The organism is Streptomyces chromofuscus (genome assembly GCF_015160875.1).
GTDB lineage: Bacteria > Actinomycetota > Actinomycetes > Streptomycetales > Streptomycetaceae > Streptomyces > Streptomyces chromofuscus.
Genome location: NZ_CP063374.1, coordinates 6,946,034 through 7,059,274, shown reverse-complemented (window position 1 = coordinate 7,059,274; position 113,241 = coordinate 6,946,034). Strand labels below are relative to the sequence as shown.

The 113,241-nt window shown below is 72.5% G+C and carries 98 protein-coding genes, 3 tRNA genes and 3 pseudogenes (2 of these 104 only partly in view); 57 read left to right on the top strand and 47 right to left on the bottom strand.

Translation table 11 applies throughout. From position 1 onward, the window contains the following. A protein-coding gene (locus tag IPT68_RS31590) for a M1 family metallopeptidase (protein WP_189698042.1) crosses the window boundary here: on the top strand, positions 1-1,326 show its 3' portion. Its footprint begins 192 nt before the window's first position; the window shows 1,326 of its 1,518 coding nt (coding positions 193-1,518); the start codon falls outside the window, past its left edge; the stop codon is at positions 1,324-1,326. Between the two features lie 3 nt (positions 1,327-1,329). Here IPT68_RS31590 and IPT68_RS31585 read toward each other — a convergent pair whose 3' ends face one another. The 3 genes from IPT68_RS31585 to IPT68_RS31575 form a co-directional block, all read right to left on the bottom strand. Continuing rightward, positions 1,330-1,698 carry a DUF6766 family protein gene (locus IPT68_RS31585; protein ID WP_373300559.1) on the bottom strand — a complete coding sequence of 123 codons (369 nt, stop codon included), beginning with the start codon at positions 1,696-1,698 and terminating at the stop codon, positions 1,330-1,332. 98 nt (positions 1,699-1,796) lie between these two features. Next, the gene (locus tag IPT68_RS31580; protein ID WP_228040054.1) at positions 1,797-2,699 is read right to left on the bottom strand and encodes a PfkB family carbohydrate kinase; all 903 of its coding nucleotides are present in this window, start codon (positions 2,697-2,699) and stop codon (positions 1,797-1,799) included. 115 nt (positions 2,700-2,814) lie between these two features. Beyond that, the gene (locus tag IPT68_RS31575; RefSeq protein WP_189698269.1) at positions 2,815-3,126 is read right to left on the bottom strand and encodes a hypothetical protein; all 312 of its coding nucleotides are present in this window, start codon (positions 3,124-3,126) and stop codon (positions 2,815-2,817) included. Positions 3,127-3,231: 105 nt separating this feature from the next. Between IPT68_RS31575 and IPT68_RS31570 the strand changes: the two genes are divergently transcribed. Beyond that, the gene (locus IPT68_RS31570) at positions 3,232-3,939 is read left to right on the top strand and encodes a MerR family transcriptional regulator (RefSeq protein WP_189698043.1); all 708 of its coding nucleotides are present in this window, start codon (positions 3,232-3,234) and stop codon (positions 3,937-3,939) included. On the opposite strand, the gene IPT68_RS31565 is transcribed toward IPT68_RS31570, so the two are convergent. From IPT68_RS31565 to IPT68_RS31550, 4 genes are all read right to left on the bottom strand, one after another. Next, positions 3,925-6,108 carry a 3-hydroxyacyl-CoA dehydrogenase NAD-binding domain-containing protein gene (locus IPT68_RS31565; protein WP_189698044.1) on the bottom strand — a complete coding sequence of 728 codons (2,184 nt, stop codon included), beginning with the start codon at positions 6,106-6,108 and terminating at the stop codon, positions 3,925-3,927. The two genes, IPT68_RS31570 and IPT68_RS31565, sit on opposite strands and share 15 nt — an antisense overlap. Positions 6,109-6,141: 33 nt before the next feature. Continuing rightward, a complete protein-coding gene (locus tag IPT68_RS31560) occupies positions 6,142-7,356 on the bottom strand; it encodes an acetyl-CoA C-acetyltransferase (RefSeq protein WP_189698045.1) in 1,215 nt (404 codons plus the stop codon). Further along, a complete protein-coding gene (locus IPT68_RS31555) occupies positions 7,353-8,561 on the bottom strand; it encodes a CaiB/BaiF CoA transferase family protein (protein WP_189698046.1) in 1,209 nt (402 codons plus the stop codon). Before IPT68_RS31555 ends, IPT68_RS31560 begins: the two co-directional genes overlap by 4 nt. 140 nt (positions 8,562-8,701) lie before the next feature. Beyond that, positions 8,702-9,082: an MmcQ/YjbR family DNA-binding protein gene (locus tag IPT68_RS31550; RefSeq protein ID WP_189698047.1), complete on the bottom strand. Its 381-nt coding sequence runs from the start codon at positions 9,080-9,082 to the stop codon at positions 8,702-8,704. Between the two features lie 91 nt (positions 9,083-9,173). On the opposite strand from IPT68_RS31550, the gene IPT68_RS31545 reads away from it, so the two are divergent. Beyond that, complete coding sequence (locus IPT68_RS31545; protein ID WP_189698048.1) at positions 9,174-10,352, top strand: saccharopine dehydrogenase family protein; 1,179 nt, start codon at positions 9,174-9,176, stop codon at positions 10,350-10,352. Between the two features lie 10 nt (positions 10,353-10,362). Here the strand turns inward: IPT68_RS31545 and mmpA are convergent, their stop codons facing one another. From mmpA to IPT68_RS31530, 3 genes are all read right to left on the bottom strand, one after another. Continuing rightward, positions 10,363-10,509 carry a morphogenic membrane protein MmpA gene (gene mmpA / locus IPT68_RS31540; protein ID WP_189698049.1) on the bottom strand — a complete coding sequence of 49 codons (147 nt, stop codon included), beginning with the start codon at positions 10,507-10,509 and terminating at the stop codon, positions 10,363-10,365. A 478-nt stretch (positions 10,510-10,987) separates the two neighbouring features. Further along, a complete protein-coding gene (locus tag IPT68_RS31535; RefSeq protein ID WP_189698050.1) occupies positions 10,988-11,683 on the bottom strand; it encodes an endonuclease V in 696 nt (231 codons plus the stop codon). A gap of 58 nt (positions 11,684-11,741) precedes the next feature. Further along, positions 11,742-12,065 (bottom strand): plasmid stabilization protein, encoded by a 324-nt coding sequence (locus tag IPT68_RS31530; RefSeq protein ID WP_189698051.1) that lies wholly within the window; start codon positions 12,063-12,065, stop codon positions 11,742-11,744. Between the two features lie 208 nt (positions 12,066-12,273). Here IPT68_RS31530 and ssgD point away from each other — a divergent pair, with 208 nt between their 5' ends. From ssgD to IPT68_RS31510, 4 genes are all read left to right on the top strand, one after another. Continuing rightward, on the top strand, positions 12,274-12,690 hold the full coding sequence (gene ssgD / locus IPT68_RS31525; RefSeq protein WP_189698052.1) for a spore wall synthesis regulator SsgD: 417 nt from the start codon (positions 12,274-12,276) through the stop codon (positions 12,688-12,690). Between the two features lie 321 nt (positions 12,691-13,011). After that, positions 13,012-14,634 carry an ABC-F family ATP-binding cassette domain-containing protein gene (locus IPT68_RS31520; RefSeq protein ID WP_189698053.1) on the top strand — a complete coding sequence of 541 codons (1,623 nt, stop codon included), beginning with the start codon at positions 13,012-13,014 and terminating at the stop codon, positions 14,632-14,634. Between the two features lie 367 nt (positions 14,635-15,001). Next, complete coding sequence (gene ddaH, locus IPT68_RS31515; protein ID WP_189698054.1) at positions 15,002-15,778, top strand: dimethylargininase; 777 nt, start codon at positions 15,002-15,004, stop codon at positions 15,776-15,778. Positions 15,779-15,995: 217 nt separating this feature from the next. Beyond that, a complete protein-coding gene (locus IPT68_RS31510; RefSeq protein ID WP_189698055.1) occupies positions 15,996-16,970 on the top strand; it encodes an acyl-ACP desaturase in 975 nt (324 codons plus the stop codon). A 16-nt stretch (positions 16,971-16,986) separates the two neighbouring features. On the opposite strand, the gene IPT68_RS31505 is transcribed toward IPT68_RS31510, so the two are convergent. The 6 genes from IPT68_RS31505 to IPT68_RS31480 all read right to left on the bottom strand — a co-directional run bounded on the left by IPT68_RS31505 (position 16,987) and on the right by IPT68_RS31480 (position 20,254). Continuing rightward, positions 16,987-17,064 (bottom strand) — tRNA-Trp (locus tag IPT68_RS31505). Positions 17,065-17,106: 42 nt separating this feature from the next. Beyond that, on the bottom strand, positions 17,107-18,360 hold the full coding sequence (locus tag IPT68_RS31500; protein ID WP_228040053.1) for a leucine-rich repeat domain-containing protein: 1,254 nt from the start codon (positions 18,358-18,360) through the stop codon (positions 17,107-17,109). Continuing rightward, on the bottom strand, positions 18,357-19,700 hold the full coding sequence (locus IPT68_RS31495) for an SDR family NAD(P)-dependent oxidoreductase (RefSeq protein ID WP_189698254.1): 1,344 nt from the start codon (positions 19,698-19,700) through the stop codon (positions 18,357-18,359). The genes IPT68_RS31500 and IPT68_RS31495 overlap by 4 nt, the downstream gene beginning before the upstream one ends. A gap of 33 nt (positions 19,701-19,733) precedes the next feature. Then, positions 19,734-19,805, bottom strand: a tRNA-Glu gene (locus IPT68_RS31490). Between the two features lie 9 nt (positions 19,806-19,814). Further along, a tRNA-Ser gene (locus IPT68_RS31485) sits at positions 19,815-19,889 on the bottom strand. Positions 19,890-20,008: 119 nt separating this feature from the next. Then, positions 20,009-20,254, bottom strand: coding sequence for a WhiB family transcriptional regulator (locus IPT68_RS31480; RefSeq protein WP_189698057.1), 246 nt, complete (start codon positions 20,252-20,254; stop codon positions 20,009-20,011). 269 nt (positions 20,255-20,523) lie between these two features. Here IPT68_RS31480 and IPT68_RS31475 point away from each other — a divergent pair, with 269 nt between their 5' ends. Then, the gene (locus tag IPT68_RS31475; RefSeq protein ID WP_189698255.1) at positions 20,524-21,309 is read left to right on the top strand and encodes a VOC family protein; all 786 of its coding nucleotides are present in this window, start codon (positions 20,524-20,526) and stop codon (positions 21,307-21,309) included. 450 nt (positions 21,310-21,759) lie between these two features. Here IPT68_RS31475 and IPT68_RS31470 read toward each other — a convergent pair whose 3' ends face one another. From IPT68_RS31470 to IPT68_RS31460, 3 genes are all read right to left on the bottom strand, one after another. Beyond that, complete coding sequence (locus IPT68_RS31470) at positions 21,760-22,794, bottom strand: LacI family DNA-binding transcriptional regulator (protein WP_189698058.1); 1,035 nt, start codon at positions 22,792-22,794, stop codon at positions 21,760-21,762. Between the two features lie 581 nt (positions 22,795-23,375). Beyond that, a complete protein-coding gene (locus tag IPT68_RS31465; RefSeq protein WP_189698059.1) occupies positions 23,376-23,543 on the bottom strand; it encodes a hypothetical protein in 168 nt (55 codons plus the stop codon). Between the two features lie 50 nt (positions 23,544-23,593). Then, the gene (locus tag IPT68_RS31460; RefSeq protein ID WP_189698060.1) at positions 23,594-24,616 is read right to left on the bottom strand and encodes a multicopper oxidase domain-containing protein; all 1,023 of its coding nucleotides are present in this window, start codon (positions 24,614-24,616) and stop codon (positions 23,594-23,596) included. 254 nt (positions 24,617-24,870) lie between these two features. On the opposite strand from IPT68_RS31460, the gene IPT68_RS31455 reads away from it, so the two are divergent. Both IPT68_RS31455 and IPT68_RS31450 read left to right on the top strand, forming a co-directional pair. Further along, positions 24,871-27,306 carry a ThuA domain-containing protein gene (locus tag IPT68_RS31455; RefSeq protein ID WP_189698256.1) on the top strand — a complete coding sequence of 812 codons (2,436 nt, stop codon included), beginning with the start codon at positions 24,871-24,873 and terminating at the stop codon, positions 27,304-27,306. A 44-nt stretch (positions 27,307-27,350) separates the two neighbouring features. Beyond that, complete coding sequence (locus IPT68_RS31450) at positions 27,351-29,513, top strand: OmpL47-type beta-barrel domain-containing protein (protein WP_189698257.1); 2,163 nt, start codon at positions 27,351-27,353, stop codon at positions 29,511-29,513. Positions 29,514-29,516: 3 nt separating this feature from the next. On the opposite strand, the gene ligD is transcribed toward IPT68_RS31450, so the two are convergent. Then, the gene (gene ligD / locus IPT68_RS31445) at positions 29,517-30,542 is read right to left on the bottom strand and encodes a non-homologous end-joining DNA ligase (RefSeq protein WP_189698061.1); all 1,026 of its coding nucleotides are present in this window, start codon (positions 30,540-30,542) and stop codon (positions 29,517-29,519) included. 110 nt (positions 30,543-30,652) lie between these two features. On the opposite strand from ligD, the gene IPT68_RS31440 reads away from it, so the two are divergent. Next, the gene (locus tag IPT68_RS31440; protein ID WP_189698062.1) at positions 30,653-31,723 is read left to right on the top strand and encodes an ATP-dependent DNA ligase; all 1,071 of its coding nucleotides are present in this window, start codon (positions 30,653-30,655) and stop codon (positions 31,721-31,723) included. 74 nt (positions 31,724-31,797) lie between these two features. On the opposite strand, the gene IPT68_RS31435 is transcribed toward IPT68_RS31440, so the two are convergent. Next, positions 31,798-32,988: a zinc-dependent alcohol dehydrogenase gene (locus IPT68_RS31435; RefSeq protein ID WP_189698063.1), complete on the bottom strand. Its 1,191-nt coding sequence runs from the start codon at positions 32,986-32,988 to the stop codon at positions 31,798-31,800. 263 nt (positions 32,989-33,251) lie between these two features. Here IPT68_RS31435 and IPT68_RS31430 point away from each other — a divergent pair, with 263 nt between their 5' ends. Next, positions 33,252-34,223, top strand: a complete 972-nt coding sequence (locus tag IPT68_RS31430) for a DUF3048 domain-containing protein (RefSeq protein WP_189698064.1) — start codon at positions 33,252-33,254, stop codon at positions 34,221-34,223. Positions 34,224-34,373: 150 nt separating this feature from the next. Here IPT68_RS31430 and IPT68_RS31425 read toward each other — a convergent pair whose 3' ends face one another. Beyond that, positions 34,374-34,856, bottom strand: a complete 483-nt coding sequence (locus tag IPT68_RS31425) for a MarR family winged helix-turn-helix transcriptional regulator (RefSeq protein WP_189698065.1) — start codon at positions 34,854-34,856, stop codon at positions 34,374-34,376. A gap of 187 nt (positions 34,857-35,043) precedes the next feature. Here IPT68_RS31425 and IPT68_RS31420 point away from each other — a divergent pair, with 187 nt between their 5' ends. The 8 genes from IPT68_RS31420 to IPT68_RS31385 all read left to right on the top strand — a co-directional run bounded on the left by IPT68_RS31420 (position 35,044) and on the right by IPT68_RS31385 (position 42,318). After that, positions 35,044-35,799, top strand: coding sequence for a CoA transferase subunit A (locus tag IPT68_RS31420; RefSeq protein ID WP_189698066.1), 756 nt, complete (start codon positions 35,044-35,046; stop codon positions 35,797-35,799). Then, positions 35,799-36,446 carry a CoA transferase subunit B gene (locus tag IPT68_RS31415; protein ID WP_189698067.1) on the top strand — a complete coding sequence of 216 codons (648 nt, stop codon included), beginning with the start codon at positions 35,799-35,801 and terminating at the stop codon, positions 36,444-36,446. The genes IPT68_RS31420 and IPT68_RS31415 overlap by 1 nt, the downstream gene beginning before the upstream one ends. Continuing rightward, positions 36,443-37,645: a thiolase family protein gene (locus IPT68_RS31410; protein ID WP_189698068.1), complete on the top strand. Its 1,203-nt coding sequence runs from the start codon at positions 36,443-36,445 to the stop codon at positions 37,643-37,645. The genes IPT68_RS31415 and IPT68_RS31410 overlap by 4 nt, the downstream gene beginning before the upstream one ends. Positions 37,646-37,667: 22 nt before the next feature. Then, the gene (gene pcaH, locus IPT68_RS31405; RefSeq protein ID WP_189698069.1) at positions 37,668-38,441 is read left to right on the top strand and encodes a protocatechuate 3,4-dioxygenase subunit beta; all 774 of its coding nucleotides are present in this window, start codon (positions 37,668-37,670) and stop codon (positions 38,439-38,441) included. A 5-nt stretch (positions 38,442-38,446) separates the two neighbouring features. After that, the gene (pcaG, locus tag IPT68_RS31400) at positions 38,447-39,052 is read left to right on the top strand and encodes a protocatechuate 3,4-dioxygenase subunit alpha (RefSeq protein WP_189698070.1); all 606 of its coding nucleotides are present in this window, start codon (positions 38,447-38,449) and stop codon (positions 39,050-39,052) included. Beyond that, a complete protein-coding gene (gene pcaB / locus IPT68_RS31395; RefSeq protein WP_194074029.1) occupies positions 39,049-40,344 on the top strand; it encodes a 3-carboxy-cis,cis-muconate cycloisomerase in 1,296 nt (431 codons plus the stop codon). Before pcaG ends, pcaB begins: the two co-directional genes overlap by 4 nt. Next, positions 40,341-41,462, top strand: coding sequence for a bifunctional 3-oxoadipate enol-lactonase/4-carboxymuconolactone decarboxylase PcaDC (gene pcaDC / locus IPT68_RS31390; protein WP_189698071.1), 1,122 nt, complete (start codon positions 40,341-40,343; stop codon positions 41,460-41,462). The genes pcaB and pcaDC overlap by 4 nt, the downstream gene beginning before the upstream one ends. 64 nt (positions 41,463-41,526) lie before the next feature. Further along, positions 41,527-42,318, top strand: a complete 792-nt coding sequence (locus IPT68_RS31385) for an SDR family NAD(P)-dependent oxidoreductase (RefSeq protein WP_189698072.1) — start codon at positions 41,527-41,529, stop codon at positions 42,316-42,318. Positions 42,319-42,330: 12 nt separating this feature from the next. On the opposite strand, the gene IPT68_RS31380 is transcribed toward IPT68_RS31385, so the two are convergent. Then, positions 42,331-45,009 (bottom strand): ATP-binding protein, encoded by a 2,679-nt coding sequence (locus IPT68_RS31380; protein WP_189698073.1) that lies wholly within the window; start codon positions 45,007-45,009, stop codon positions 42,331-42,333. A 202-nt stretch (positions 45,010-45,211) separates the two neighbouring features. On the opposite strand from IPT68_RS31380, the gene IPT68_RS31375 reads away from it, so the two are divergent. The 3 genes from IPT68_RS31375 to IPT68_RS31365 all read left to right on the top strand — a co-directional run bounded on the left by IPT68_RS31375 (position 45,212) and on the right by IPT68_RS31365 (position 48,807). Continuing rightward, positions 45,212-46,585 (top strand): MFS transporter, encoded by a 1,374-nt coding sequence (locus IPT68_RS31375; protein WP_189698074.1) that lies wholly within the window; start codon positions 45,212-45,214, stop codon positions 46,583-46,585. Beyond that, the gene (locus IPT68_RS31370) at positions 46,506-47,660 is read left to right on the top strand and encodes an anhydro-N-acetylmuramic acid kinase (RefSeq protein ID WP_189698075.1); all 1,155 of its coding nucleotides are present in this window, start codon (positions 46,506-46,508) and stop codon (positions 47,658-47,660) included. The genes IPT68_RS31375 and IPT68_RS31370 overlap by 80 nt, the downstream gene beginning before the upstream one ends. Positions 47,661-47,754: 94 nt before the next feature. Next, positions 47,755-48,807, top strand: coding sequence for a DUF2510 domain-containing protein (locus IPT68_RS31365; protein WP_189698076.1), 1,053 nt, complete (start codon positions 47,755-47,757; stop codon positions 48,805-48,807). A gap of 205 nt (positions 48,808-49,012) precedes the next feature. Here the strand turns inward: IPT68_RS31365 and IPT68_RS31360 are convergent, their stop codons facing one another. Then, on the bottom strand, positions 49,013-49,627 hold the full coding sequence (locus IPT68_RS31360) for a TetR/AcrR family transcriptional regulator (RefSeq protein WP_189698077.1): 615 nt from the start codon (positions 49,625-49,627) through the stop codon (positions 49,013-49,015). Positions 49,628-49,805: 178 nt separating this feature from the next. Between IPT68_RS31360 and IPT68_RS31355 the strand changes: the two genes are divergently transcribed. Continuing rightward, positions 49,806-50,591: a phosphatase PAP2 family protein gene (locus IPT68_RS31355; RefSeq protein WP_189698078.1), complete on the top strand. Its 786-nt coding sequence runs from the start codon at positions 49,806-49,808 to the stop codon at positions 50,589-50,591. Beyond that, on the top strand, positions 50,588-51,481 hold the full coding sequence (locus IPT68_RS31350; RefSeq protein ID WP_189698079.1) for a DMT family transporter: 894 nt from the start codon (positions 50,588-50,590) through the stop codon (positions 51,479-51,481). Before IPT68_RS31355 ends, IPT68_RS31350 begins: the two co-directional genes overlap by 4 nt. Positions 51,482-51,502: 21 nt before the next feature. On the opposite strand, the gene IPT68_RS31345 is transcribed toward IPT68_RS31350, so the two are convergent. The 4 genes from IPT68_RS31345 to IPT68_RS31330 form a co-directional block, all read right to left on the bottom strand. Further along, entirely contained in the window at positions 51,503-53,521 is a 2,019-nt protein-coding gene (locus IPT68_RS31345; RefSeq protein ID WP_228040638.1) for a phosphocholine-specific phospholipase C, read from the bottom strand. After that, positions 53,404-54,849: an ABC transporter substrate-binding protein gene (locus IPT68_RS31340; protein ID WP_228040052.1), complete on the bottom strand. Its 1,446-nt coding sequence runs from the start codon at positions 54,847-54,849 to the stop codon at positions 53,404-53,406. The genes IPT68_RS31345 and IPT68_RS31340 overlap by 118 nt, the downstream gene beginning before the upstream one ends. A 119-nt stretch (positions 54,850-54,968) precedes the next feature. Next, positions 54,969-55,967, bottom strand: coding sequence for a LacI family DNA-binding transcriptional regulator (locus tag IPT68_RS31335; RefSeq protein ID WP_189698081.1), 999 nt, complete (start codon positions 55,965-55,967; stop codon positions 54,969-54,971). A gap of 126 nt (positions 55,968-56,093) precedes the next feature. After that, on the bottom strand, positions 56,094-56,765 hold the full coding sequence (locus IPT68_RS31330) for an MmyB family transcriptional regulator (RefSeq protein ID WP_189698082.1): 672 nt from the start codon (positions 56,763-56,765) through the stop codon (positions 56,094-56,096). A 223-nt stretch (positions 56,766-56,988) separates the two neighbouring features. Here IPT68_RS31330 and IPT68_RS31325 point away from each other — a divergent pair, with 223 nt between their 5' ends. The 3 genes from IPT68_RS31325 to IPT68_RS31315 all read left to right on the top strand — a co-directional run bounded on the left by IPT68_RS31325 (position 56,989) and on the right by IPT68_RS31315 (position 58,848). Beyond that, positions 56,989-57,645, top strand: a complete 657-nt coding sequence (locus IPT68_RS31325; RefSeq protein WP_189698083.1) for a helix-turn-helix domain-containing protein — start codon at positions 56,989-56,991, stop codon at positions 57,643-57,645. 32 nt (positions 57,646-57,677) lie between these two features. Then, positions 57,678-58,208 (top strand): toxin-antitoxin system, toxin component, encoded by a 531-nt coding sequence (locus IPT68_RS31320; protein WP_189698258.1) that lies wholly within the window; start codon positions 57,678-57,680, stop codon positions 58,206-58,208. A gap of 403 nt (positions 58,209-58,611) precedes the next feature. Next, entirely contained in the window at positions 58,612-58,848 is a 237-nt protein-coding gene (locus IPT68_RS31315; RefSeq protein WP_189698084.1) for a hypothetical protein, read from the top strand. 21 nt (positions 58,849-58,869) lie between these two features. On the opposite strand, the gene IPT68_RS31310 is transcribed toward IPT68_RS31315, so the two are convergent. Next, the gene (locus IPT68_RS31310; RefSeq protein WP_189698085.1) at positions 58,870-59,550 is read right to left on the bottom strand and encodes a 4'-phosphopantetheinyl transferase family protein; all 681 of its coding nucleotides are present in this window, start codon (positions 59,548-59,550) and stop codon (positions 58,870-58,872) included. After that, positions 59,547-60,407, bottom strand: a complete 861-nt coding sequence (locus IPT68_RS31305; RefSeq protein ID WP_189698086.1) for a metallophosphoesterase family protein — start codon at positions 60,405-60,407, stop codon at positions 59,547-59,549. Before IPT68_RS31305 ends, IPT68_RS31310 begins: the two co-directional genes overlap by 4 nt. A gap of 296 nt (positions 60,408-60,703) precedes the next feature. Here IPT68_RS31305 and IPT68_RS31300 point away from each other — a divergent pair, with 296 nt between their 5' ends. Then, on the top strand, positions 60,704-61,828 hold the full coding sequence (locus IPT68_RS31300) for an ATP-grasp domain-containing protein (protein WP_189698087.1): 1,125 nt from the start codon (positions 60,704-60,706) through the stop codon (positions 61,826-61,828). Between the two features lie 176 nt (positions 61,829-62,004). Here the strand turns inward: IPT68_RS31300 and IPT68_RS31295 are convergent, their stop codons facing one another. From IPT68_RS31295 to IPT68_RS31280, 4 genes are read right to left on the bottom strand one after another with little or no spacing between them, the layout of a single operon-like run. Beyond that, entirely contained in the window at positions 62,005-63,204 is a 1,200-nt protein-coding gene (locus tag IPT68_RS31295) for an alpha-L-fucosidase (RefSeq protein ID WP_189698088.1), read from the bottom strand. A gap of 3 nt (positions 63,205-63,207) precedes the next feature. Beyond that, entirely contained in the window at positions 63,208-66,252 is a 3,045-nt protein-coding gene (locus IPT68_RS31290) for an alpha-mannosidase (RefSeq protein ID WP_189698089.1), read from the bottom strand. A 41-nt stretch (positions 66,253-66,293) separates the two neighbouring features. Then, positions 66,294-67,634 (bottom strand): 6-phospho-beta-glucosidase, encoded by a 1,341-nt coding sequence (locus IPT68_RS31285; protein WP_189698090.1) that lies wholly within the window; start codon positions 67,632-67,634, stop codon positions 66,294-66,296. Then, complete coding sequence (locus tag IPT68_RS31280; RefSeq protein ID WP_189698091.1) at positions 67,631-68,395, bottom strand: DeoR/GlpR family DNA-binding transcription regulator; 765 nt, start codon at positions 68,393-68,395, stop codon at positions 67,631-67,633. Before IPT68_RS31280 ends, IPT68_RS31285 begins: the two co-directional genes overlap by 4 nt. Before the next feature lie 128 nt (positions 68,396-68,523). On the opposite strand from IPT68_RS31280, the gene IPT68_RS31275 reads away from it, so the two are divergent. From IPT68_RS31275 to IPT68_RS34875, 7 genes are all read left to right on the top strand, one after another. Continuing rightward, the gene (locus tag IPT68_RS31275) at positions 68,524-69,543 is read left to right on the top strand and encodes a carbohydrate kinase family protein (protein ID WP_189698259.1); all 1,020 of its coding nucleotides are present in this window, start codon (positions 68,524-68,526) and stop codon (positions 69,541-69,543) included. Positions 69,544-69,605: 62 nt separating this feature from the next. Beyond that, positions 69,606-70,892, top strand: coding sequence for an ABC transporter substrate-binding protein (locus IPT68_RS31270; protein WP_189698092.1), 1,287 nt, complete (start codon positions 69,606-69,608; stop codon positions 70,890-70,892). Next, positions 70,892-71,854, top strand: coding sequence for a carbohydrate ABC transporter permease (locus IPT68_RS31265; protein ID WP_189698093.1), 963 nt, complete (start codon positions 70,892-70,894; stop codon positions 71,852-71,854). The genes IPT68_RS31270 and IPT68_RS31265 overlap by 1 nt, the downstream gene beginning before the upstream one ends. A gap of 14 nt (positions 71,855-71,868) precedes the next feature. Next, positions 71,869-72,711, top strand: coding sequence for a carbohydrate ABC transporter permease (locus tag IPT68_RS31260; RefSeq protein WP_189698094.1), 843 nt, complete (start codon positions 71,869-71,871; stop codon positions 72,709-72,711). Continuing rightward, positions 72,708-75,620 carry a glycoside hydrolase family 2 TIM barrel-domain containing protein gene (locus tag IPT68_RS31255; protein ID WP_189698095.1) on the top strand — a complete coding sequence of 971 codons (2,913 nt, stop codon included), beginning with the start codon at positions 72,708-72,710 and terminating at the stop codon, positions 75,618-75,620. Before IPT68_RS31260 ends, IPT68_RS31255 begins: the two co-directional genes overlap by 4 nt. Before the next feature lie 33 nt (positions 75,621-75,653). Next, positions 75,654-77,495, top strand: coding sequence for a LamG-like jellyroll fold domain-containing protein (locus tag IPT68_RS31250; RefSeq protein ID WP_189698096.1), 1,842 nt, complete (start codon positions 75,654-75,656; stop codon positions 77,493-77,495). 412 nt (positions 77,496-77,907) lie between these two features. Beyond that, positions 77,908-78,075, top strand: coding sequence for a hypothetical protein (locus IPT68_RS34875; protein ID WP_189698097.1), 168 nt, complete (start codon positions 77,908-77,910; stop codon positions 78,073-78,075). 158 nt (positions 78,076-78,233) lie between these two features. Here the strand turns inward: IPT68_RS34875 and ltaE are convergent, their stop codons facing one another. Continuing rightward, positions 78,234-79,379: a low-specificity L-threonine aldolase gene (gene ltaE, locus IPT68_RS31240; protein ID WP_189698098.1), complete on the bottom strand. Its 1,146-nt coding sequence runs from the start codon at positions 79,377-79,379 to the stop codon at positions 78,234-78,236. 282 nt (positions 79,380-79,661) lie between these two features. On the opposite strand from ltaE, the pseudogene IPT68_RS31235 reads away from it, so the two are divergent. Then, positions 79,662-80,083, top strand: a pseudogene (locus tag IPT68_RS31235) (MMPL family transporter); the annotation flags it as partial. Between the two features lie 291 nt (positions 80,084-80,374). After that, entirely contained in the window at positions 80,375-81,772 is a 1,398-nt protein-coding gene (locus IPT68_RS31230; RefSeq protein WP_189698099.1) for a glycoside hydrolase family 16 protein, read from the top strand. An 86-nt stretch (positions 81,773-81,858) separates the two neighbouring features. Here IPT68_RS31230 and IPT68_RS31225 read toward each other — a convergent pair whose 3' ends face one another. Together IPT68_RS31225 and IPT68_RS31220 are read right to left on the bottom strand one after the other, a co-directional pair. Continuing rightward, on the bottom strand, positions 81,859-82,554 hold the full coding sequence (locus tag IPT68_RS31225) for a hypothetical protein (protein WP_189698100.1): 696 nt from the start codon (positions 82,552-82,554) through the stop codon (positions 81,859-81,861). A 118-nt stretch (positions 82,555-82,672) separates the two neighbouring features. Further along, a complete protein-coding gene (locus IPT68_RS31220) occupies positions 82,673-83,095 on the bottom strand; it encodes a GNAT family N-acetyltransferase (RefSeq protein ID WP_189698101.1) in 423 nt (140 codons plus the stop codon). A gap of 165 nt (positions 83,096-83,260) precedes the next feature. Here IPT68_RS31220 and IPT68_RS31215 point away from each other — a divergent pair, with 165 nt between their 5' ends. Genes IPT68_RS31215 through IPT68_RS31195 form a run of 5 tightly spaced genes read left to right on the top strand, consistent with a single transcriptional unit; the run spans position 83,261 to position 88,712 of the window. Next, a complete protein-coding gene (locus IPT68_RS31215) occupies positions 83,261-83,989 on the top strand; it encodes an SCO2525 family SAM-dependent methyltransferase (protein WP_189698102.1) in 729 nt (242 codons plus the stop codon). 23 nt (positions 83,990-84,012) lie between these two features. After that, a complete protein-coding gene (locus tag IPT68_RS31210) occupies positions 84,013-85,833 on the top strand; it encodes an SCO2524 family protein (RefSeq protein WP_189698103.1) in 1,821 nt (606 codons plus the stop codon). Positions 85,834-85,837: 4 nt separating this feature from the next. Further along, complete coding sequence (locus tag IPT68_RS31205) at positions 85,838-86,755, top strand: SCO2523 family variant P-loop protein (RefSeq protein ID WP_189698104.1); 918 nt, start codon at positions 85,838-85,840, stop codon at positions 86,753-86,755. After that, a complete protein-coding gene (locus tag IPT68_RS31200) occupies positions 86,752-87,762 on the top strand; it encodes an SCO2522 family protein (protein WP_189698105.1) in 1,011 nt (336 codons plus the stop codon). The genes IPT68_RS31205 and IPT68_RS31200 overlap by 4 nt, the downstream gene beginning before the upstream one ends. Further along, positions 87,759-88,712, top strand: a complete 954-nt coding sequence (locus IPT68_RS31195; RefSeq protein WP_189698106.1) for an SCO2521 family protein — start codon at positions 87,759-87,761, stop codon at positions 88,710-88,712. The genes IPT68_RS31200 and IPT68_RS31195 overlap by 4 nt, the downstream gene beginning before the upstream one ends. Positions 88,713-88,730: 18 nt before the next feature. Here the strand turns inward: IPT68_RS31195 and IPT68_RS31190 are convergent, their stop codons facing one another. Next, positions 88,731-89,633, bottom strand: coding sequence for a helix-turn-helix domain-containing protein (locus IPT68_RS31190; protein ID WP_189698107.1), 903 nt, complete (start codon positions 89,631-89,633; stop codon positions 88,731-88,733). A gap of 160 nt (positions 89,634-89,793) precedes the next feature. Here IPT68_RS31190 and tkt point away from each other — a divergent pair, with 160 nt between their 5' ends. From tkt to IPT68_RS31150, 8 genes are read left to right on the top strand one after another with little or no spacing between them, the layout of a single operon-like run. Continuing rightward, positions 89,794-91,878, top strand: coding sequence for a transketolase (gene tkt, locus IPT68_RS31185; RefSeq protein ID WP_189698108.1), 2,085 nt, complete (start codon positions 89,794-89,796; stop codon positions 91,876-91,878). 19 nt (positions 91,879-91,897) lie between these two features. Further along, positions 91,898-93,067, top strand: a complete 1,170-nt coding sequence (tal, locus tag IPT68_RS31180) for a transaldolase (RefSeq protein ID WP_189698109.1) — start codon at positions 91,898-91,900, stop codon at positions 93,065-93,067. Further along, positions 93,064-94,653 (top strand): glucose-6-phosphate dehydrogenase, encoded by a 1,590-nt coding sequence (gene zwf, locus IPT68_RS31175; RefSeq protein ID WP_189698110.1) that lies wholly within the window; start codon positions 93,064-93,066, stop codon positions 94,651-94,653. Before tal ends, zwf begins: the two co-directional genes overlap by 4 nt. Then, on the top strand, positions 94,650-95,585 hold the full coding sequence (opcA, locus tag IPT68_RS31170) for a glucose-6-phosphate dehydrogenase assembly protein OpcA (protein ID WP_189698111.1): 936 nt from the start codon (positions 94,650-94,652) through the stop codon (positions 95,583-95,585). The genes zwf and opcA overlap by 4 nt, the downstream gene beginning before the upstream one ends. Further along, on the top strand, positions 95,578-97,230 hold the full coding sequence (gene pgi / locus IPT68_RS31165; protein ID WP_189698112.1) for a glucose-6-phosphate isomerase: 1,653 nt from the start codon (positions 95,578-95,580) through the stop codon (positions 97,228-97,230). Before opcA ends, pgi begins: the two co-directional genes overlap by 8 nt. 1 nt (position 97,231) lies before the next feature. Then, a complete protein-coding gene (gnd, locus tag IPT68_RS31160; protein ID WP_189698113.1) occupies positions 97,232-98,113 on the top strand; it encodes a phosphogluconate dehydrogenase (NAD(+)-dependent, decarboxylating) in 882 nt (293 codons plus the stop codon). 6 nt (positions 98,114-98,119) lie between these two features. Beyond that, positions 98,120-98,707: a histidine phosphatase family protein gene (locus IPT68_RS31155; RefSeq protein ID WP_189698114.1), complete on the top strand. Its 588-nt coding sequence runs from the start codon at positions 98,120-98,122 to the stop codon at positions 98,705-98,707. A 46-nt stretch (positions 98,708-98,753) separates the two neighbouring features. Beyond that, positions 98,754-100,217: a VHS/ENTH/ANTH domain-containing protein gene (locus tag IPT68_RS31150; protein WP_189698115.1), complete on the top strand. Its 1,464-nt coding sequence runs from the start codon at positions 98,754-98,756 to the stop codon at positions 100,215-100,217. On the opposite strand, the gene IPT68_RS31145 is transcribed toward IPT68_RS31150, so the two are convergent. After that, the gene (locus tag IPT68_RS31145) at positions 100,204-101,985 is read right to left on the bottom strand and encodes a bifunctional sugar phosphate isomerase/epimerase/4-hydroxyphenylpyruvate dioxygenase family protein (RefSeq protein ID WP_189698116.1); all 1,782 of its coding nucleotides are present in this window, start codon (positions 101,983-101,985) and stop codon (positions 100,204-100,206) included. The genes IPT68_RS31150 and IPT68_RS31145 overlap by 14 nt on opposite strands. A gap of 35 nt (positions 101,986-102,020) precedes the next feature. Then, the gene (locus IPT68_RS31140) at positions 102,021-102,254 is read right to left on the bottom strand and encodes a hypothetical protein (protein ID WP_189698117.1); all 234 of its coding nucleotides are present in this window, start codon (positions 102,252-102,254) and stop codon (positions 102,021-102,023) included. Here IPT68_RS31140 and IPT68_RS31135 point away from each other — a divergent pair. The 4 genes from IPT68_RS31135 (at position 102,244) to IPT68_RS31120 (ending at position 105,825) form a co-directional block, all read left to right on the top strand. Further along, positions 102,244-102,630 (top strand): hypothetical protein, encoded by a 387-nt coding sequence (locus IPT68_RS31135; RefSeq protein WP_228040050.1) that lies wholly within the window; start codon positions 102,244-102,246, stop codon positions 102,628-102,630. The genes IPT68_RS31140 and IPT68_RS31135 overlap by 11 nt on opposite strands. Positions 102,631-102,758: 128 nt before the next feature. Further along, a complete protein-coding gene (locus tag IPT68_RS31130) occupies positions 102,759-103,319 on the top strand; it encodes a DUF2243 domain-containing protein (protein WP_189698118.1) in 561 nt (186 codons plus the stop codon). Next, positions 103,319-104,311, top strand: coding sequence for a cytochrome c oxidase assembly protein (locus IPT68_RS31125; RefSeq protein ID WP_189698119.1), 993 nt, complete (start codon positions 103,319-103,321; stop codon positions 104,309-104,311). The genes IPT68_RS31130 and IPT68_RS31125 overlap by 1 nt, the downstream gene beginning before the upstream one ends. Further along, positions 104,311-105,825: an MFS transporter gene (locus IPT68_RS31120; RefSeq protein WP_189698120.1), complete on the top strand. Its 1,515-nt coding sequence runs from the start codon at positions 104,311-104,313 to the stop codon at positions 105,823-105,825. Before IPT68_RS31125 ends, IPT68_RS31120 begins: the two co-directional genes overlap by 1 nt. 171 nt (positions 105,826-105,996) lie before the next feature. Here IPT68_RS31120 and IPT68_RS31115 read toward each other — a convergent pair whose 3' ends face one another. Then, positions 105,997-106,533 (bottom strand): hypothetical protein, encoded by a 537-nt coding sequence (locus IPT68_RS31115; RefSeq protein WP_189698121.1) that lies wholly within the window; start codon positions 106,531-106,533, stop codon positions 105,997-105,999. A 161-nt stretch (positions 106,534-106,694) separates the two neighbouring features. Continuing rightward, a complete protein-coding gene (locus IPT68_RS31110; protein ID WP_189698122.1) occupies positions 106,695-107,120 on the bottom strand; it encodes a PPOX class F420-dependent oxidoreductase in 426 nt (141 codons plus the stop codon). A 171-nt stretch (positions 107,121-107,291) separates the two neighbouring features. Between IPT68_RS31110 and IPT68_RS31105 the strand changes: the two genes are divergently transcribed. Continuing rightward, a complete protein-coding gene (locus tag IPT68_RS31105) occupies positions 107,292-108,527 on the top strand; it encodes a serine hydrolase domain-containing protein (protein WP_189698123.1) in 1,236 nt (411 codons plus the stop codon). A 7-nt stretch (positions 108,528-108,534) separates the two neighbouring features. On the opposite strand, the pseudogene IPT68_RS31100 reads toward IPT68_RS31105, so the two are convergent. Both IPT68_RS31100 and ribA read right to left on the bottom strand, forming a co-directional pair. Further along, a pseudogene (locus IPT68_RS31100) lies at positions 108,535-108,687 on the bottom strand (saccharopine dehydrogenase); the annotation flags it as partial. 117 nt (positions 108,688-108,804) lie between these two features. Next, positions 108,805-109,464: a GTP cyclohydrolase II gene (gene ribA / locus IPT68_RS31095; RefSeq protein ID WP_189698124.1), complete on the bottom strand. Its 660-nt coding sequence runs from the start codon at positions 109,462-109,464 to the stop codon at positions 108,805-108,807. Between the two features lie 37 nt (positions 109,465-109,501). Between ribA and IPT68_RS31090 the strand changes: the two genes are divergently transcribed. Beyond that, complete coding sequence (locus IPT68_RS31090) at positions 109,502-110,257, top strand: creatininase family protein (RefSeq protein ID WP_189698125.1); 756 nt, start codon at positions 109,502-109,504, stop codon at positions 110,255-110,257. Between the two features lie 110 nt (positions 110,258-110,367). Here IPT68_RS31090 and IPT68_RS34420 read toward each other — a convergent pair. From IPT68_RS34420 to IPT68_RS31080, 3 genes and pseudogenes are all read right to left on the bottom strand, one after another. Continuing rightward, a pseudogene (locus IPT68_RS34420) lies at positions 110,368-111,291 on the bottom strand (lysylphosphatidylglycerol synthase transmembrane domain-containing protein); the annotation flags it as partial. Beyond that, complete coding sequence (locus IPT68_RS31085; protein WP_189698126.1) at positions 111,288-112,241, bottom strand: class I SAM-dependent methyltransferase; 954 nt, start codon at positions 112,239-112,241, stop codon at positions 111,288-111,290. The pseudogene IPT68_RS34420 and the gene IPT68_RS31085, both read right to left, overlap by 4 nt. Before the next feature lie 527 nt (positions 112,242-112,768). Beyond that, positions 112,769-113,241 carry the 3' portion of a glycosyltransferase family 4 protein gene (locus IPT68_RS31080; RefSeq protein WP_189698127.1) on the bottom strand. The gene runs 700 nt beyond the window's last position, so the window shows 473 of its 1,173 coding nt (coding positions 701-1,173); the start codon falls outside the window, past its right edge; the stop codon is at positions 112,769-112,771.

Genomic DNA, 113,241 nt, shown 5'->3' with positions numbered 1-113,241 from the left:
CTGGAAGGCACGGCGACCCTCCTGGCCCGCACCACGCAGGACCTGTCGCGGTTCAACCTGGATTTCCTGCTGGACGTCAGCGAGGTGCGCGTCAACGGAGCGAGGGCCGTCTTCGCGACCTCGGGCGAGCACGAACTGGAGATCACGCCGAGCAAACCCCTGGCCAAGGATGCGTCCGTCACCGTGGTGGTGCGCTACAGCGGGGTACCGTCGTCGAAGCGGGCGTACGGCTTCACCAGCTGGCTGCGGACGCCGGACGGCGGGGTCGCGGCCGGTGAGCCCGAGTCGGCGTGGTGGTGGTTCCCGAGCAACGACCATCCGCTGGACAAGGCCACGTACGACGTCTCGGTGCAGGTGCCGGACGGCAGCCAGGCCATCTCCAACGGCACGCTGCAGTCGACGGGTTCACGGGCCGGGTGGACCCGCTACAGCTGGCGGTCCGACAAGCCGCAGGCGACCTATCTCGCCACGCTCGCCGTCGGCAGGTTCGACATCACGACCGCGACCACGGACGGCGGCATCCCGGTCGTCAACGCCTACAGCAGGGATCTGGGCGGCACCGACGGCGCGGCGCGGGCCGGCGTCGAGCGGACCGGGGAGATCGCCGACTGGCTGACCGACTACTTCGGGCCGTACCCCTACAACGCCCTCGGCGGATACGTGCCGAACACCACCACCGGGTACGCGCTGGAGACGCAGACCCGGCCCTTCTACAGCCCGCGGCAGTTCGCCGCCGGTTCGAACACGTCGGTGGTCGTGCACGAGCTGGCCCACCAGTGGTACGGCGACCTGGTGTCGGTGTCCCAGTGGAAGGACATCTGGATCAACGAGGGCTTCGCCCGGTACGCGCAGTGGCTGTGGTCCGAGCACGAGGGCGAGGGGACCGCGCAGGAGATCGCGGACTACGTCTACGCGTCGCGTCCGGCGGACGATCCGTTCTGGACGGTGCGTCCCGGTGACCCGGGGCCGGAGAACCAGTTCCACCTGGCCGTGTACGACCGGGGCGCGCTGGCCCTGCAGGCGCTGCGCAACAGGATCGGCGACGAGGACTTCTTCGCCGTCCTCGAGGGCTGGCCACGGCGGTACGCCCATGGCAACGCCTCGGTGGCCGACTTCCGCGGGTACGCGGAGCGGGTCTCCGGGAAGCGGCTGACCGCGCTGTTCGACACGTGGCTGTTCCAGCCGTCGAAGCCGGGGGCGCCGGCGGCGCGCGACGCCTCGATCGCCGCCCCGGCACCGGGAGCGAGGGCGGCCGTGGAGCAGCCGAGGTCGTGGAAGAAGATCGCGGCGACCAACGGCGTACACGATCACGGCCACGCCGAATAGGGCTCACCCCTCGACTCCCGTCGACGCATGGGGCGCACCGACCGGTTTGGATTCGGGCGAGCCGCGCTGGCGGAGGTAGACGGAGAGAATGGCCATCGAGGCGACCGCCAGGAACTCGGACTGCCGGTTCTGCAGGGTTCTGCTCCAGAAATCGGCCGAGCCCAGATATTCGCCCCAACCGATGGGCGCCTGGAGTTGTCTGAGTTGCCGCTCGTTGTACGCGGCGACTCCGGCGGTCGCCTGCACCAGCCAGGACAATGCGAAAATCGCGCCCATCACCAGACCGAGCGAGCGGGAGAAGACCGCCTGCCGAACACCGCCGACCCCAGCGTTCCCGTTCGGCGCACTGCTCTCACGCTGCCTCTGTTCCACGGGACGGGCACTTCCACGCCCCGTCGTTCACCGCCGTGTACCCCTTCTCCGGCGGAACAAGCAGCGAGCGAGCGGCAGGGCGGGTGCCGTCGGCCTCTTCAGTGCGGCAGCGCGGCTGCGCGCTCGAGGAGTTCGGCCCGCCCTATCGCCTCGGCCTCGGTGGACGGCACCGTGCACGCATGGGCACCGGCCACCGCGCCGTACAGGGCGCATCGGCGGGGTGGTGCGCCGCCCAGGTGGCCGAAGAGGAAGGCCGCGGCGAAGGCGTCTCCCGCGCCGTTGGAGTCCACCACCGGCGCGGGGGGCGGGACCGCCGGGACGCGCGTCAGGTCGCCGTCGGTGAGGAGGTACGCGCCGTCGGCGCCGGCGGTGGCGACGACCGTGTGCGCGCGGCCGTGCTCGACGATGCGGCGCATGGTGCGCTCGGGGTCGGTGAGGGCGGCGGCGGAGAGGAAGACGATGTCCGCGGCGAGGGCGAAGGGCTCGTGGTAGGGGTTCTCGCCGTCCCAGTCGTGCAGGTCGGTGGAGAGGGGCACGCCGGTCTCGCGCAGGACGGGCAGGGCGTGGGCGCAGGGATGGGTGATGGACACGTGCACGTGGCGGCTGGACCGCGCCAGCGCCCGGACGGTCGCCTCGGGGAGCCGGTCGCCGGCGTGCGAGCGGCTCGTGTCGTACAGGGACAGGCGCCGGCCGTCGGGGCCGACGAGGTTGACCGCGCGTTTGGTGCCGGCGGGCTGCGGGATCGCGGTGAGGGCGATGCCCTTCGCGTGGTGCAGGGCCCGGACCAGGTCGCCCTCGGGGTCGTCGCCGAGCAGGTCGAGGTGGTGGGTGCGCAGGCCCAGCGCGCCGAGGCCGAGGGCGACGAAGTCGCCGGTCTGGCCCGCGCGGGTGCGGATGCCGGAGTCGATCATGTAGCTGTCGGCGTAGGGCAGGGGCATCTCCGGCACGTACACGATGGTGTCCACGCCCGCGCCGCCCAGCACGAGAACGTCCGTGTTCACGCCCGACTCCCGTCCGCCCCGTGGTCGTACACCGTCACGGGGATCCCCTGCCGCACCAGCCGGCCGACGACGAGAGGCTCCACACGGGACCACCTGCCACCGGCCAGGCCGCAGCCTATCCGCTCCGCTCAAGGGGGCGCCTGGCTCTGTGGCCGTGGGCCTGCGGGCGGTGGGCGTCTGCGGGACGTGTGTGGCTGGTCGCGCAGTTCCCCGTGCCCCTTCGGCGCGCACACGCCCGAGACGCCGTGTCGATCTCCGACATGACGCCACCGTAGGCGGGCAGCAGGGTCTTGCGGCCGGCCTCGGGGTCGTTCCACAGCATGCCGGGGCAGGCCAGCAGGAAGGCGATCGTGGCGAGCTCCGTGACCGGGTTGCCGGGGAGGCGGAAGTGCGGCCGCCGCACCAGGCCCGCCACGTCTCGCAGCATTGCTTCTCACTCCGTCGGCGCACGGCCGTTTCACGATCGTCCCCGGTCCCTCACAGGGGGCGTGCGAGGTGTCACACAACTGGTGGGACAGCGATACTGCTGCGCATGACGACCGACACCGAGGAGCCGACCCTCACGATCGACGAGCTGGCCGCGCGGGCGGGCGTCACGGTGCGTACCGTGCGTTTCTACGGCAGCAAGGGCCTGCTGCCGCCGCCGGAGATCGGGCCGCGCCGGGTGGGTCGCTACGGCAGGGAGCACCTGGCCCGGCTGGAGCTCATCGAGGAGTTGCAGCGGCAGGGCATGACGCTCGCGGCCATCGAGCGCTATCTGCGGCAGCTGCCGCCGGACCTCAGCGCCCACGACCTGGCGATCCACCGGGCGGTCGTGGCCTCCTGGGCTCCGGACGCGGTCGAGACGGTGACGCGTCCGGAGCTGGACCGGCGGGCGGGGCGGCCCCTGGCCGACGGCGACGTCGAGCGGCTGGCCGCGATGGACGTGGTGCGGCCCGCGGACGGCGGCGCGTACGACGTCGACCTCGGTCTGCTGCGGCTCGGCGTCCGGCTGCTGGACGTGCCGCTCTCCCAGGAGGCGATCCTGGCGGCGCGCGAGGTTCTCGTCGAACATTCGCGCGCCGCGGCCGGCGAGCTCGCCCAGCTCTTCCGCGGCGAGGTGTCGGAGCGGGGGGCGCGGGACGTGAAGTCCCTCTCCGCGCACATGCACCCCTTGGTGGTGCAGGCGCTCCTGACGACCTTCCAGCGGTCGCTGAAGGAGGAGCTGGGCGAGTGGCTCACGGGGTCAGGAACGGGCTGAGTCGGTGAACCGCTCGCCCTTCTCGGCCTTCTCCACCAGCAGCGCCGGCGGGGTGAAGCGGTCCCCGTAGCGCTCGGCGAGCTCCCGCGCGCGGGCCACGAAGCCGGGCAGGCCCCCTTCGTAGCCGTTGATGTACTGCAGGACGCCGCCGGTCCAGCCGGGGAAGCCGATGCCGAGGACGGAGCCGATGTTGGCGTCGGCGACCGACGTCAGCACGCCCTCCTCCAGCAGCCGGACCGTGTCCAGCGCCTCGGAGAAGAGCATCCGCTCCTGCATGTCCCGGAAGGGGATCTCGGTGCCCGCGCGCGTGAAGTGCTCCCGCAGGCCGGGCCACAGGCCGGCGCGTCTGCCGTCCTCCGCGTAGTCGTAGAAGCCGGCGCCGCCGCTGCGGCCGGTGCGGCCGAACTCGTCGACCATGCGGTCGATGACGGCCTCCGCCGGGTGCGGGGTCCAGGTGCCGCCCGCCTCCTCCACGGCCCGCCTGGTCTCGCCCCGGATCTTGCGCGGCAGGGTGAGCGTCAGCTCGTCCATCAGGGACAGCACCTTGGCCGGGTATCCCGCCTGGGCCGCCGCCTGTTCGACGGACGCGGGCTCGACGCCCTCGCCGACCATGGCCACGCCCTCGTTGATGAAGTGGCCGATGACCCGGGAGGTGAAGAAGCCCCGCGAGTCGTTGACCACGATCGGCGTCTTGTTGATCTGCCGGACCAGGTCGAAGGCGCGGGCAAGGGCCTCGTCGCCGGTCCGTTCGCCCTTGATGATCTCGACCAGCGGCATCTTGTCGACCGGCGAGAAGAAGTGCAGCCCGATGAAGTCGGACTGGCGCTCGACGCCCTCGGCGAGGGCGGTGATCGGCAGCGTGGAGGTGTTGGAGCACAGCAGCGCGTCCGGCGCCACGACCTGCTCGATCTCCTGGAACACCTTGTGCTTGAGCGCGGTGTCCTCGAAGACGGCCTCGATCACCGCGTCGCACCCGCCGAGGTCCTGGACCTCGGCGGTGGGCGTGATGCGGGCGAGCAGCGCGTCGGCCTTCTCCTGCGTCGTACGGCCCTTGGCGACGGCCTTGGCGCACAGCCTCTCGGAGTAGTTCTTGCCCTTGAGGGCCGCCTCCAGGGAGACGTCCTTCAGGACGACCTCGATGCCGGCCCGCGCGCACGAGTAGGCGATGCCGGCGCCCATCATCCCGGCGCCGAGGACGGCGACCCGGCGCACCTGGCGGGGCTCGACGCCCTTGGGGCGGTTGGCGCCGGAGTTGACCGCCTGGAGGTCGAAGAAGAACGCCTGGATCATGTTCTTCGAGGTCTGACCGGCGGCCAGCTCCACGAAGTAGCGGGCCTCGATGACCTGGGCGGTCTCGAAGTCGACCTGCGAGCTCTCGACGGCGGCCGCGAGAATGTTGCGCGGCGCCGGGTAGGGGGCGCCGTTCGTCTGCTTGCGCAGGTTGGCCGGGAAGGCGGGCAGGTTGGCCGCGAACTTCGGGTGGGCGGGGGTGCCACCGGGGATCTTGTAGCCCGGCCGGTCCCAGGGCTGCTGCGACTCGGGGTGGGCGTCGATGAAGGCCCGGGCCTTGGCGAGCATGTCCTGCGGGGTGTCGGCCACCTCGTGGACCAGGCCGTTCTCCAGGGCGCGGCGCGGGCTGTACTGGGTGCCCTGGAGGAGGACCTTCAGCAGGGCGTCGGCGATACCCAGCAGGCGGACCGTGCGGACCACGCCGCCGCCTCCGGGCAGCAGGCCGAGGGTGACCTCGGGGCAGCCGATCTTGGAGCCGGGTGCGTCGAGGGCGACGCGGTGGTGGCAGGCGAGGGCGATCTCGTAACCGCCGCCCAGGGCGGCGCCGTTCATCGCGGCGACGACCGGCTTGCCCAGGGTCTCGATGCGGCGCAGGTTGCGCTTGATCGCCAGGCCGCCGTCGAACAGCTCCTGCGCCGTCTCGGGGGTGACGCGGATCAGGTCGCGCAGGTCGCCGCCGGCGAAGAACGTCTTCTTGGCGGAAGTGAGGATGATCCCGCGGATGGAGTCCTTCTCGGCCTCCAGCCGGTCGGTGATCGCGGCGAGGGAGTCCCGGAACGCCCGGTTCATGGTGTTCGCGGACTGGCCCGGGTCGTCGAGGACGAGGGTGACGACGCCGGTCTCGTCCTGCTCCCAGCGGATGGTGGTGCTCTCGGTCATTGCTTCTCCGTATCGGGATCTGGGACGGGCCGGTCAGACGCGCTCGACGATGGTGGCGATGCCCATGCCGCCGCCGACGCACAGCGTGGCGAGGCCGAACCGCTTGTCCTGGCGCTCCAGTTCGTCGACGAGGGTGCCGAGGATCATCGCGCCGGTGGCGCCGAGCGGGTGGCCGAGGGCGATGGCGCCGCCGTTGACGTTGACCTTGTCCAGGGACAGGCCCATGTCCTTCACGAAGCGCAGGACGACCGCGGCGAACGCCTCGTTGATCTCGACGAGGTCGATGTCGTCGATGGTGAGCCCGGCCTTGGCGAGCGCCTTGCGGGTGGCGGGGGCGGGGCCGGTGAGCATGATGGTGGGCTCGGAGCCGGAGACCGCGACGGAGACGATCCGCGCGCGCGGGGTGAGGCCGTGGCGCTCCCCCACCTCCCGGGAGCCGACCGCGACGAGGGCTGCGCCGTCGACGATGCCGGAGGAGTTGCCCGCGTGGTGGACGTGGTCGATCTTCTCGACCCAGTGGTACTTCTGCAGCGCCACGGCGTCGAAGCCGCCGAGGTCGCCGATGTCCGCGAACGAGGGCTTGAGCTTGGCGAGCGAGTCGGCGGTGGTGCCGGGACGCATGTGCTCGTCGTGGTCGAGGACGACCAGGCCGCTGCGGTCCCTCACCGGCACGACCGAGCGCTCGAAGCGGCCCTCCTTCCAGGCCGTCGCCGCCCGCTCCTGCGACAGCGCCGCGTACTCGTCGACGTCGCGGCGGGAGAAGCCCTCGATGGTGGCGATCAGGTCGGCGCCGATGCCCTGCGGGACGAAGTTGACCGCGAGGTTGGTCATCGGGTCGTTGAACCAGGCGCCGCCGTCCGAGGCCATCGGCACCCGGGACATCGACTCCACGCCGCCCGCGAGGACGAGGTCCTCCCAGCCGGAACGGACCTTCATCGCGGCCATGTTGACGGCCTCCAGGCCGGACGCACAGAAGCGGTTCTCCTGCACGCCCGCCACCGTGTCCGGCAGCCCGGCGGCGACGGCGGCGATCCGGGCGATGTCGGAGCCCTGGTCGCCGACGGGGCCGACGACACCGAGCACGATGTCGTCGATGGCGGCGGGGTCGAGGCCCGGGAACCGGTCGCGGAGCTCGTGGATGAGGCCGACGACGAGGTCGATGGGCTTGGTGCCGTGCAGGGCGCCGTTCGCCTTGCCCCGTCCGCGCGGGGTGCGGATCGCGTCGTACACATACGCATCGGTGGTCACTGGGGGGCCTTTCGGTGAGGGGCTGTCGAGAGGGCTTGAGAGGCTTTCGAGGGGGCCGGGGACGGCGCCGGCCCGCCTGGCATCAGTCCCGGCACGTCCCAGTCGCGGGCCACGTCCGCGGTGTCGGCGCCGGGCCTGGACGGGCCGGTGCGCACGGCGGTCGGGGTGGCGGAGAAGCGGGGTGCGGGGGCGGGCTGGGTGATGCCGCCGTGGTCGGTGAAGGTGCCGCGCGCGGCGAGGTGCGGGTGGTGCGGGGCCTCGCGCAGCGACAGCACCGGCGCCACGCAGGAGTCGGTGCCCTCGAAGAGGGCCGTCCACTCGTCCCTCGTTCGGGTCTTGAAGCGGGCGGCGACGGCCTCGCGCAGTTCCCCCCAGCGGGTGACATCCTGACGGGCCGGAGCCTCGTCGGCGATGCCGAGCACCCGCACGAACTCGTCGTAGAACTGCTGCTCCAGCGCGCCCACCGCCATGTACCCGCCGTCGGCGGTCTGGTACGTCCCGTAGAACGGGCAGCCGCCGTCGAGGAGGTTGGCGCCGCGCCGGTCCTGCCAGCCGCCGGCGGCGAGCATGCCGTGGATCATCGCGGCGAGGTGGGCGGCGCCGTCGACGATGGCGGCATCGACGACCTGCCCGGCGCCCGTGGCGCGGGCGTGGTGGAGGGCGGCGAGGACGCCGACGACGAGGTACAGGGAGCCGCCCGCGTAGTCGCCGACCAGGTTGGCGGGGACGGCCGGGGCCTCGTCGGGGCGGCCGATCATGCCGAGGGTGCCGGTCGGCGCGATGTAGGCGATGTCGTGTCCGGCGCGGTGGGCCAGCGGGCCCTCCTGGCCCCAGCCGGTCATCCGCCCGTACACGAGGGCGGGGTTGCGGGCGTGGCAGGCCTCGGGGCCGACGCCGAGGCGCTCGGCGACGCCGGGGCGGTACCCCTCGATCAGGACGTCGGCGCGCGCCGCGAGGTCCAGGACGCGGGTGGGGCCGTCCGGGGACTTGAGGTCGACGATCACCGAGCGCTTGTTGCGGTTGGTGAGGTCGTAGTCGGGGTCGATGGCCAGGCCCGCGCCGCCGGGACGGTCCACGCGGACGACGTCGGCGCCGAGGTCGGCGAGGAGCATGGCGGCGAAGGGGCCGGGGCCGATGCCGGCCAGCTCGACCACGCGCACGCCGGTGAGCGGGCCGTGCGGTGGCGGCGTCGTTGCCGTGGTCATCCAGCCCCCTAGCTGTGACACAACTGATGTAACACCGGTGATGGTAAGAACGTGCCCCAGGGGGCACAAGGCCTGGACGAGCAAGCGCTTAGACATCCAGGGTGCCAGGCGGAGGGCCGTACCACCACGCCAGAGCGGCGTCAGCGCTCGTCCAGCTCCGCGATCAGGCGTTTGGGGGCGATGACGCGGTAGCTGTCCTCCACCCAGTCGCACAGGAGGTCCGTTGTCGGGGCGTCCTTCGGCTCCAGCGGGATGCTGACCCAGCCGGACCGGCCCAGGCCGTAACCGGCGGGCTCGGCGCCGGGTGCGGTCATGGCGTGGGCATGGGTGATGTCGTCCTTGAGCTTGACGGTGACGCCCAGCGGGTAGCTGCCGTCGTCGACGCCGAGGAAGACGAACACCTTCTTGTTCACCTTGGCGACGGAGTCGCCCCAGGGGAACTCCTCGGTGGCGCCGGGCAGTCCGAGCGCGAAGTCGCGCACTTTCTCCCACTTCTTCAGGGCGTTCCTGGGTACGGCCACCGGCCACCTCCGGGCTCGTCGTCGGGCTCCGCACTGCTCACGCTAGCCTCAGCCACCGACAGCGGCGCGGGCTGCGGAATCGAGGGGTGCCATGAGCAAGCGTGACAGGGCGGACCGTCCGTACGACATCGTGCTCTTCGGAGCCACGGGCTTCGTCGGGCGGCTGACGGCCGAGTACCTCGCCGCGCACGCCCCGAAGGACCTGCGCTGGGCCGTCGCCGGGCGGAGCGAACTGGAGCTGGCGCGGCTGCGCGAGCAGGCCCGGGGGGGCACGGAGGTGGGGGTGCTGCGGGCCGACGTGACCGAGCCGGCGTCGCTGCGCCGGCTCGCCGAGCAGGCGCGGGTGGTCGCCACGACGGTGGGCCCCTACGTGACGTACGGCGAGGAACTCGTGGCCGCCTGCGCGGACCTGGGCACGGACTACCTGGACCTGTCGGGTGAACCCGAGTTCGTCGACCTGATGTTCGTCCGGCACGACGCACGCGCGCGGGAGACTGGCGCCCGGCTGGTGCACGCCTGCGGGTTCGACTCGGTGCCGCACGACCTGGGCGTGTACTACACCGTCCAGCAGCTGCCCCAGGGCGTGCCGCTGACGGTGGACGGGTTCGTGACCGTCGACGCGACCTTCTCGGGCGGGACGTTCGCCTCCGCGCTGAACCAGTTCGCCCGGCCCCGGCAGATGGCCGCCGCCGCGCGGGAGCGGCACCGGCACGAGCCGCGGCTGGTGGGGCGGCGGGCGACGACGCCGAACGGGGCACCGCGGTTCGTCCCCGAGGTGCGCGCCTGGGCGCTGCCGCTGCCGACCATCGACCCGCAGATCGTGCGCCGCTCGGCGAAGGCGCTGGAGCGGTACGGGCCCGACTTCCGCTACCGGCACTACGCCGCGGTGCGGCGTCTGCCGGTCGCGGTGGGCGGGGTCGCGGCGCTGGGCGCGGTCGTGGCGGCCGCCCAAGTGCCGCCCGCGCGGCGCTGGTTGTCCGACCGGCTCAAGCCCGGTCGGGGGCCGAGCGCCGAGAAGCGGGCGAGGAGCTGGTTCTCCGTGCGCTTCGTGGGCGAGGGCGGCGGCCGGAAGGTGTTCACCGAAGTCGCGGGCGGCGACCCCGGGTACGGCGAGACGGCGAAGATGTTCGCCGAGGGTGCGCTGTCCCTGGCCTTCGACGAGCTTCCGCCGACCGCCGGGCAGGTCACCACGGCGGTGGCGATGGGCGACGCGCTGCTGGAGCGGCTGCGCGGTGCGGGGATCACGTTCCGGGTGGCGGCGACCCGGTAGTCCCGGCCCGCTACATCGACCACTCGGCCAGGGTGTAGATCATCCCGCCGAGCCAGCCGAGACCGGCCAGGACGGCCGGCACGAGCGCGAACGTCACGGAACGCCCGACGGGGCGGCCGGGACGGGCGAGGGGCTCCTGGGCACGGTGCGTCGTCATGTGCCCCAGGCTGCCGATCACGCCGGCACACCGGCATCCGTACGGATACTCAGACGGCCTGCGGCCGGCACTCGCGCGTACTCAGGAGGCCCGGCCGACCGGCGCCGTATTCAGAGAGGCCCTCGCCCCGCACGCGCGCGTCCTCAGGAGGCCTCGACCGGCACGCCCGCTGCCTCACGCACGCTCCGGCGCAACCGTGGGCGCCCGCGGCGAAGGCGAACGGACAGCCACCACGCGCGCGTGCCCGGCGGTCGGGCGACCGCCGGATCGAACAGGCAGCGCCCGACCGCCGCGTCCGGCAGGAAGGCCGCCCCGAGGCCCCGGCCGGACTGCCGCGGGCGGCGTTGGAACAGCGCGCGGACGAGATGACCACCCAGGCGGCGTCGCTCGCGCGGGACGGGAGCCGACCGGGCCGCGACCCGGGCGGGGCCGCCCGGAAACCCGCCTCCTCAGAAGTACGCCGTAAGCACTCCCCGCCTCAGCCGCCGGGGGCCTCCCGCAGGGCGCGGCGGCATCGGGCGTCGGCGAGGCGGGTCGACTCCGGCAGGCGGTAGCGCGGGGTCAGGCGCAGGACGTGGGCGCAGGCCGTGTCCAGGTCGACGCGGTGCCCGACGGACACGTAGACCGGCTTGACGCCCTGCTGGGTGCGCAGCGCGCGGCCGACCTCCTCGTCGCCCGCCAGCAGCGGGGACGACGACCCGCGCGCGGGGGCCGGGTCGGCGTACGTGAAGGTGAACGGGTTCTTGGCGACGCCGATCGTGGGCAGGCCGGTGAGGACGCCGAGGTGACTGGCGAGCCCGAAGCGGACCGGGTGGGCGAGGCCGTAGCCGTCGCACACCACCAGGCCGGGCGGGCAGGGCAGGTCGGCGAGGGCGGCCAGGACGGTGGGGATCTCCCGGAAGGCGAGCAGGCCGGGCACGTACGGGAAGGAGATCCGCCCGACGGCGGTGGAGGCCGCGACGACGTCCAGGGTCGCGGCGTCCAGCACGACGGCCGCGGCGGCCACCACATCACGCTCGTCGTCGTAGGCGACGTCGACGCCGGTGACGTGGCCCGTGCCGGGCGGCGGCCCGGGCTCGTCCAGCACCACCCGCGGGCGCAACTCGTCCTGGATCGCGCGGGCCTCGTCCTCTGTCGTGGGCCAGCTTTCGGGAATGCGTACCGTCGTCGTCATGGTGAGGTCGAGGGTACGGTCCCGGGCGGCCGGCCCGGGCGGGCCGGCCGGGACCGGCTCACTTGCCGAGCGCCTGCTGCAGCTGCTGCTTGTTCATGTCCGAACGGCCATGGATGTTGCGCCGCTTGGCCTCCTCGTACAACTGGTCGTAGGTGGGGCCCTGCGACCCCTTGCCGGACCGCTGGCCGCCCCGCTTGCCGGACGGCATGTCCTGGGTGGACGAACGGCTCGCCGTCTTCGACTCGCCGGAGCGGGCGCGCTCCTTGTTCACCGTGCGCGCCGCGATCTCCTTGGCGCGCCCCGTGCTCTCGCCCCGCTCCTGAGCACTCTTCTTGATGTGCTCGTACTGCCGTTCCCGCTTGGGGCTCGAACCGCTTGGCATGTCCGCTCACTTCCTCTCACCTCGGGCGAACGAGTACCCCCCATCGTGGGCGCGTACCGCGATCCGGGCGCGGTCAGCTCTCCGGACGGGCGCACGGTGACGGAGGTCACTGCGCGCGCGGGTGCACGGATGCGCCGATTCCGTCGTCTCACCCAGTGCCCGGCCTCGTCGCCGGCAGTCCGTCCGGCCGTCACAAGGGAGCAAGGCGATGTCCACCGTCATCGAGCAGCCGGTCGAGGCGCGCCTCGTCGCCGCCGCCCCGCGGATGCAGAGCATCCCCGCGACGCTCGGCTACGACCTGGCCGATCCGTTCGCGATCCGCATGACGTTCCCCGCCCAGGCCACGCTGGAGGACGAGGAGGTCTGCTGGACGTTCTCGCGCGAGCTGCTGGCGGCCGGCCTGCAGGGACCCGAGGGCCACGGTGACGTGCGCGTGCGGCCGTACGGCTACGACCGCACCGTGCTGGAGTTCCACGCCCCCGAGGGCATCGCCGTCGTGCACGTCCGCTCCGGCGAGCTGCGCCGCTTCCTGCAGGCGACGCGCGCGCTGGTGCCCGAGGGCCTGGAGCACGCCCATCTGGATCTGGACCACGACGTGGCGGAACTGATGCGGGACGCCTGCTGACCCGCCCTCCCGCGACGTGCCGGTGAGCCCCGGACGCGGACGCCCGTTAATCCGTTGACACCCCCCGGCGCCCCTCCTACGGTGGTCAGCGTCCTGTTGCCGCCGATTGGAGAAGGACGTTGCTCGTCTGAGGTCATGAGACACCGCGTCACACCGTCCGGTGTGCACGCCGCGTGCGACCTCGGCGTTGAGCCGTCCTTGCGAAGCAGGGCTTCTCTCGTTCTCCCACAGCCTGGGCCCCGGCCCGGCGCGGTGGTCGCCGCCTTGCCGGTGTCTCGACACGCGTTGCCCCTGCCCCCTTCACGCAACCGCGAGGCCCGTATGCATACGTCGATCACCTGTACGTCCCTCTCCTTCGCCTGGCCCGACGGCACCACCGTCTTCGACGGCCTCGACGCCTCCTTCGGCCCCGGCCGGACCGGCCTCGTCGGCGTCAACGGATCGGGGAAGTCGACCCTGCTCAAACTGATCGCCGGCGACCTCGCCCCGGCCGACGGCGCCGTGCGCGTCGCGGGCGAGGTCGGTCACCTCCCGCAGAACGTCACGCTGGACACCGCGCTGCGCGTGGACGAGGCCCTCGGGATCGCCGCCCGGCGGGCGGCGGTGCACGCCATCGAGGCCGGTGACGTGGCCGAGGAGCACTTCGAGACCGTCGGCGACGACTGGGACGTCGAGGAGCGTGCCCTCGCCACCCTCGGCGAACTCGGTCTCGGCCACGTCGATCTGGACCGCACCATCGGCGAGGTGTCCGGCGGGGAGTCCGTCCTGCTGCGGCTGGCCGCGCTGCTGCTGCGCCGGCCGGACGTGCTGCTGCTGGACGAGCCCACCAACAATCTCGACCTGTACGTGCGCAGGCGGCTGTACGCGGCCGTGACGGCCTGGCCGGGGGTCATGGTGGTGGTCAGCCACGACCGCGAGCTGCTCGAACTGGTGGACCAGATCGCCGATCTGCGCTCCGGGGAGATCTCCTGGTACGGCGGCAACTTCTCGGCGTACCAGCGAGCGCTGGCGACCGAGCAGGAGGCGGCCGAGCGGATGGTGCGGGTCGCCGAGGCCGACTTCCGCAAGCAGAAGCGCGAACTGGCCGACGCCCAGGTCAAGCTGGCCCGCCGCAAGCGGTACGGCCAGAAGATGTTCGAGCAGAAGCGTGAGCCCAAGATCGTGATGGGGGCGCGCAAGCGCGCGGCACAGGAGTCGGCGGGCAAGCACCGCATCATGCACGAGGAGAAGCTCGCCGAGGCCAGGGAGCGGCTCGACGAGGCGGCGGAGGCGGTACGCGACGACGACGAGATCCGCGTCGACCTGCCCTGCACGGCCGTACCGCAGGGCCGGACCGTGCTCACCGTGCGGGACCTGGAACTGGCGTACGGGGCCCGCGTCGAGGGCGGGCTCGACGTGCACGGTCCCGAGCGGATCGCGCTGGTCGGGCGCAACGGCGCGGGCAAGACGACGCTGCTGCGCACCATCGCCGGACAGCTCCCGCCGGTCGCGGGCGAGGCGACGGCGCACGTTCCGCTGCGCTTCCTGCCGCAGCGCCTGGACGTCCTCGACGGCGGGCTGACGGTCGCCGAGAACGTCGCCCTGTTCGCGCCGGGCGCCACCAACAACCGGATCCGGGCGCGGCTGGCCCGCTTCCTGTTCCGGGGCGCCCGCGCCGACCAGCGGGCGGCGACGCTGTCCGGCGGCGAGCGCTTCCGCGCGACACTGGCCGCGCTGATGCTGGCGGAGCCGGCGCCGCAGCTGCTGTTGCTGGACGAGCCGACGAACAACCTGGACATCGCGAGTGTGCGGCAGCTCACCACGGCCCTGGAGTCGTACGAGGGGGCGCTGATCGTGGCCAGCCACGACCTGCCGTTCCTGGAGTCGATCCGGATCACGCGCTGGCTGCTGCTGGACGGCGCCCTGAAGGAGACCACGCCGGAGGCCGTCGGCGATCCCGCCTAGGGCCGGCCTGTCGTCCGCGGCACGCTCCGAACGACAGGCCCCGGCCTGCGGCGGGCCCGCGTGCGTCCCCTCGTCGGAGCCCGCGCGCACCACGCGACCGGGTCGGCGTCCTGGCGCCCGGCCCGGCGAGGGACATTTCAGCCGGACGGCGGTGTGCGCGGGTCAAGGCGTCCGGCGTCCGGCGGCGCCGCCACCGGCACGACCGGCCGAACGGGCGGCGGCGCGGGACTCGTCCGGCCCGTGCGGGGCGCGGGGCTGTCCTCTCCGACAATGTCCCTGCATGATGTCGGCCGACCCCGGCAGATTCCGGCCCCGTCCGGGTAGTAGCAGGACCAGCAGGACCGCCCATCCGATACGGAGACCGCACGTGCCCAGCAAGAAGGCCCTCATCCGTCGCCCCGGCCCGCGCCTCGCCGAAGGCCTGGTGACGCACATCCAGCGGGAGAAGGCCGACGTCGAGCTGGCGGTCCGGCAGTGGGAGGCGTACGCGGAGGCGCTGCGCACGCACGGCTGGGAGACCGTCGAGGTCGATCCGGCCGACGACTGCCCGGACTCCGTGTTCGTCGAGGACACGGTGGTCATGTACAAGAACGTCGCCCTGCTCACGCGCTCCGGTGCCGAGTCGCGGCGGGAGGAGACCGCGGGCGTCGAGGAGGTCGTCGCCCGGCTGGGCTGCTCGGTGAACTGGATCTGGGAGCCGGGCACGCTGGACGGCGGTGACGTGCTCAAGATCGGCGACACGATCCACGTCGGCCGCGGCGGCCGCACCAACGCCGCCGGCGTGCAGCAACTGCGGGCCGCCTTCGAACCGCTGGGGGCGCGCGTGGTCGCCGTCCCCGTCAGCAAGGTGCTGCACCTGAAGTCCGCGGTCACGGCGCTGCCCGACGGGACCGTGATCGGGCACATCCCGCTGATGGACACGCCGTCCCTGTTCGGGCGTTTCCTGCACGTGCCGGAGCCCTCCGGCTCCCATGTGGTGCTGCTCGGCGGCAACAAGCTGCTCATGGCCGCCAGCGCCCCCAAGACCGCGGAGCTGTTCACGGACCTCGGCTACACGCCGGTCGTGGTGGACATCAGCGAGTTCGAGAAGCTCGAAGGCTGTGTGACGTGCCTCTCGGTCCGCCTGCGGGAGCTGTACTCCTGACCGGCGGGCGCCGACTTGGGCCGAGCCCGGGGACCTGCGCGACCCGGGGCATTACCGCACGACGCGCACGGCTGCGGGAAGAGGGCCTGAGCAGCCGTCTTTACCGCGCCCTTAACCTACGGCTTCGTAACCTACGGGTTCGTAGCCTACGATCCCGTAGGTTCCGGCACCGCTCGCCGGTCCGACTGCCTTAGTCCCACGTCCCCCTGGAGTACCCGTGACGATCACCTCTCCGCACCTCGGCAGCCCCTCCGTCTGGACCGACGCCCGGCTGCTGTACGCCTTGGAGGAAGTGGTCGAGAAGGAACTCAATCGCCATCTGAAGGTCGCCAAGGACTGGATGCCGCACGAGTACGTGCCGTGGACCGACGGCCGCAACTTCCCCGGTCTCTTCGAGGACGGCGAGGCCTGGGACAAGGAGCAGTCCAAGGTCACCGAGATCGGCCGGATCGCGCTGGTGGTCAACCTGCTCACCGAGGACAACCTCCCCAGCTACCACCACGAGATCGCCTCGCTGTTCGGCCGCGACGGCGCCTGGGGCACCTGGGTGCACCGCTGGACCGCCGAGGAGGGCCGGCACGGCATCGTGATGCGGGACTACCTGCTGACCTCGCGGGCGGTGGACCCGGACAAGCTGGAGCAGTTCCGGATGGCGCACATGAGCGAGGGCTTCGAGTCGGACAACCGGCACTCGATGCTGCACTCGGTCGCGTACGTCGCCTTCCAGGAGCTCGCGACCCGTATCTCGCACCGCAACACCGGCCACCAGTCGGGCGACCCGGTGTGCGACCGGATGCTGGCCCGGATCGCCACCGACGAGAACCTGCACATGGTCTTCTACCGCAACCTGCTGAAGGCGGCCTTCGAGCTCGCCCCCGACCTGACCATGCAGGCCGTGCGGGACGTCGTGGTGAACTTCCGCATGCCCGGCCACGGCATCCCCGGATTCGAGCGGGCCGCCGCGCAGATGGCCATCGGCGAGGTCTACAACATGCGCATCCACCACGACGACGTGCTCCAGCCGGTGCTGCGCTTCCTGAAGATCATGGAGATCGACGGGCTCGGCCCCGAGGGCCTCAAGGCCCAGGAGGAGCTCGGCCTGTTCATGGACGGGCTGGACGCGGAGGCCTCGAAGTTCGACGAGAAGCTCGCCGCGCGCAAGGCGCGGATGGCGGCGCGCGCCATGGCGTGACCCGCGCCGGGCGGGGGGCGGGGCGGCTGGATTCGAACCAGCGTGCTCCCGGTTTTGGAGACCGGGCGCGTCTGCCTCTGCGCTACGGCCCCGCCCTTGCCGGCAGAGCCCGGCGCCGCTGCCCGCGGCGCGGGCCTCACCGGGCGGGGGGCGCCGTCCGGTGCACGCTGCGCACGGCCGCCACGTCCGCCGGGACCGCCGGTGGCGGGATGTGGGCGCTCAGCGCGTCCAGGCGGCGCTTGACGCTGCCGGCGACGCCCCGCCCGAGCACGAAGCGGGTGGCCGTGACAGCCCTCGGCGCGGTGTCGAGGAGACGGTGGGCCTCGCGGCTGCGCATGCCGGTGTGCGTCAGCACCAGGTGGGCCAGGCGGTGCCCGGCGCCGGCGAGGGCCTGCGCGACGGTGTCGGCGGCGGCCAGGTCGACCTGGTTGTCCGCCGCACCGAGCACGGTCGCCGCCTTCACCCGGCCCAGGTCGAGCAGCGTGACGCCGGCCGCGGTCGCCGCCGTCACCAGCCGGGCTGCGGCCCGTGGGCCGATGCCGTTGCTGGCGACGGACAGCCGGCTGAGCCGCCCGTACGGCGCCCGTTCGAGGGCGTCGGCGAGGACGGTGGCCCCGGCGTCACCCAGCCGGGCGGCCGACACGTACAGCTCACCGACCGCACCCCCGGCGACCACGGCGGCGAGCGCCTCCGCTCCCGCCGCGCCGAGGGGATTGCCCCCGACGAACAGCCGCTCGATCCGCCGCCCGCCTCCCGGGGCGCCCGTCCCGCCGCTCGCGTCGGGTGCGGTGCGGAGGCGCGCCCCCTCGCGCCCGTCCCCCGCAGCCGTCAAGAGCGCGTCGGCCAGCTCCGCGGCGCCCGCCGCGTCCAGGCCCGTCTGCACCAGGTCCAGCGTCCGCAGGGAGCGGGCCGAGTCCAGCAGTTCGGCGGCCGCACGGCCTCCCCCGCCGCCCAGGGGGTTGCGTTTGAGCCAGACGCCCGTGACGACCTGGGGCGAGGCGCGCAGGCGGTCGGCGATGCGGCAGGCGCCGCCCGCGGTGATGCCGTTGCAGCCGAGGTACAACGTCTCGACGCCGCTCGCGCCCGTACCGGCCGCCGCGGCGGCGCCGGCGTCGCCCAGGGCGTCCGTGCCGAGCAGCAAGTGCCTTACGGAGGACGGCCCTTCGGACAGGGCGGCGGCCAGTGCCAGGGCGCCGTGCGGGCCCAGGGCCTGTTTGCACAGGTCGAGGCGGCCGTCGGGCAGGGCCGTACCCGCCGTGAAGTCCAGCCGGTCCTCCGCCGGGGCGCCGGTGCGCAACCAGTGCAGTAGGGGGGCGAGTTCGACCACCGGGCGCGGCACGACGTGCGGGACGCCCGCGAAGCCCGGCGCCCGGACGCCGTCGTCGGTCACCACTCCGCCTCCCGGTAGTCCTTCAGGAACACCCCGGACACCGGGTCACCGGCCTCGCCACGCACGATCGGGTCGTACACGCGTGCCGCGCCGTCCACGACGTCCAGCGGTGTGCGGAAGCCCGCGTCGGTCATGCGGGCCTTCTTCGGCGCCGGGTTCTCGTCCGTGATCCAGCCGGTGTCCACGGCGCACATGTGGACGCCCCGTTCGGCGAGTTCGGCGGCGCTGGTCCGGGTGAGCATGTTCAGCGCGGCCTTGGCCATGTTGGTGTGCGGATGCCCGGGCATCTTGTTGCGCACGGCGAAACGGCCCTCCACGGCGGTCACGTTGACGACGTAGCGGCGCGGGTGCGGGGAAGCCAGCAGCAGCGGCAGCAGGCGGTCGCACAGGAGGGCCGGGGCCAGGGCGTTGACCAGCTGGGTCTCCAGGACCTCGGCCGGGTCGAGCGAGCCGAGCCGGGCCGACCAGGAGTTCTCCGGGGACGGATCGGGCAGCAGCCCGGCCTCGTCGGCCTCGCGCAGGGCGGCGGGCAGGGCGGAGACGGAGCCCCCGAGCCCCTCCAGCATCCGCATCGGCGTGAAGCCGGGAGCCCGGCGGGCGCGCTCGGGCAGCGCGTCCCGCTCGCCGACGGCCAGCAGGGCGTACGACTCGGGCGGCCTGCGGACGGTCTGCGCGGCGTTGTTGACGAGGATGTCGAGCGGCCGGCCCTCCCCGCGCAACTCCTCGCACAGGCCCAGCACCTGGCGAGGGTCGCGGAGGTCGACGGCGACGACGGTCAGCCGGCCGAGCCACTGCTCGCTGCCCGGCACGGCTAGGAAGCGGCGCAGGGTGTCGTGCGGAAAGCGGGAGGTGACGAGGAGTTCGGCGCCGTCGCGCAGCATCATCAGGGCGAGCTGGAAGCCGATCTTCACCCGGCCGCCGGTGAGCAGTGCTCTGCGCCCGCTCAGGTCGGTGCGCAGGGCGCGACGCGCCGCGTTGTCGGCGGCGCACGCCGGGCAGAGGCGGTGGTAGAAGGAATCGACCTGTCGGTATGGCGACTTGCAGACATAGCAACCGCGCGGCTTGTGGAAGACGCCACCCGTGCCCGGAGTGTCCAATGGGGCGTCCTCGCGCCGGTCGGGTGCGCCGGTGGCGGTCGCGGCCATCGTCGCCGCGTCGGCCGCCGACGTCTCGGAGCCTCGCGCCCTGCGCCGCCGCAGCCGGCCGTCCCGGGCGAAGGATGCGGCGACCTGCTCGGTGCGCAGTCGTACGGGATCGTCGGCGGGCAGCGCCCGCAGCTTGCCCACCAGCCGGTGGAAGGCCGCCAGCTCCGCCTCGGTGACCGTGTCCCCGTCCGTCATCCGCCCCACGCCCCCACGCACCTGTTCGAGCGGGGGCCCCGGCCGGATTCGAACCGGCGTATCCGCCCTGAGAAGGCGGCGAGTCTGCCTCTGCTCTACGAGACCCCCTGCGCAGCCCGGGGAACGGATTCGAACCGGTGTGTCCCACCTCAGCCAGGTGGGTGCGCCTGCCTCTGCGCTACGCCCGGGTGCGTCCGAGGATCGTAACCGCGCACCGGGCGGCGGCCGTAGCGAATATTCGCGGGTCAATGTGGTCGGTGCGGTCAGTGCGGTCAGTGCGGTCAGTGCGGTCAGTGCGGTCAGTGCGGTCAGTAGGAGGTACGGCGCAGCTGGAGGCGTTCCTTCTCGGACAGGCCGCCCCAGACGCCGAAGCGTTCGTCGTTCGCCAGGGCGAAATCGAGGCAGGCGGTGCGCATCTCGCACAGGCCGCAGATGCGCTTCGCCTCACGCACCGAGCTGCCCGGCTCGGGAAAGAAGAAGTCCGCCCCGGTCTGTGCGCACAGGGCCTCGGCCTGCCAGGCGGTGTCCACGGGGGTGCTGGTTTCGAAGTGCATGACCCAGAGCGTGCCGGGGCGTGAAAAACGTTCGATCAACGCGGGCTCAACGCCGCGGTCCCCGGCCCGGGGGCCGCCGTGATGATGCCCGCCCGCCGGGGCGCGGCGCACGGCGGCGCGCGGGAGCGTCCGGAACGAGGCGGAATCCGATCGTCACCGGTGGTGACCGGTGAGCCGTCGGGAGCCGGAGCCGGGTGTCCGGCACGCGATTGTCGGTGGGCGGTGCGAGACTCGGCACTGCAGGCAACGGGCCCCTCCCGGAGGCGATGATGCTCACCACCCGTTTCGTCAACGGCGCTCCCAACTGGATCGATGTCGGCACCTCCGACATCGACGGCGCCATCCACTTCTACGGCGGTCTCTTCGGCTGGCAGTTCCGGTCGGCGGGGCCGGAGGCCGGGGGTTACGGCTTCTTCCAGCTCGACGGCAGGACCGTGGCCGGGGCGATGCAGATCACCGGTGAACAGGGCCCGCCGTCCTGGACGGTGTACTTCCACAGCCCGGACGCGCAGGCCACGGCGAAGGCGGCCGAGCAGGCGCGGGGGCGGGTGCTCGTGGCGCCCATGGACGTGATGGGCCAGGGCCACATGGCGATCCTGACCGACCAGCAGGGCGTGTCCTTCGGGATCTGGCAGCCGGGGCTGACCAAGGGCGTGGACGTGATGAACGAGCCGGGCGCGCTGGGCTGGCTGGAGCTGTACACGCCGGACATCGCGTCGGCCGCCGGGTACTACAACAGGCTGCTCGGCTGGGAGACGTCGTCGACGGACGTCCCGGGCGGCTTCTACACCTGCGTCAACCCGGCCGGGGAGGATGAGGACGCCATGTTCGGCCATCTGGTGCCGCTGGCCGACGACCCCTCTGAGGACACCGCCCACTGGCTGCCGTACTTCGAGGTCGCCGACGCCGACGCCGCGGCGGACAGGGCGCGGGAACTGGGCGGCACCGTGCGCGTGGAACCCGTGGACCTGCCGGACGTCGGCCGCATCGCCAAGCTGACCGACCCGTTCGGCGCCCGCTTCGCGGTGATCAGGAGCGCGGCACCACGGAGCTGAGCCTGTGCCGCGGTGCGTTTCGGCGTGTCCGTCGCCGCTGAGCCGGGCGCCTGCGTGGAGCCCGGCACCGGCGCGGAAGCCCGCGGGCCGGCGCAGGCCCGTGCAACCTGACACATGCGCAAAACGTGCGACTGGCACCACCCCGTCCCTCCGCGGAACCCGGCACCGGCGCCGAAGCCGCGGCCCGGCACAACCTGCCCCCTACAGCCCGGCGCATACGCGGAACCCCCGACTGGCACCACCCCGTCCCTCCGCGGAACCCGGCACCGGCGCCGAAGCCGCGGCCCGGCACAACCTGCCCCCTACAGCCCGGCGCATACGCGGAACCCCCGTCCCGGCACAATCTCCCCCTTCCGTACAGCCCGGCGCATGCGCGGAAGCCGTGGCCCGGCGCCGCGCCGCGTCGCCGTTCAGTCGGCTGGCTGCAACGCGCCCCGGCTGAGGCGCCCCCTACGCGGAGGCCCGGCGTACGAGGGTGGTCGACAGGACCACGCCGGCCGCCGAATCCGCCTCCGTCTCGTCGGGGCGTCGGCGCAGGCGGCGGAGCAGGAGGCGGGCCATCAGACGGCCCATCTCCTCGATGTCCTGACGGATCGTGGTGAGTGGCGGGTCGGTCTGCTCGGCGACGGGCAGCATGTCGTCGAAGCCGATCACGGCGACGTCGTCGGGCACCCGCCGCCCGCGTTCGCGCAGGACGCGCAGGGCACCCGAGGCCATGAGGTCATTGGCGGCGAACACGGCGTCCAGGTCGGGGCAGCGGTCCAGCAGTGCGCGCATCGCCCGCTCGCCCCCGGCCGGGGTGAAGTCCCCCTCGGCGATCAGCCGCGGGTCGGCGTCGCCCATGACGTCCCGGTAGCCGTCGAGCCGGTCCACCGCCGACGTCTGGTCCAGCGCCCCGGCGATGTGCGCGACGCGCCCGCGGCCCAGGCCGACGAGATGACGTACGGCCTCGCGCGCGCCGCCCCGGTTGTCGCTGTCCACGTACGCGGCGCCGCCCTGGCCGCCGCTCCAGCCTGGCCGCCCGCCGAACACCGTCGGGACACCGGCGCCCTGGATCAGTGCGGGCAGGGCGTCGTCGAGGTGCAGGGAGAACACCAGCGCGCCGTCGACGTGTCCGCCGGCGAGATAGCGGCCGACGCGGGCGTGGTCGTCGCGGCCTTCCGTGAGCAGCAGCACGAGCTGGTTGTCATGGGCGGTCAGCTCCTTGCTGATGCCGCGGAGCTGGAGCGCGAAGAAGGGGTCGGCGAAGACGCGGGTCTCCGGCTCGGCGATGACGACGGCGACCGCGTCATGCCGCTTGGTCACCAGGCTGCGGGCCGCCTGGTTGGGGACGTACCCGAGTTCCTCGACGGCCCGTCGGACCCGCTCGACCAGCGGCTCACGCACCCCGTCCCCGCCGTTGACCACCCGCGAGACGGTGGCCCGCGACACCCCGGCCCGCGCGGCCACGGCCTCCAGCGTGGGACGCGACACTGCCTCGGACACTTTCGGAACTCCTCACCGGCGCTTGCCGATCAGGATAACCGCGGACCGCCGAGACGGCCCGATTGCGGGCGTCGGGCAAATCCCTTGCCCCACGCGGCGCCCGCCGGGTGACCATCACGGCATGACGACGAGAAGAGCCCATGCCGAGTCGGCCCGCCGACACGCGGCTCGTTCCCGGCGGTGACCACCAAGGCTTCGTACGGCCTCCGTGGCGAACCGGGCGGTGTCCCTGTCCCGGGCAACGGGCGCCCGTACGAGGCACAACTCAGTGCCGTCACCGCGCGCTTTCCCCCACCTCGCCGCTCTCCCCGCCGGCGGCTTCGTGCCGGCGGACGGCCGGTCGAGAGCGGGCGAGGAACAGGCCAGGTCTTCGACGCGCCGGGCCGCCCCTCGTGGACGGTCCGGGTCGGCGACGCCATCGAGCGTCTGCTCACCGGCGAGTCGGGCGACCTGTGGGTCGGCCACTTCGGCCAAGGTGTCCACGGTGACCCGCTCAGCGCGCCCGGCGTGCGCCACTGGACCACGACGGGCGAGAGCGTGAGGTCGTATCAACCGGCCGACGGGGCCCGCTGGATCGACCACTACTGCTGCGCGCCGACCGTGTCGTGCTGCTCGACCGCGACGAGCGGCAGGTCGACTGCCGGCTCGGCGACACGGCCGTCGAGCCGCTGTCCGAGGGCCGTCCGGTCCGTCCCGACGGCGGCCCGCTCGGCCGCCGCCGGGTGGTTGGCCGTGGCCCGCGTCTCCACGTCCAGGAGGTACCCGGATCGGACTGCACGGCCCTGGACATCGGCCGAGGTCAGTGCTGGTGAGCCCCGGCGTCGCCCTGAGCCCCCTCGGTGCTCCCGGCGGCGCCGTCCGTCGGATGCGGCTCGTGCGGGTCATGGGGCTCGTAGCCCGGGATCGTCCCGTCCGTCTTCTTCACCAGGAACAGGCCCACCATCCCCATGTCCGAATGGCTCTGCACATGGCAGTGGTACATCCACGCGCCGGCCCCCACGCCCTCCCCCGCGATCACCTGGAAGCCGAAGGAGTCGGCCGGGCCCGTGATCTTGTTGTCGATGACCTGGCTGGGGTCGTCGGGGCCGGTCAGCATGCCGGTGCGGTTGTCGGCCCAACGGTGACCGTGCATGTGGAAGGTGTGGTAGTACTCGCCGTGCGTGATCACCACGAACTCGACGCGATCGCCCACCGTGGCCTCGAAGTTCGGACCCGTGTGCGGTGGCCTGTTGTTGATGAGCAGGTCGTTGAAGACGATCGTGTGGGTGCGGTCCGGCAGGACGTCGCCCTTCCTGCGGACGATCACTGGGCCGTACAGGCCCTTCCTGATCCCGCCGGTGCCGTGTTCCGTGCCCACCACGTGGTCGTGGTAGTGCCAGTAGCCCGCGCTGCCCGCCCGCCAGGTGCCGTCCTTGCGGCGGCCGGGCGCGTGGGTGCGCCAGGTGTAGGTGCGGGTGCCACCCGGCTCCACATGGCTCTTGCTCAGTTTCGTGCCGTCGCTGGTGATTTCGTAGTCCAGGCCGTGCACGTGCAGGCTCGCCGCCACGTCCGTGGTGTTCTCGAACTCGATGTGCAGGGTGTCGCCCTCGTTGAGCTCGATCAGCGGGCCCGGGATGCTCGCGCTGCCTTTCTCGAAGCCGTAACCGAGCTGCCCGTCGGCGAGCTTCTCGGCGTAGAGCTTGATGTGCCTGACCGCGCCTCCGGCCGGCGCCGTCCGCGCCGTCGTCTCACCGGCGCCGGTCGCCTCCGAACTCAGGGACAACGATGTCGCGACGGCGGCGCCACCCAGGAGGACGCGCCGGTTGAACCCACGTCTGTCCATGCCGAACTCCCCACTCCGGTACGGGATTCGAGACGGTAGCGGGACGGCAGGCGTTTATCCACACCCAGGACAAAGTTCGTCCGATCGCGGTCATACCTATTGGCGAACCGTGCAAAGAGGTCTACCTTCCTAGGCGCTGTTGCTGTGACCGACGAGGGGTGGATGACCACATGCGGTCCACATCGCACCACAAACCCACGAGTTCAAAGGAGTTAGGCCGGAAAAGGGCCGGAAAGCGGACCTTGACGGCCGCCTTGACGGCCGGGCTCGTCACCGCGGGCCTGCTCTCCGGCCCCGCCGCGGGCGCGCTCCCGGCTCCGGATCCCTCCCTGACAACGATGTCCATCAAGTCGCCGCCCGGCGGCGCCAACGTCCGCGTGCTCGTCTTCCACGGGTCCGCCGCCGCCGGCGACGAGTCGCCCGTGGTGAACGCCGGCATCGAGGCGATCGAGCGCATCGGCCTGTCCGGGCCGGTGAACCAGCGCTTCAAGGTCGAGGCCACGGACGACGCCTCGGTCTTCACCAATGAGACGAAGCTGGGCCGTTACAACGCGATCGTGTTCCTGACCGGCGGCGGCGACGTCCTGGAGCCGGAGCAGGAGGCGGGCCTGGAGGCCTACATGGAAGCGGGCGGCGGATTCGTCGGCGTCCATGACGCGGCCCGCGCTGAGCCGTACTCCGACTGGTTCACCGGCCTCGTGGGCGCCCGTCCGGCGCCGAACGGCCCGACGGCCGTCCAGCGGGCGACCGTCGAGGTGGGCGACCGTCTGCATCCGGCCACCAAGGACCTGCCGGTGGAGTGGAAGCGCCCCGACCAGTGGCCGAACTGGGTGAAGAACCCGTCCGGCGAGGTGCACACCGTGGCCCGGGTGCGCGAGTCGACGTACCGGCCCGGCGCGAGCGCCAACGGCTGGGACCACCCGATCAGCTGGTGCCGCGACTACGACGGCGGCCGCTCCTTCTACACCGGCATGGGCGGCACGGTGTCGTCGTACGACGAGACCGACTTCCGTACTCACTTGCGCGGCGCCCTGCTGTGGACCACCCGGCTCGTCCAGGCCGACTGCAAGGCGACCATCAACGGCAACTACAAGGCCGAGCGGCTGACCAAGCCCAACCAGCCCGGGCACAACGACCAGATCGGCGAGCCGCACGGCCTGGTCACCGCCCCCGACGGCCGTGTGCTGTACATCGGCCGCGGCGGCGCCGCCTCCTCCCAGCCGGTGATCACCGACTGGAACAACCCGGACATCGGCAAGGGCAAGGGCGAGATCCACGTCTACGACCCGAAGACCAAGCAGGTCACCCTGGCCGGCGCGCTCACCGTCTTCGGCAACAAGGGCGGCGGCGACGAACTGGTCAAGGTCGAGGAGGGCCTGCTCGGCATCGAGCTCGACCCGCGCTTCGAGGACAACGGCTGGGTGTATCTGCACTACACGCCGCACTCGCGGATCGACCGCGACACCCGGATGGCCGAGCGGCGCGTCTCCCGCTTCACCCTCGACCTCGCCACGAACAAGCTCGACCTGAGCAGCGAGAAGGTGCTGCTCGCGTGGCCGGTGCAGATCCACAGCTGCTGTCACGCGGGCGGGGGGATGGCCTGGGACAGCAAGGGCAACCTGTACATCGCGACCGGCGACAACAACTCCAGCCGCTTCAGCGACGGTTACTCCGGCAACAACCCGCAGCCGAACTACAAGGGCGTCTCCTTCGCCGACGCGCGCCGCACAGCCGGCAACACCAACAACCTCAACGGCAAGATCCTGCGCATCCACCCGGAGCCGGACGGCACCTACACGCTGCCGGAGGGCAACCTCTTCACCGGCAAGGAGACCGACGAGGGCGGCGGGAAGACGCGCGGCGAGATCTACGTGATGGGCGTCAGGAATCCGGCGCGCATCTTCGTCGACAAGACGACGGACGTCCTCTACGCGGGCTGGGTCGGCCCGGACGCCGGGGCGCCGTCGACGACCTGGGGCCCGGCGAAGTACGACACCTTCGCTGCCATCACCGAGGCGGGCAACCGCGGCTGGCCGTACTGCATGGGCAACAAACAGCCCTACCGGGACCGCAACCTGCCGGACCCGACGCAGCCGCTCGGCTGGTACGACTGCGACCACCCGAAGAACGAGTCCCCGAACAACGACGGTCTGGTGAACCTCCCGCCGGTCACCGGCAACAACATCTGGTACTCGCCCCAGGGCGGCGCCCCCGACTTCCCGCGCGACGCGAGCGGCGTCCCCTCCTACAAGCAGGAGGAGGCCACCTACCGGCTGCCGTGGCTGAAGGGCGGTGGGCAGGCCGCGATGAACGGGCCGGTGTACCGGTCCGAGGACGTGTCGGCGGACAGTGGCGTCAAGTGGCCGGCGTACTGGGACGGCAAGTGGTTCGTCGGCGACTTCTACGACGCCGACCAGCCGCGCAACGCCGTGCTCATGGATCCGAGGACCCTGGGTGACGGCGGGCTGCCGGTGCACTCGGAGTCACTGAAGAAGATCGTGCCGATCGGCAACGACGGCATCAAGAACCTCATGGACTGGAAGTTCGGTCCGGACGGCGCGCTGTACGTCCTCGACTACGGGCGCGGCTTCTTCACCTCGGACGCCAAGTCGGCGCTGTGGCGCGTGACGTACACCGGCGGCGGTCCGACGCCGGCCGCCGACCAGCTGGCGAGGGGGACACAGCAGTGACAGGTCAACGCAGAGTATGGGCGGCGCTGCTGGCAGCGCTGCTGATGGTGCTCGGTCTGCAGGCCACGACGGCGACCGGGCAGAGCGAGCCGTCCGGGCGGGAGTCCGCCGCCGCGGCCGCCCAGGTCCTCACCTGGACGGCGGGCAACAACATCGACAAGTACCTCTCCGCGCCGACGACGGCGGTGGCCGGGCCGGCGACGATCGTCTTCGAGAACAGCGCGGCCACCGGCAACACCACCGGCATGCCGCACACGCTGACGTTCGTCACCAGCGATCCGGAGTTCAACAGCGACGTCCAGCTCAACATCCTCGCCAGCCCCAACGACGACCAGGGCGGCCGGCACACCGCCGAGGTCACGCTCACCCCGGGCCGGTACTTCTACCACTGCACGATCCCCGGCCACGGGCAGATGCAGGGCATCCTGACGGTGACCGAGGGCAGCGGCGACGACACGACGGCGCCGGAGGTCTCGGCGCACGTCAGCGGCACGCAGAACCAGCAGGGCGCGTACGTCGGTTCGGCGAGCGTGGCGCTGCACGCGACCGACGACGTCGGCGGCTCCGGCGTCGACCGGATCGAGTACGCGATCGGGGACGCCGGCGCCTGGCAGCCGTACACCGCGCCGATCGTCGTCGACCAGGTCGGCAGTCACACGGTCCGCTACCGGGCGTTCGACAAGGCGGGCAACGTCTCGGCCGAGAAGAGCGCGGAGTTCACGGTGGTGGCGCCGCAGACGGACGACACGACAGCGCCGGAGACCTCGGCGACGGTGAGCGGCGAGAAGAATCCGGACGGCACCTATGTCGACATGGCGACGGTCACCGTCACCGCGTCCGACACGGGGTCCGGAGTCAACACGATCGAGTACGCGATCGGCGCGTCCGGGGCCTGGCAGCCGTACACCCAGCCGGTGATGGTGCACCAGGTCGGCACCCACACCGTCCGCTACCGCGCCACCGACAAGGCGGGCAACGTGGCGGCGGAGAAGAACGTGCAGTTCACGGTGGTGGCCGCACCGCCGCAGGACACCACTCCGCCGGTGACCGGGGTGACCGTCGAGGGGACCCGGAACTCCGACGGGGCGTACGTGGCGAGCGCCAAGGTCACCGTCAGCGCCACCGACACGGGAGGGGTCGCGAGCATCGAGTACTCGCTCGACGGCGGGCCGTACCTCGCGTACACCGGGCCCGTGATCGTCGACCGGGCGGGCGCGCACACGCTGGCGTACCGGGCGACCGACACCGCGGGCAACACCTCCGCCGCGCAGACCGTGAGCTTCACGGTGGTGGCGGGCGGAGTGCCCGCGCCGCCCTGCCCGGAGTACGACGAGCGGTTGACGGTGATCGTCGGGACGGTCGACTCGGGTGTGCCGAACCGGCTCACCGACAGCCGGTGCCGGATCAACGAGCTGATCGAGGACGAGAAGGAGTGGACGTCCCACGCGCTGTTCCTCAAGCACGTGAAGACGGTCCTCGACCAGCTGCTCGCGGAGGGCGTGATCGACCAGCGCGAGTACAACCGGATCACCCGGGCCGCCCGGCAGTCCGGCATCGGCAAGCCCGGCCAGACCGAGGGCTATCGCTCGCTGTTCGACGGCAGCGCGGAATCCTTCGCCAAGTGGCAGCACGTGGGCGGCGGTTCGTTCGCGGTGAACGCCGACGGGTCGATGACCAGCGGCACCACCAGGGCCGGGCTGGGCATGCTGTGGTTCCCGCAGCGCAAGTACGGCGACTTCTCGCTGAAGCTCCAGTGGCGCGACGACGCTCCGGACACCGGCAACGCCAACTCCGGGGTGTTCGTGCGGTTCCCGTACGTCCATGACCACCCGGAGGAGCCGCGGCCGGAGTGGGTCGCCATCAAGTACGGGCACGAGGTGCAGGTGCTCGACCGGCCCGACGGCGACATGTACAAGACGGGGTCGGTCTACGGCTTCGACCGGGTGGGGCTCGCGGGCGCGGGCGTCACGCAGAAGGGCACGTGGAACGACTACGAGATCCGGGTGGTGGACCAGCACTACTCGGTCTACCGCAACGGCAGGCTGATCAACGAGTTCGACAACACCGGCGGCCAGGAGTTCTACCCGCCCCGCTCGGACGACCCGGGCACGGACGGGCGGCGTTTCGCCTCCGGCTACATCGGGCTGCAGGTCCACGGCACGACGGACGTGATCTCGTTCCGGGACATCCGGATCAAGGAGCTGTAGGGATCAGGGAGTCGTAGGCCCGGATTTCCTCGCGCGGCTCGGCTGTACCCGCTTGGGCTCCCCCGGCATCTTGGGGTACTCCGGCGGGTACGGCAGGTCACCGAGCCCGTGGTCGCGCTCGTCCTTGTTGGCCAGCTCCAGCAGCGCGTCCAGCGCATAGCGATGGTCGTCCATGTCCGCGTGCACGTCGCCGACTTCGGCGAAGCGCGCGGGCATGGTCGCGAGGTCGAAGTCGCGGGGGTGGGCCACCCCGACCTCCTCCCAGCGCAAGGGTGCCGAGACGGGAGCGTGCGGGCGGGGGCGCACGGAGTAGGCGGAGGCGATCGTGCGGTCCCGCGCGGTCTGGTTGTAGTCGACGAAGATCCTCTCGCCCCGCTCCTCCTTCCACCACTTGATGGTGACGTGCTCCGGCATCCGGCGTTCCATCTCCCGGCCGACGGCGATGGCCGCGCGGCGCACCTGGGTGAAGGTCCAGCGGGGCTCGATGGGCACGAAGACGTGCAGGCCACGGCCGCCGGATGTCTTGGGAAAGCCGCGCAGGCCCCCGAACTCGTCCAGTACCGCGCGCAGTTCATGGGCGGCGCGGACCGCGTCGTCGAAGTCGGTGCCGGGCTGCGGGTCGAGGTCGATGCGCAGTTCGTCGGGGCTGTCGACGTCGTCGCGGCGCACCGGCCACGGGTGGAAGGTGAGCGTGCCGTACTGGGCGGCCCACAGCACGGCGGCCTCCTCGGTGGGACACATCTCGTCGGCGCTGCGGCCGCTGGGGAAGGTGATGTGGGCGGTGGGGATCCAGTCGGGCATGTTCTTCGGAGCCCGCTTCTGGAAGAAGGACTCGCCGCCCACGCCGTCCGGGTAGCGCTCGAGCGTGGTGGGCCGGTTCCGCAGGGCACGCAGTATGCCGGGGCCGACGGCGATGTAGTACCGGGCCAGGTCCAGCTTGGTGAAGCCGCGCTCCGGGAAGAACACCTTGCCGGGACTGGACAGCCGTACGGTCCGGCCGCCCGCTTCGAGTTCCACCGCGTCACCCATGCGAGCCACGGTAGGCGCACCGCACCCACCGCGCACCCGGGCGTGGGGCCGTGCACCAGTCTGGCTCCGCCGACGCGGCGCCGCATCCGGAGTCCGCCTACAGTCGAACCATGGATCTGCCGGTGATGCCGCCCGTCAAGCCGATGCTCGCCAAGTCCGTGGCGAAGATCCCGCCCGGCATGCACTACGAGGCGAAGTGGGACGGGTTCCGGGCGATCGTGTTCCGGGACGGGGACGAGGTGGAGCTCGGCAGCCGCACCACCAAGCCGCTGACGCGATACTTCCCCGAGCTGGTGGCGGCGCTGAAGGAGCGGTTGCCGCAGCGGTGCGTGCTGGACGGTGAGATCGTCATCGCGCGGGAGGGGCGGCTGGACTTCGACGCGCTCACCGAGCGGATCCACCCGGCCGACTCGCGGGTGCGGACGCTGGCCGAGCGGACGCCGTCCTCCTTCGTCGCCTTCGACCTGCTGGCGCTGGCCGACCGGTCGCTGCTGGACGTGCCGCTCGCCGATCGCCGTGCCCTGCTGGTCATGGCGCTGTCCGGGGTGACGGCCCCGGTGCACGTGGCGCCGGCGACGACCGACATCGACGTGGCGCGGCAGTGGTTCGAGCAGTACGAGGGTGCGGGCCTGGACGGTGTGGTCGCCAAGCCGCTCACGCTGCGCTACCTCCAGGACGAGCGTGCCATGTTCAAGGTGAAGCACGAACGCACGGCGGACGTCGTGGTGGCCGGCTACCGGCTGCACAAGAGCGGGCCGGTCGTCGGGTCCCTGCTGCTGGGTCTGTACGACGACCGGGGCGCCCTCCAGCACGTCGGCGTGTCCGCCGCCTTCTCCATGGCCCGGCGCGCGGAGCTGATCGAGGAGCTGGAGCCGCTGCGCATGGACGACGTGGCGGGGCATCCGTGGGCGGCCTGGGCCGAGGAGGCGGCGCACGAGACGGCCCGGCTGCCCGGGGCGCCGAGCCGTTGGTCGGGCAAGAAGGACCTGTCGTGGGTGCCGCTGCGGCCGGAGCGGGTGTGCGAGGTGGCCTACGACCACATGGAGAACGGCGCCCGGTTCCGCCACACGGCCCGGTTTCGCCGCTGGCGGCCGGACCGGACCGCCAAGAGCTGCACGTACGCGCAGCTGGAGGAGCCGGTGCGCTACGACCTCGCGGAGATCTTCGCACCGCAGGCCTGAGCCGCCGCGCGCCCGAGCCGGGCGCTCGGGCCCCCGTCACGGTCTCGCGCCGCGGGCCCGAGCCGGACCCGGGATCAGGGCTGCATGACGACCTTCACTGCACCGTCCCGCTTGTGCTGGAACATCTCGTACGCCCGGGGGGCGTCGTCCAGCGGCAGCCGGTGGGTGGCGAAGTCGTCGACGCCGAGCGGGTCCTCGTCCGTCAGGTACGGCAGGATGTCGTCGGTCCAGCGGCGGACGTTGGCCTGGCCCATCCGGATCTGGAGCTGCTTGTCGAACATGGTGAGCATCGGCAGCGGGTCGGCCATGCCGCCGTAGACACCGGACAGTGAGATGGTGCCGCCGCGCCGCACCAGGTCGATCGCGGTGTGGAGCGCGGCGAGCCGGTCCACGCTGAAGCGTTCCGACATCGGGCCGCTGAGCTTGCGCGGCAGCAGCGCGGCGGTGTTCTGCACCAGCCGGGCCACCGCGCTGCCGTGCGCCTCGGTGCCGACCGCGTCGATCACGGCGTCGGGGCCCCGGCCGTCGGTCTGGTCGCGGATCGCGGCGACCAGCTCCTTCTCGCTGTCGAAGGCCCGCAGGTCGTACGTCTCCACCCCGCGCGCCTCGGCCCTGCGCAGCCGGTCGGGGACCAGGTCGACGCCGAAGACCCGTCCGGCACCGCGGACCTGGGCGATCCGGCAGGCCATGTCGCCGATCGGGCCGAGCCCGAGCACGGCGATGGAACCACCCTGGGGGATGTCGGCGTACGCGACCGCCTGCCAGGCGGTGGGCAGCACGTCGGACAGGTACAGGAACCGGTCGTCGGGCGGGCCCTCGGGCACCTTGATCGGGCCGAACTGGGCCTGCGGGATGCGCAGGTACTCGGCCTGGCCGCCCGGCACCGCGCCGTACAGCCGGGTGTAGCCGAACAGGGCGGCGCCCATGCCCTCGCCGGTGACCTGGGTGGTCTCGCACTGGGTGGGCAGCGAGTTGAGGCACATCCAGCAGTTGCCGCACGCGATCTGGAACGGCACGACGACCCGGTCACCCACCGCCAGGTCCGGTACGCCCGGGCCGACCTCCTCGACGATGCCCATGGGCTCGTGTCCGAGGATGTCGCCCGGCGTCATGAACGGGGTCAGCACCTCGTACAGGTGCAGGTCGGAACCGCACAGCCCGGTCGAGGTGACGCGGATGACGGCGTCGGTCGGCTCCTCGATCCGCGGATCGGGGACGCTCTCCACCCGTACGTCCCGCTTCCCCTGCCACGTCACAGCCCTCATCACCCGCACTCCCTCCGTCGCAACCACGCCTGCCGGTACTGCGGTGGGAGCCGGGTACCCGTGGGTCCCCGGGCGAACCGTCGGACCGTGGCCGGTGTGGCGGCTGGGCCGACCGGCCCAGCGGGCGTGCGCGATCGGCGTACGCGTGGTAGAGCGTCCGATCCGACCGGGTAGGGCCATCGATGAACATACAAGCGCACAATCGATGGCACAGAACGGGTCGGGTGGCAGCGGTGGGTAGGAGCACGGGACGAAGAACCCGCATGCAGCGGGTCGCCGTGGCGGCGGTGACGGGCGTCGTGACGGCGGGCTCGCTGGCGGTGGGCTGCACGGCCGAGGACGGGCCGCACGACGACGGTCGGGCGCCCGAGCCGACGGCGCCGCCGTCGCCCTCGCGCGGTGCCCGGGGCGCGGGGCCGGTGCTCGCCGTGAAGGTCGACAACGCGCCCGGGGCCCGGCCCCACACCGGTCTCGGCGCCGCGGACATCGTCTACGTCGAGCAGGTCGAGGGCGGTCTGAGCCGGCTCATGGCCGTGTACGCGACGCGGGTGCCGGAGGCCGTCGGGCCGGTGCGCAGCGCGCGGGAGACGGATCTGGAGCTGCTGCGCCAGTTCGACCGCCCCGTCCTCGCCTTCTCCGGCGCGCAGACCAGACTGCTGCCGCTCGTCGACCGGGCTCCGCTGCGCGCCGAGCCGCCTGCCCGCAGCCCCGGCGCCTACTACCGCGCCGGCGACAGGGCCGTCCCGCACAACCTCTACCTGCGCCCGCTCGACCTGCTGCTCTCGGCCCCCGGCAAGGACGCCCTCACCACCGGCTTCACCTACGGCGCCGCCCCCGAGGAGGGCCGGACGGAGACCACCCGGACCGTCCGCTATCCGGCCGCGCGCTTCACCTTCACCTGGGACGGGAGCCGGGGCTCCTACCGGGTCGCGATGGACGGAACGCCCGCGGTGACGACCGAGGGCCGGGCGCTCGCCCCCGCGACGGTCGTCGTGCAGTACGTGCGGGTGCGCCGCTCCGGCTACTTCGACTCCCGGGGCAGCAATACGCCGTACTCCGAGACCGTGGGCTCGGGCACGGCGAAGGTGCTGCGCGACGGGAAGACGTACGACGCGCTGTGGAAGCGCCCGGAGGCGGGCGACGGCACCCGGTTCACCACGGCCGACGGCGAGCCGGTGAACTTCGCCGACGGCCAGGTCTGGGTGGTGCTCGCCCGCGCCACGGACCAGAGCTGAGTCAGGGCCACGGTCGGGCGTGCCTCGTGCCCATGGGCGGGGTGTGCGGGTCAGGGTTCGGGACCAGAGCCACGGGCACGGTGTGGCAGGTCGGGGCCCCGGACCGGAGCCACGGGCCGCGCACACCTCACGGCCCCGGACCAGCATGCGTCAGGTCCGGGCCGTGACGGGTTGCGCGGGGCCGCCCGGGTCGCCCGGGTTGCGCAGCCCCTCCGCCGCGTCCGCGACCCGCCGGATCAGGTCCAGGAACTGCGTCTGCTCCGCGGCGGACAGCGGCGCGAGGAACACCTGGTTCATCCGGGCGGTGCGTACCACCAGCCTGCGGTGGGCGCGCATGCCCTCCTCGGTCGGGCGCAGCAGGAAGCGGCGGCCGTCGCGCGGGTCGCGGACCTTGTCCAGCAGGTCCCGGCGGCCGAGCCGGCTGATCACCTCGGCGACGGTGGACCGGTCGAGCCCCACCCGCTCCCCCACCGTGCGCTGGTCCAGCCCCGGCTCGTCGACGAGCGCGTTGAGCACCGCGAACTGCGGTGAGGTGATCTCCTCGGAGACCATCGCGTTCCACAGCAGGTAGTGGGCCTGCTGCAGCCGCCGGGCCAGATGCCCGGGCTGGTTGGTGAGATCCACCGACGCCATGTCCACTCCCGACGTCTCGACATACTCAGTGCACTGAACGATACCCTCGCAGATCCGCGCTGTCGCCGGTACCCCTGTCGTCGGCGCAGGGCTTGACGGCGGAGACCCGCGAGTGGCAGCGTGAAGAAAACTTCACTGAATTGCTCAGTGTGCTGAGTACACGTCCGCGGGAGAGAGGACATCTCGGATGGACAAGGTGGTCGCCACGGCCCTGGAGGCGGTGGCCGACGTGGGCGACGGCGCGTCGCTCGCGGTCGGCGGCTTCGGATTGAGCGGTGTCCCGAACGTGCTGATCGACGCGCTGCACGAGCGCGGCGTCGGCGGACTGTCGGTGGTGTCGAACAACTGCGGCGCCATGGAGTTCGGCCTGGCGGTGCTGCTGGCGGCCGGCCGGATCGCCCGGGTGACCGGCAGCTACATCGGCGGCAACAAGGAGTTCGCCCGTCAGTACCTCTCCGGCGAACTGGAGCTGGAGCTGATCCCGCAGGGCACGCTGGCCGAGCGGCTGCGGGCGGGCGGGGCCGGCATCCCCGCCTTCTACACGCCGGCCGGGGTGGGCACGCAGGTCGCCGAGGGCGGACTGCCGTGGCGCTACGACGGTGACGGCGGGGTCGCTCTCGCCTCACCGCCCAAGGAGGTACGGGAGTTCGACGGCGTGGAGTACGTGCTGGAGCACGGCATCCGCACCGACTTCGGCCTCGTGCGCGCCGCGCGCGGCGACCGGCACGGCAACCTCGTCTTCAACAAGTCCGCCCGCAACTTCAACCCCCTCGCGGCGATGGCCGGCCGGGTGACGATCGCCGAGGTGGAGGAGCTGGTCGAGCCGGGCGACATCGACCCGGACGCCGTGCACCTGCCCGGCGTCTTCGTCCAGCGGGTGGTGGCCCTGACCCCGCGGCAGGCCGCTGACAAGCGGATCGAGCAGCGGACGGTGAGCACCTGATGGCCTGGACACGCGAGCAGATGGCCGCGCGGGCCGCGCGTGAGCTGAGGGACGGGCAGTACGTCAATCTGGGCATCGGCCTGCCGACCCTGATCCCCCATCATCTCCCGCCGGGCGTGGAGGTGGTGCTGGAGTCGGAGAACGGCATCCTCGGCACCGGCCCCTACCCGGCCGAGGAGCAGGTCGACCCCGACCTGATCAACGCGGGCAAGGAGACCGTCACGGTCCTGCCGGGCGCGTCCTTCTTCGACTCGGCGCTGTCCTTCGGGATGATCCGCGGTGGGCACATCGACGTCGCCGTGCTGGGCGCGATGCAGGTCTCGGCCGACGGGGACCTGGCGAACTGGGCCGTGCCGGGCAAGCTGGTCACCGGCATCGGCGGGGCGATGGACCTGGTGCACGGCGCCCGTACGGTCATCGTCGTGATGACCCACACCGCCAAGGACGGCGGCCCGAAGATCCTCGACGAGTGCACCCTCCCGCTCACGGGCAAGGCGTGTGTGAACCGGATCGTCACCGACCTCGGCGTGCTCGACGTGACCGACGGCGGCCTGGTGCTGACCGAGTGCGCGCCGGGCGTCACCGCCGAGGAGATCACCGCGAGGACCGCCGCGAAGGTGCGCGTCAGCGAGGAGTCGCAGTCATGAGGGACGTCTACGTCGTCGACGCGGTACGCACGCCGATCGGCCGGTACAACGGCGCCCTCGCCGCCGTCCGCCCGGACGACCTGGCCGCCCACGCCATCCGCGAACTCCTGGCGCGCACGCCCGGGTTGGACCCGTCCCGGATCGAGGACGTCTACTTCGGCAACGCCAACGGCGCCGGCGAGGAGAACCGCAACGTCGCCCGCATGGCCGCCCTGCTCGCCGGCCTGCCGACCTCCGTGCCCGGCGTGACCGTCAACCGGCTGTGCGCCTCGGGACTCGAGGCGGTCGTCCAGGCGGCCCGCGCCGTCGCGTGCGGGGACGCCTCCGTCGCGGTGGCCGGCGGCGTGGAGTCGATGACCCGGGCGCCGTACGTGCTGCCCAAGAACGACAAGCCCTTCCCGGCCGCCCACACCGAGCTGTACTCCACCACCCTCGGCTGGCGCATGGTCAACCCGGGGATGGACCCGCAGTGGACCGTTCCGCTCGGTGAGAGCGCGGAGTTGATCGCCGACAAGCACAACATCACCCGTGCGCAGCAGGACGAGTTCGCCCTGGCCAGCCATCGTAAGGCCGCCGAGGCACAGCTCAAGGGGCTCTTCGACGCCGAGATCGCTTCCGTGGCCGTCCCGCGCCGCAAGGGCGACCCGGTCGTCGTCGCCGCAGACGAGTGCGTCCGGCCGGACGCCTCGCTGGAGGCGATGGCCAGGCTCAAGCCGTCGTTCCGCACGCAGGACGGCACGGTCACCGCGGGCAACGCCTCGCCGCTGAACGACGGCGCCGCGGCCCTGCTGCTCGTGGACGAGGAAGGGCTCAAGGCCACCGGACGCGAGCCCCTCGCCCGCGTCTCGGCGACCGGCGTCTGCGCGCTCGACCCGCACTACTTCGGCCTCGCCCCGGTCGAGGCCGTGAACCGGGCTCTCGCCAAGGCGGGCAGGGGGTTCGGTGATCTGTCGGTCCTGGAGCTGAACGAGGCCTTCGCCGCGCAGGTGCTCGGGTGTGTCGCCGAGTGGCCCGAGTTCGACCCGGCGATCCTCAACCCGCAGGGCGGCGCCATCGCCCTCGGCCATCCCCTCGGCGCCTCCGGCGCCCGCCTCGCCGGCACGGTCGCCCACCAGCTCGCCCGCCAGGGCGCCGGCACCGGCGTCGCCACCCTCTGCATCGGTGTGGGCCAGGGCCTCGCCCTCGTCCTCGAACGGTAGGACTCGAACGGTAGGAACGGTCATGGCTCTCACTCAGCACGACATCGACCAGGAGATGGCGGCCGAGCACGCCGCCTACGAAAAGCGCGTCGCCGACGGCGGGCCCGTCGAGCACCACCCGCGCCGGGACTACGCCCCGTACCGCTCCTCGCTGCTGCGTCACCCGAAACAGCCGCTGGTCGCGATCGACGTGGCCCAGGACCCGGAGCTGGTGGAACTCGGCTCCCCCGCCTTCGGCGAGCGCGACATCACCGAGATCGACAACGACCTGACCCGGCAGCACACCGGCGAGCCGATCGGCGAACGCATCACCGTCTCCGGCCGGCTGCTCGACCGCGCCGGACGGCCGGTCCGCGGCCAGCTGGTCGAGATCTGGCAGGCCAACTCGGCCGGCCGGTACGCCCACCAGCGCGAGCAGCACGACGCCCCGCTGGACCCCAACTTCACCGGCGTGGGCCGCACCCTCACCGACGCCGACGGCTTCTACAGGTTCACCACCGTCCAGCCCGGCCCGTACCCGTGGCGCAACCACGTCAACGCCTGGCGCCCGGCGCACATCCACTTCTCGGTCTTCGGCACGGCGTTCACCCAGCGGCTGGTGACGCAGATGTACTTCCCCAACGACCCGCTCTTCGCGTACGACCCGATCCTCCAGTCCGTGACGGACGACGCCGCCCGGCAGCGCCTGGTCGCCACCTACGACCACGCCCTGTCCGTGCCGGAGTTCTCGCTGGGCTACCACTGGGACATCGTGCTCGACGGCCCGCACGCCACCTGGATGGAAGAGGGACGCTGACCACCATGACGAAGATCGACACGAGCAGCCCGGAGAACGTGCTGCCCACCCCGTCGCACACGGTGGGCCCGTTCTACGGCTACGCGCTGCCCTTCCCCGGCGGCGAGGACATCGCGCCCGCCGGGCACCCGGACACGATCACCGTGCGCGGGTACGTCACGGACGGCGAGGGCAAGCCGCTGCCCGACGCCTTCGTGGAGCTGTGGGGCCCCGACCCGGACGGCACGCTGCCCCGGGTCGACGGCTCGATGCGCCGCGACCCGGCGTCCGGCGGCTTCCTCGGCCGCAACGGCGTCGAGTTCACCGGCTGGGGCCGCGTCCAGACGGACGCGAACGGCCACTGGTACGCCCGTACGCTCCGGCCCGGCGCGCGCGGGAACAGCGCCCCCTACATCAGCGTCTGCGTCTTCGCCCGCGGCCTGCTGACGCATCTGTTCACACGGATGTACCTGCCGGGCGACGACGCCGCGCTGGCCGCGGACCCGCTGCTGTCGCGGCTCGCCGGGGCGCGCCGCGACACGCTGGTCGCGCGCGCCGGGAGTGACGGCACCTACCGTTTCGACATCCGCCTTCAGGGCGAAGGCGAGACGGTCTTCCTGGAGTTCCAGTGACTTCTGCGGTTCCCGACACCGGCCTGCTCGCCCCCGGGTGGGCCGGCTCCCCCGCCGCGTCCGCGACGAGCGACACCGCCTACCTCCAGGCCCTGCTCGACGCGGAGGCGGCCCTGACCCGTGCGCAGGCCTCGCTCGGCCTGGCCCCCGCCGACGCGGCGACGGCGGTCACCGAGGCGGCGGACGCCGGCCGGTACGACCTACGGTCCCTCGGTGAACGGGCCCGCGCCGGCGGCAACCCCGTCATCCCGCTGGTGGCCGACCTGACGAAGGCGGTGGGCCAGGAGCACGGGCCGTACGTCCACCGCGGCGCGACCAGCCAGGACATCATGGACACGGCGACGATGCTGGTCGCCGCGCGCGCACTGAACCTGATCCTGGCCGACCTCGCCCGCAGCGAGCGGGCGCTGGCGCGGCTGGCCGCCGAGCACCGCGAGACGGCCATGCCGGGGCGCACCCTCACGCAGCACGCCGTACCGACGACGTTCGGTCTGAAGGCGGCCGGCTGGCGGTCGCTGCTGCTGGACGCGCGCGACCGGGTGGCGGCCGTACGGGACGCGCTGCCCGCCCAACTCGGCGGGGCCGCCGGGACGCTGGCGGCGTTCGGGGCGTACGGTGCGAGCGATCCCACCGCGCTGCCGGAGGCGTACGCCGGCGAACTCGGTCTGCAGGCGCCACAGCTGCCCTGGCACACGCTGCGCACGCCCGTGGCGGACCTCGCCGGGTGCCTGGCCATGACCGCCGGGGCGCTCGGCAAGACGGCCGTGGACGTCCTCACCCTCTCCCGGACCGAGATCGCCGAGGTGACCGAGGGCAGTGGCGGAGCGTCGTCCGCCATGCCGCACAAGGCCAACCCCGTCCGCTCCACCCTGATCGCCGCCGCGGCCCGGCGGGCCCCTCAGCTCGCCGCCGCCCTGTACGCCTCGATGGCCGCGGAGGACGAGCGGCCGGCCGGGGCCTGGCACGCGGAGTGGGAGCCGCTGCGGGAGCTGCTGCGGCTGGTCGGCGGTGCTGCCCGGGATGCCGCCGAACTGACCGAGGGACTGCGGGTCCACCCGGACGTCATGCGCGAACACCTCGGCCTCACCCACGGGTTGATCGTCTCGGAGCGGCTGTCCGCCGAGCTCACGCCGGTGCTGGGCCGGGCCCGGGCCAAGGAGCTGCTCACCCGGCTGGCCGCCGAGGGCCGTCCCCTGGCCCGGGCGCCGGAGCTGAAGGACCTCGACCTCGATCCCGCCCACTACACCGGCTCCGCCCCCACCCTCACCGATCGTGCCCTGGAGCGACGTTGAAGCTGCTCGACCACCGTGCCGAAGGGGCGGCTTCCGCTCCCCCGCTGCTCCTGGGGCCCTCGCTGGGCACCTCCTGCGCCCTGTGGGACGACGTCGCGCCGGAGCTGTCCGTCACCCACCGGGTGGTCCGCTGGGACCTGCCGGGGCACGGCGGTTCGGCGGCCGAGCTGATCGGGGCGGGCGCCACCGTCGGTGACCTCGCCGATCTGGTGCTCGCGCTCGCCGACTCGCTCGGCGTGGAGCGGTTCGCGTACGCCGGGGTGTCGCTGGGGGGTGCGGTGGGGCTCCACCTCGCCGTGCACCACCCCCGGCGGGTGTCGTCCCTGGCGGTGATCTGCTCCTCGGCCCACTTCAACGGGGCGAAGCCGTGGCAGGAGCGGGCCGCTCTGGTGCGGCGCGAAGGGGTGGCCTCGCTCGCCGCGACCGCCGACGCCCGCTGGTTCACGCCCGGGTTCACCGTGCCCCGGCTGGTGCGGGACCACCAGGAGGCGGACCCGGAGGCCTACGCGGCGTGCTGCGACGCGCTGGCCGCCTTCGACCTGCGGGAGCGGCTCGCGGACATCTCGGCGCCCACGCTGCTGATCGCCGGACGCGAGGACCCGGCGACGCCGCCCGCGCATCTGCGGCAGATCGCGGACGAGGTGCCGGGGGCGGCGCTGGTGGAGATCCCGGGAGCCTCGCACCTGGCGCCGGCGGAGCGCCCCGAGGCCGTGCTCACGGCGCTGCGGGCGCACCTCGACGGGCCCTCCCGGCGCGGCATGCAGGTACGGCGCGAGGTGCTCGGCGACGCGCACGTCGACCGGGCGCAGGCGCGGCAGACGCCGTTCACCGCGCGGTTCCAGGACTTCATCTCGCGCTACGCCTGGGGGGAGATCTGGACCGACCCGACGCTTCCCCACCGCGAACGCAGCATGATCACGCTGACCGCGCTGGTGGCGCACGGCCACTACGAGGAGCTGGCCATGCACGTCCGGGCGGCACGGCGGAACGGGCTCACGCCCGAGGAGATCGGGGCGGTGCTGCTGCAGACGGCGGTGTACTGCGGGGTGCCGGCGGCGAACTCGGCGTTCGCGGCGGCACAGCGGGTGCTCGCCGAGGAGGACGACGGCCGAGGGTGACCCCGCTGGTCGTAGCCCCAGCAGGATCTCCCGGCGGCGCGGGCGGCGTGCCTGGGCTGGAGGCATGTCCACTGTCCTGATCACCGGCGCCACCTCCGGGCTCGGCCGGTACGTCGCCTTCGCGCTGGTCCGTTCCGGGCACCGGGTCCTCGTGCACGGCCGCGACCCGGGCCGCACCGAACGACTCGTCGCCGAGCTGCGCGCCGAGGGCACGGCCGAGGGCTTCGCCGCCGATCTGGCCTCGCCGGCCGAGGTGCGCGAGCTGGGCGCGCGGGACTCCGAGGCCCACCCCGAGCTGGACGTGCTGATCAACAACGCCGGGGTGGGCAGCGGGCCGCGCGGTGCGGCGCGCGAGCTGAGCGCCGACGGGCACGAGCTGCGGCTCGCGGTGAACTCCCTGGCGCCGGTCGCGCTCACCCGCGCCCTGCTGCCGGTGCTGCGCGCGAACGCGCCCGCGCGGATCGTGAACGTCGGCTCGGCCGGACAGGAGCCGCTCGCCCTCGACGACCCCGAGTTCGGCCGGGGCTACGACGGCTTCTCGGCGTACTGCCGCGCCAAGTTCGCGCTCGCCTCGTGGACGTTCACCCTGGCCGAGGAACTGGCGGGCACGGACGTCGCGGTGAACGTCCTGCACCCGGCGACCTTCATGGACACGGCGATGGTCCGCGAGGGCGGCGTCACCCCGTGGAACTCGGTCGCCGACGGCGCGCCCGGAGTGCCGGCACTGGCCACGCGGGACATGGGCTCCGGCGGCTACTTCGACGGCACCACCGCGGCCCGGGCGCACGAGGCGGCGTACGACCCACGGGTGCGCAAGCGGCTGACGGCGGTGACCGGGCAGCTGCTCACCCTGTGACGCGGCCGGCCCTCAGGACTCCAGCTCCGCCAGCCCCAGACGCGCCTGCCGTGCCAGGCCGTCCGCGCCGCACGAACGTGCCAGCGTCAGGCCCCGGTTGAGCTCGGTGGTGGAGCGGGCGGCCAGGCCGTACTCGACGCGCGCGGCGGCGTGTTCGAACTGGCAGGGCGAGGCCTCCAGGTAGGTGACCGCCTGGGCGGCGAGGTCCACCTTGCGCCGGCCGGTCTCCAGGCGTGCGGCGCAGCGCAGGGCCTCGCCGATGGCCGTGTCGGTGCCGAACCGCTCGGCCTGGCGCCGGGCGTCGGCCGCGAGCCGGGCGGCGCGGGCCGGGTCCTGGGCGGCGAGGGCGCCGGCGAGGTCGACGGTCCAGGGGGCCAGCACCGGGTTGTGCCCGCCGCGGGCGGCGGCGGCCTTCTCGGCGGCCTCCAGTTCGTTGACGCCGTCCTCGGTACGGCCCACGGCGAGCAGCAGCCGGCCGCGCACCGAGCGGGTGTCCGGCAGCACGATGGTGGACGGGTAGGGCGGGGTGAAGCCGTACTGCTCGGCGGTCGACCAGGCCTCCTGGACGTGCCCGCGGGCGAGCAGGGTGTCGACCAGGCCGCAGATCGCCGACCAGTACAGCGGCAGTCCCCGGCCGACCCGCTCGGCGAGGCGCAGGGATTCGCGCAGGACCGTCTCGGCGTCCTTCAGGCGGCCCTGCCGGCGGAAGGCCAGGCCCAGGAAGGCGTTGGCGAGGGCGAGGTGGCCGCCGCTCCAGCCGGCCGTGGTGTAGGTGCGCAGGGCCTCGGCGAACAGGTTCTCGGCGCGGTCGAGGCGGTCGGCGTAGGCGTAGGAGCTGCCGAGCATCATCAGCAGTTCTATGCCCCACTCGGTGTCGGTCCAGCCGAGACCCGGGGCGAGCCGCCCGTTGACGAGGGCGCGGTCGCACACCTCGACGACCTCCTCGGCGTTCTCGCCGTGGGTCATGGCGTCGAAGCCGCGCAGGATGAGCAGCGCGCGTTCGGAGTTGTCGCGGCCGGTGCAGGTGCGGGCCAGGTCGGCGAGCCGCTCGGAGCGTTGCGGGGCCTGCGCCTCTCCGGCGTGGATGCCCTCCCACATGTACTGCACGGCCCGCAGCCGCAGCCGGGCGGGGCCCTCCTCGAGCCGGGCGGCCTCGGCCTCGACCGTGCGCACGGCCTGCTCCAGCTGGTCGTTGTGGAGCAGGGCCTGGGACAGGCGGAAGACGGCGTCGACGCGGGCGGGGCCGTCGAGGCCGGGCATGGCGAGCGCGGTCTGGAGGTGGTCGATGGTCCGGGAGGGCGCGGTGAGCAGGGTGGCGCAGCCGAGTTCGTACAGCACGCGTGCGTGCACGTCGGGCCGGGGCGGTTCCCGCAGGGCGCGCTCCAGGCAGCGGCGGGCGGCGTCGGGGGCGCCGACGGCGAGGTGTTCGCGGGCGGCCTCGCGCAGTTGCTCGACGAGTTCGGCGTCGTCGTCCGGGTGGACCTGGAGCAGATGCCGGGAGGCGGCCGCGGCGCCGCGGCCGGAGTCGGTGACGATCTGCGCGGCGATGCCGTGCATGGCGGTGCGCAGGGCGTCGGGGATGGAGTTGTAGACGGCGCTCGCGATCAGCGGGTGGACGAACTCCAGGTCGCCGTCGTCGGCCCCTGCGCCCGCCGGGTCCGGTTCGGTGAGAATTCGGGCCGTGCACAGCAGATCGGCGCAGCGCACCGCCTGTTCGGGGCGCATGGTGGTGAGCCGGGCGACCAGGCCGACGGAGATGCCGGTGCCGAGTATGGCGGCCGCCCACGCGAACCGGGTGGCGTCGATGCCCAGCCCCTCCAGGCGGGCGACGAGTCCCCCGCCGCGCGCCGAGCGGTTCAGGGCGCGCAGTTCACCGGCCGAGGGCTCGGTCGGCTCGATCTCGCTGTCCTGCACCTTGGCGAGCAGTTCGACGGTCTCGTAGGGGTTGCCGGCGGTGACGGCCCAGACCTCGCGGCAGAACGGGGGGTCGGCGTGCGGGCCGACGGTCGCGCGGGTGAGCCCCGCGGTGGCGTCCGGGGTGAGGGCGCTCAGCGTGGTCTCCGGTCGGCCCGCGGCGGCGGCGACCGCCTCGAGGTGGCGGGCGCTCTCACCGCTCACGTCGCCGGGCCTGCGGGCCACCACCACCAGCACGGACAGGTCGTGCAGCCGCTCGGCGAACGCGGCGAGCCAGCGCAGCGTCTCCTGGTCGGCCCAGTGCGCGTCGTCGATCAGCAGCACCAGCGGCCATTCCCGCCGGGCGAGCCGGCGCACCGCGGCGACCAGCCCGTCGCACACGCCCTGCGGGTCGGCCTGCCGCCCGCCGGGGTCGGCGATGCCGAGGGCGGGACCGGCGATGTCGTACCAGTCGCCGAGGTACTCCCGGGCCTCTCCGGGCAGCAGGGACACGAGGGCGGGCTGCAACAGCTGGCGCACGACGTTGAAGGGGACGGACCGGAGGGTCTCGCCGCCGCGCGCCGACCACACCGTGCAGCCGCGTTCCTCGGCCAGCCGGCGGGTCTCGGCGAGCAGCGCGGTCTTGCCCAGCCCGGCCTCGCCCCGGAACACGAGCAGACCGCCCGACGAGGAGCGGTCCGCGCGCAGGGCGTCGAGCGCCTCGACCACCCCGGCTATCTCCTCTTCGCGCTCCCACAGGGAAGCCGAGGCGCCCGCCGCCGGCGGTACCTCCGTCATCCCGCTACCTCCCCCAGTCGTCCGAACGACGTACAGGGCGAGCGTAGTCCCACGGCAGGTCCGCCGGTGGGTGGTCGGGGCAGTGTGGCCGACCCGGGTGACGTCCGCGGGGAGGTCATTGACAGCCGACGCCCCGTCAACTGACGCTGATCCTCCATCAGCGCGCGCGGCCGGGCCGGGGCCGCCGGACGGGAGGCACCGGATGAACGCGCCCGCGTCGGCGGCCGGCACCGGGCCCGAGCGGTCCCGCCGGGCACTGGTCGCCGGCTCGGTGGGCAATGTCATCGAGTGGTACGAGTTCGGCGTTTACGGCTACTTCGCCACCGTCATCGCCGCCAAGTTCTTCACGCCCGAGGGCGGAAGCGATGCCGAGGCGCTGGTGCGGACGTACGCCTCGTTCGCCCTGGCCTTCTTCTTCCGGCCCGTCGGAGCAGCCCTGTTCGGGCGGCTGGGCGACCGGCTCGGCCGGCGTCCGGTGCTGATCCTGGTGATCGGTCTGATGACGGGCGCGACCACGCTGATCGGCGTGCTGCCGACCTACGAGACGGCGGGGGCCCTCGCGCCCTGGCTGCTCACCTTCCTGAGGGTGCTGCAGGGCCTTTCGGCGGGCGGTGAGTTCGGTGGCGCGGTGTCGGTGATGACGGAGTTCGCGCCGCCGGGCAGGCGCGGCCTGTACGGCTCGTGGCAGTCGTTCACCGTCGCGCTGGGCCTGCTCGGCGGGGCGGGCGCGGCGGCACTGCTCGCCACCGTGCTGACGGAGGCTCAGCTCGGCGACTGGGGCTGGCGGCTGCCGTTCCTGCTGACGCTGCCGATGGGGCTGGGCGCGCTGTGGCTGAGGCTGCGGCTCGAGGAGACCCCGGCGTTCGCCCGGGAGCGGGAGCTCACGCGCCCGCCCGCGCGCGAGGTCGTACGGGCCGTCGCGCTGGGCGCCGGGCGGATCATGGGCTGGGCCGCGGCCGGGTACACCTTCCTGGTCGTGCTGCCGTCCTACCTCCAGAGCAGTCTCGACGCGAGCTTCCAGCAGGCGTTGGTCGCCACCGTGCTGGCCAATCTCGGCTTCGCGGTGACGATCGTCCCGGCGGGGCTGCTCAGCGACCGGGTGGGGCGGCGGGCCGTGATGCTGGCCGGTGCGCTGCTGGTGGTGGTCCTCGCGGTGCCGCTGCTGGACCTGCTCCAGGACCCCGGGGTGTCCACGGCCGCCAAGGGCCTGGCCGTGTTCGGCGCGGGCGCCGTGGTGGGGCTGATGGCGGGACCGGGCCCGGCGATGCTGTCGGAGATGTTCCCGACGACCGTGCGCTGCACCGGCCTCGGACTCGCCTACGCCCTGTCCAATGCGGTGTTCTCCGGCGGTGCCGGGCTCATCATCACGGAGACGATCGAGCGGACCGGCGACGTGGACGTCCCCGCCTACTACGCGGCGGCCACCTGCGCGGTCAGCGTGCTGGCCCTCGCCACTCTCCCGGCGAGGGGCGCTCCGAGGGAGGCGAGGGGAACGGATGCGGGTGATCGGGCTGATGTCCGGGACGTCGTACGACGCCATCGACGCGGCGGCGGCCGAACTGGACCTCGTCGGTGACGGTCTCGTCCTGAAGCCGCTCGGCATGGTGAGCGAGCCGTACGACGAGGAACTGCGGGCGGCGCTCGCGGCGGCGCTGCCGCCGGGGACCACGTCGGTGGCGGACGTGTGCCGGCTGGACACCCTGATCGGGCGGGCCTTCGCGGCGGCGGCCGTGCGGGCCGACCGGGAGCTGTGCGACGGGCGGGCCGAGGTGGTGGGCTCGCACGGGCAGACCGTGTACCACTGGGTGGAGGGGGGCCGGGTGCACGGGACCCTTCAGCTCGGGCAGCCCGCGTGGATCGCCGAGGCGACGGGACTGCCGGTCGTCGCCGACTTCCGGCCCCGGGACATCGCCGCCGGCGGGCAGGGCGCGCCGCTGGTCAGCCTGGTCGACCTGATGTGGCTGCGCGGCCGGCCGGGCACGCCGGTCGCCCTGAACCTGGGCGGGATCGCCAACGTCACCGCACCCGACGGCACCGCCTTCGACACGGGCCCGGGGTGTGCGCTGATCGACGCGGCGGCGCACGGTTTCACCGGCGGGCGGCTGGCGTACGACGTGGACGGTGCGCTGGCCGCCCGCGGCAGGGTGTGTCCGGCGCTGCTGGAGCGGCTGCTGGCGGAGCCCTACTACGCGCTGCCCGCGCCGAAGACCACCGGCAAGGAGCTGTTCCACGTCGGCCATCTGCGCGAGGCGCTGGCCGCGGTCGGCACGCTGTCCGCCGAGGACGTCGTCGCGACGCTCACCCACCTCACCGCGCGCACGGTCGCCGACGCCGTGCGGACGCTGGGCGCGACGGAGGTGATCGCTTCCGGCGGCGGCACCCGCAATCCGGTCCTCACGCGGATGCTCGGGGAGCTGCTGCCGGGCGTGGCCCTGCGCCGCAGCGACGAACTCGGGCTGCCGTCGGACGCGAAGGAGGCGTACGCGTTCGCGGTGCTCGCCTTCCTGACGGTGCACGGTCTGCCCGGAACTGTCCCGGCGAGCACGGGGGCGCGGCACGCGAGCGTGCTGGGGTCGGTGACGCCGGGGCGGGACGGGCTGCGGCTGCCCCCGCCCGTCGGGGACGGCCCGGTGCGGCTGGTGCTGGAATGACCGGGCGTCGGTCCGTGCCGTCCGCGGGCTTCGTGATGCGTGCGGGAGGCAGCCCTCTCATCCGGCTTTCACCGACGCCTCATACGGTGGGCGCATGACGCAGGTGACTCCCCCCGGGTGGTACCCCGACCCCGGGCAGACAAGTGACGGTCCCGCCACCGAGCGCTGGTGGGACGGCAAGGCGTGGACGGACCGGACCCGTCCGGCGGGGTCGGCCGCGGGCTGGGGTCCCCCGGCGGGGCCTTCGCCGGCCGCCGACGCGCAGCAGGCCCAGCCGACGTATCCCGCCTACCCCGGGGGCCCCGCGGCTCCCGGGTATCCGGGGCACCAGGCGTACCCGGGACATCCGGGGTACCCCGGGTATCCGGTCCAGCCGCCGGGCGGGCGGCGCCGGGCGCTGCGGATCGGGACGGCCGTCGTGGTGGCGGTCGCCGTCCTCGCCAGCATCGGCATCGGCGTGTACGCGCTGACCAGCGACAACGGTGCCGGCGCAAGCCGCGCCGACTCGCAGCAGCAGGGGCCGGACGGGCAGGACGGCGGCCAGGACGGGCCGTTCGGCGATTCGGGCGGGCCCGGCGGGCAGTCCCCCGCGCCGGAGGGGTCCCGGGCGCCGGAGGTCGAGGGCGGCGGCACGCTGTCCGACCCGGTGAACGGGATCAGCCTGCCGGTGCCGGAGGGCTGGACCGGCCAGGCGTTCGGCGTGGGCGCGCAAATGACGTCCGACGACAGCTACAAGTGCCCCGGCGACACGTCCAAGTCGTGCACGAAGGGCGGCGCGTACTCGGCGCCCGCCCAGGTGCTGGGCACCGAGGGCAGCACACCGGAGGAAGTCGCGAAGGCGGACATCGCGGAGAACGCCGAGGAGGCCTACGGCGGCAACACCTACGGGAAGATCACTTCGCACCAGGTGCTGGCCTCGAAGGCGGTGACCGTGGCCGGGCAGAAGGGCTACCTGGTCCGCTGGAAGGCGATCACCAGCAAGGGCGCCGACGGCCTGGTCGAGTCGCTCGTCTTCCCCTCGCCCGCCGACTCCGGGCAACTGGTCGTGGTCCGCTTCGGCATCGACGCCGACCAGAAGGCGTCGGTGATCGACGAGATCACCGAGGGCATCAAGGCGTCGTCTGGAGGCGACGGGCACAGCGTCTGACGCCCGCACGGCGCTGTCCGGCCGGCGGGGCGGCCGCCCTCGCGGGGGCGCCGCGCCCGGCCCGGAACGCCGTTCGGCCGGGCGGGGCACCTCTCCGCTCCAGAGGTACCCCACCCGGCCGGGGGTGCGCGCCGCCCCCGTCCCCACGGTGCGGCGCGAGCGGGCCGGTCGTCCTGTCATCCCTCGGACGACGCGGCCCGGGTCTTCATTCGAGGCCGAGTGCCGGCAGCACGGCGACCTCCACGAACCTCAGCAGGTAGTCCGGGTCGGCTTCCTGGCCCTCCAGCATGGGGCGCACCCGCAGCACGCCGAACATCTGCGAGGGCACGTACGGCAGCGCCGGATGGTCCGCGGCGATCTCCCCGCGTGCCACGCCGCGCCCGAGGATCTGCTCGACCGCGGCGATCTCCGGCTCGACCAGCGTCTCGCGCAGCGCCTGCGCCAGCTCCTGGTCCTCCAGGACGGCGTGACCGAGCGCCTGGACGAGCCGGTGGTCCCGGCCGGACCACTGACCCAGCACCCGCGCGACCTGGCGCAGGTCCTCGGCCAGCGAGCCGCTGTCGATTCCCTCGAAGCAGACCCGGCGCCGCGAGCGCAGCGCCGCGGCCACGAACTGGGGCTTGGTCCTCCACTGCCGGTACAGCGTGGACTTGCTGCACCGCGTGCTGGTGGCGACGCCGTCCATGGTCACGGCGTCGTAGCCGCACTCGCGGATCTGCTCGATCACCGCGTCGAAGAACTCCTGCTCACGCTCGCGCGTCAGCTTGGAGCGGCGCGAGGCGCCAACCGTCTCCGGTCGGTCCGCGGCCTGCGACGTCATCGGTCCGTCTCCTCGCTCCCGGCACTCCCGTCCTGCCCGCCGGGGTTCGCAGTCCAGTGTGTCGTACGCAATCGATACGCCAGTGTACCGGTACTCGCCCGTATCGGTACACTGCCGTATCGGTACGCTAGCGTATCGATTGCAGTCAGTGCACCACCGTCAGTGAAGGGGCCGGGGGATGAATGCCCGCACCGAGCCTGCGGAGGGGGACGCCGCGCCGGCGCGCCCGCCCCTCCTGAGAGAGTTCCTGCTCGTCGCGGGCCTCTTCCTCCTCTACAAGTCCGGCCGGCTACTGGCGACCGACCACACCCGGGAGGCGTTTCGCAACGCGCACCGGGTGTGGGACCTGGAACGTGCCGTGCGGCTTCCCGGCGAGGGCGCGGTGCAGTCCCTGCTGCTGCACGGCGACGTCCCGGTGCAGGCGGCGAACACGTACTACGCCACCGTGCACTTCCCCGCGACCGCCGCCTTCCTGGTCTGGCTGTACCTGCGCCGCCCCGCCCACTACGTGTGGGCCCGCCGGGTGCTCGCCGCGCTCACCGCCGCCGCGCTGGTGCTGCATCTGGCGTTCCCGCTGGCGCCGCCGCGGATGCTGGCGGCGACGGGGCTGGTGGACACCGGGCGGGTCTACGGACCGTCGGTGTACGGCTCCCCGCAGACCGACCAGTTGTCGAACCAGTTCGCGGCGATGCCCTCGCTGCACTTCGGCTGGGCGCTGATGGTGGCGGTCGGACTGCTCGTGGCGACCCGGTCGCACTGGCGGTGGCTGTGGCTGCTGCACCCGCTGCTGACCCTGCTGGTGATCGTGGGCACCGCGAACCACTACTGGCTCGACTCGATCCTCGCGGCGGCGCTGCTGGGCGGGGCGCTGACGGTGATCCGCCCGGCGGCGCGCACGGCCGCGCCGGGCGCCCGGGTCGTCGTACCGGCACAGCGGCCGGCGCTCGTCGAGGCGGGCCGATGAGCGCCACCGTGCTCGCCGTCGTCCTGTCGCTGTTCTCCGCCGTCGCCTACGCGGCCGCCGCCGTCGCTCAGGAACGGCTCGCCGCCCGTTCCGCGGACTCGGGTGCGCTGCGACTGCTGGGCAGCACGGCGTGGTGGATGTCGGTGGCGCTGAACGCCTCCGGCGCGGTGCTGCACGTCGTGGCGCTGAGGTACGGGCCGCTCACGGTGGTGCAGCCGCTCGGAGCGCTGACGCTGGTCGCGGCCGTGCCGATGGGGGCGAGGCTCGCGGGGCGGCGGGTCAGCGCGGTGGAGTGGCGGGGCACCGCCCTCACCCTGGCCGGCCTGGGGGCGCTGCTGGTCACGGCGTCCGGGCCGGCGCCCGACGACGTGCTCGGCGTGACCGAGGCGCTGGCCGTGGCCGGATCGGCGTCGGTGCTGATCGGCGCGCTGGCCCGGCCCGGCACCCGGCCCGGGCTGCGGCACGCCACGGCGTCCGGGGTCGCCTCCGGGGTCGGCTCCGCCCTCACCCAGACGGTGACGGTGGCCGCGACGGACGAGACGGGGCCGGTGCTCGGCGTCCAGGTCGTCTCGGTGGCGCTGCTGGTCGCGGCGTTCGCGACCGGCGGCCTGCTGTTGTCCCAGATCGCCTACCGGGGCGGGCTGGGGGCCCCGCTCGCGGTGGTCACCCTGAGCAACCCGGTGGCCGCGTCGGTGATCGGCCTGTCCCTGCTGGGCGAACGGCTCCGGGGCGGGGCGGCCGGCATGCTCGTGGCGCTCGCCGGCGCGCTGCTGGCGTCCTGGGGCGTGGTGCTGCTGGCCCGGACGGCACCGGACGACCGTCCGGCCATGCCCGAACCGCAGACGCTGGTGCCCCGGCCGTCACGGCCGGGGCACCTCACGCACCTCTGAGCGCTACGCCTGCCGCACCGCCTACTCGGTGATGATCGCCGGGTCGCTCACACCCGGGCGCCCGTTCTCGACGTGCCCCGCGAAGCGCCGCAGGAACGCGGGGTCGGCCTCGGACGTGACCGTCAGGTCGTACCAGCGCCGGCTCGCCGCCAGATCGACGACGTGCTGCACGGACGAACCGGCGCGCACCTTCAGGGTCCTCGTCCGGCCGGTGTAGCCGTCGGCCACCTTCAGCTGGACGGTGCCGGACCCCTTGTTGGTGAGGCTCAGCACGACGTCGTCGCCGTGGTGGCGCGCGGTGACCTCCGGGCCGGCCGCCTTGTTCGAGCCCTGGAAGAAGCGCACGAAACCGTTGGGGCCGTGCACGGTCAGGTCGTAGGAGCCCTGGGAGTACGCCGAGTTCCAGGTGTCGGAGATGCTCTTGCCGGCCTCGGTGGTGTACTGCCACGGACCGTCGGTGCGGTTGCCGGAGGTGACGTGGAAGGCGGCACCGGCCTTGGCGCCGGAGGCGAACGTCAGCGTGAACCTGCCGTTCGCCGCGTCCACCGAACCGTCCACGTAGGGGGCGTACTTGAGCGGGCGGGCCAGGCGCAGGCCGCGCTCCTGCTTGGGCATGCGGGGGTCGGCCGGCGGCGTCGGCCTGTAGTCGGGGTGACGCTCGCGGTCCTGCGGCTCGTACTCGTCCGTGTCCGGCAGGGCGGCCGGGCGGCTGTCCTTGCGGGAGAAGTCGAAGGCCGAGGTCAGGTCGCCGCAGACGGTCCGGCGCCAGGGGGAGACGTTCGTCTCCTCGACGCCGAAGCGGCGCTCCATGAACTGCAGGATCGAGGTGTGGTCGAGGGTCTCGGAGCAGACGTAACCGCCCTTGCTCCACGGCGAGACGACAAGCATCGGAACGCGCGGGCCGAGGCCGTAGGGGCCGGCCGGGCGCTTGCTGTCGCCCTTGTAGAGGTCGAGCGCCACGTCGACGGTGGACTTGCCCCGGGAGCCGTCCTTCGGCGGCAGCGGCGGCACCACATGGTCGAAGAAGCCGTCGTTCTCGTCGAAGGTGATGAACAGCGCCGTCTTCGACCAGACCTCCGGATTGGAGGTGAGGGCGTCCAGGACCTGCGCGATGTACCAGGCGCCGTAGTTCGTGGGCCAGTTGGAGTGCTCGGAGAAGGCCTCGGGGGCGGCGATCCAGGAGATCTGCGGCAGCTTGCCGGCCTTGACGTCGGCCTTCAACTGGTCGAAGTAGCCGTCGCCGTTCTTGACGTCGGTGCCGGTGCGGGCCTTGTCGTACCAGGGCTCGCCGGGCTGGGCGTTGCGGTACTTGTTGAAGTACAGCAGCGAGTTGTCGCCGTAGTTGCCCCGGTAGGCGTCGTTGATCCAGCCCCACGAGCCGGCCGCGTCGAGGCCGTCGCCGATGTCCTGGTAGATCTTCCAGGAGATGCCGGCCTGCTCCAGGCGCTCGGGGTACGTCGTCCAGTCGTAGCCCAACTCGTCGTTGCCGAGGACGGGGCCGCCGCCCTTGCCGTCGTTGCCCGTGTAGCCGGACCACATGTAGTAGCGGTTCGGGTCGGTGGAGCCGATGAACGAGCAGTGGTAGGCGTCGCAGATGGTGAACGAGTCGGCGAGGGCGTAGTAGAAGGGGATGTCCTCGCGGGTCAGGTACGCCATGGTGGTCGTGCCCTTGGCGGGGATCCACTTGTCGTACTTGCCGCCGTTGTAGGCCTGCTGGCCGTCGGTCCAGCCGTGCGGCAGGCCCTCCAGGAACTGCATGCCGAGGTCGTCGGCGTCCGGGTGGAACGGCAGGATGTCCTTGGTGCCGTCCGACTGGTGCCAGATCGACTTGCCGTTGTCGTGCGCCACCGGCCGCGGGTCGCCGAAGCCGCGGACGCCGCGCAGCGTGCCGAAGTAGTGGTCGAAAGAACGGTTCTCCTGCATCAGGACGACGATGTGCTCGACGTCCTCGATCGTCCCGTTGCGGTGGTTGGCCGGCAGTGCGGCGGCGCGCTCGATACTGCTCGCCAGGGCGGTGAAGGCCGTGGTGGCCCCCGCGATCTGGAGGAACTTGCGCCGGTTGACTTCGGGCATGAGTGAGGGACCTCTCGTCCTGGGGGAGTCTCACCGTCCGGGTGATGACGGAATGCGCGCGGAAGGAGTGTTCCAAGAGCACCAAACGTCAGGGAAGGGTCTGATGGCGCGGCTGTGAAAGTCACGCGTACGCGGGGTGCGTCAGGGAGCTTCTCCCCCATTCCGGGTGTCCGTGACGAGTCGGCGGCGCCGGTGAACAGCCGCGGCTCGGGCAGGCCGACCGGCGCGTCGTGCATCTTGGCGCGGGCGTAGTCGCCGAGGAAGCCGTCGCCGGGGGTGAGGAACATGTGGTCGAGCCACTTCAGGCCGGCCCGGATCTGCTCGGGCGTCGCCTTCTTGTGGAACATGTAGCCGTCGCCGCCGATGAGGGTGGCCTTGCCGCCGGGCATCGGCGCGATGGCGATGTCCTCGTACTCGGCGCCCTTCTCCTTGACCAGGATCGGGATGTTGTCGGGGGCGGCGAGGTACATGCCGAGCTTGCCGGCGCCCATCATCTGCTGGACGTCGTTGATGACGAGCAGTTGCTTGCTGCCCATCGAGTCGTCCTCCCAGCGCATGTCGTGCAGGGTCTGCAGGACCGCCCGCCCCTCGGGGGTGTCGACGGTGGCCTTCTCGCCGTCGGCGCTGACGACACTGCCGCCCTGCGAGTAGAGCTCTGCGGTGAAGTGCCAGCCGCCCTGGTTCTGGGCGCTGTAGTCGGCGTAGCCGACGGTGCCGTCGCCGAGCGCGGCGATCTTCTTGGCGGCGGCGCGCACCTCGTCCCAGGTGGCGGGCGGCCGGTCGGGGTCCAGGCCGGCCTTCTCGAAGAGTTCGCGGTGGTAGATCAGGCCCATCGAGTAGCCGGTGCGCGGGATGCCGTAGACCCTGCCGTCGACGGTGTAGATCTCGCGCAGCTGCTGCTGGATGGTCTCGTAGCTCTTGAGTTCCTTGACGTACGGCGTGAGATCGGCGGCCTGGCCGATGTCGACGACGTGCCGGGCGTCGGTGAAGTACGTGTAGAACACGTCCTCCATCTGGCCGCCGGCGAGCTTGGCGTCGAACGTCTTGGGGTCCTGGCAGGGGAACGCGTCGTGCGGGACGACGTCGACGTCCGGGTTCTGCTTCTCGAACGCGGCGACGTCCTCCTCGAAGAACTGCCGGTCGACCTTGGCGCTCTTGGGCGGCATGCAGTTGACCGTGATGCGGGTCTTGCCGCTCGCGGAGTCGTCCTCGCCGCCCGACCCGCAGGCGGACAGGGCGAGGGAGGAACAGGCCAGGAGCGTCAGAAGGGCGTGGCGGAACCCGGTGCTTCTCATCGGTGGACCCCTTTGGGCAGGAGCGGTGGGCGCCGCACACTCAAGCACCGCCGACATCGTCACGGAAGATGTCGCGCAGATATTGCAATTATTCGACAGAACGCCGGATCTACGGGATCTCAGTCGCGTGGCGCTTGCGCCGTGGAGCCCCGCACCACCAGCTCGGGCTCGAACAGCAGCTCCTCGGCCGCCACGGCACTGCCGCCGATCTGCGCGTTCAGCAGCTCCACGACCGCCCGGCCCATGGACTCGATGGGCTGGCGGACGGTGGTCAGCGGGGGTTCGGTGCAGTTCATCAGCGCGGAGTCGTCGTAACCGACCACGGAGATCCGTGACGGCACGCCGAGCCCCTTGCGGCGGGCGGCGCGCACGACACCGAGGGCGAGGGGGTCGCTGGCGCAGATGAAGCCGGTGACGCCGCGGTCGATCAGCCGGGAGGCGGCCGCGTGGCCGCCCTCGATGGAGAAGATGGCCCGCGCCACGTGCTCGTCAGGGAGGTCGCCGGCGATCGCCCGCGCGGCGGCCAGCTTGCGCGCCGACGGCATGTGGTCGCCGGGTCCGAGGACCAGGCCGATCCGCTCGTGGCCGAGGGAGGCCAGGTGCCGCCAGGCCTGCTCGACGGCGACCGCGTCGTCGCAGGAGACGCCGGGAAAGCCGAGGTGCTCGATGGCCGCGTTGACCAGGACGACCGGGATGTTGCGGTCGGCGAGCAGCCGGTAGTGGTCGTGCGGGGCGTCGGCCTGGGCGTACAGGCCGCCGACGAAGACGACGCCGGAGACCTGCTGCTGCAGCAGCAGGGTCACGTAGTCGGCCTCGGAGACCCCGCCCTTGGTCTGCGTGCACAGCACCGGGGTCAGGCCGAGCTGGGCGAGCGCACCGCCGATGACCTCGGCGAACGCCGGGAAGATGGGGTTCTGCAACTCGGGCAGGACCAGGCCGACGAGGCGGGCGCGTTCGCCGCGCAGCTGGGTGGGCCGCTCGTAGCCGAGGACGTCGAGCGCGGACAGCACGGCCTGCCGGGTGGCTTCGGAGACCCCGGGTTTGCCGTTGAGCACCCGGCTGACGGTGGCCTCGCTGACCCCGACCTTCTTCGCCACTTCCGCAAGTCGTCGTGTCATGCACGCAAGAATAGCGCAAGTAATGCAAGTGGCTTGCGTGCTGCGGGGTCGGTACTCAGGCCCCGCTCATGACTCCCCCGGCCCGACCGTGGCGCCGTCGGCGACCTGAACGCCGGCGGTGCCCGGTCAGGCCTCGGGGGTGGCGGGCACCACCGTGAGATGGCTCGCGGTACGGCGGTCGCGGGACCGGCGGCGCGGGGCGGCGGGGCGGCGGGGCTCGCGCAGCACCATCGTGAACCGGGTCCAGCCCATGTCCTGCAGGGTCCGGGGCGTCTCGGCGACGATCCGGCAGTCGGTGGCGCCCCAACGGGGGTCCGGGTGCAGCAGCGGACGGACCGCCCCGTCGTGTTCGACGGCCGCCTCGCCGACCGCGCGCACCCAGTGCGGCAGCCCCTGCCGGTAGGCGGCCTCCATGATGGGGTCCTGCGCGATCTCCCGGCGGATGGCCTGCAACCCGTGGTCGTGGCCGTGCCGCTCCACGGCGGCGGCGAAGTGCGCCAGCATCGGCAGGCACCAGCGCGACTCGTGCTCGCCCAGCACCCCGGCGGCGTCCGGGTGGAACAGCACGAACCTCAGGAAGTTGTCGCCCGGCATCGCCGTCGGGTGGGGCGCGACCCCCCGGAAGAGCGAGTGGAAGGCGCTGTTGGCCAGCACGACGTCCCAGCGATGGTCGACGACCACGGACGGGAAGGGGACCGCCTCCATGAAGGCGGCGTAGTCCTGGAGATACGACTGGGCCTCGGGATCCTCGGGGACGGACCGCAACGCGGACCGCTGCCCTCCTGCCTGCTGTGCCATCGGGAGGTCACCCCTCTTGCCTCTGCGGCCTTCACGCGGCGCCCCGATCCTGGTGCCCCGACGCTTCCGGTGTCAACTATCGTGGCATTCCATGCCGGTTGACGGCTGAAATTGGCCACAGTTGTGGCGAGACCTGGATGTGAGTTCGAAGCAACCGCTACTCTCCGGGAAGTTCACGGCAACCACTCGCGAGAAGTACGTGAGAGACGTAGGAGACCTGTCGGTGACGGATGGCTACGAGGTTCCGGGCGCCACGGCGACGGCCACCCTGCCGGCCGTCATCGCCCGCGTCACCGCGCTCGCCGACCGACTCGGCGTGCCGCACGCGGAGGTCTTCGACACCGCCCGGCTCTCCGTGGCCTGCGGTGTCCCCGAGCCCGTCGTCCGGGACCTGCTGCGCGGCCGCCCCGCCGGCGAGCCGGACGTGCAGGCGCGGTTCCTGCAGCGCCTGGACCTGCTGCGCCGCACCCGGCTGAAACCCAACGGGCGCAAGTACACCCAGCAGGAGATCGCCGACGGCGCCGGGATGTCGCGGCAGCAGGCGGGCGCCCTCATCAACGGCGACCGGCGCCCCACCATGGAGCACTGCGACGCCATCCAGCGCTTCTTCCGGGTGCGTGCCGGTTTCCTCACGGCCGAGGACCCCGAGGCGCTCGCGGACACACTCCAGCGCACCGAGCAGGAGCTGTTGCAGAAGCTCGCCGACCGGGAACGGGAGGCGGCCGCGGCGGCCGACGACCCCCTGGAGCGGCTGCTCCAGGACCACGGCGTGCGCGGAATCGCCTGGCGGGCCGCCCAACTGCCCACCGACCAGCACCGCGACAAGGTCGCCGAATGGCTGGACATGCTCCTGGAGAGCGTCAAGCGGCCCGAGTCGTGATCCGGGAGAGAAGTGTGGGCATCGGTAAGGAAATGCGCCGCCTGTGCGGCGAGCTGGTCGCGGAGCTGACCCTGCCCGTCCCGGCGCGCCCGGGCGACCTGTACGCCGCGCTGTGCGACGCGATGAGCAGACGCCGCGGCCGCCCCGTCCACTGCCGTACGGCCGCCTTCCCGCCGGGCACCGCCAGCGGGCTGTGGCTCGACATGGCCGACCAGGACCTCGTCGTCATCGAGGAACGCACCGCCCCCGAACACCAGTTGGTGATCCTCGGGCACGAGCTGTGGCACATGAAGGCCGGGCACTGCAGCCACCACGTCGAGGGCGCCGCGGTCGCCGCCCGTTTACTCGACGACAACGCCGACCTCCAGGCGACGGTGCTGAAGGTCGCCGCCCGCACCCGCTTCGACCTCGCCGACGAGAAGGAGGCGGAGCGCTTCGGGCTGCTGCTCGCCAGCAAGTGCCGTACCTGGCTGGCCGGTTCGGCACTGCGCGGGCCCGTGCAGCGCGACCACCTGGCGGGCCGGATCGAGGCGTCGCTGGGCTACGTCGGACCCCAGCACTAGGGCCTGTCGTTCGGATCGGGTCGCAGGGCGCCGACGGTGCTGATCGGTGCCGGTGAGCGGGGTCCGGTGCGTGCAGCTGCAAGGCAGGGGGAGGGAGTTGACGCGAGGCGTCGGCGACCGACGACAACGCGGCAGATGCGCGTGCCGGACACCGCGTCCGCTGCGTGATCCGCACGACAGCGCCCAGGGGCAGCCGCCCTTCGAAGCAGGCTGCGCACCGGCGCCAGGCGGCTGTTCCGCGCCGCGTCGCGATGTGCTCGCGCCTCCGCTGAGCGGGGGAACCGGGGCGCGGCCGGGCCGGATTGTCAGTGGCGGACGGCAAGCTGGGAGTGCGCCGTCGAATACGGGGGCGTACGTGCCGTCGGGGCGCGTGTTGCGACGAGGAGGCGGGGAGAGCCGACCGATGCCCACTGCCGTACTGACCGACCGGGAACGCACCGCCGTGCAGGCCTATCTACGCCTGCTGCACACCGTACGAGCGGCGTTCGACACCGCGGCCGGCCCGCCGGACGCCCGTCGACCACCCGTCGTCCCGCCCGCCGTCCTCGCCGAGGCCGAACAGGCCCTGGCGCGCGCAGGCCTGACGGGCAACGAGGAGGCGTTCTTCCGCCTGCTGCAGACCTGGTGCCCGGAGCACTGAGAGGGCGGCGGCCGCACGCCGTCAGGCGTGCGGCACCGTCACGGAGGTCGCCACCAGGCCCCGTTGGACCGTCCAGCGGCCGTCGAAGGCGCCGAGGCGGCGACCGCCGACCACGGGACCGGGGACGAGCAGCTCGGCGCGGAAACGGCCGTGCGTCGCCCCGTCGGGTCCGACGGCGATGTCCATGTCGGCCTCCGAGAAGTCCAGCCACGTCCGGGTGAGCGGGTACCACGCCTTGTAGACGGACTCCTTGGCGCTGAACAGCAGGCGCTCCCAGTGGACGCCCGGGTGCCGCGCGGTGAGCCGGCGCAGCCGGTCCCGCTCGCTCGGCAGGGCCACGGCCTCCAGCACGCCGGCGGGCAACGGCGCGTGCGGTTCGGCGTCGATCCCGAGTGACGCCAGGTGGGTGACGCGGACCAGCGCGGCGGCGGCGTAGCCGTCGCAGTGGGTCATGCTGCCGGCCAGCCCGGCCGGCCAGCCGGGGGCGCCGCGCTCGCCGGGGAGGACGGCCTGCGCGGGCACGCCCAGTTTCTCCATGGCGCGGCGGGCGCAGGCGCGGACGACGGCGAACTCGCGCCGCCGTTTGGCGACCGCCCGCGCGACGACCGCCGCCTCCTGCGGGTACAGCGGCGCGGGCTCGGTCCCGTCGTCGCCGTGCACCTCGACGGCCGCCACCGAGGCGGGCAGCAGCTCCTCGATCACGGCGTCGCGTCCTCCACCGGCAGGATGCGGCGCAGCCGGCCCGGCGGCTCCTCGCGCTTGCGCCACTCGCGCGGGTATCCCACCGACACCTCCTCGAAGCGGACGCCGTCGTGCCAGGTGGTCCGCGGGATGTGCAGGTGGCCGTAGACCATCGTGGCGACCCGGAACCGGTGGTGCCAGTCGGCGGTCAGCCGCGTGCCGCACCACATGGCGAACTCCGGGTACCAGAGCACCTCGGTCGGGTGACGGTCCAGCGGATAGTGGTTGACCAGCACGGTCGGCAGGTCCTCGGGGATCTCGGCGAGCCGCCGCTCGGTCTCGGCGACCCGCGCCCGGCACCACTCCTCCCGGGTGGGATACGGGTCGGGGTGCAGCAGATGCTCGTCATTGCACACGATCCCGGTCGAGTACGCGTACGCCAGCCCCTCGTCCTTGGTGGCGCAGCCGTCCGGCAGGAACGAGTAGTCGTACAGCAGGAACAGCGGCGCCACGGCCACCGGGCCGCCTGGGCCCTCCCAGACCGGGTAGGGGTCCTCGGGGGTCGTCACGCCCAGCTCGCGGCACATCTCGACCAGGTACTCGTAGCGGGCGACGCCGCGCAGGGTGACGGTGTCGGAGGGGTGGGTCCACAGCTCGTGGTTGCCGGGAACCCAGATCACCTTGCGGAAGCGGCCCGCGAGGGTTTCGAGCGCCCAGCGGATGCGGGACACGCTCTCCGCCACGTCCCCGGCCACCAGCAGCCAGTCGTCATCGGTGTCGGGGCGCATCTTCTCGACCAGCTCGCGGTTCTCCGCGTACCCGATGTGCAGGTCGCTGATGGCCAGCAACTGCCCGGCACCACCGGCCGTCGACGTCACCTTTCGGCCCCCTTCACGATCACACGGACGGGACCACGAGAACACACCCGCTCCCGGGTCGGCAAGGGCCAGCGGAGTGTACTGGGGGGACGGCGGGAACCCGCGCGACGGATGGGCGTGACCGGGAATTCCGTAACACGCACGTTGCACGCGGCGCGCCCGGGAAGCCGTATGATCGCCCCGACACCACCGCCCTCCCTCTCCCTTCACACGGGGCGGTTCGGTGACCCTCCAACCACCCTCAGGCCGGGCCGGCCTCGCTCCGCCGTGCCCGCGAACCGTGAAAGGCGGCCTGCATGGTCTCTCGCGTACGCGTCTGGCTCAACCGCACGTACGCGGAGAACGTGTTCTTCATGGATCAGCTGCGGAGAAATCCCAGCGACCGGGCCGTCGAGATCCACGCCACCCACGGCGACCCGGACTCCCCCGTCCTCGCCGCCGCGGACACCGCCGATCTGGAGCCCGAGGGGCTGTCCCCGGCCGCCTACGTCGAGTACGCCCTGGACGTGTGCGCCAAGCGCGCGATCGACGTGTTCGTGCCGCGGCTGCACCAGGCGGCGGTCGTGGCGCACCGCGCGGAGTTCGAGGCGGTCGGCACGGCGCTGCTGGCCCCGCCGCCGGAGGCCGTGGCCGTGTTCGAGGACAAGGTGATCGCCTACGAGGCGGTCCAGGCGATCGGCGTTCCGGTGCCGCCGTGGTGGCGGGTGCGCGACGCCGACGAACTCCTGGCGGCCGTGGAGGAGTTGGAGGCGGGTGGGCACCGGGCCTGCTTCAAGCCGGCGTCCGGTGCGGGCGGGGTGGGCTTCCGGGTGGTCACGCGCGCCCCCTTCTCGCTGCTGCACCTCAGCGGCTTCCCCACGCCGTACGTGCAGCTGGACATGGTGCTTCAGGCACTGCGGCAGGCCGACGAGCCGGTGGACTGGCTGGTGATGCCGCGACTGGAGCAGCCGGAGGTGTCCGTCGACTGTCTCACCGGGCGCGACAACGTCGTCCGGCTGGCCGTCGGGCGGACGAAGAACGGGCGTCGCCGCGGCTTCACGCTGCACGAGCGGTTCGTGGAGCCGGCGCGACGGATCGCCGAGGGCTTCGGGCTGCACTACCTGTCCAACATCCAGTTCCGGATGTTCGGCGAGCAGCCGGTGCTGATGGATGTCAACGCGCGTCCGGCCGGTGGGTTGCACCAGCTGTCGCTGTGCGGGGTCAACGCGCCGTGGGCCGCCGTGCGGCTGGCTCTCGGCGACGACCCCGGGCCGATCGAGCCGCCGTTCCTCGGGCAGGACTACACGGTGGTGGCCGCCCCGCGGCCGGTGCGGCCGGTCGGCGTTCCGCCGCAGCGGACGCAGGAGGAGGCCGCCGTGGTGCCCGCGGCCGTCGCCGAGCCGGCGCGCGTGCAGTCCGCGGCGCAGGCGCTGCCCCTGTAGGCCGTCCGCCACGCCGGTGGGCCCACCCGACCCGAGATGCGGGCCGGCCGGTATGCGGGCCGGGCCGGTATGGGGGCCGGCAGGCACGTGGTCGAGCCACGCCTGTGCGCACGCACCCGACCCGGGATGTGGGCCGGCAGGCAGGTGGGCCGGCCGGTATGTGGGTCGGCCGGCGGTCACCACCGGCCGGACCCCCGGTACAGCTCCAGTTCGCCGTCCAGTTCGACGGCGAGCACCGTGGCGTGCGGGTCGAGGGCGTCCTCGGCGGGCGGCTCGATCCAGAGCACCCCGGGCGTCTCGTGCAGGCCGCCGGTGACGTCGTGGGACAGCTCGGTGCCGGTGCCGAGCACCGTCACCCGGCGCACCCGGCTGAGCAGGCCGCGCACGTTGATCTCGGCGCGCGGGGCGTCGAAGAGGACCAGGTACAGCGTGCGGCGGTCCGGGGAGAGGGTGCTCGGGCCGTAGTGGTGCCCGGCGGGCAGGCCCCGCACGGTCCCGTACACGGCCTCGGCGTGCCGGCGGATCCAGGCGCCCAGGCCTTGAAGCCGTTCCGCCTGTTCCACGGGTATGGTGCCGTCCTCGCGGGGTCCGACACCGAGCAGCAGGTTGCCACCGCCGCCGATCGTCTCGGTGAAGTACCGGATCAGCTGGTCCACCGACTTGTGGTGGTGGTCGTGGTGCTGGTGACCCCACGAGTCGTTGACCGTCAGGCACAGCTCCCAGGGGCCTTCGGGCGGGACCACCGGGGCGCCCTGTTCGGGCGTGGCGTAGTCGCCCTCGCCGAGCATGCGGGCGTTGAACACGACGTCCGGCACCCGAGAGCGGATCAGGGCGGCGAGTTCGGGGATGCGCCACTGCTCCGCGCTGCGCTCCCACTCGCCGTCGAACCACATCAGGTCGGGCCGGTAGCGGGAGGTGAGTTCGCGGATCTGGCCGTCCCGGTAGGCGAGGAACCGTTCCCAGGCGGCCGGGTCCTCGTCCTCGGCCGCGACCTCGGAGTAAGGGCTGTCCTCCAGCTCGGGCGGCCGGCCCGGCTTGCGGGTGGAGGCGTAGTCGGGGTGGCTCCAGTCGGAGTGCGAGTAGTACAGGCCGACCTTGAGGCCCCGCTCGCGCAGGGCGCCGGCGTACCCGGCGATCAGGTCGCGGCCCACGTTCAGCTCGCCGTGGGCGCTGTCCCACAGGGCGACTCCGTCGTGGTGCCGGCTGGTCAGTACGGCGTACCGGGCGCCGGCGCGCGCGAACAGCCCGGCCCACGCACGCGGGTCGTAGCGGGCGGCGGTGAAGCGGTCCAGCTCCTGGACGCCGTCGACGGCGTAGATCCCCCAGTGGACGAAGATCCCCAGTTTGGCGTCGGCGAACCACTGCTGCAGGGGCACCGGTCAGCGCCTTCGCAGCCGCAGCGTCAGGATCTGGAACGGTCGCAGGGTGAGGGGCACACCGCCGTCGCCGTCGGTGGCCGCGTCCTTGAGCGGGCGTTCCAGCAGGTCGGTCACCTGGGCTCCGGCCAGCGGGAAGCCGGTGCGCAGTACGCCGGCGGCCCGGCCGCCGCGGGACTCGTAGAGCCGTACGACGACGTCGCCGGACCGGTCGTCGGCGAGCTTGACCGCCTCGACGGTCACGCCCGCGCCGTCCACGGAGACGACGGGCCGCGGGGCGCCCGCCGAGTCCGCGACGCGCAGCGGCAGGTTCAGGGCGTAGCCCTCGGCGACCGTCTCCTCGACGCCCGCTCCGGGCAGCAGCGCGTACGTGAAGCGGTGACGGCCCTGGTCGGCCTGCGGGTCGGGGACGCGCGGGGCGCGGACGAGGCTGAGGGCGACGGTCGTCGTCGTGCCCCCGTCCTCGCGGACCGTGCGGGAGACGTCGTGGCCGTAGGTCGAGTCGGTCAGGACCGCGACGCCGTAGCCGGGTTCGGCGATGTGCACCCAGCGGTGGCCGGAGACCTCGAAGCGGGCCGACTCCCAGCTGGTGTTGGTGTGCGTGGGGCGCTGCACGTGGCCGAACTGGATCTCGGCGGACGAGTGGGACGCGCGGATGTCCACCGGGAACGCCGCCTTGAGGATCTTCTCCGCCTCGTGCCAGTCGATCTCCGTCTCGATGTCGATGCGAGGGCTGCCGGAGCGGAGGGTGATCGTCTGGGTGATCTTCGAGCCCCGGCCGAAGGAGCGCTCGACCTTCAGCGCGCCGAGCAGCGGGTCCTGCTCGACGACGGTGACGGAGTCGGCGTCCAGCAGGTCGGTGTGGCGGTTGCGGTAGTGCTTGTCGATGTCCCAGGCGTCCCAGTGGTTGGGCAGGTCCGTGTGGAGGCGGAGCAGGTTGCCGGGGCCGGCGAGGACCTCTCGGTCCGCGCGGAGGTCGCGGACGGAGGCCAGGGTGCCGTCGTCGGCGAGTTCGACGCGGACGAGGCCGTTGTCGAGGGTGCGGTCGGTCACGATCACCATGTCGTGGGTCAGGGTGTTGCCCAGGGGCGCGCTGCCGCTCGCCGGCACCCTGACGACGGTGGTCTCGCCGTCCGCCCCGCGGACCACCTCGTCCCGGTCGAAGGGACTGGTGTTGAACGCTTGCGGTTCGCCCGTGCCCAGCGCCGCGATCGCCTCCCGCGTCAGCGTCTCCAGCTCCGCGGCCACCCGGGCGTACTCCGCCTCCGCCTCCCGGTGCACCCAGGCGATCGAGGAGCCCGGCAGGATGTCGTGGAACTGGTGCAGCAGCACCGTCTTCCACAGGCGGTCGAGCGCCTCGTACGGGTAGGAGTAGCCCGGCGCGTGCAGGGCCGCCGTGGTCGCCCACAACTCCGCCTCGCGCAGCCGGTGTTCGCTGCGACGGTTGCCCTGCTTGGTGCGGGCCTGGGAGGTGTAGGTGGCGCGGTGCAGCTCCAGGTAGAGCTCGCCGACCCAGACCGGGGCGTCCGGGTACTCCTCGCGGGCGGCGGCGAAGAAGGCGTCCGGGTGCTCGATGCGGACCTTGGCCGAGCCCTCCAGGTCGGCCAGGCGCCGGGCGCGCTCCAGCATCTCGCGGGTGGGACCGCCGCCGCCGTCGCCGTGGCCGAAGGGGGCCAGGGACCTCGTACCGCGCCCCTTGTCCTGGTAGTTGCGGACGGCGTGGGCCATCTCCTTGCCGGAGAACTCGGCGTTGTAGGTGTCGACGGGCGGGAAGTGGGTGAAGATGCGGGTGCCGTCGATGCCCTCCCACCAGAAGGTGTGGTGCGGGAACTTGTTGGTCTGGTTCCAGGAGATCTTCTGCGTGAGGAACCACTCGTTGCCCGCGAGCCTGGCGAGCTGCGGGTAGGCGGCGGTGTAGCCGAAGGAGTCGGGCAGCCACACGCCCTTGGTCTCGATGCCGAAGTGCTCCATGAAGAACCGCTTGCCGTGGATCAGCTGGCGGGCCAGGGCCTCGCCGCCGGGGAGGTTGCCGTCGGCCTCCACCCACATGCCGCCGACCGGCGCCCAGCTGCCGTCGACGACGGCCTTCTTGATCCGCTCCCACACCCGCGGGTAGTGGTCGCGCACCCACGCGTACTGCTGGGCCTGCGAGCAGGCGAAGACGAACTCCTCGTACTCCTCGGCGAGCGCGGTGACGTTGGAGAAGGTGCGGGAGGTCTTGCGCTTGGTCTCGCGGATCGGCCACAGCCACGCGGAGTCGATGTGCGCGTGGCCCACGGCGGAGAGGGTGTGCGCGCTGGCGTGCGCGGACCTGGCCAGGACGGGGCGCAGGACGGCGCGCACGTCGGCCGCCGTGCCGGAGACGTCGTCCAGGTCGACGGCGTCCATGGCACGGTCCAGCGCGTGGGCGATCTCGTGCCGGCGCGGGTCGTGCTCGCCCAGCTCCAGCATCAGCTCGCGCAGCACCTGGACGTCGAGCGAGAGGTGCCAGACCTCCTCGTCGAGGACGGCGAGGTCGGCGCGGCGGAAGGTGTAGAGCGGCGCGTCGCCCGCGGTGAGCACGTCGCCGAGGGGCGTGGGCGCGGCGAAGTCGTTCGCCAGGATGTCGGGGTTCGAGGCGGCCTCGACCAGGTAGTCGACCTGCTCGCCTCCCGCCGCGGGGTGCGCGACCGGCACGTACTGGTTCTGCGGGTTGACCGCCTTCAGCGGGGTGCCGTCGACGCGGTGGACCAGGGCCTCGGCCTGGTTGCCGGGCCAGTCGCCGACGAAGCCGAGGTCGATGACGGCCTCGACGCGCCGGCCGGCCCAGTCGGCGGGCACCTGTCCGCGCATCCGGAACCAGGTGGTGCCCCACGGCGGACCCCACGGGGTGTCCATGGCGAAGGGCTCGTACGGGGCGGCGGCGGCCTCGGCGAAGGGGACCGGCTCGCCGGGCGCCTGCCAGGACTCGACCGCGAGCGGGACGGTGGCCGCGTAGATCGCGGGCTTGATGCGCTGGTTGTGGACGCGCTCGACGCGCTCCTCGATCCGGCGGCGTTCGTCGTGCATGGGACACCTCTCTGGAGGGCTCTGCGTCGAGCCCTGGGGCTCTACTTGAGGTACGAAAGGCCGGGGTGGACGGCCGTGTAGCCGTCGACGAGCCGCCGGGCCACGGTGACCGAGTCGACGAGCGGATGCAGCGCGAAGGCCTTCACGGCCGTCGCGCGGCAACCGGACTCGGCGGCCGCCAGCACCTCGCGCTCGACCGCCTTCACCGCGCAGACCAGGCCGGTGGCGTGGTCCGGCAGCGGGTCCACGGCGACCGGATGCGCGCCGTTGGCGTCGACCAGGCACGGAACCTCGATCACCGCCTCGGGGTCGAGCACCGACAGGGTGCCACGGTTGCGGACGTTGAGGATCAGCGTCGTCCGCTCGTCCCGCGCGATGGCCCGCATCAGCGCCAGCGCCACCTTCTCGTAGCCGCCGGACAGGTCGTCGGCGGCGCGGTCGCCCGCGCCCGCCGCCTGGCGGTTCTCCGCCATGTACGTGGCCTCGCGCTCGGCGCGGGTGGCGTCCCAGGCGAGCAGGGCGGAGACGTCCGGGTCGCGCGTGCGCGCGTAGAAACGGGCCTGCTGGTCGCGCAGGAAGGCGCCGCGCGTCCGCTCGGCCTCCTGGTAGGCGCGGACGGCTTCCCGGTTGAAGTAGTAGTAGTGCAGGTACTCGTTGGGGACGGCGCCCAGCGACTGGAGCCAGTCGGCGCCGAAGAGCCTGCCCTCCTCGAAGGAGCCGAGCAGGCCGGGGTCGGCGAGCAGCCGCGGCAGTTCGTCGCGGCCCGCCACGCGCAGGCCGCGCACCCAGCCCAGGTGGTTGAGGCCGACGTAGTCGATCCACGCCTGCGCGGGGTCGTGCACGCCCAGCACGCGGGCGATGCGGCGGCCGAGGCCCACCGGCGAGTCGCAGATGCCGATGACGCGGTCCCCGAGGTGGCGGGACATGGCCTCGGTGACCAGTCCGGCCGGGTTGGTGAAGTTGATGACCCAGGCGTCGGGCGCAAGGCGGGCGACGCGCCGGGCGATGTCGACCGCCACCGGAACCGTGCGCAGGCCGTACGCGATGCCGCCCGCGCCGACCGTCTCCTGGCCGAGGACGCCCTCGGCGAGCGCCACCCGCTCGTCGTCGGCGCGGCCCTGGAGTCCGCCGACGCGGATCGCGGAGAACACGAAGTCCGCGCCGCGCAGGGCCTCGTCCAGGTCGGTGGTGGCGGTCACCTCGGGCGCGTCGGGGACACCGGCGGCCTGCTCGGCCAGCACCCGGGTGACCGCGTCCAGCCGGCCGGCGTCCAGGTCGTGCAGCACGACCTGTGTGACCCGGCCCTCGGCGTGGTCCCCGAGGAGCGCCCCGTACACGAGCGGCACCCGGAATCCGCCGCCGCCCAGAATCGTCAGCCTCACGCCTGCACCTTCCCTGCCACGACCACCTCGACACCGGCCTCCTCCAGGGAGGACCGCGTCGCCGCGTTCACCGGCGCGTTCGTCACCACCACGTCCAGCTCCTCCGGTCCGCAGACCTTCGCCATGCCCGTACCCGGGAACTTCGCCGAGTCCGCGAGCAGTACGACCTTGTCGCTCGCCCCGATCATGGCCCGCTTGACCGGCACCTCGACGACGGTCGTGTCCATCACCTGCCCGCCGGGCCGCACCCCGCTGGTGCCGAGGAAGAGCCAGTCGGCGTGCAGCTGGCGCAGGTTGTCCTCGGTGAGGAAGCCGACCAGGGAGCGGTACTCGCGGCGGACCATGCCGCCGAGCAGCACCAGTTCGATGCCCTCGTCGTCGGCGAGTTCCTCGTACACCACCAGGTTGCTGGTGATCACGGTGAGCCGACGGCCGTGCAGGTGGCGGGCCAGCCGGTAGGCGGTGGTGCCGATGTCGAGCAGCACCGACTGACCGTCCGCGATCATCGCGGCGGCGTGCGCGGCTATGGCGTCCTTCTCGGGCACGCGCACCTCGGCGACCTCGGCGAAGGGCTGGTCGCCCTCCTCGGCCACGGCGCCGCCGTGCACCCGGGTGAGCAGGCCGTCCTCCTCGAGCTTGACCAGGTCGCGGCGGACGGTGGCGGGGCTGACCCCGAGTTGCTCGGAGAGATCGGTCACGGCCGCGGGTCCGCCGGAGCGCAGGGCGCGCAGGATGAGTTGGTGTCGTCGTTCTGCCAGCACGCGATGCACAGTACTCGTCATCTTCAATCACCGCCATGCTCATTTCTGCTCGGGTATTGACCAATCTCCGCGCGGGGCGCACGATTCCGGTCACCGAATTGAAGAGTTCTGACGAGAGGACGTTCTCCGTGGACGACGACCGGCCCGATGTGCTGCTGACCGGGCTGCTCTTCTACGACCTCGTCCTCACGGGTCTGGGCGGGCCGCCGACGCCGGGCGAGGAGATCTGGACGGCCGGCATGGGCTGCGGACCGGGCGGAATCGCCAACCTCGCCGTGGCCGCCGCCCGGTTCGGTCTGCGCACCTCACTGGCCACGGTGTTCGGTGACGACTTCTACGGCGCCTACCTCCGGGAGGTCCTGGCGGGCCAGGAGGGCGTCGACCTGTCCCCGTCCCGCACGGCGGACGGCTGGCCCACCCCCGTCACCGTCTCCCTGGCCGTCGGCCACGACCGGGCCCTGGTCACCCACGGGCAGGAACCGCCCTACTCGCAGGACGCGTTGATGGGCGACCCGCCCGCGGCGCGCACCGCGCTGGTGCACCTGGAGGCGGAACCGCGCGCCTGGCTCGCGAAGGCGGCGGCGAACGGCACGCACATCTACGCCGACGTCGGCTGGGACCCCACGCGGGCCTGGTCCCGGGACCTGCTGGACCAGCTCGCGCTCTGCCATGCCTTCCTGCCCAACGAGCAGGAGGCGATGGCGTACACCCGCACCGACAGCGCGGTCGCGGCCCTCGGCGCCCTGTCCGAACGGGTGCCGGTGGCGGTGGTGACCCGGGGCGACCACGGCGCGGTCGCCGTCGACCAGCTCACCGGCGAGTACGCGGAGGTGCCCGCCGTGGACGTCGACGTCCTGGACGCCACCGGCGCCGGTGACGTCTTCGGGGCGGGCTTCGTCGCCGCCTCGCTGGGCGGCTGGCCCCTGGCGGAGCGGCTGCGGTTCGCGGTCCTGGCCGCCGGGCTCTCCGTACGGCACCACGGCGGCGCCCTGGCCGCACCCGGCTGGTTCGGCGTCGACCGGTGGTGGCGCTCGCTGACCGACCCCGGCCTCCGACAGGCGTACGGCTTCCTGGCCGACCGGCTTCCGGCCGATCCCGGGCCGCCGGTGACGTACGCCCCCGTGACCCCGCCCGTACGGCGGTACTGACACCCCTTTTTCCCCTGCTTCCCCTGCGAAGTCCCGAACAGATCCGAAAGGCGGTGGGAGCTGTGCGGCTCTCACGAAGAGGCCTGCTGCGCGCGGGCCTGGCCGGTACGGCCGCCACGGCGCTCGGCGGCCTGGCGTCCGGCTGCGCCGTTCCGACCGGTTCGACCGGCCGGAACATGGTCCTGTGGTACTGGAGCGGCGGTCTGAGCGACACCGTCGTCAAGGAGGCCCGAGCCCGCTATGACAACGTAGTCAGCCTCGAGGCGCAGCAGATCGGCGGCTACTACCGGTCCAAGCTGATCACCACGATGGCCGGCCGCGCCCACATCCCGGACATCGCGGGGCTCAAGGGCGAGGACATGGCCTCCTACCTGCCGAACGCCGACCAGTTCGTGGACCTGCGCACCCTCGGTGCCGACCGGCTCAAGAGCCGGTACCTGGACTGGAAGTGGCAGCAGGGCATCGCCCCGGACGGCAGCCTCGTCGGGTTCCCGATCGACGTGGGGCCGGTGGTGCAGTACTACCAGCCCGCCGTCTACGAACGGGCCGGGCTGCCGTCCGAACCCGGCGACGTCTCACGGGAGATGGACACCTGGGAGAAGTTCTTCGCGGCGGGCGAGCGGCTGAAGAAGCGGATCCCGGGGACGTACATCCTGACCGACGTCAGCAGCGTCTTCGAGATGTCGATCGGCCAGGGCACCACGCGGTTCGTCGACGAGGACCGCCGCTTCATCGGCGACGGCGAGCACGTCCGCGCCTGCTGGGACCGGGCCGTCGAGGCCAAGCGGCGCGGGATCGTGTCGAACATCGTGACGGGCACGCCCGACTCGATCTCGGCCACCGAGAAGGGGCACCTGCCCAGCCAGCTGAACGCCTCCTGGGCGGCCGGCGACCTCAAGCTGCAGTATCCGAAGACGGAGGGCAACTGGCGGGTCGCCGACTGCCCCGGCGGTCCCTCGAACGTCGGCGGCTCGTTCCTGTCGATCACCAAGGCGTGCCGGGAGCCGGAGCGGGCCTTCGAGATCATCACCTGGATGCTCGACGCCGACAACCAGGCGCAGGGCTTTGTCGAGGCCGGGCTCTTCCCGTCCACCCCGGCCTCGTACGGGATGAAAAAGCTGCGCGAGCCGGACCCGTTCTTCGGCGGCCAGATCACGATGGACGTCTTCGGCCCGGCCGCCGAGAGGATCCCGGTCGCCTTCAACAGCCCCTACGACATCGCGCTCGGGCAGCCGATCAGGGACGAGATCAAGAACGTCGGTGTCCTCGGCAAGGACCCCGGGAAAGCGTGGGGTGACGCCATGAGCAAGTGCCGGCGCATCGCGGACCACCTGGGGGTGAGCCACTGATGGCCACCCTCCCCGCGGTGCAGGATGCCCCGGCGGCCGTGGCGGACACGCCGGCCGCGCGGCCCCGGAGCGGCCTGCGCAGGTACTGGCACCTGTACGCCGCGATCTCCCCCTTCTATCTCCTCTTCCTCGCCTTCGGCCTGATCCCCGTCGGCTTCTCGCTGTACCTCTCGTTCCACCGCTGGGACGGCCTGGGCCCGATGGAGTGGGCGGGCGCGGCGCAGTACCGGTACCTGCTGGCCGACAGCGACTTCTGGCAGTCGATCGGGAACACGATCGTCATCTGGGCGCTCGCCACGTTCCCCATGATCTTCCTCGCCATGGTGACGGCCGTGATGCTCAACTCGGCGGTGCGCTTCAAGAACGTCTACCGGTTCGCGTACTTCCTGCCGAACGTCACCTCGATCGTCGCGGTCGCGATCGTCTTCGGTTCCGTCTTCTCCACGAACTTCGGCCTCATGAACGCCCTGTTGCAGGCCGTCGGCCTGGACCAGGTGGCGTGGCTGAACACGCCGTGGGGCATCAAGGTCGCCGTCGCCACCCTGATGACCTGGCAGTGGACCGGCTACAACGCGATCATCTTCCTCGCCGGGCTGCAGACCGTCCCGAGCGAGCTGTACGAGGCGGCGCGCATCGACGGCGCCGGTCCCGTACAGACCTTCTTCCGCGTCACGCTGCCGCTGATGCGGCCGGTGCTGCTGTTCGTGCTGATCGTCTCGACGGTGACCGGACTGCAGAGCTTCGCGGAACCCCAGGTGCTGCTCCAGACCACGGCCAACGAGTCGACCTTCTCCGGCGGCCCCGACCACGCCGGGCGGACCATGGTCCTCTACTTCTTCCAGCAGACCTTCGACAACAACGACTTCGGCTACGGCGCCGCCGTGGCCTGGGGGATCTTCCTCGTCGTCGTCCTCTTCTCGATCATCAACTGGCGCCTGGTGCGGCGCCGGGGCGAAGCATAGGGAGGCCGGTCACCATGGCATCCACCCTCAGGGGCCCCCGCCGCCGGGGCATCGCGCTGCACGCCGTCCTCGTCGCCGGTCTGCTGCTGTCGGCCTTCCCCTTCTACTGGGCCGTGATCATGTCGACGCACACGTCGACCGAGATCTTCTCCTACCCGCCGAAGCTGCTGCCCGGCTCGCACTTCGCGGAGAACGTCCGCCATCTCTTCGACAACATCGACTTCTTCGGGTCGATGCTCAACTCCCTGCTGGTCGCCGTCTCGGTGACGGTGCTGGTGCTGTTCCTCGACTCGCTGGCGGCTTTCGTCTTCGCCAAGTTCGACTTCCCCGGCCGCAAGGTGCTGTTCGCGCTGCTGATGGCGATCTTCATGGTGCCGGCGCAGCTGGCGGCCATCCCGCAGTTCGTGATCATGGCGAAGATCGGCTGGATCGGCTCCATGACCGCCCTGATCGTCCCGGCGGCGGCCAACGCCTTCGGCATCTTCTGGATGCGCCAGTACATGAAGGGGGCGATCCACGACGAGCTGCTCGACGCCGCCAAGCTGGACGGCGCCGGATTCCTGCGCCAGTACTGGCACGTGGCGCTCCCGGTGGTCCGGCCGGGCCTGGCCTTCCTCGGCATCTTCACCTTCATGGCCCAGTGGAACGACTACGCCTGGCCGCTGATCGCCCTCACCGACCCGGACAACGTCACCCTCCAGGTCGCCCTCTCCCAGCTCAACGGCAACCACGGCACCACCGACTACGGCATGGTGATGACCGGCGCGCTGCTCGCCCTCGTCCCGCTGCTGATCGTGTTCGCGGTCGGCGCCCGGCAGATCATCGGCGACCTGGCCAAGGGGGCCGTCCGCGGATGACCGCTCCCTTCTCCTGGCTCCGCCCCTGGGAGGCACCCGAGGTGACCTCCTGGGGGCGGCTGCCGATGTGCGCCGTCGACCGGCGTCGCCAGGCCGTCGTGCTGGACGGCGAGTGGCGTTTCCAGCTGCTGCCGTCGCCGGAGACGGCGGTGAGCGACGCGTGGGGGTCGTCGTACGTCCCCGGTGCCTGGACGCTGCAGGACACGGACGACCTGCCGCAGTACACCAATGTGCGGATGCCGTTCCCCGAGTTTCCGCCGCACGTGCCCGCCGCCAACCCCACCGGGGTGTACGAGCGTGCGGTGGACGTGCCGGGCGAGTGGGCCGGGCGGCGGATCGTGCTGCAGGTGGGGGCGGCCGAGAGCGTGCTGCTCGTGGAGGTGGACGGGCGGCCGGTGGGGATCTCCAAGGACTCGCATCTGGCGGCCGAGTTCGAGCTGACGGACGTCGTGCGTCCCGGCTCCCCCGCCCGGGTCCGGCTGACCGTGGTGAAGTGGTCGGACGCCTCGCACATCGAGGACCAGGACCAGTGGTGGCACGGCGGCATCACCCGCTCGGTGCTGCTGTACGCCACGGACCCGCTGCACCTGGCGGACGTGACCGTGCGGGCGCGGCGCGACGGCGACCTGCGCGTGGACTGCGCTGTACGCGGCCCGCTGCCCGACGGCTGGTACGTCACCGGCGACCTCGATGGGCAGTTCCTCGCGCAGGACGCCGAGTTCGACCGGGCCAACGCCGAGGACGAGCGGGTCTCCGGCTTCCTCGGCGAGGCCCGCCTGCGCGCCACCGTGCCCGGCGTGCGCACCTGGACCGCCGAGACGCCCGAGCTGTACGGGCTGACCGTCCGGCTGCACCGCCCCGACGGAACGGTCGCCGACACCTCGCACCACCGCGTCGGCTTCCGCGACGTCGAGATCGTCGGCCGGGACCTGCTGATCAACGGCGAGCGGGTGTTCATCCGAGGCGTCAACCGGCACGACTTCCACCCGCTGACGGGACGCACGGTGTCGTACGACGACATGCGGGCGGACCTGGTGCTGCTGAAGCGCTTCGGCTTCAACGCGATCCGCACCGCCCACTACCCGAACGACCCCGCGCTGTACGACCTCGCCGACGAGCTGGGCTTCTACGTCGTCGACGAGGCGGACATCGAGTCGCACGACCACGCCCACGAGATCGCCGACGACCCGCGCTATCTGAACGCCTTCGTGGACCGGGTCTCGCGGATGGTGCTCCGCGACAAGAACCACCCGTCCGTCATCATCTGGTCGCTGGGCAACGAGTCCGACTACGGAGCCAACCACGACGCGGCGGCGGGCTGGGTGCGCCGGCACGATCCGACGCGGCCGGTGCAGTACGAGGGGGCGGCCAAGCGGGGCTGGGCGGATCCGGACGTGGCCTCCGACATCGCCTGCCCGATGTACGCGCCGATCGAGGAGTGCGTGGCGCACGCGCTGTCCGGGAAGCAGACCAAACCGCTCATCCAGTGCGAGTACTCGCACGCCATGGGCAACAGCAACGGCACGCTGGCCGACCACTGGGCCGCCATCGAGGCCACCCCGGGTCTTCAGGGCGGCTTCATCTGGGAGTTCTGGGACCACGGCATTCTCCAGCGCGTGAGCGACGGAAGACCGGCCGGGCGCGCGGGCGCCGGGCTGTACGAACGGGGCGTCGCCGCGCCCGGCCACCGCTGGGCGTACGGCGGCGACTTCGGCGAGGTGCCCCACGACGGCGCCTTCATCGCCGACGGTGTCGTCCTCCCGGACCGGACGCCCAAGCCGGTGCTGTACGAGCACCGGGAGATCGCGGCGCCGGTGCGGCTTCAGTGCCTGAGGCACGAGGGCGTGGTCATCGGCAACCACCAGCACTTCCGGGGCCTGGACTGGCTGACCGGCGAATGGCGGCTGTCCCTCGCGGACGGCCGGACGCTGACCGCCCCGGCCGAGCTGCCGGATCTGCGGCCGGGCGAGACGGCGGCGGTCCCGCTGCCGTTCGAGCTGCCGGAGGGCGGGGGCGAGGCCTGGCTGACGCTGAGGGTGACGACCGCGCGGGACGAGCCGTGGGCGCCGGCCGGCACGGTCGTGTGCCTGCCGCAGGTGCGGCTCCGGGCGACTCCCGTGCAGCGGACCCTCCCGGTGGCCGACCGGACCGTCGAGGTCGACGCGGACGGACTGCTGGTCCACCCCCTGCTCGTCGCCGCCCCCACGCTGTCGCTGTGGCGGGCGCCCACCGACAACGACGAGCTGGGCGGCATGGCCGGCCGCTGGCGCGACTGGGGGCTCGACGCACCCGTCCGCGAGCTGGTCGCCGTACGCCGGGCCGGGTCGAGCGTCGGCGTGCTCGCCGAGTACGTCTGCGCGGCCGGGGTCGTCCGGCACGAGCAGGTGTTCACGGCCGTCGAGGGCGGGATCCGCGTCGAGGAGTCGGCGGAGCTGCCCGAGACGCTGAACGACGTGGCCCGGGTCGGGTCGGTGTTCGAGACGGTGGCCGGCCCGACCCTGCTGGAGTGGTTCGGGCAGGGCCCCTGGGAGTCGTACCCGGACCGCAGCACGGGCGCGCCCGTCGGCCATCACTCCCTCCCCGTGGACGAGTTGTTCACCCCCTATCTGCGGCCACAGGAGAGCGGTGGCCGGCACGGCGTACGGCACTTCACCCTGTCCGCGCCGGACGCCACCGGTCTCGCGGTGGAGCTCGCGCGGCCCAGCCAGATCTCCGTCAACCGTTACCGGGCCGCCGACCTCGCCGCGGCCGCCCACCACGACGAACTTCGCCCGCGCGCCGGCTGCGTCGTGCACATCGACGCCGCCCACCGCGGCCTGGGCACCGCCTCCTGCGGGCCCGACACCTCACCGGCGTACCTCGTCCCGACCGGCACCCACCGCTGGGGCTGGGTCCTGCGCGTTCTCTGAGCCCCTTCTCGTTCCCCTTTCAACGGAGCTCCCGTGTGCACTTCGCATGACCACGACCTGGGCGAGGCCCCGCAGGCCGACGCCGGCAGACGCAACTTCCTGCGGGCCACCGCGCTGATCGGCGCCGCCGCCACCGCCGGGGTCGCGCTCCCGGCCGCCGCCGAAGCGGCCGGGCAGGGTGGCCGGCGACCGGATCCGCAGAGCAGTCGCTTCACGTTCGTCGTGATGCCGGACACGCAGTACCTGTTCGACGGGCCCAGCATCGACCCGAAGCCGATCGAGGCCTCACTGCGCTACCTGCTGGAGCAGGGCCGGGAGGAGAACATCGTCTTCCTGTCCCACCTGGGCGACCTCACGGAGAACGGCACCGCGGCCGAGGTCGAGGCGGCGAGCAGGGCCTTCCGGATCCTCGACGCGCACGGCGTCGGCTACAGCGTGCCGGCCGGCAACCACGACGTCCGCTCGTCCACGGACGACCAGCGCGGCCCGACCCCGTTCCTGGACGCCTTCGGGCCAAAGCGCTTCGAGGGCAAGGACTCCTTCGGCGGTGCCTCGCCCGACGGCTACAACACCTTCCACCTCTTCGAGGCGGCCGGGCGCCAGTGGCTGGTGATGTCCCTGGACTGGAGGCTGTCGGCGAAAGGATTCGCCTGGGCGAAGGAGGTCATCGCCCGGCACCCGAAGGCGCCCGTCATCCTCACCACGCACGAACTGGTGTACGGAGACGACGCGCTGTCCTCGTACGGGCAGAAGCTCTGGGACCAGCTGATCAAGGACCACGACCAGATCTTCCTCACCCTCAACGGCCACTACTGGCCCGCCGCCCGCGCCGTCCGCCGGAACGCCGCCGGGAACGACGTTCACCTGCACCTGACGAACTACCAGAACCGTTACTACGGCGGCGCGGCGATGATCCGCCTCTACCGGTTCGACCTCGACCGGAACACCATCGACGTGGAGACGGTCTCCCCCTGGATCCTGGGCCGGGCCGCCAAGGGGCTCAACGAGCTGGAGCGGCAGGAGATCGAACTGACCGGTCCGCAGGACCGTTTCTCCGTGGCGATCGACTTCGAGCGGCGTTTCGCGGGCTTCGCCCCGGTGCCCGCCCGGCCCGCGCGCCCGGCCCCGGAGCTACTGGTGCGGGGCACGGTCGCGTACTGGCGCTTCGACGGGCACGGCGAGGGCGCGGCCGTGGACGGCACGGTCCGTGATCTGTCCGGACGGGGCAACGACCTGACCGTGGTCCGGGTGGGCGACGGCACCCTCACCTGGTCGGCCGACCACCACCCGGACCAGCCGGGTCACGGCAGCCTGCGCTTCCGTGGGGACAAGTCGCCCCTGGTGGGCGCCTATCTTCGGACGGTGGACCGGGCGCCGCTCAACTCGGCCACCTTCGAGCGCGGTTACACCGTCGAGGCGTTCTACAAGGTGCCGAGCACCTGGACCTCGTCACGCAACGCCTGGGGCGGGCTGGTGAGCCGGACCGGCACGGGCGGTGCCGCGGGCAAGACCGAGGGCGACCCGGACGAGCCGCTCGCCACGCTGTCACTGTCCGACGGGCCCGGCCCGCAGTGGGCCGTGCGGCCGGTCGACCAGCAGGGCATCGCCACCAACTGGGGCCACGAGACGGCCCGCGAAACCTGGTGGCACGTCGCCGTCGTCAACGACGGGCGGCACACCACGATGTACGTCGAGGGCTGCCCCGTCGTGCGCAACCCCACCGCCCGCTCGGTCGGGCTGACCTCGCTCGGGCTGCCCTGGCTGCTCGGCGGCTACGAGTACGGGGGCCGGATCGACCAGATCCACAACGGGTGGCTCGGCGACGTCCGGATCGTCGACCGCGCCCTGCCCGTCTCCCAGTTCATGAACCACTGACCCTCTCGAGGATCCCGATGACCGAGCAGCAGCTGCCCGAGTGGGCCGACCCCTCCGTCCCGCCCGCCGACCTCGACCCGCAGGGCGTCTCCCGCCGCCAACTCCTAACTGATCGACAGGGGCGGACGGTGGGCCGCGTGACCACGGAAGCGTCGTGGCGGCCCCGGTCCCCGGCCACCGCGCGCGGCACCTCGCCCCTCCGGGCGGCGGACGGGGCTCACCCCTCGGGCCGGTGCGTGGGTCCCGGTCGACATCCCTCTCACCGGTGAGGTCCCGGCGCCACACCGGCCGGATACTGGTACGGCCCTTGCCCCGAGGAGCCGCTCGTGTCCGCCCCGTCCCGGATCACGCCCGCGCTCGCCCGGCTGCGGACGACGCATCCGTACGTCGTCGACGGCTCGCTCGCCGCACCGTGCTGTTCGCGGCCTCACTGCAGTGGATCTTCCCCGGCCAGAAGTCCGAACTCCTGTCCTGGCAGGGGTTCGTGCTCGGCGCCGGGACCGCGCTGCCGCTGGTGTGGCGGCAGCGGGCGTTCCTGACGGTGCAGGCGGAGATCTGCGCCAACGAGACGGGCTGGTGACCCCGGGCGCCCCCGTGAGCGTCAACGCCCGCCGGTGCCCGCATCCTTCCGCACCGCGGGGCGCGGCGGGGTGCGGGGGCGCTGGTCCCTCGCGGCCGGCGGGCCGGAACGAGGAGCGGGCGAAGCGGGCCGTCCCTCCGCGGGGCCGACCGTGTCGGTCAGCGCGGTGCCGCCTGCTCGAAGGTCTCGCGCACGACGCGCACCGCGCGCTCGGTGTCGGCGCGCGAGACGTCCAGGTGGAACACGAAGCGCAGCCGACCCGGGTAGCCCGCGCACAGCAGGCCGCGCCGCGCCAGCCGGTCGCGGACCTCGTCGGTGTCGAAGCCCGGAGCCGGCTCGGCGAAGACCATGTTGGTCCGGGCGGGCTCCACCGTCAGGCCCGGCACGTCCTTCAGGCCCTCGGCGAACAGCGCGGCGTGCGCGTGGTCGTCCACGAGCCGCGCCACATGATGGTCGAGCGCGTGGAGCGCCGCGGCCGCCAGCACGCCCGCCTGCCGCATGCCGCCGCCCAGGACCTTCCGCCAGCGCCGTGCCCGTGCCACGAAGTCCCGCGATCCCACGAGCGCCGAGCCGACCGGTGCGCCCAGACCCTTGCTGAAGCAGACGGAGACGCTGTCGAAGTGCTCGGTGATCAGACGCGCCTGCTCGTACGGGTCACGCCCGCCGGCGACCGCCGCGTTGAACAGGCGCGCCCCGTCCAGATGCGTGGCGAGTCCGTGGTCGCGAGCCACTCCCGTGGCGGTCCTCAGGTAGTCCAGCGACACGGCCCGGCCCTCGATGGTGTTCTCCAGGCACAGCAGCCGGGTGCGCGCGAAGTGCGGGTCGTCCGGCTTGACCGCCGCCGCGATGTCCGCCGGGTCCAGCGTTCCGTCCGACCGGTGCGGCAGCGGCTGCGGCTGGATGCCGCCGAGCACGGCGGCGCCCCCGCCCTCCCACCGGTAGGTGTGGGCGGACTGGCCGGCGATGTACTCGTCCCCCCGGCCGCAGTGCGCCAGCAGGGCGCACAGGTTGCTCTGCGTCCCCGAGGACACGAACAGCGCGGCTTCGAAACCCAGCAGCGCGGCGATCCGCTCCTGCAGGGCGTCGACGGTGGGATCGTCGCCGAACACGTCGTCGCCCACCTCGGCCTCGGCCATGGCCCGCCGCATCGCCTCGCCGGGCCGGGTGACGGTGTCACTGCGCAGGTCGATGAGCTGCCCCGGCGGCTCGTGGGTGACCTCGGTGGGGCCGACGGCGTCGGCGACATCGGGGGCGGGGACGGCAGAAGCGCGATCGACGGCGCGGGTGTCATCACTGGCGAGCATGGGCTCACCCTGCCATGCCGGGGCCGGCCCGGTCTGCGGGGCCCCGGTGGAACGTGAGCCGCCGTGTGCCACCGTGCCGGCGGCGCCCCCGACATCGCCCACTCCCGGTCGGCGACCGGTTCTGCCCGGCCCCTGTCCTCCCTGCGGCGACCGAGGCGCCGGGGCGTCGTCCCTCGTCCGGGGGGAGGCCGGACACCGCTCCCGTCGGCGATCCGGCGGCACCGCCCTCGCGACGAGTCCGAGGGGCGACGCCGACCGACCTCTCGCCGGGCGTGACGGCTGTTGGGCGCCGAGGGCCTGGGCGCGCTGAGCATGACCGCCCCGCCCCTGATCATCGCGATCGCGTTCGGGCTCGCCATGGACTACGAGCTGTTCATCCTCGCCCGGAAGCGCGAGGCCCGGGGCGGAGCGAGGACGACGAGGAGGCCGTGGTGAGCGGCCCGTTGCGGTCCGGCCGCGTGGTGAGCTGCGCCGCGCTGCTGCTCGCGGTCGTCTTCGGCGCCTTCATGACAGGCGGCTTCTCGCCCGTCCTGCGGGTCGGGCTGGGGCTCATCCTCGCGGTGCTGAGCGACGCCGCGGTCGTACGGATGCTGCTGGTCCCGGCGACGATGGCACTGCTCGGACGGCACGCGTGGTGGGCTCCGAAGCCACTGCGCCGGGCGCACGACCGGTTCGGGCTGCAGGAGGAGGCGCCTCCTGGGGCCGTCCGGCTGCCGGAACGGGTCCGAGAACGCAGGGGTGCCGGGCACGCGGGCGCCCGGCCCTCGGCACGGCAGCGGTGTCCGCCGATGTCCCACCGGTCCGCATCCGGACGTCCCTTCACGAAGTGAACTCCCCAGCCCTGCTGGGACTTTCACGACTGCACCTCTTGACGACCGGAGCGCCCGGGAGCACATTGTCCGCGCAGCCCTTGTGTGAGAGCGCTCTCAGAAATCCCCCGCTGGCGTTCCGGCACAGGATCCCGCGCACCCCCACTCCGCACCGAGAGGCACCCCATGAGCGAAACCTCCGGCACCCCCGCGAGACGCCGGCCCCACCGGCGGGCACTGATCGCCGTCCTGAGCACGCTCGGCCTCGCCGCGCTCGCCGCCACGACCGTGACGCCGACGGCGACCGCTGCCGCGCCGCCGCCCCCGTCGGGCTGGACGCAGGTCTTCGTCGACGACTTCGACGGGGCCGCCGGCTCCGGCGTCAACACGGCCAACTGGCAGTACGCGACCGGGAAGGGCTACCCGGGCGGCCCCGCCAACTGGGGCACCGGCGAGATCGAGACGATGACGTCGAGCACCAGCAACGTCTCCCTCGACGGCAGCGGCAACCTGCGCATCACCCCGCGCCGCGACGCGGCCGGCAACTGGACCTCGGGGCGGATCGAGACCAACCGCACCGACTTCCAGCCCCCGGCGGGCGGCAAGCTGCGCGTCGAGGCACGCATCCAGATGCCGAACGTCACCGGCGCCGCCGCCCGCGGCTACTGGCCGGCCTTCTGGATGCTGGGCGCCCCGTTCCGCGGGAACTACTGGAACTGGCCGGGCGTCGGCGAGCTGGACATCTTGGAGAACGTCCAGGGCCTCAACACCGTCTGGGCGACGATGCACTGCGGCACCTCGCCCGGCGGCCCCTGCAACGAGACCACCGGCATCGGCGGCTCCACCGCCTGCCCCGGCGCCACCTGCCAGTCCGGCTTCCACACGTACCGCATGGAGTGGGACCGCTCGACCAGCGTCGAGGAGATCCGCTTCTACGTCGACAGCACGCACTTCCACACCGTGCGCGAGAACCAGGTCGACGCGACGACCTGGGCCAACGCCACGGAGCACGGCTTCTTCATCATCCTCAACGTGGCGATGGGCGGCGGCTTCGTCGACGCCTTCGGCGGCGGACCGGACGCGGCCACGGTGCCGGGTCACCCGATGGTCGTCGACTACGTCCAGGTGCTGTCGGCCGGTGGGAGCGGTACCACGCCTCCGCCGACCGGCAACCGGGACGCCTACAGCGCCATCCAGGCCGAGTCGTACGACGGGCAGTCCGGCACGATCACCGAGGCGACCTCCGACACCGGCGGCGGCCAGAACATCGGCGCGATCGCCAACGGTGACTGGGCGCTCTACCGGGGCGTCGACTTCGGCTCCACGGCGGCCAGGCAGTTCAACGCCCGGGTCGCGAGCGGCGCCGGAGCGGGTGTGAGCGGTCTGGTCGAGGTGCGGCTGGACAGCCGCGGCAACGCACCCGTCGGGAGCTTCGCCGTCGGCAACACCGGCGGCTGGCAGTCCTGGCGGACGATCCCGGCCAACCTCTCCTCGGTGACGGGCACCCACGACGTCTACCTGACCTTCACCAGCGGCCAGCCGGCCGACTTCGTGAACGTCAACTGGTTCACCTTCGGCCGCTGATCGGGCCGTCGCAAGCAGTGTTCCAACCCGGGCCGGGGGTGTGGATGCCCCCGGCCCGACCGCCGACACGCCTTGTGCGCCACGGCTCACGTACAGTCCGGCAGCACCTCGTTGAGACGCTTGAACCCCTGCTCCCAGATCCGGTCCAGTTCGGGGAAGTTCTGCTCCGGCAGCGTGCCCTCCGCGCCCGGCACCAGGGGAAGGCTGCTCAGGATGGCCTTGGTGACGATGTTCGTGGCGTCCCACGTCCTGACCACGCCCAGGCCGAAGTACTCGGAGAGCTCACCGTCGAACTGGGGGTAGATCTCCTCGAAGACATTGGCCTCCTCGCCGGCCTTGTGGCTCACGATGGTGAGCCGCTCGTGCCGCACGAAGGCCTCGACCAGGTACTTGTGGGTTCGGCCGCTGTCGGTCTGGACGTCGATCTCCACCGCCAGGGATCCGACATGGGCGCTCAGGTCGAACGGGTACTTCTCGTACCGCCAGACGTACTGGCCCCTCAGCTTCGTCAGGTAGTAGTGGTGCCACAGCTGCCGTGCCGGGGCCAGTCGCGTGTTGTCCGACCTCAGCGTGCTGGTGAGCGAGTCCTCCAGGACATCCGTGATGTGCTGCAGGGTCTCGCGGTCCGAGGCCCTGGCGACCATGATGCTGATCACGGCACCGACGATGCCGCCGCCGACGGCCGTGAGCACACCCGAGATCTCCTGGTTGGCCAGTGAGATACGTCCGTCGTCACCGACCGCCGCGGCGGCGAAGGCGACGCCGAATCCTGTGGTGGCCACTCCCAGAACCAGGATGAGCCAGCTCCGCGCCTGACCGCTGGCCCAGCTTCCGTCGCGTCCCGCCCCGCCGTGCCTGGACATCGCCTCGTCTCCCCCCGCAATGCCACACCCCATGACGTCATTCCATGACGAAACTCATGAAGACGCGGTCGCGTCCGCGCCCGTAGTAGTCCTTCCGGAACTCGCCGTCCCGGAATCCGTATGTGTGGTAAAGACGGTGCGCGGAGTCGTTGTCCGGACGCACCACGAGATGCATACGGCGCGCCCCGGCAACTCTGGCATGGCGCACAGCCGCGTCCAGCAGTGCCCATCCACAGCCCTGCCGCTGGAATTCGGGAAGGACGCCGAGAGCGAGCAGCCAGGCGTACTCCTCACCGGACGCTTGCACAGCCAGCGCATATCCACACAACACACCGTCCCGCTCCAGCAGAAGGAAATCACGGCGGTGAACGTCGAACAGTTGCCTGAGAAAGAAGTCGGGATACGCCTCGTCTTCTCCGAATGCTTCGTGGTCGAGCCGGTACAGGTCGGGAAGATCCACTTCCCCGGGGGTCCGGAACCGATCTTGCCCGCCGGTTGAGGTACCTGAGGGCAAAGCTTGATCCTTCTCACGAGAGTGCCGTACGGATCCTCGTAAAGTAGCACCAGATCAGGGGAGTTGGTAGTACTCTCTGCTGTCCAGGCTGGGCTCGCTCCGGGGAGACGCATGGCAGGGAACGCTGCGTACGACTGGGATGCATTCGACTCGGAGGACTACCTGGAGCACAATTACGCCAACCTGCACGACGAGGACCGGAAAATCCTGAATTTCGTGCGCGACTTCCTGTGCGGCCAGTCCTTCGACCCGGAGACCCGCGGTGTCGACGTCGGCACCGGAACCAATCTCTATCCGGCGCTCGCCATGCTCCCCTTCTGCCAGGAGATAAACCTGCTGGAATTCTCGGCCGCGAACAGGAATTGGCTTCTGAATCAGCTGCGCCACTATTCCAAGAACTGGGACAGCTTCTGGCAGGTTCTGAGCGAGCAGGAAATTTACCGAACGGTCGCACGTCCCCGCGAGCGGCTGCATCGCATTACCACCGTCCGAAAATGGGACATTCTCGATCCCGACCCGGAGCAGAAGTGGGATCTGGGCACCATGTTTTTCGTCGCCGAGTCGATCACCAGCTTCCATGAGGAATTCACCGCGGCCATCGGGAAGTTCTGCGCCCTGCTCAGGCCGGGGGCGCCGTTCGCCATGACCTTCATGGAGAACTCCAGCGGCTACGAGGTCGGGGGCCGTCCCTTTCCGGCCCTGCGGATCGACGTGACGGACGTACGGGAGGAAATGTCAGGGCTGGGAAACGGCCTGGAGTTCCATCGCGTCGACGTCGGCGCCCAGCCGCTCAGGGACGGCTACAGCGGCATGATCCTGGTCCACGGTCACGTCAAGTAGCGCTGGACGGAGGGCTTTGGCGCATGATGATCCAGCCTCGCCGGAGGTTGCTCGACATCTGGAGTTCGCTGCTGAGGTGTTCCCTCGGCGACAGCGGCTGGGTCAATCCCGGCCGTGGCGGCAGCAACTCGATCAGCGACGCGGAGCAGCTGGTCTGCCTGTTGTATCCCGCATTCAAGATCTCCGGCCTCGGGTTCTCCGTGCCCGACGCCACGGAGCGGGACGTCCAGGAGGCGCTGTCCCCACTGGGTGACTGGGCCGGGGTGCCCAGGGGCCTGGCCGGGATCATCGACGGTTTCCTGGAGACCTACTCCCGCGACGACGGCCTCCCGGTGTTCCCGCCCGGCGGCCGGCTGCGGGCACTGGACCCCGGGGCCGAGCCGTCGCCGGAACAGACCCGGCTGGAGACGGTCGAGGCGTACTCGATGTCGGTGACGCTGTCCCTCGCCGCCCTCGCCTTCGTCAAGAGCTTCGCCAAGCACGTGCGCGGCGCGGAACTCGGCACCGCGCTCAGGACGACGGAGGAAGCTCTCGACCGCAGGCTGACGCATGCCATGCGAGGGTTGCTGGAGAGCTTCGCCGTGGACGTCTTCCCGGAGGACTCCGCGATGGGCAACACCCTGCTGCGGACACTCGACCAGAGCCGTCAGTCCCGTGGCCTCCTCGCCGACCGCCTCAGAGCCGAACTGCAACCGATCCGGGCCGGATTGAGAGGTCTGCCGCTCGGCTCGTCCGGCGCTCCCCTGCTCGGGGACGAGGCGCTGCTGTTCCAGTGCGGCTGGGCATGGGGGCCGGTGCGGGCCGGCGACGACCATCCGCTGCGTGTTGCCGATCCTGTGCCGTCCCTGCACTTCACCGTTGCCGCGATGGACGGCATCGTGGACTTCTTCTCCCGGCAGACCCTCCTGCTGGGCCTGCTCAGCCCGGAGCAGCAGGCGCTCGCCCACGCGCTTCGCCTGCGCTGGGAGCTCACGCAGAGCTACTGGACCACGCTCGCCCGGTTCGGCGGCGCCCGTTGGCCCTTGGAGGACATGCCGTGGCGCACTTCGGAGACCGAGGAGTCCGACTACGCCACGCTCCAGGTCGCCTCGATCGTGGTGCACAACCTGATGCGCCAGCACGGCGTGGACGACGGCGCGCCCGTCGACGACCTGACACCGATGGCCGACGTGCTTCAGGAGCTGGCCGCGCGCGGTGGCATCACCCGGCGGCCGTCGGCGCGCGGGCGCACCGTGGAACTGCACGACCCGGGAGAGCTGCTGCCCCTCCCGGGCAGCGAGCGCCACGGGCCGGTTCTGGGATTGCTGGTGTCGGACTACGCCCCGATGCTCCTCAAGCGGATGCTCCAGGTCGCCGGTCTCACCCAGGACCTGCGGCAGCGCGACCGGCTGCTGTCGCTGGCGGACGAGCTGACGGACCACCTGTGGCGCCGCCGTCTGACCAGAGGGCCGGCGGCAGGGCTGTGGGACGCCCCGGACGCCGTGTACGCCCTGCCCGTGCCAAGCCCCGCCGCCCCTTCCTGGCACCTGACGGAACGGGTCGTGGAGGTCCTGGTGGTCGCGGCGACCACGGTGAGCTCCGCGCCGACGCGCAGCGTGCCGCTGTTCGAGACCGCGGGCGAACTGCTGCGCGAGGCGGAACACCTCTTCGCCCAGGAGCTGATGAGCCGACCCGTCGCCGGCAGCCCGGCCGCGACGGTCCTGGTACGCATCGAGGCGACCCTGCGGCGGGCCCGCGACGTCGTCGACTCCCGTCCCGGTGTCGCGGTCGCGCTCGCCTCCGAGGCGCTGCGGGAGCTCGACGGCCTCGCGCTCGCGAGGACCCAGGCCTCGAAGGGAGGCTGACGCCGTGATCGTCTTCGCAACGTCGGACAAGGGCGGTACTGGCCGCTCGGTCACCTGCGCCAACATCGCCTACCGGCGTGCCCTCGGCGGTGACGACGTCGCCTACGTCGACTTCGACTTCGGCTCGCCCACCGCCGCGACCGTGTTCGAGCTGGGTTCGGCCGTGCGCAGGGCGGCGGACGGGGGCGTGCACTCCTGCCTCCGCGGCCAGGTCGCCGAACCGGCCCGGCTGGATGTGTGGCTGCTGTCCGAACGCGAGGTGCTGCGCCGTTCGCTCGCGGGTGCCGGACGGCTGTGCCTCGTGCCGGGTGATCCGGGCGGCGGGGAGTTCCCGGCCGACGAGGCCATGACGCGGCGCTGCGCCGCACTGCTGCTGGCGATGGAGCAGGAGTTCGCCGTGACCATCGTCGACCTCAGCGCCGGCCGCTCGTACGCCATCGACATCGCGTTGCGGACCACGGCGCGGCCGGAGTTCCGGGATGTCGTCACGCGGTGGCTGGTCTTCCACCGGTGGACCCGCCAGCACATCGAGGCGACGGCGGCCCTGGTGGGGCAGGAGCGCGGAATCCTCCAGATCGGCGCCCACTGGGGCCATGACACGGAGGATCTGGTGCGGCGGATCCGGTACGTGCGGGCCGCTGTGCCCGGCAGCGACGCCTCGTCCGCGGCCGGGCTGCGGGCCGAGCAGGCGGAGTGGCTGCGGTCCGTCGACGCCGAACTCACCCGCCGCTCGGGCCGGCTCGGACTGGGCCGAACGGCGACCCTGGGGACCGTGCCGCTCGACCCCGTCCTGCAGTGGAGCGAACAGCTCATCACCGACGAGGACGTCCTGATGCCGCCGATCGCCAACGCGGACACGGTCCAGGCGTTCCGGGACCTGGCGGACGCCCTGACGGACGACGAGAGGTGGCAGACCCTGTGACCCCGAGCGACACGGACGCCGACGCCCCGCGCGGCTCAGAACGGGCCGAATGGGCGTTCCGCGAGTCGTCGGCCGACCACCGCACCCGGGCGGTCCCCTACTCCCACCTGTCCGTGGAGCTGGGGCACCTCTACATGGAGGACTTCGCGGAGGGTCCTGAGCGGCTGCGCGCGCACTTCGCCCAGGTCGCGCCCTGGGCCGCGACGGCCCGCACGCTCGCCGGGCCGAAGCGGCGGGTCAGCACCTGTTTCCTCATCGACGACTACTTCACCCCGTTCTCCTCCCCCGCCGAGGTGATCCCGATGGTGATGCGGGCCGCCGACCTGGCCGGTCTGCGCATCGACTACCTGGCGCGCGAATCGGGATGTGCCTCGGCGGCGGGCGTGGAGACCGCCGCGCTGCTGCTCGCCCGGCTGGTTCCGGAGCCGCCTGTCGGCAGCAACGGAGCCCGGCCGCCCGCCGAGGAGTCCGGATGGCTGTGCAACGGCGAACGCTCGCCGTCCGACGTCACCCCGGAGGCCATGTCGGCGCCCGTCTGGCAACCGCCGGTGGAACTGGGCGCACGCCGCCACTCCGTGTTCCTCGACGCCCAGTTGTGGTCCGAGGACAAGGCGGGCACGCGCCTGTGGTCGTGTCCGTTCCTGGCCGCCGTGTGGCAGATGCTGCGACTGGGGCTGCTGCGGAACCGGGGTGAGGTCGTCCTGACGGCACAGCCCTGGGCCGAGGAGGAGTTCCCCCACGACTGGCGGGACCTGAGTCCGCTGGTACGGCTGAACCCGCAGGCCGCGCCGTTCTGCGCGTACCGCACCTTCTCCGTCCTGGACAGCCGCTTCCTGCCGGTCGAGCACGCCGTGCGCGTGATCCTCGACCACACCGCGGCGGACCCGGCCGCGATGCGGCAGGTCGCCGAACGCAGCGCGGCCGAAGGTCTGCAACTGCCGAGTGCTGTGAGCGAACGGGTTCTGTACGCCTTCACCACGACCGGCACCCGAGGGGGCGGCACGTGACGGGGCCGGCCGGGGAGCGGGGGGAACCGCTCGTCGTGGTCGGCGAGATCCGCACCGGGCTGCTCATGAACGTACGGCCGCTGCCACCCCCGGCGGTCACGACGCTGCTGGACCTCGTGCCCGGGGAACGCGTCCGGGCGCGGGAGCGGCCCGTCCGGCGGGCGGTGTCCGCGGACGTCCTGCACGGCGTCGACTGCCCGATGACCACCGGGTCCGGTGCCCGCGTACGGGGAGTCGGCACTCTGGTGACCCGGGTGGGCGTGGTGGACGGCCGGGTCGTCCAGGGCTCGACGCGTGCCGTGCTGACCACGGGGGGCGACCGCAGGCTGCCCTGGGGCCACTACCTGGGCCGGCCGGGTGTCGTCGAGCTGAGCGGCCGGGGTACTGCGGCGGAGGTCGCGACCCGCTTCCTGACCGCTCGTGATCCCGCAGACCTGGACCCCGGAGCGGTGAGCGAGGCACTGCTCGGTCGGCTCCGGTCGGCTCCGTTGCTCGATCGGCGGGCCCCGTTGCGGGCCCGGCGCACCCGGCTGCGCTGGGCCTCGGTGCTGGGCGGCGACGGCTTCCGCGGCGCGTTCACCCTCCTCGACCAGGAAGTGCGGACCTTGCGGCTGGGCTTCGCCGCGACGGCCACGGCCACACCGGAACAACTGACCGCCCTGTGCGAGGACGTGGCCCTGCACGACTGGCTCCTGAGCACCGTTACGCCCGTGGTCGACCGCGCCTGCTCCGGCCACGGTCCCGCCGCGGCGCCGGGCGACCTGCGCACCGTCGTCGACCAGTTGCTGCACCTGTGGCTGCCGGCGGTCGACGTCGCACCGGGCCTCGACGAGGTGTGGACCCACCTGGAAGCCCGCCCGGGCTTCACCCGCCAGTGGCAGACGTGCGTCCAGCGGATCCGCGACCATCTGGCCCTGCGCACCCTCGACCTGCACGCGGGCAGCGCGTGACACGCCAGGACCCTCTAGTCAGGGAACCCGGCGCAGCTCCGCCCGGAACGCCGCCGGCGTCATGTCGGTGTGCTGGTGGAAGAACTTGGAGAAGTTCGCCGCGTCCGGGAAGCCGACCGACGCGCCGACGCGGCCGATCGGCAGGTCGGTGTGGGCGAGGAGACGTTTGGCCTCCAGGACGACACGCTTGTCGATGAAGGCCTTGGGGGTGTCGCCGGTGGCGGCGCGGACCGCTCGGACCAGGGTCCGGCGGGAGTAGCCGAGGCCGTCGGCGTAGGCGCTGACGCTGTGGTTGGTGGCGAAGTCCCGCTCGACCGCGTCCCGGAAGAGCGTGAAGGTGGTGTCCGTCTGCTGCCCGTCCGCCGCCGAGCCGGCCGCCAGGTGCGACAGCCGCAGCAGGAACGCGCTGAGGGAGTGGCGCAGTACCGCGGTGTGCAGGCTCAGCGGGAGCGTCGCCGCGTCCTCGTACTCGCGGCGCAGATGGGACAGGGAGGCGCGCAGGGCCGCGAGGCGGGCGGCGTCGGGGCGCAGCAGGGGCGGGAGGTCGTAGCGGTACAGGCCGGTGGCCTCGACCGTGGCCCGGGGGAGGAAGCCGGGCTGCATGGCGAGGACCGTTCCGCGGTACTCGCTCGTGGCCGCGAAGCGGTGCACCTGTCCCGGGCGGATCCACAGCACGTCGCCGGCGCTCGCCTCGTACTCGGTGAAGTCGACCATGTGCCGGACGGGTCCGCCACTGAAGACCATCACGACATGGAAGTCGATGCGGTGGATGCGGTCCAGCGGAGCGTCGGAGCGCCAGACGTGGCCGGGGTCCATCGTGCCGATCTGCATGCCGACGCCGCAGACGGTGCGCTCCACCGGGAAGGCGAACGTGCGGATGTCGTCCCCCGTGCCACCACCTTGGATAGTTCTGTCCGTCATGTCCCTCTCGTGCCACCTCTGTGCGCGTGGGCGTGTCCCACATTCACCACAGGCTGGCACACCCCAACCTTCCGAACGAAAAGTCAGACTTTTAAGGTTCAACGCGTCCGACCAGCCGAAACGCTGGATTCATTGACCTTTTGAAGAGGACTTCCTGCAGATGAGCACGCAGACACCCGACGGCCCCGGCAGTTTCGAGTGGACCGACCTCGACCGGCGTGCCGTCGACACCGCCCGCCTGCTGGCGGCCGATGCGGTACAGCGGGTGGGCAACGGCCACCCCGGCACCGCGATGAGCCTCGCCCCGGCCGCGTACACGATCTTTCAGAAGCTGATGCGGCACGACCCGGCGGACCCGGAGTGGGCCGGCCGCGACCGCTTCGTCCTCTCCCCCGGGCACACCTCGCTCACCCTCTACACCCAGCTCCACCTCGCCGGGTACGAGCTGGAGCTCGACGACCTCAAGGCGTTCCGCACCCACGGTTCGCGGACCCCGGGTCACCCCGAGTACGGGCACACCGCGGGCGTCGAGACCACCACCGGGCCGCTCGGGCAGGGTGTCGCCAACGCCGTCGGCATGGCGATGGCGGCCCGCTACGAGCGCGGCCTGTTCGACCCGGACGCCCCCGAGGGCACCTCGCCCTTCGACCACACCATCTGGGCGATCGTCTCCGACGGCGACCTCCAGGAGGGCGTCTCCGCCGAGGCCTCGTCGCTGGCGGGCCATCAGCGGCTCGGCAACCTCGTCTTCCTCTACGACGACAACCACATCTCCATCGAGGGCGACACCGCGACCGCTTTCTCCGAGGACGTCCTGAAGCGGTACGAGGCCTACGGCTGGCACACCCAGCGGATCGAGCCCGCCGCGAACGGCGACATCGACGTCCCCGCGCTGTACGCGGCGCTGAGGGCGGCGCAGGCCGAGACCGGCCGCCCCTCCATCGTCGCGATGCGCACGATCATCGCCTGGCCCGCCCCGAACGCGCAGAACACCGAGGCCTCCCACGGCTCGGCGCTGGGCGAGGACGAGGTGGCGGCCACCAAGCGCGTCCTCGGCTTCGACCCGGAGAAGACCTTCGAGGTCTCCGACGAGGTGCTCGCCCACACCCGCCGGGCCCTCGACCGGGGCGCCGAGGCGCACGCCGAGTGGGACAAGCGGATCGCCGCCTGGCGGGACGCCGAGCCGCAGCGGGCCGCCGAGTTCGACCGCGTCAGCAAGGGCGAGCTGCCCACGGGCTGGGAGGAGAAGCTGCCGGTCTTCGAGGCGGGCAAGGCGGTCGCCACCCGGGCCGCGTCCGGCAAGGTGCTGCAGGCGCTCGGCCCGGTGATCCCCGAGCTGTGGGGCGGCTCCGCCGACCTGGCCGGGTCGAACAACACGACCATCGACAAGACCTCGTCCTTCCTGCCCCGGGGCAATCCGCTGCCGGAGGCCGACCCGTACGGCCGCACGGTGCACTTCGGCATCCGCGAGTTCTCGATGGCCGCGGAGATGAACGGCATCGCCCTGCACGGCAACACCCGCGTCTACGGCGGCACGTTCCTGGTCTTCTCCGACTACATGCGCAACGCCGTGCGCATGTCCGCGCTGATGCAGCTGCCGGTGACGTACGTCTGGACGCACGACTCCATCGGCCTCGGCGAGGACGGGCCGACCCACCAGCCCGTCGAGCACCTCGCCGCCCTGCGCGCCATCCCGGGGCTGAACGTCGTCCGTCCGGCCGACGCCAACGAGACGGCCGTCGCCTGGGCCGAGATACTCCGGCGGCACACCACGAACCCCGCGCCGCACGGCCTCGCCCTCACCCGGCAGGGCGTACCGACCTACGAGCCGAACGAGGACGCGGCGCGCGGCGGTTACGTGCTGTTCGAGGCCGAGGGCGGCACGCCCCAGGTCCTCCTCGTCGCCACCGGATCCGAGGTGCAGCTGGCCGTCGAGGCGCGAGAGCGCCTCCAGGAGGCCGGTGTGCCGACCCGGGTGGTGTCGATGCCGTCCGTGGAGTGGTTCGAGGAGCAGCCGCGGGAGTACCGCGAGCGGGTGCTTCCGCCGTCCGTGAAGGCGCGTGTCGCTGTCGAGGCGGGGGTGGGGCTGACGTGGTACCGCTTCGTAGGTGACGCAGGACGCATCGTCTCCCTCGAACACTTCGGCGCCTCCGCCGACGCGAAGACCCTGTTCGCCGAGTTCGGCCTCACCGCCGAAAACGTCGTCGCCGCAGCCCGGGAATCACTGGCTGCCGCGCGTGGTTGATCCGATCGCCAGAAAGAAGATGATCACTGTGACCGAAGCATCCGCCACCGCGGGAGCACTCAAGCGCCTGTCCGACGAGGGCGTGTCGATCTGGCTGGACGACCTGTCGCGCAAGCGGATCACGTCCGGCGGCCTCACCGAACTCGTCGCCACGAAGCACGTCGTGGGCGTCACCACCAACCCGTCCATCTTCCAGGCCGCGATCGGCTCCGGCGAGGGGTACGAGGAGCAGCTCGCCGACCTCGCCGTGCGGGGCGTCACGGTCGACGAGGCGGTGCGCATGATGACCACCGCCGACGTCCGGGCCGCCGCGGACGTCCTGCGGCCCGTGTACGAGGCCACCGGCGGCCGGGACGGCCGGGTCTCCATCGAGGTCGACCCGCGCCTCGCCCACGACACGGCGGCCACGATCGCCGAGGCCCGGCAGCTCGCCTGGCTCGTCGACCGGCCGAACGTCATGATCAAGATCCCGGCGACGAAGGCGGGCCTGCCGGCGATCACCGAGGTGATCGGCGCCGGCATCAGCGTCAACGTCACGCTGATCTTCTCGCTGGAGCGCTACCGCGAGGTCATGGACGCCTACCTGGCCGGCCTGGAGAAGGCACAGGCGGCGGGGATCGACCTGGCCGGCATCCACTCCGTGGCGTCCTTCTTCGTCTCCCGCGTCGACACCGAGGTCGACAAGCGGCTGACGGTGCTGGGCACGGACGAGGCGCTGGCCCTCAAGGGCCGGGCGGCGCTCGCCAACGCGCGGCTCGCCTACGCGGCGTACGAGGAGGTGTTCGGCTCCGCCGGCCATCCGACACCGTCTGCCGCCCGGTGGACCGTCCTGGCCGGGTCGCGGGCGAACAAGCAGCGGCCGCTGTGGGCCTCGACCGGTGTGAAGGATCCCGCTTACAAGGACACCCTGTATGTGGAGGACCTGGTGGCGCCCGGCACGGTGAACACCATGCCGGAGGCCACGCTGAACGCCACCGCCGACCACGGCGACATCCACGGCGACACGGTGAGCGGCGGCTACGCGCAGGCGCGGGCCGATCTCGCCGCCGTCGAGCGGCTGGGGATCTCGTACGACGAGGTGGTGCGGCAGCTGGAGGACGAGGGTGTCGCCAAGTTCGAGGCCGCCTGGCAGGAGCTGCTGGACGCCGTGACGAAGTCGCTGACCGGCAAGGGAGTTGACGGGGAATGAGCACGGAAGACAGGACGCGGGAGCAGATCGCGAAGGAGGCGTCCGCGCCGGTCGCCCCCTCCGCCGCCTGGACCAACCCGCTGCGCGACGCCCAGGACCGCCGCCTGCCCCGGATCGCCGGCCCCTCCGGGCTGGTCATCTTCGGCGTGACCGGCGACCTGTCCCGCAAGAAGCTGATGCCGGCCGTCTACGACCTGGCCAACCGGGGCCTGCTGCCGCCGGGCTTCTCGCTCGTCGGGTTCGCCCGCCGGGACTGGGCGGACCAGGACTTCGCAGAGGTGGTGCACGACGCGGTGCGCGAGTACGCGCGGACCCCGTTCCGGGAGGAGGTCTGGCAGCAGCTCGCCGAGGGCATGCGGTTCATCCCCGGCGACTTCGACGACGACGACGCGTTCAAGCAGCTGCGCTCCGCCGTGGATGAGCTGGACGCCTCCCAGGGCACCAGCGGCAACTACGCCTTCTACCTGTCGGTGCCGCCGAAGTTCTTCCCGAAGGTCGTCCAGCAGCTGAAGAAGCACGGGCTGGCCGACGCTCCGCGGGGTTCCTGGCGGCGCGCGGTGATCGAGAAGCCGTTCGGCCACGACCTGCGGTCGGCCCAGGAGCTCAACGCGATCGTGCACGACGTGTTCGACCCGGAGCAGGTGTTCCGGATCGACCACTACCTGGGCAAGGAGACCGTCCAGAACATCCTGGCGCTGCGCTTCGCCAACCAGATGTTCGAGCCGATCTGGAACCGGTCCTTCGTCGACCACGTGCAGATCACGATGGCCGAGGACATCGGCATCGGCGGCCGGGCCGGCTACTACGACGGCATCGGCTCGGCCCGGGACGTCATCCAGAACCACCTCCTGCAGCTGATGGCCCTCACTGCGATGGAGGAGCCCGCCGCCTTCGACGCGGCCTCGCTGCTGATGGAGAAGCTGAAGGTGTTGAAGGCGGTGAAGCTGCCCGAGGACATCGGCCTGCACACCGTGCGCGCCCAGTACACGGGTGCGTGGCAGGGCGGCGAGAAGGTGCGCGGCTACCTGGAGGAGGACGGCATCGATCCGGCGTCCACGACGGACACCTACGCCGCGATCAAGCTGAACGTCGACAACCGCCGCTGGGCGGGTGTGCCCTTCTACCTGCGCACCGGCAAGCGCCTGGGCCGCCGGGTCACGGAGATCGCGGTGGTCTTCCAGCGGGCGCCGCACTCCCCGTTCGACTCGACGGCCACCGAGGAGCTCGGCAAGAACGCGATCGTGATCCGCGTCCAGCCGGACGAGGGCATGACGGTCCGGTTCGGTTCCAAGGTGCCGGGCACGTCCATGGAGATCCGGGACGTGACGATGGACTTCGCGTACGGCGAGTCGTTCACGGAGTCCAGTCCGGAGGCGTACGAGCGGCTCATCCTCGACGTCCTCCTGGGTGACGCCAATTTGTTCCCCCGTCACCAGGAGGTGGAAGAGTCCTGGAAGATCCTCGACCCGATCGAGGAGCACTGGGCCGCACACGGCAGGCCCGCGCAGTACGTCGCGGGCACCTGGGGTCCCGCGGAAGCCGACGAGATGCTCGCACGAGACGGACGGAGCTGGCGCAGGCCATGAAGATCGACCTGACCGACACCACGGCAAGCAAGATCAACAAGGCGTTGGTGCAGGGCCGCCGCGCCATCGGCACGCCGGCCGTGGGCATGGTCCTGACGATGGTGATCGTCACGGACGAGGAGAACGCCTACGACTCGATCAAGGCCGCGGAGGAGGCCTCGCACGAGCACCCCTCGCGCACCCTGGTCGTGATCAAGCGGCACGCGCGCTCCCCGCGCGACCGCACGCAGTCCCGGCTCGACGCCGAGGTGCGCGTCGGCTCCGAGGCCGGCACCGGCGAGACGGTCGTGCTGCGCACCTACGGCGAGGTGTCCGACCACGCCGACTCCGTGGTGCTGCCGCTGCTGCTGCCCGACGCGCCGGTCGTCGTGTGGTGGCCGGTGAACGCGCCCGACGTGCCCGCCAAGGACCCGCTCGGGGCGCTCGCCCAGCGCCGGATCACCGACATGTACGCCGTCGAGGCACCGCTGGCCGCGCTGGAGACCCGCTCCCGGTCCTACGCGCCCGGCGACACCGACCTCGCCTGGACCCGCCTGACCCCCTGGCGCTCGATGCTGGCGGCGGCCCTGGACCAGGCGCGGCTGCCGATCACCTCGGCGGCCGTGGAGAGCGAGGCCGACAACCCCAGCGCCGAGCTGCTGGCGCGCTGGCTGGAGGCGCGGCTGCACGTCACGGTCCACCGGGTGGAGACCGCCGGGCCGGTCGTGACCGGCGTACGGCTGGGCACGGAGACCGGCGAGATCGTCATCGACCGGCCCGAGGGCCCGCTGGCGACCCTGTCCCTGCCCGGCCAGCCACCGCGCACCCTGGCGCTGAAGGTGCGCCCGACCTCCGAACTCATCGCCGAGGAGCTCAGGCGCCTCGACGCCGACGAGATGTACGCCGTGGCCCTGCGGGGCCAGGGCGCCGAGGAGACGCTCTCCCATGTCTGACATCCCCGTGCTGACGCGGCGGCCCGAGTGGACCGCCCTGGAGGACCACCGCTCGGAGGCGATGCAGCGGCCGCGGCTGCGCGAGCTGTTCGCGGCCGATCCCGGGCGCGCCGAACGGTACGTGGTCCGGGTCGGCGACCTGCGCATCGACTACTCCAAGCACCTGGTCACCGACGAGACGCTCGCCCTGCTGCAGGAACTCGCCGCCGCCACCGGCGTGTCCGGTCTGCGCGACGCCATGTTCCGCGGTGAGCGCATCAACATCACCGAGGACCGGGCGGTCCTGCACACCGCGCTGCGCGCCCCGCGGGACGCGGTGATCGAGGTCGACGGCGAGAACGTGGTCCCGAAGGTGCACGCCGTCCTGGACAGGATGAGCGCCTTCGCCGAGCGAGTCCGTTCCGGCGAGTGGACCGGCCACACCGGCAAGCGCATCCGCAACGTCGTCAACATCGGCATCGGCGGCTCCGACCTGGGCCCGGCGATGGCGTACGAGGCGCTGCGCGCGTACACCGACCGCTCGCTGACGGTGCGGTTCGTGTCGAACGTCGACGGCGCCGACCTGCACGAGGCGGTCCGGGACCTCGATCCGGCCGAGACGCTGTTCGTCGTCGCGTCCAAGACGTTCACCACCATCGAGACGATCACCAACGCCACCTCGGCGCGGTCGTGGCTGCTCGCCGGGCTGGACGGCGACCCCAAGGCGGTCGCCCGGCACTTCGTCGCCCTGTCGACGAACGCCGGGAAGGTCACCGAGTTTGGCATCGACGCGGACAACATGTTCGAGTTCTGGGACTGGGTCGGCGGCCGCTACTCGTACGACTCGGCGATCGGGCTGTCGCTGATGATCGCGATCGGTCCTGAGCGGTTCCGGGAGATGCTCGACGGGTTCCGGATCGTCGACGAGCACTTCAGGACCGCGCCCGCCGAGGCCAACGCCCCGCTGATCATGGGCCTGCTGGGCATCTGGTACGGCAACTTCTTCGAGGCCGAGTCGCACGCCGTGCTGCCGTACAGTCACTACCTGTCCAGGTTCACGGCCTACCTGCAGCAGCTCGACATGGAGTCCAACGGCAAGTCGGTGGACCGTGACGGACGCACGGTGGGGTGGACCACCGGGCCGGTGGTGTGGGGCACGCCCGGCACCAACGGGCAGCACGCCTACTACCAGCTGATCCACCAGGGCACCCGGCTCATCCCCGCCGACCTGATCGGCTTCGCCCGCCCCGCCGGTGAGCTGAGCGACGAACTCAAGGCACAGCACGACCTGTTGATGGCCAACCTGTTCGCGCAGGGTCAGGCGCTCGCCTTCGGCAAGACCGCGGACGAGGTCCGCGCCGAGGGCGTGCCCGAGGAGCAGGTGCCGCACCGCACCTTCCTGGGCAACCACCCGACCACCACGATCCTGGCCCCGGCGCTGACCCCGTCGGTCCTCGGCCAGCTGGTCGCGCTGTACGAGCACAAGGTGTTCGTGCAGGGCGCGATCTGGAACATCGACTCCTTCGACCAGTGGGGCGTGGAACTCGGCAAGGTTCTCGCCAGGCGCGTCGAACCCGCCCTGACCGAGGGCGCCGAAGTCCCCGGTCTCGACCCCTCCACGGCCGCGCTGGTGGCCGCCTACCGCGAACTGAGGAAAGTGAGCTGACATGCAGATCGGTCTTGTGGGTCTCGGCAAGATGGGCGGCAACATGCGCGAGCGTCTGCGCAGCGCCGGTCACGAGGTCGTCGGATACGACACCAATCCCGAGCTCTCCGACGTGAAGAACCTGGTCGAGCTCGCCGACCGGCTCCAGGCGCCGCGCGCGGTCTGGGTCATGGTCCCGGCCGGCCACGCCACCCAGGGCGTGATCGACCAGCTCTCGAGCGTGCTCAAGCCCGGCGACACCGTCATCGACGGCGGCAACTCCCGCTGGACGGACGACGAGAAGCACGCCGAGGAACTCGGCAAGCACGGCATCGGCTTCGTCGACGCGGGCGTCTCCGGCGGCGTGTGGGGCCTGGAGAACGGCTACGCGCTGATGGTCGGCGGGGAGAAGGAGCACGTCGACCGGCTGAAGCCGATCTTCGACGCCCTCAAGCCGGACGGGCCGTACGGCTACGTCCACGCGGGCAAGGTGGGCGCGGGCCACTTCGCGAAGATGGTCCACAACGGCATCGAGTACGCGATGATGCAGGCCTACGCCGAGGGCTGGGAGCTGCTGGAGAAGGTCGACTCGGTCGACAACGTCCGCGAGGTCTTCCGCTCCTGGCAGCAGGGCACGGTCATCCGCTCCTGGCTGCTGGACCTCGCGGTCAACGCCCTCGACACCGACGAGCACCTCAACAAGCTGCGCGGCTACGCGGAGGACTCCGGCGAGGGCCGCTGGACGGTGGAGGCGGCGATCGACAACGCCGTGCCGCTGCCCGCGATCACGGCCTCGCTGTTCGCGCGGTTCGCCTCCCGGCAGGACGACTCCCCGCAGATGAAGATGGTCGCGGCGCTGCGCAACCAGTTCGGCGGGCACGCCGTCGAGTCGTCGGAGAAGTGACCGACCGTGGGGGATCTGCTGCTGGTCCGCCACGGTGAGACGGAGTGGAGCGTCACGGGACAGCACACCAGCTGGACCGACCTGCCCCTGACCGGGCACGGCGAGGAACAGGCCAAGTCCCTCGCTCCACTCCTCACCGGCCGGACGTTCGCTCTCGCGCTGACCAGCCCGCTGGGCCGCGCGACACGCACCGCCGAACTGGCGGGCGTCGTCGGGGTCGTACCGGACCCCGACCTGCACGAATGGGACTACGGCGGCTACGAGGGCGTGACCACCCGGGAGATCCACCGCACCCGTCCCGGCTGGAACCTGTGGACGGACGGAGTGCCGCCGGGCGCCGAGGGACACCCGGGCGAGTCGCCGGCCGAGGTCGGCGCCCGCGCCGACCGGGTCCTCGCCCGGGTCGGGGACGCGCTCGCCGACGGCGACGTGGTCCTGGTGGCGCACGGCCACTTCCTGCGCGTCCTGACGGCCCGCCGGCTCGGGCTGCCGCCCGCCGACGGGCGGTTGTTCCAGCTGGCGACGGGCACGGTGAGCCGGCTGTCGACGGAGCACGGCCGGCCGGTCGTCGCGGAGTGGAACGTACGGCCGTAAATGCCCCGTTGACACGCGTGGTTCGGTCGGGTCAGAGTCACCCGCGATGGAGATCGACGATCTGACACCGGCCGAACTGCGGGTGTGGCGGGCCTTCCCGCGCGGCGAGTCCGTGGACTTCCGCACGAGGGCCGACGAGGACGTCGCGGCGGGGACGGGCTGGGGACCGGAGCGGACCGTCCGGGCGGCCGTGCTGCGCTCGCTGCTCCTCACCGCGCCCCAGGACGACGGGGAAGTCGCCCTGCTCGACCTGGCGGGCGCCCGCGTCACGGGCGTGCTCGATCTGCAGTACGCGACGCTCGACCACCCCGCCCGGCTGCGGCACTGCCACTTCGACGAAGTGCCCCGCTTCTACGGCTGCCGGCTGCGCGAGCTCAACATCAGCGAGTCCCTGCTGCCGGGGCTGGTCTCCCACGGCATGCACGTCGACGGCATCCTGCGCATGACGCGGTCCCGGTTCCGGGGCGTGGTACGGCTCGGCGGGGCCCAGATCGCCGGGACCCTGTACATGGAGGGCGCGCGGATCAGCGCGCCGGACGGGGCGGAACCGGTGCTCCAGCTCAACCAGGTGACCGTGGGCGACGACCTGTGGGCACCCGGGCTGCGGGTCCGGGGTGAGATACGGCTCACCGGCGCCGACGTCGGCGGGACGGTCAACCTCAACGAGGCCGAGCTCGGCCATTCCGGACTCCCCGCACTCGACGCGGAGACGCTCGGTGTCGGCGGCCACGTCCTGATGCGGCACGCGCACGTCCAGGGCTGGATCGGACTGCGCGGCGCCCGGATCGGAGGGCGCCTCGACCTGTCCTACTCGCGGCTGTCGAACCCCTCCGGCCCGGCGCTGCGGGCGAGCAGCAGCACGATCGGCGAGCTGTGGCTGCGCCAGGGCCCGCGCGTGGAGGGCACGCTCAACCTGCGGCGCGCCCAGCTCGAAGTCCTCTTGGTGGAACCGGAGATGCTGCCGGAGCGGGTCCTGCTCAACAGCCTCACCTACACCACCCTCACCCCGCACGAGCCCGCCGAGCGCCGACTGCCCATGCTGGAGCGCGACGGGGACGGCTATGTCCCGCACGCCTACGAGCAGTTGACCGGCGCCTACCAGCGCATCGGCGACGACCGTGCCGCCCGGCTGGTGCAGCTCGCCAAGCAGCGCCGCCACCGCGGCACGCTCTCCGGGCTGCAGCGCCTGTGGGGCCATCTCCAGGACGCCACCGTCGGCTACGGCTACCGGCCGCTGCGGGCGGCGGGCTGGCTCCTGTCGCTGATATGCGTCGGATCCGTCGTGTACGCCCTGCGCCACCCGCCCGCGCTGAAGCCGGCCGAGGCGCCCGACTTCAACCCGGTGTTCTACACGCTCGACCTGCTGCTGCCGGTGATCTCCTTCGGCCAGGAATCCGCGTTCGCCCCGCGCGGCTGGTACCAGGCGCTGGCCTACGTCCTCGTCCTCACCGGCTGGATCCTCGCCACCACGGTCGCCGCGGGCGTGAGTCGGATGATCAGCCGCCAGTGACCGCCCGCACCGCCTGCTGGGCGGCCAGCCGGACGGGGGCGTCCACCGCGCCGTAGCCGCGGTAGCCGCCGTCGCGCTGGACCAGCTCGATGAAGACCCGGCCGACGGTCCGCGTGGAGCAGTGGCGGAAGACTCCGTGCGCGTCCCGGTCGTACAGCACGCCCAGCTCGCGGTACGTCGAGAGCTCCTCCTCCGGCAGCTCGTACCGGGCCGCGAGGTCGTCGTAGTAGTTCGCGGGGACGGGCAGGAGACGGCCCCCCGCGGCCCGGAAGCGCCGGGCCGCGGCGACGACGTCGTCGGTGGCCAGCGCGACGTGCCGGGCGCGGACCGTGTCGTCGGTGGGCGCCGCGCCGACGGAGAGCGCGATCCGGACACTGCCGTCGTCGTTGGTGACGGCACGGCTGCGCAGCAGGCCGTAGGGGTCGGCGACGTCCACGCTCTCCTGCGCGTGCAGGCCGAGCACACTGCGGAAGAAGAGGGCCGCCTGGTCGAAGTGGTGCCAGGGCTGGGTGAGCGCCAGGTGGTCGATGTGCCGCACCCCGGAGGCGGCGGGGTTGTGGGCGACGGGGTCGAAGTCGGCGCGCCACCGGTCGGAGCCGCAGAAGTACAGCTCCGTGCCGTCGGGCGCGGCGACCGCGTCCAGCGGTGCGTCCCGCGAGTCCCGGCGGCGGGGCAGCACCGGGGCGAGGAGCGCCTCGGCGCGTTCGGCCGCGGCGGCCGGATCGGGCGACTGCAGTCCCACGGCGGCGAGCCGGGTGCCGCCGCGGCGTACGGCCGGTCCGGTGGTGACCAGGATCCGGGCCTCGCCCTGCTGCCAGAGGTCGACCGGCTTGGTGCGGTGGCGTGCGGTGCGGGCGAAGCCGAGGGCGGCGAGCAGCGCCGAGACGGGTTCGGTGTCGCTGGTGACCAGCTCGGCGAAGGCGACACCGGTGGGAACGACGGGCGCGGGCAGACCGGCCGTGCCGACGGCCTCCTGCAGCACCAGCAGGGAGCGGCGGGCGTCGACGGCCGTCGGGCCGGCCTCGGCCTGCCGGAAGACGTCGTTGAAGACCTCCAGGGAGAGCGGACCGGCGTACCCGGTGCGCAGCACGTGCCGCACCAGCCCGACGACGTCGAAGCCGCCCTGGCCGGGGAAGCAGCGGTAGTGGCGGCTCCACCGCAGGACGTCCATCGCGAGCAGCGGGGCGTCGGCGAGCTGCAGGAAGAAGATCTTCTCACCGGGGATGTCCTCGATGCCCTTGGGGTCCGAGCCGCAGGAGAGGATGTGGAAGCTGTCCAGGCAGGTACCGAGCGCCGGATGGTCCGCCCGCTCGACGATGCGCCAGGCGTGGTCGTAGGTGTGGACGTGCCGTCCCCAGGCGAGCGCCTCGTAGGCGACGCGGATGCCGAAGTCCTGGGCGAGGTCGGCGAGCCGGCTCAGCTGCTCGGCGGCGAGGGCGTCGTCGTCGACGGCGAGCGGGGAGACGCTGGAGCAGACGAGGCCGGTGCCGGCACCGAGCCTGCGCATCAGCTCGAACGTGTGCCGGGCGCGGCGCAGGTTGCGGGCGAACTCCTCCGCCGGGACGGCCTCGACGTCCCGCATCGGCTGGTAGAGGTCGATGCTCAGGCCCAGGTCGGCGCAGCGGGCGCGGATCCCCTCGGGGGTGAGGGGACTGGCGAGCAGGTCGTTCTCGAAGAGCTCGACGCCGTCGAAGCCGGCCCGGGAGGCGGCGGTGAGCTTCTCGGTGAGCGATCCGCTCAGGGAGACGGTGGCGATGGACGTACGCATGGGAGCACCTCCTGTCCCGCGCATGCCGGATCCTCCTACTTCCCGGCCGGAACGGTGCCCGCCGGCTCGGCGATGTCGCGAGCATCCGCGCGCTGTCGGGTTCCCGCCCGGTGAGCAGCCGGAACCTGGGTGTACCACGGGGCGGTGTCGTGGGGACCGGTCGTGTCAGTGGCGTGCTGCAGAATGCCGCGAAGAGAGATCAACAACGGCCGTGCCGGGTAGTCGGTCTCGATCACCCACCCGCGAAAGGTTGCGACGATGCCGCTCACCTCCGGCCCAGCTCCCGCCCCGCAGGACCGACGTCCGGCCAGGCTCGTGTCCCGCACCCGGTCCTCCGCCCCCGCCGGCCGGACCGGCGCGGACATAGCGCGCATCGTCTCCGACCCGAGCACCCCGGTGTTCGTCACCGTGCACGCGGACGGCCGCCGCCGCTACAGCTACTGGCGGCCCTACGACCCCGCGACCGGCCAGGGCAGCTGCTACGTCGCCCTGCCCACCGACGAGTGCGACCGGCTCCACGCGGCGGGCCGGATCACCCTCGGCGAACCCGTGGTCGACGCGACGAGAACGACGTACCGGGTCCGGCTCGCGCGCACCCCGGCCAAGCCCTGGCGGGCGGTGACCCGCCGCACGCTCGCGGCCTGACCGGATCCGGTGGGTCCGTAGCCCGCGCGGGCCAATCCGCGTGCGCTCGGGTGAGTACGCCGTCCGCATCCGGGAAACCGGCGCACGCTGGAAGTTCGCACCGCCGCGCAGACCGGACGGAGACCACCATGGCGACGACCGCACCCCGGGCGGGCACCGCTCGGGCGCCGGCGAGCCTGCGACTGCCGGGGCTGGTGCTCGGGGTCGGGCTCGGCGGCTTCGTCGACGGCATCCTGCTGCACCAACTGCTCCAGTGGCACCACATGCTCTCCAGCACCAACACCGACAACGTGGGTATCAGGTACTACGACCCGAAGACGGTCCCGGGCCTGGAGATGAACACCGTCTGGGACGGCCTCTTCCACACCGTCTGCTGGATCGCCGTGCTGCTCGGTCTCGCCGTCCTCTACTCCCGGGAGACCCACGACCGCCGCCGCGTGTGGACCTCGCGCGTGCTGTGGGGGTGGATCCTGGCCGGCTGGGGGCTGTTCAACCTCGTGGAGGGCGTCGTGGACCACCACGTCCTGGGCATCCACCACGTCTACGCGGGTGACGGCCAGATCTGGTGGGACATCGGCTTCCTGGTCCTCGGCGCGCTGCTGGTCGCGGGCGGGTGGCTGCTCCAGCGCGGCGGGCGGGCCTTCGACCCCGAGACCCCGGGCGCCGGGCAGGGACATGGGAACGGCTGATGGACCACGGCCCGCACGCCCCGCAGAACCCCGCGGACGGCGGCGCCCTCGCGGTACTGCTGCTCGCGCCGACGCTGCTGCTGTGCACGGGTGCCTACCTGCGCCTGGCCCACCAGGCACGGCGGCGCAACCCGGCACGGGGCTGGAGCCGGTGGCGGACGGCCGGTTTCCTCGCGGGGCTCGCCCTGCTCGCTCTGGCGCTGCTGCCTCCGGTGGGGGCCCGGGCCCATGCCGACTTCCGCCTCCACATGACCCAGCATCTGCTCGTCGGGATGTACGCCCCGCTCGCCCTGGTCCTCGGCGCTCCCCTCACGCTGCTGCTGCGCACCCTGCCCACGGCGCGCGGCAGACAGCTGTCGGCCCTGCTGCACAGCCGCCCCGCCCGGGCGCTGGTGCATCCGGCCACCGCGTGGCTGCTGTCCACCGGCAGCCTCGTGGCGCTGTACTTCACCCCGCTCTACAACGCCACCACGACCTTTCCGGCGGGGCACTGGCTGCTGCACGCCCACTTCCTGCTCGCCGGCTGCCTGTTCGCCCATGTCGTCGCCGGACCCGACCCCGCCCCCGCCCGGCCCGGCGTCCGCGCCCGCCTGGTCTGGCTGGGCGCCGCCATCGCCGTACACGCCGTCGTCTCGCAGCTGATGTACGGCGGTTTCTGGGTCGACGTCCGCGCTCCCGCCGCCGAGGTGCGCACAGCGGCGGAGATCATGTACTACGGCGGTGACATCGCCGAACTCCTGCTCGCCGCGGCCCTGATCACGACCTGGCGCCCCGAGCCCCGCACCCGCCGGGCCCCGCCCCGGCCCGGCGGCCCGTCCGAGCACGCCCCGCCTCGCCGCCCGGCCGAGCACGCCCCGCCCGGCCGCCCGTCCGAGCACGTCCCGCCCGGCCACCTGGCCGATCAGCGGACCGTGTGCCGTGTGTCCGGCCCGGAGCCGGGAAACCGGCACGTCGGTACGGACACGACGGCAGGCGGCGGCAGGGAGCGGTGATGAGCGCGAAGGCGCGGGCGGAGGGGAACGGCGGACCGTCCGGCCGCAGGGCCGCCGGGGCCGATCCGAGGCGGTGGCGCGCCCTGTGGGTGACGTTGGTGGCCGGGTTCATGAGTCTGCTGGACGTCACGATCGTCGCGGTCGCGCTGCCGTCCATGCAGCGCGACCTGCACGCGTCGGCGCCCGCGATCCAGTGGGTCGTCTCCGGGTACGCCCTCGCGTTCGCCCTGGTCCTCGTCACGGCGGGCCGCATCGGTGACGCGATCGGCCGGCGCCGCATCTTCCTGGTCGCCCTCGGCGGCTTCGTGGCGTGCAGCGCCTGCGCCGGAGCCGCTCCGTCCATCGTGCTGCTCGTCGTGGCCCGCGTCGCCCAGGGTCTGTGCGCGGGGTGCCTGGCACCACAGAACTCCGCGCTCATCCAGCAGCTGTTCCGGGGCGCCGAGCGGGGCCGGGCCTTCGGCCTGTTCGGGGCGACGGTCGGCCTCTCCAGCGCCGTCGGCCCGGTGGTCGGCGGGCTGATCCTCACGCTCGCGGACGGCCCCGGGGGCTGGCGCTGGATCTTCTACGTCAACGTGCCGGTCGGTGCGGTCGCGCTGGTCCTCGGCCTGCGCCTGCTGCCCAGGACGGCGCCCTCCGGCGGGCAACGGCTGGACCTGCCCGGCGTCGCGCTGCTCGGCGCGGGCGTGCTGACGCTCATGCTGCCCCTGGTCCTGGCGGAGTCCGGCGGTGTGCGGGCGCTGTGGTGGCTGTTTCCCGTGGGGGCGGCGCTCCTGGTGCTCTTCGTTCGCTGGGAACGGCGTGTCGTCGCGCGGCACGGCCAGCCGCTGCTCGATCCCCGGCTGGCCACGTCGACGCGCGGGTACGTCACGGGCGCCGTCATCGCCACGCTGTACTTCGTGGGCTTCAGCGGGGTGTGGCTGGTGTTCGCGCTGTTCTTCCAGAACGGGCTGGCTTACTCACCGCTGGCTTCGGGGCTCGCCGTGACGCCGTTCGCCGTCGGGTCGGCCGTGGCCGCGGCGGTGGCCGGGCGGCTGGTGGAGCGACTGGGACGGCTGCTGACGGTGTGCGGGCTGGCGGCCGTCATTCTGGGGCTGGGCGGAGCCGCGGCCGTCCTTCGCTGGGCGCCCGCCGACACGGCGGCGTGGCTGCAGGCTCCGGCACTGCTCCTCGGCGGCCTCGGCAGCGGCTGTGTCATCTCGCCCAACGTGACGATGACCCTGCGGGACGTGCCGGTGCGGATGGCGGGCGCCGCGGGCGGCGCCCTGCAGACGGGCCAGCGACTGGGCGGTGCCGTGGGTACGGCGGCGCTGCCCGGCCTCTTCTACCTGGCTCTCGGCGACGGAGGCGAGGCGCACTACCGGTCCGCCGTCGCGCTCGCCGTCGCCTGCGGCGTGCTGCCGATGCTGGGCGCGTTCGCACTGGCCGTACGGGACTGGCGGTGCGACCGCGGGGGCGGCGGCCGGGGCTGCCCCGACGAGATCTCGCACAGCCACACCCACGCCGGCCAGCCCTGAGGCGGCCCGGCGCGGTCCCGTCCGGGCGGGAGGCGGTCCCGTCCGGGCGGGAGGCGATCCCGTCCGGGCGGGAGGCGGTCCCGTCCCGCTTGGCACAGCCCCGTCCCGCGGTCCCGTCCCGCCCGGCACAGCCCTTTCCCGCCCGGGGCGTACCGCCGGTGCGCGGTCCCGTCAGCTCGGCCGGAAGGTCTCCGTGACCTGGCCGAGGCGCAGTTCCTCCAGGGTGGCCTGCTGGCGTTCGGCCCGCTCCAGCAGCTCGTCCAGCAGCCGCGCGTCGAGCCGTCCGTCCGTGTCCGCCAGCCGGCGCAGTGTCTGCCACGCGGCGGCCTTGCCCTGCACGGCGAGCCGCAGGAACTCCAGCTCCACCAGCGAGGTCAGCGGCGAACGGCCGACCAGGCGCCCGTTGCTCTTCAGCCGCCCGACCCTCTCCGCCGCCCAGGCCAGGGACACCTTGTAGTGCCGTACCGGAACGCCGAGCATGTCCATGATCGCGAGCAGACTCGCCCGGTCCTCGCCGATCTCCTGCGCGACGGTGCGCAGCGCCGGTCCGGACGGTGACCCCTGGAGCGCCCCCGCCAGGGAACGGGCCCGCTCCGTGCCCGCGGTGGCGCCGGCCAGGTGGTCGTTGAGGTAGATGCCCAGCAGGTCGGCGCCGGTCGTGCCGGTGCCGACCGCGGGAACCGCGTGCGCGTGCGCTTGGTCCTTCATGAGCCTCTCTTCTCCGGCGAGTGCCGCCCCGGCCGTCCGGGCGGGCGTTTGCCTCGTTCCGAAGCGCCGAGTACCCCGTGTGCCGGTCTCCCGCTCGTCCACCACGCGGTGAGCGGGCAGCCGACACGGCCGATCCGGCGGGAGACGACCAGCCGCCGGTCTCAGGCCCGCGGAGCGCCGTAGGCCCGCTCCACCCGGAGCCGGATGACGAGGCGCCGGTCGCGGACCATGGCGGCACGGTAGTCGTCCCAGTCGGAGTGCTCACCGCTGATGTCGCGGTAGAGCCGGACGAGTTCCTCGACCGTGTCGTCGTGCGGGTCGGCGGCGACGGGCGTGAGGTCGGCCGTTCCGTCGACGACCGTGTAGGCCCAGCGGTCGGCGGTGGTCACGTGGTACGACGCGCGCGGGTCGCGGCGCAGGTTGCGGGTCTTGGCGCGGTCGTCGGTGACCGAGATCCGGATGATCCGCTCGTCGGGACTGTAGGCGTGCATGACGTTCGACAACTGGGGCCGACCGTCGCGCCGGAGGGTGACCAGCACCCCACTGTTGCTTTCGGCAAGCAGCTTCAGCAGTGCGTCCTCACTCATGCCTCGGTCAACCCGCCCCGCGGGTCGGCACATTCCCGGCCGCCCGCCGCGAGCGGACAGTGGTGCTCTCCTGCGGACCATCGGCGCGTTCCTGCGCGACGATGAGGTCTGAGGGCGCCCGGGCGGGGTATTCCCGATCGCACCTCGACGAACGAGAGCGGAGGTAGAGCGATGGCACTGCTGCGACAAGAGGTGGAACCGGGCGAGGTGGGGCTGGACGGGAAGGCACTGGACCGGCTCGACCAGCACTTCGCCCACTGCGTGGACGAGGGCCGGCTGCCCGGCTGCCTCGTCTCCGTCGCGCGCGGCGGCCGGGTCGCGCACCTCACCACGCACGGCCACCGCGACATCGCCGCCCAACTGCCCGTCGAACCCGACACGCTGTGGCGGATCTACTCGATGACCAAACCGGTCACCTCGGTGGCCGCGCTGATGCTGGTGGAGGAGGGCAGGCTGTCGCTGGACGACCCGGTCGCCCGGCATCTGCCGGCCTTCGCCGACGCGCGGGTGTACGAGAGCGGCTCCGGCGCGGACATCCGTACCCGCCCGGCGTCGGGGCCCATACTGATCCGGCACCTGATGACCCACACCTCGGGTCTGACCTTCGGCTTCTACCACACCCATCCCGTCGACGCCCTCTACCGCGACGCCGGACTGGAGTCGTCGGTGCCGCCCGGCGCGGACCTGGCCGAGACGATCGACGTGTACGCGAGCCTGCCGTTGCAGTTCGATCCGGGCACGCAGTGGAACTACTCCGTCGCCAGCAACGTGCTCGGCCGGGTCATCGAGGTGGTCTCCGGGCAGCCGCTCGACGTGCACCTCGCCGAGCGGATCTTCCGCCCGCTGGGGATGGCGGACGCCGGCTTCGAGGTCAGCGACGAACAGGCGGTCCGGCTGGCCGAGATGTACGGGGAGAAGGAGGACGGCACCGGGATCGAACCGATCCCCGGACTGCCGCTGCGGGGCCGACCGCGGTTCCTGTCGGGCAGCGGCGGCATGGTGGCGAGCGCGTACGACGTGCACCGCTTCATGGAGCTGCTGCGCCGCCGCGGCGAACTCGACGGGGTCCGGCTGCTCACGCCCGGGACCGTTGACATGATGACCACCAACCAGTTGCCGGACGGCGCCGACCTGCGCTCCTTCGGCAGCCGCCCGGCCCACGACGAGCCCGGCAACGACGGCGTCGGCTTCGGGCTCGGCGTCTCCGTGGTGATCGACCCGGCCCGCACGCTCGCCCCGGCCGGGCTCGGCGCCTTCGGCTGGAGCGGGGTGGCGACCACGACGTTCTGGGTCGACCCGGGCCGGGATCTGACGGTGCAGTTCATGACGCAGGTACGGCCGCGCACCTCGCACACGATGTTCCGGGACCTGAAGCAACTGGTGCACGACGCCGTCAAGGACGAGTGATCGGGATTCAGCCGCGGGCGAGTTCGTCCAGCCACTCCTCGGACCGGGCCGCCGTCCCGGCGGCCCGGCCGAGGCCCGGCGGCAGCGAGCCGTCCAGGATGTGCCGCACCCCCACGGCCGGCGGACGGGAGACGCACCGGGCCATCGCGCAAGGCGATGCCGGTGCCCATCACGCCGCCGCCGATGACGACGACGGACGCCTCACGGACCACGTGCACGCTGCCTCCCGGCGGAGGGTGTCACACCTGTCTGCCACCAGGACACCGTCCGCACGCGGTCAGGACCAGTGCGCCACGGCGTCCAGATGGGGCAGGTGGTGGTCCAGCCGCTCCCGCTTGGTCCGCAGATAGGTGATGTTGCTCTCGCACGGCGGTATCAGCAGTGGAACCTGTTCGGCGACCTTGATGCCGTGCTCGAGCAGCGCCTCCCGCTTGCGCGGGTTGTTGGACATCAGGCGGACCGAGCGCACCCCCAGGTCCTCAAGGATCCGCGCGGCGACGCCGTAGTCGCGGGCGTCGACCGGCAGCCCCAGGGCGAGGTTCGCCTCGACGGTGTCCAGGCCCTCCGCCTGCAGGGCCATCGCCCGCAGCTTGGCGAGCAGGCCGATGCCGCGGCCCTCGTGTCCTCTCAAGTAGACGACGACGCCGCGTCCTTCGGCGACGACGGCGCGCAGCGCGGAGGCGAGCTGGTCGCCGCACTCGCAGTGCTGCGAGCCGAAGGCGTCGCCGGTCAGGCACTCGGAGTGCAGCCTGGTCAGGACATCCTCGGTGCCGATGTCGCCGTGGACCAGGGCCACTTGCTCGTCACCGCGGTCGTGGTCGAGGTAGCCGACCGCCCGGAACTCCCCGTACACCGTGGGCAGGGGGGAACTGACCACCCGCTCCACGCCCGTGAGCTGCGGTGACTTCTTGCCGAGTACGCCGATTTTTTCTGTCATGATCTGGTTCCTCAACAGAGACGAAAGGCCGTGAACGATGAGCGATGCGGGTATGCGGTCGGCGGCACACGGTCTGCTGCCGGCGGACACCACGGAAGACGTACGGAAGCGGGGCGCCGATGTCTCATGGCAGGTCGCCGTCCTCCCCGTGGGGAGTTTCGAACAGCACGGCCCGTACCTTCCGTTGGCGACCGACACGCTCGTCGCCTGCGCCGTCGCGCGGGAGATAGCCGACACGTACCCGGTGCACCTCCTTCCTCCGGTGACGATCTCCTGCTCGCACGAGCACGCGGCCTGGCCGGGGACGGTGAGCATTTCCTCGGTGACCCTGCACGCGGTGATACGGGACATCGCCGACTCGCTGCGCCGGTCCGGCGTCGAGGCGCTGGTCCTCGTCAACGGGCACGGCGGAAACTATGTCCTGGGAAACGTCGTTCAGGAATCCTCCGCGCGCGGTGAGCACATGGCGTTGTTCCCGGCCGCGGAGGACTGGGAGACGGCGCGGGAGCGGGCCGGGGTGCGGACCTCGCTGCTCACCGACATGCACGCGGGGGAAATCGAGACCTCCGTTCTTCTGCACACTCATCCGGAATGGGTCAGGCCCGGTCACGAGACCGCCGATTTCGTCGCGGACGACCGCCGTCATCTGCTCAGCCTGGGTATGTCCGCCTATACCGATTCGGGAGTCATAGGCCGCCCTTCGCTGGGGGACGCGGAAAAGGGGAAGGCGCTGCTGGCGAGTCTCGCGGAATCGTTCGGGGCGTATTTCTCGCTGCTGACCGCCGCGGAATAGCCCGGTGTCCGCCTCAGGCCCGCGGACCAGCGGGCCACGAGGACGAGGACGCCGGGCAGGCTCGCCACGAGACTCAGCACGCCGTACACGACCGCGACGGCCAGTCCGTTGTCCGCGCCCAGCCCCGCGGCGCCGAACGCCCAGGCGGTGACGCCCTCCCTCGGCCCCCATCCGCCGACGTTGAGCGGCAGGCTCATCGCGAGCAGGGCGAGCAGCGCGAGCGGCAGCAGCACGGCCGGGGACGCGGTGGTGCCGGTGACGCGGGCGGCGAGCAGGAACATCGCCACGTATCCCGCGAGGACGACGACGGACGAGCCGATGACGCCGGGTCCGTTGCGGCGGGACAGCAACGCCTCGCGGGCCTCGTCGAGCAGGGCGCGGCGCCGGCGGGCGGCGGGCGTCCGGTTCATGCGCAGGGCGAGGCCGATCGCGAGGGCGCCGGCCGCGGCGCACGTCAGCAGCAACAGCACGTGCCGGGTCCCGGCGAGCACCGGGGACGGGACGGTCAGCAGGACGGCCGACCCGACGACGGCCAGCACGATCTGCCCGGCGGCCCGTTCGAGGACGACCGAGCGGACGCCGCGGCCGAGGTCGCCGGTGCTCTGCCCGTGCCGTACGGCCCGGTGCACGTCGCCGAGGACGCCGCCGGGGAGGGCTGCGTTGAGGAACAGGGCCCGGTAGTAGTCGGCCAGCGCGGGTCCGAAGGACAGCCGGATGCGCAGGCCGCGCGCCACCAGCTGCCAACGCCAGGCGCTGAACGCGGTGGTGACCAGGCCGACGCCGAGGGCCGCCAGCAGCGTGAGGGCGTCGATCCGGCGCAGCCCGTCCAGCAGGACGCCGGTGCCCGTCCGCCACAGCAGGACGGCGAGGATCGCGACGCCGGCGAGGGTGCCGAGGTGGGTGCGCAGGGCGCGGGCGGTGAGACGGGGACGGGTGCGCGGCGGGACGGATTCGGGCGGCCTCGGGGCAGGGGCCGGCGGCGCTGACACGCTCGGGGCACTGCCCGTCGGGGCGCTCACCGTCGGCGCGCTCATGACGACCCGCCGGTCGGGCGGGCCAGCGCGAGCAGGTCGGTGTGGTGGACGGTGACGCGCAACTCGCCGGTCGCGCAGGACGCCAGGCGAGCGGCCAGGTACTTCTGGGCCGGTGCCGCGAGTTCCGGCCGCTGTTCGACGGCGGCGCCGACCCAGCCGCGCAGCCACTGGGCGGTCAGCCCGGCCTCGTCGGGACCGAGCCGCCAAGGGCTCGGTCGCAGGTGGACGGTCGCGCCGTGCCCGGCGAACGCCTCGCACGCCGCCGTGACCGCGTCCGGGCCCAGCAGGCCGGTACGGCGCTGGTGGGCGTTGAACGCCTCGGTGATCTCCGCGTCGAGCGGGAGCTTGGGGGTGAGGTCGACGCGGCCGGCCACGGAGAGGGTCAGCAGCGCCGGGCAGCCGGCGCCCGCGCAGGCGGCGGCGAGGGTGTCGACCTCCTCGCGGGTGAGGACGTCGAGGAGGGCCGAGGCGGTGACGAGGGAGGCGCCGGCGAGGGCGTCGGGGGTGAGGCGGGCGACGTCGCCGCGCCGCGTCTCGACGCTGACGCGGCTGCCGTCGGCGGTGGAGCGCGGGGAGGCGACGGCGGCGAAGTGCAGCAGGTAGGGGTCGCGGTCGTGTAGGACCCAGTGCTGGGGCCCGTCGAGCCGGGGCGCGAGCCAGCGGCCCATGGACCCGGTGCCGCAGCCCAGGTCGTGCACGACCAGTCCCCCGGTCCGCCCCGGCAGATTGGCCAGCCGGATCCGCAGCGGGTCCAGCAACTCGTGCGCCCGCGCGACCGCGTCGGCCCCTTCCCGCAGCTCCAGCCACTCGGGCGCGTACCGGGGCTGCTCCTCCTCCCCGGTGCCGGCGCCGGACTCCCGCAACCGCAGGGTGGGCCGCTCCGCCGGCCGGGCGACCGGACCGGCACCTGGGATGACAGGGGCGGCGGAGGATGCGCGGGGGGCGGGCACGGGATGAGCGGAATTGTGGGTGAGGGTCGCTCGGGTTGCGGGAATCGCGGACGCGGGCCCGCCGCCCGGCTCACGCCCGTCAACCGGTGCGCTCCGCGGGCCGTTCGCGCCGGACCCGGACAGCGCGGAGGCCGCGGGAATCGCGGACGCGGACCCGCCCCGCTCACGCCCGTCAACCGGCGCGCTCCGCCCGCCGCTCGCGCCGGACCCGGACAGCGCGGAGGCCGCGGGAATCGCGGACGCGGACCCGCCCCGCTCACGCCCGTCAACCGGCGCGCTCCGCCCGCCGCTCGCGCCGGACCCGGACAGCGCGGAGGCCGCGGCAATCGCGGACGCCGACCCGCCCCGCTCACGCCCGTCAACCGGCGCGCTCCGCCCGCCGCTCGCGGCGGACCCCATCAGCGGCGCGCCCGGGGAGGCGTCGCGCCCACTCCCGGCGTCGCGCCCGCTGCCGGCCGCCGCCTCCCGCCGCCCCGGTCGCGCGGGCGTCGCGTTCCCCGTGTCCTGCGCTGGCGTCGTCGTTCCTTTCATGCCGCCCTCCGGGGTGCGTCGGGGAGCCGGCTGAGGACGCCGGCCAGGTGCTTCGCTGTGGTGGCCCAGCCGTCGAGCGCGGCGCGCCGGCCGCGCGCGGCCGACTTCAGGCGGCGCCGTACGTCGGCCTCGCCGAACCAGTGGCGCAGTTCGGCGGCGAGCGCCGCGGGGTCCTCCGGCGGGACGAGGATGCCGGGCACGCCGCCGTCCGGGGCCCGGCCCAGCGCCTCGGGGAGGCCGCCGACGTCCGTGGCCAGCACCGGGATGCCGCGCGCGAGCGCCTCGGTGACCGCCATGCCGTAGGTCTCGGCGTAGGAGGCGAGGACCATGAGGTCGGCGGCGGCGTAGCTGGCGTCGAGGTCCGCCCCCGACCGGGGCCCCGCGAGACGGACGCGGTCCGTGAGGCCGTACTCCCGGATCAGGTCCCGCAGATGAGCGACGTACTGCGGGTCCTGGCCGAGCCCGCCGA

What these genes read in the sequence shown, in the direction of transcription:
- IPT68_RS31575 (WP_189698269.1), bottom strand. Translation starts at nt 3,126, where the DNA reads ATGCTGCGAGACGTGGCGGGCCTGGTGCGGCGGCCGCACTTCCGCCTC.
- IPT68_RS31570 (WP_189698043.1), top strand. Translation starts at nt 3,232, where the DNA reads ATGACGACCGACACCGAGGAGCCGACCCTCACGATCGACGAGCTGGCC.
- IPT68_RS31565 (WP_189698044.1), bottom strand. Translation starts at nt 6,108, where the DNA reads ATGACCGAGAGCACCACCATCCGCTGGGAGCAGGACGAGACCGGCGTC.
- IPT68_RS31555 (WP_189698046.1), bottom strand. Translation starts at nt 8,561, where the DNA reads ATGACCACGGCAACGACGCCGCCACCGCACGGCCCGCTCACCGGCGTG.
- IPT68_RS31545 (WP_189698048.1), top strand. Translation starts at nt 9,174, where the DNA reads ATGAGCAAGCGTGACAGGGCGGACCGTCCGTACGACATCGTGCTCTTC.
- mmpA (WP_189698049.1), bottom strand. Translation starts at nt 10,509, where the DNA reads ATGACGACGCACCGTGCCCAGGAGCCCCTCGCCCGTCCCGGCCGCCCC.
- IPT68_RS31535 (WP_189698050.1), bottom strand. Translation starts at nt 11,683, where the DNA reads ATGACGACGACGGTACGCATTCCCGAAAGCTGGCCCACGACAGAGGAC.
- IPT68_RS31530 (WP_189698051.1), bottom strand. Translation starts at nt 12,065, where the DNA reads ATGCCAAGCGGTTCGAGCCCCAAGCGGGAACGGCAGTACGAGCACATC.
- ssgD (WP_189698052.1), top strand. Translation starts at nt 12,274, where the DNA reads ATGTCCACCGTCATCGAGCAGCCGGTCGAGGCGCGCCTCGTCGCCGCC.
- IPT68_RS31520 (WP_189698053.1), top strand. Translation starts at nt 13,012, where the DNA reads ATGCATACGTCGATCACCTGTACGTCCCTCTCCTTCGCCTGGCCCGAC.
- IPT68_RS31495 (WP_189698254.1), bottom strand. Translation starts at nt 19,700, where the DNA reads ATGACGGACGGGGACACGGTCACCGAGGCGGAGCTGGCGGCCTTCCAC.
- IPT68_RS31480 (WP_189698057.1), bottom strand. Translation starts at nt 20,254, where the DNA reads ATGCACTTCGAAACCAGCACCCCCGTGGACACCGCCTGGCAGGCCGAG.
- IPT68_RS31475 (WP_189698255.1), top strand. Translation starts at nt 20,524, where the DNA reads ATGCTCACCACCCGTTTCGTCAACGGCGCTCCCAACTGGATCGATGTC.
- IPT68_RS31460 (WP_189698060.1), bottom strand. Translation starts at nt 24,616, where the DNA reads ATGGACAGACGTGGGTTCAACCGGCGCGTCCTCCTGGGTGGCGCCGCC.
- IPT68_RS31450 (WP_189698257.1), top strand. Translation starts at nt 27,351, where the DNA reads ATGGTGCTCGGTCTGCAGGCCACGACGGCGACCGGGCAGAGCGAGCCG.
- ligD (WP_189698061.1), bottom strand. Translation starts at nt 30,542, where the DNA reads ATGGGTGACGCGGTGGAACTCGAAGCGGGCGGCCGGACCGTACGGCTG.
- IPT68_RS31440 (WP_189698062.1), top strand. Translation starts at nt 30,653, where the DNA reads ATGGATCTGCCGGTGATGCCGCCCGTCAAGCCGATGCTCGCCAAGTCC.
- IPT68_RS31435 (WP_189698063.1), bottom strand. Translation starts at nt 32,988, where the DNA reads ATGAGGGCTGTGACGTGGCAGGGGAAGCGGGACGTACGGGTGGAGAGC.
- IPT68_RS31430 (WP_189698064.1), top strand. Translation starts at nt 33,252, where the DNA reads ATGCAGCGGGTCGCCGTGGCGGCGGTGACGGGCGTCGTGACGGCGGGC.
- IPT68_RS31425 (WP_189698065.1), bottom strand. Translation starts at nt 34,856, where the DNA reads ATGGCGTCGGTGGATCTCACCAACCAGCCCGGGCATCTGGCCCGGCGG.
- IPT68_RS31420 (WP_189698066.1), top strand. Translation starts at nt 35,044, where the DNA reads ATGGACAAGGTGGTCGCCACGGCCCTGGAGGCGGTGGCCGACGTGGGC.
- IPT68_RS31415 (WP_189698067.1), top strand. Translation starts at nt 35,799, where the DNA reads ATGGCCTGGACACGCGAGCAGATGGCCGCGCGGGCCGCGCGTGAGCTG.
- IPT68_RS31410 (WP_189698068.1), top strand. Translation starts at nt 36,443, where the DNA reads ATGAGGGACGTCTACGTCGTCGACGCGGTACGCACGCCGATCGGCCGG.
- pcaH (WP_189698069.1), top strand. Translation starts at nt 37,668, where the DNA reads ATGGCTCTCACTCAGCACGACATCGACCAGGAGATGGCGGCCGAGCAC.
- pcaG (WP_189698070.1), top strand. Translation starts at nt 38,447, where the DNA reads ATGACGAAGATCGACACGAGCAGCCCGGAGAACGTGCTGCCCACCCCG.
- IPT68_RS31385 (WP_189698072.1), top strand. Translation starts at nt 41,527, where the DNA reads ATGTCCACTGTCCTGATCACCGGCGCCACCTCCGGGCTCGGCCGGTAC.
- IPT68_RS31380 (WP_189698073.1), bottom strand. Translation starts at nt 45,009, where the DNA reads ATGACGGAGGTACCGCCGGCGGCGGGCGCCTCGGCTTCCCTGTGGGAG.
- IPT68_RS31375 (WP_189698074.1), top strand. Translation starts at nt 45,212, where the DNA reads ATGAACGCGCCCGCGTCGGCGGCCGGCACCGGGCCCGAGCGGTCCCGC.
- IPT68_RS31370 (WP_189698075.1), top strand. Translation starts at nt 46,506, where the DNA reads ATGCGGGTGATCGGGCTGATGTCCGGGACGTCGTACGACGCCATCGAC.
- IPT68_RS31365 (WP_189698076.1), top strand. Translation starts at nt 47,755, where the DNA reads ATGACGCAGGTGACTCCCCCCGGGTGGTACCCCGACCCCGGGCAGACA.
- IPT68_RS31360 (WP_189698077.1), bottom strand. Translation starts at nt 49,627, where the DNA reads ATGACGTCGCAGGCCGCGGACCGACCGGAGACGGTTGGCGCCTCGCGC.
- IPT68_RS31355 (WP_189698078.1), top strand. Translation starts at nt 49,806, where the DNA reads ATGAATGCCCGCACCGAGCCTGCGGAGGGGGACGCCGCGCCGGCGCGC.
- IPT68_RS31350 (WP_189698079.1), top strand. Translation starts at nt 50,588, where the DNA reads ATGAGCGCCACCGTGCTCGCCGTCGTCCTGTCGCTGTTCTCCGCCGTC.
- IPT68_RS31340 (WP_228040052.1), bottom strand. Translation starts at nt 54,849, where the DNA reads ATGAGAAGCACCGGGTTCCGCCACGCCCTTCTGACGCTCCTGGCCTGT.
- IPT68_RS31335 (WP_189698081.1), bottom strand. Translation starts at nt 55,967, where the DNA reads ATGACACGACGACTTGCGGAAGTGGCGAAGAAGGTCGGGGTCAGCGAG.
- IPT68_RS31330 (WP_189698082.1), bottom strand. Translation starts at nt 56,765, where the DNA reads ATGGCACAGCAGGCAGGAGGGCAGCGGTCCGCGTTGCGGTCCGTCCCC.
- IPT68_RS31320 (WP_189698258.1), top strand. Translation starts at nt 57,678, where the DNA reads ATGCGCCGCCTGTGCGGCGAGCTGGTCGCGGAGCTGACCCTGCCCGTC.
- IPT68_RS31315 (WP_189698084.1), top strand. Translation starts at nt 58,612, where the DNA reads ATGCCCACTGCCGTACTGACCGACCGGGAACGCACCGCCGTGCAGGCC.
- IPT68_RS31300 (WP_189698087.1), top strand. Translation starts at nt 60,704, where the DNA reads ATGGTCTCTCGCGTACGCGTCTGGCTCAACCGCACGTACGCGGAGAAC.
- IPT68_RS31290 (WP_189698089.1), bottom strand. Translation starts at nt 66,252, where the DNA reads ATGCACGACGAACGCCGCCGGATCGAGGAGCGCGTCGAGCGCGTCCAC.
- IPT68_RS31265 (WP_189698093.1), top strand. Translation starts at nt 70,892, where the DNA reads ATGGCCACCCTCCCCGCGGTGCAGGATGCCCCGGCGGCCGTGGCGGAC.
- IPT68_RS31260 (WP_189698094.1), top strand. Translation starts at nt 71,869, where the DNA reads ATGGCATCCACCCTCAGGGGCCCCCGCCGCCGGGGCATCGCGCTGCAC.
- IPT68_RS31255 (WP_189698095.1), top strand. Translation starts at nt 72,708, where the DNA reads ATGACCGCTCCCTTCTCCTGGCTCCGCCCCTGGGAGGCACCCGAGGTG.
- ltaE (WP_189698098.1), bottom strand. Translation starts at nt 79,379, where the DNA reads ATGCTCGCCAGTGATGACACCCGCGCCGTCGATCGCGCTTCTGCCGTC.
- IPT68_RS31230 (WP_189698099.1), top strand. Translation starts at nt 80,375, where the DNA reads ATGAGCGAAACCTCCGGCACCCCCGCGAGACGCCGGCCCCACCGGCGG.
- IPT68_RS31215 (WP_189698102.1), top strand. Translation starts at nt 83,261, where the DNA reads ATGGCAGGGAACGCTGCGTACGACTGGGATGCATTCGACTCGGAGGAC.
- IPT68_RS31210 (WP_189698103.1), top strand. Translation starts at nt 84,013, where the DNA reads ATGATGATCCAGCCTCGCCGGAGGTTGCTCGACATCTGGAGTTCGCTG.
- IPT68_RS31190 (WP_189698107.1), bottom strand. Translation starts at nt 89,633, where the DNA reads ATGACGGACAGAACTATCCAAGGTGGTGGCACGGGGGACGACATCCGC.
- tkt (WP_189698108.1), top strand. Translation starts at nt 89,794, where the DNA reads ATGAGCACGCAGACACCCGACGGCCCCGGCAGTTTCGAGTGGACCGAC.
- tal (WP_189698109.1), top strand. Translation starts at nt 91,898, where the DNA reads ATGATCACTGTGACCGAAGCATCCGCCACCGCGGGAGCACTCAAGCGC.
- zwf (WP_189698110.1), top strand. Translation starts at nt 93,064, where the DNA reads ATGAGCACGGAAGACAGGACGCGGGAGCAGATCGCGAAGGAGGCGTCC.
- opcA (WP_189698111.1), top strand. Translation starts at nt 94,650, where the DNA reads ATGAAGATCGACCTGACCGACACCACGGCAAGCAAGATCAACAAGGCG.
- pgi (WP_189698112.1), top strand. Translation starts at nt 95,578, where the DNA reads ATGTCTGACATCCCCGTGCTGACGCGGCGGCCCGAGTGGACCGCCCTG.
- gnd (WP_189698113.1), top strand. Translation starts at nt 97,232, where the DNA reads ATGCAGATCGGTCTTGTGGGTCTCGGCAAGATGGGCGGCAACATGCGC.
- IPT68_RS31150 (WP_189698115.1), top strand. Translation starts at nt 98,754, where the DNA reads ATGGAGATCGACGATCTGACACCGGCCGAACTGCGGGTGTGGCGGGCC.
- IPT68_RS31145 (WP_189698116.1), bottom strand. Translation starts at nt 101,985, where the DNA reads ATGCGTACGTCCATCGCCACCGTCTCCCTGAGCGGATCGCTCACCGAG.
- IPT68_RS31135 (WP_228040050.1), top strand. Translation starts at nt 102,244, where the DNA reads ATGCCGCTCACCTCCGGCCCAGCTCCCGCCCCGCAGGACCGACGTCCG.
- IPT68_RS31130 (WP_189698118.1), top strand. Translation starts at nt 102,759, where the DNA reads ATGGCGACGACCGCACCCCGGGCGGGCACCGCTCGGGCGCCGGCGAGC.
- IPT68_RS31125 (WP_189698119.1), top strand. Translation starts at nt 103,319, where the DNA reads ATGGACCACGGCCCGCACGCCCCGCAGAACCCCGCGGACGGCGGCGCC.
- IPT68_RS31120 (WP_189698120.1), top strand. Translation starts at nt 104,311, where the DNA reads ATGAGCGCGAAGGCGCGGGCGGAGGGGAACGGCGGACCGTCCGGCCGC.
- IPT68_RS31115 (WP_189698121.1), bottom strand. Translation starts at nt 106,533, where the DNA reads ATGAAGGACCAAGCGCACGCGCACGCGGTTCCCGCGGTCGGCACCGGC.
- IPT68_RS31110 (WP_189698122.1), bottom strand. Translation starts at nt 107,120, where the DNA reads ATGAGTGAGGACGCACTGCTGAAGCTGCTTGCCGAAAGCAACAGTGGG.
- IPT68_RS31105 (WP_189698123.1), top strand. Translation starts at nt 107,292, where the DNA reads ATGGCACTGCTGCGACAAGAGGTGGAACCGGGCGAGGTGGGGCTGGAC.
- ribA (WP_189698124.1), bottom strand. Translation starts at nt 109,464, where the DNA reads ATGACAGAAAAAATCGGCGTACTCGGCAAGAAGTCACCGCAGCTCACG.
- IPT68_RS31090 (WP_189698125.1), top strand. Translation starts at nt 109,502, where the DNA reads ATGAGCGATGCGGGTATGCGGTCGGCGGCACACGGTCTGCTGCCGGCG.